Annotated in this window: 89 protein-coding genes; 34 read left to right on the forward strand and 55 right to left on the reverse strand. The window is 71.4% G+C overall.

Annotated features, from left to right (window positions below; genetic code table 11):
• The 7 genes from MYF83_RS18680 to MYF83_RS18710 form a co-directional block, all read right to left on the reverse strand.
• On the reverse strand, window positions 1–721 hold a 721-nt coding region (locus MYF83_RS18680), incomplete at its 3' end, for an HAD family hydrolase (RefSeq protein ID WP_248961747.1).
• A 56-nt stretch (window positions 722–777) separates the two neighbouring features.
• The gene (locus tag MYF83_RS18685) at window positions 778–2,514 is read right to left on the reverse strand and encodes a glycoside hydrolase family 3 protein (protein WP_248961748.1); all 1,737 of its coding nucleotides are present in this window, start codon (window positions 2,512–2,514) and stop codon (window positions 778–780) included.
• A 177-nt stretch (window positions 2,515–2,691) separates the two neighbouring features.
• The gene (gene ptsP, locus MYF83_RS18690; protein ID WP_248961749.1) at window positions 2,692–4,362 is read right to left on the reverse strand and encodes a phosphoenolpyruvate--protein phosphotransferase; all 1,671 of its coding nucleotides are present in this window, start codon (window positions 4,360–4,362) and stop codon (window positions 2,692–2,694) included.
• 22 nt (window positions 4,363–4,384) lie between these two features.
• Window positions 4,385–4,642 carry an HPr family phosphocarrier protein gene (locus MYF83_RS18695; RefSeq protein ID WP_248961750.1) on the reverse strand — a complete coding sequence of 86 codons (258 nt, stop codon included), beginning with the start codon at window positions 4,640–4,642 and terminating at the stop codon, window positions 4,385–4,387.
• Between the two features lie 336 nt (window positions 4,643–4,978).
• Window positions 4,979–5,431, reverse strand: a complete 453-nt coding sequence (locus MYF83_RS18700; RefSeq protein WP_248961751.1) for a PTS sugar transporter subunit IIA — start codon at window positions 5,429–5,431, stop codon at window positions 4,979–4,981.
• A gap of 24 nt (window positions 5,432–5,455) precedes the next feature.
• Window positions 5,456–5,692 carry a PTS sugar transporter subunit IIB gene (locus tag MYF83_RS18705; protein WP_248961752.1) on the reverse strand — a complete coding sequence of 79 codons (237 nt, stop codon included), beginning with the start codon at window positions 5,690–5,692 and terminating at the stop codon, window positions 5,456–5,458.
• A gap of 40 nt (window positions 5,693–5,732) precedes the next feature.
• Window positions 5,733–6,767: an SIS domain-containing protein gene (locus MYF83_RS18710; protein ID WP_248961753.1), complete on the reverse strand. Its 1,035-nt coding sequence runs from the start codon at window positions 6,765–6,767 to the stop codon at window positions 5,733–5,735.
• Window positions 6,768–6,924: 157 nt separating this feature from the next.
• Between MYF83_RS18710 and MYF83_RS18715 the strand changes: the two genes are divergently transcribed.
• The 3 genes from MYF83_RS18715 to MYF83_RS18725 all read left to right on the forward strand — a co-directional run bounded on the left by MYF83_RS18715 (window position 6,925) and on the right by MYF83_RS18725 (window position 9,959).
• Window positions 6,925–7,665 carry a GntR family transcriptional regulator gene (locus tag MYF83_RS18715; RefSeq protein WP_248961754.1) on the forward strand — a complete coding sequence of 247 codons (741 nt, stop codon included), beginning with the start codon at window positions 6,925–6,927 and terminating at the stop codon, window positions 7,663–7,665.
• A 28-nt stretch (window positions 7,666–7,693) separates the two neighbouring features.
• Window positions 7,694–9,037, forward strand: coding sequence for a PTS transporter subunit EIIC (locus MYF83_RS18720; protein ID WP_248961755.1), 1,344 nt, complete (start codon window positions 7,694–7,696; stop codon window positions 9,035–9,037).
• 289 nt (window positions 9,038–9,326) lie between these two features.
• The gene (locus MYF83_RS18725) at window positions 9,327–9,959 is read left to right on the forward strand and encodes an Rv3235 family protein (RefSeq protein ID WP_248961756.1); all 633 of its coding nucleotides are present in this window, start codon (window positions 9,327–9,329) and stop codon (window positions 9,957–9,959) included.
• Between the two features lie 82 nt (window positions 9,960–10,041).
• On the opposite strand, the gene secA is transcribed toward MYF83_RS18725, so the two are convergent.
• Entirely contained in the window at window positions 10,042–12,846 is a 2,805-nt protein-coding gene (gene secA, locus MYF83_RS18730; RefSeq protein ID WP_248961757.1) for a preprotein translocase subunit SecA, read from the reverse strand.
• Window positions 12,847–13,137: 291 nt separating this feature from the next.
• Between secA and MYF83_RS18735 the strand changes: the two genes are divergently transcribed.
• On the forward strand, window positions 13,138–13,428 hold the full coding sequence (locus MYF83_RS18735) for an HGxxPAAW family protein (protein WP_248961758.1): 291 nt from the start codon (window positions 13,138–13,140) through the stop codon (window positions 13,426–13,428).
• A 110-nt stretch (window positions 13,429–13,538) separates the two neighbouring features.
• The gene (locus MYF83_RS18740; RefSeq protein ID WP_248961759.1) at window positions 13,539–14,795 is read left to right on the forward strand and encodes a winged helix-turn-helix domain-containing protein; all 1,257 of its coding nucleotides are present in this window, start codon (window positions 13,539–13,541) and stop codon (window positions 14,793–14,795) included.
• Window positions 14,796–14,822: 27 nt separating this feature from the next.
• On the opposite strand, the gene MYF83_RS18745 is transcribed toward MYF83_RS18740, so the two are convergent.
• From MYF83_RS18745 to mtrA, 6 genes are all read right to left on the reverse strand, one after another.
• On the reverse strand, window positions 14,823–15,527 hold the full coding sequence (locus MYF83_RS18745) for a response regulator (protein WP_248961760.1): 705 nt from the start codon (window positions 15,525–15,527) through the stop codon (window positions 14,823–14,825).
• A gap of 136 nt (window positions 15,528–15,663) precedes the next feature.
• Window positions 15,664–16,332: a ribosome hibernation-promoting factor, HPF/YfiA family gene (gene hpf / locus MYF83_RS18750; protein WP_248961761.1), complete on the reverse strand. Its 669-nt coding sequence runs from the start codon at window positions 16,330–16,332 to the stop codon at window positions 15,664–15,666.
• Between the two features lie 535 nt (window positions 16,333–16,867).
• The gene (locus MYF83_RS18755) at window positions 16,868–17,737 is read right to left on the reverse strand and encodes a ComF family protein (RefSeq protein ID WP_248961762.1); all 870 of its coding nucleotides are present in this window, start codon (window positions 17,735–17,737) and stop codon (window positions 16,868–16,870) included.
• 166 nt (window positions 17,738–17,903) lie between these two features.
• Entirely contained in the window at window positions 17,904–19,658 is a 1,755-nt protein-coding gene (locus tag MYF83_RS18760; protein WP_248961763.1) for an LpqB family beta-propeller domain-containing protein, read from the reverse strand.
• Window positions 19,648–21,408, reverse strand: coding sequence for an MtrAB system histidine kinase MtrB (gene mtrB, locus MYF83_RS18765; protein ID WP_248961764.1), 1,761 nt, complete (start codon window positions 21,406–21,408; stop codon window positions 19,648–19,650). Before mtrB ends, MYF83_RS18760 begins: the two co-directional genes overlap by 11 nt.
• 37 nt (window positions 21,409–21,445) lie before the next feature.
• Window positions 21,446–22,123, reverse strand: a complete 678-nt coding sequence (gene mtrA, locus MYF83_RS18770; protein ID WP_114031473.1) for an MtrAB system response regulator MtrA — start codon at window positions 22,121–22,123, stop codon at window positions 21,446–21,448.
• 305 nt (window positions 22,124–22,428) lie between these two features.
• On the opposite strand from mtrA, the gene MYF83_RS18775 reads away from it, so the two are divergent.
• From MYF83_RS18775 to MYF83_RS18795, 5 genes are all read left to right on the forward strand, one after another.
• Window positions 22,429–23,967: a DUF7847 domain-containing protein gene (locus tag MYF83_RS18775; RefSeq protein ID WP_248961765.1), complete on the forward strand. Its 1,539-nt coding sequence runs from the start codon at window positions 22,429–22,431 to the stop codon at window positions 23,965–23,967.
• Window positions 23,964–24,620, forward strand: coding sequence for a DUF4129 domain-containing protein (locus tag MYF83_RS18780; RefSeq protein WP_248961766.1), 657 nt, complete (start codon window positions 23,964–23,966; stop codon window positions 24,618–24,620). Before MYF83_RS18775 ends, MYF83_RS18780 begins: the two co-directional genes overlap by 4 nt.
• An 88-nt stretch (window positions 24,621–24,708) precedes the next feature.
• Window positions 24,709–25,893, forward strand: coding sequence for a DUF4350 domain-containing protein (locus MYF83_RS18785; protein ID WP_248961767.1), 1,185 nt, complete (start codon window positions 24,709–24,711; stop codon window positions 25,891–25,893).
• Between the two features lie 23 nt (window positions 25,894–25,916).
• Complete coding sequence (locus MYF83_RS18790; protein ID WP_248961768.1) at window positions 25,917–27,014, forward strand: AAA family ATPase; 1,098 nt, start codon at window positions 25,917–25,919, stop codon at window positions 27,012–27,014.
• Window positions 27,014–28,489: a DUF58 domain-containing protein gene (locus MYF83_RS18795; RefSeq protein ID WP_248961769.1), complete on the forward strand. Its 1,476-nt coding sequence runs from the start codon at window positions 27,014–27,016 to the stop codon at window positions 28,487–28,489. The genes MYF83_RS18790 and MYF83_RS18795 overlap by 1 nt, the downstream gene beginning before the upstream one ends.
• A 293-nt stretch (window positions 28,490–28,782) precedes the next feature.
• On the opposite strand, the gene MYF83_RS18800 is transcribed toward MYF83_RS18795, so the two are convergent.
• On the reverse strand, window positions 28,783–32,493 hold the full coding sequence (locus MYF83_RS18800) for a WD40 repeat domain-containing serine/threonine protein kinase (RefSeq protein ID WP_248961770.1): 3,711 nt from the start codon (window positions 32,491–32,493) through the stop codon (window positions 28,783–28,785).
• Window positions 32,494–32,560: 67 nt separating this feature from the next.
• Here MYF83_RS18800 and MYF83_RS18805 point away from each other — a divergent pair, with 67 nt between their 5' ends.
• Both MYF83_RS18805 and MYF83_RS18810 read left to right on the forward strand, forming a co-directional pair.
• Window positions 32,561–35,689: an AfsR/SARP family transcriptional regulator gene (locus tag MYF83_RS18805; protein ID WP_248961771.1), complete on the forward strand. Its 3,129-nt coding sequence runs from the start codon at window positions 32,561–32,563 to the stop codon at window positions 35,687–35,689.
• 292 nt (window positions 35,690–35,981) lie between these two features.
• A complete protein-coding gene (locus tag MYF83_RS18810; protein ID WP_248961772.1) occupies window positions 35,982–36,572 on the forward strand; it encodes a hypothetical protein in 591 nt (196 codons plus the stop codon).
• A 314-nt stretch (window positions 36,573–36,886) separates the two neighbouring features.
• On the opposite strand, the gene MYF83_RS18815 is transcribed toward MYF83_RS18810, so the two are convergent.
• Window positions 36,887–37,435, reverse strand: coding sequence for an XdhC family protein (locus MYF83_RS18815; protein ID WP_248961773.1), 549 nt, complete (start codon window positions 37,433–37,435; stop codon window positions 36,887–36,889).
• A 536-nt stretch (window positions 37,436–37,971) separates the two neighbouring features.
• On the opposite strand from MYF83_RS18815, the gene MYF83_RS18820 reads away from it, so the two are divergent.
• On the forward strand, window positions 37,972–38,430 hold the full coding sequence (locus MYF83_RS18820) for an NUDIX domain-containing protein (protein ID WP_248961774.1): 459 nt from the start codon (window positions 37,972–37,974) through the stop codon (window positions 38,428–38,430).
• A 165-nt stretch (window positions 38,431–38,595) separates the two neighbouring features.
• Window positions 38,596–40,275: a penicillin-binding transpeptidase domain-containing protein gene (locus tag MYF83_RS18825; protein WP_248961775.1), complete on the forward strand. Its 1,680-nt coding sequence runs from the start codon at window positions 38,596–38,598 to the stop codon at window positions 40,273–40,275.
• A 165-nt stretch (window positions 40,276–40,440) separates the two neighbouring features.
• On the opposite strand, the gene MYF83_RS18830 is transcribed toward MYF83_RS18825, so the two are convergent.
• On the reverse strand, window positions 40,441–41,430 hold the full coding sequence (locus MYF83_RS18830) for a stage II sporulation protein M (RefSeq protein WP_248961776.1): 990 nt from the start codon (window positions 41,428–41,430) through the stop codon (window positions 40,441–40,443).
• Window positions 41,431–41,468: 38 nt separating this feature from the next.
• Between MYF83_RS18830 and MYF83_RS18835 the strand changes: the two genes are divergently transcribed.
• The gene (locus MYF83_RS18835) at window positions 41,469–42,371 is read left to right on the forward strand and encodes an RDD family protein (RefSeq protein ID WP_248961777.1); all 903 of its coding nucleotides are present in this window, start codon (window positions 41,469–41,471) and stop codon (window positions 42,369–42,371) included.
• 140 nt (window positions 42,372–42,511) lie between these two features.
• Here MYF83_RS18835 and MYF83_RS18840 read toward each other — a convergent pair whose 3' ends face one another.
• From MYF83_RS18840 to MYF83_RS18860, 5 genes are all read right to left on the reverse strand, one after another.
• Window positions 42,512–43,474, reverse strand: coding sequence for an ABC transporter permease (locus tag MYF83_RS18840; protein WP_248961778.1), 963 nt, complete (start codon window positions 43,472–43,474; stop codon window positions 42,512–42,514).
• 3 nt (window positions 43,475–43,477) lie between these two features.
• A complete protein-coding gene (locus MYF83_RS18845; protein ID WP_248961779.1) occupies window positions 43,478–44,533 on the reverse strand; it encodes an ABC transporter permease in 1,056 nt (351 codons plus the stop codon).
• Window positions 44,530–45,615 carry an ABC transporter ATP-binding protein gene (locus MYF83_RS18850; RefSeq protein WP_248961780.1) on the reverse strand — a complete coding sequence of 362 codons (1,086 nt, stop codon included), beginning with the start codon at window positions 45,613–45,615 and terminating at the stop codon, window positions 44,530–44,532. The genes MYF83_RS18845 and MYF83_RS18850 overlap by 4 nt, the downstream gene beginning before the upstream one ends.
• Window positions 45,612–46,640: an ABC transporter ATP-binding protein gene (locus MYF83_RS18855; RefSeq protein ID WP_248961781.1), complete on the reverse strand. Its 1,029-nt coding sequence runs from the start codon at window positions 46,638–46,640 to the stop codon at window positions 45,612–45,614. The genes MYF83_RS18850 and MYF83_RS18855 overlap by 4 nt, the downstream gene beginning before the upstream one ends.
• A gap of 64 nt (window positions 46,641–46,704) precedes the next feature.
• Entirely contained in the window at window positions 46,705–48,522 is a 1,818-nt protein-coding gene (locus MYF83_RS18860; RefSeq protein WP_248961782.1) for an ABC transporter substrate-binding protein, read from the reverse strand.
• Between the two features lie 519 nt (window positions 48,523–49,041).
• Between MYF83_RS18860 and MYF83_RS18865 the strand changes: the two genes are divergently transcribed.
• Window positions 49,042–50,274 (forward strand): carboxylate-amine ligase, encoded by a 1,233-nt coding sequence (locus tag MYF83_RS18865; protein ID WP_248961783.1) that lies wholly within the window; start codon window positions 49,042–49,044, stop codon window positions 50,272–50,274.
• Window positions 50,275–50,324: 50 nt separating this feature from the next.
• On the opposite strand, the gene ahcY (MYF83_RS18870) is transcribed toward MYF83_RS18865, so the two are convergent.
• Window positions 50,325–51,578 carry an adenosylhomocysteinase gene (ahcY, locus tag MYF83_RS18870; RefSeq protein ID WP_248961875.1) on the reverse strand — a complete coding sequence of 418 codons (1,254 nt, stop codon included), beginning with the start codon at window positions 51,576–51,578 and terminating at the stop codon, window positions 50,325–50,327.
• A 73-nt stretch (window positions 51,579–51,651) separates the two neighbouring features.
• The gene (ahcY, locus tag MYF83_RS18875) at window positions 51,652–53,079 is read right to left on the reverse strand and encodes an adenosylhomocysteinase (RefSeq protein WP_248961784.1); all 1,428 of its coding nucleotides are present in this window, start codon (window positions 53,077–53,079) and stop codon (window positions 51,652–51,654) included.
• Between the two features lie 111 nt (window positions 53,080–53,190).
• Here ahcY (MYF83_RS18875) and MYF83_RS18880 point away from each other — a divergent pair, with 111 nt between their 5' ends.
• Window positions 53,191–53,523, forward strand: a complete 333-nt coding sequence (locus MYF83_RS18880; protein ID WP_248961785.1) for a MerR family transcriptional regulator — start codon at window positions 53,191–53,193, stop codon at window positions 53,521–53,523.
• Between the two features lie 55 nt (window positions 53,524–53,578).
• Here the strand turns inward: MYF83_RS18880 and MYF83_RS18885 are convergent, their stop codons facing one another.
• The 5 genes from MYF83_RS18885 to MYF83_RS18905 all read right to left on the reverse strand — a co-directional run bounded on the left by MYF83_RS18885 (window position 53,579) and on the right by MYF83_RS18905 (window position 57,795).
• Entirely contained in the window at window positions 53,579–54,514 is a 936-nt protein-coding gene (locus tag MYF83_RS18885) for a cation diffusion facilitator family transporter (protein WP_248961786.1), read from the reverse strand.
• Between the two features lie 67 nt (window positions 54,515–54,581).
• Window positions 54,582–55,703, reverse strand: coding sequence for an SIS domain-containing protein (locus MYF83_RS18890; protein ID WP_248961787.1), 1,122 nt, complete (start codon window positions 55,701–55,703; stop codon window positions 54,582–54,584).
• On the reverse strand, window positions 55,700–55,873 hold the full coding sequence (locus MYF83_RS18895; RefSeq protein WP_248961788.1) for a Trm112 family protein: 174 nt from the start codon (window positions 55,871–55,873) through the stop codon (window positions 55,700–55,702). Before MYF83_RS18895 ends, MYF83_RS18890 begins: the two co-directional genes overlap by 4 nt.
• Window positions 55,870–57,237, reverse strand: coding sequence for a phosphomannomutase/phosphoglucomutase (locus MYF83_RS18900; protein ID WP_248961789.1), 1,368 nt, complete (start codon window positions 57,235–57,237; stop codon window positions 55,870–55,872). Before MYF83_RS18900 ends, MYF83_RS18895 begins: the two co-directional genes overlap by 4 nt.
• 189 nt (window positions 57,238–57,426) lie before the next feature.
• The gene (locus MYF83_RS18905; protein ID WP_248961790.1) at window positions 57,427–57,795 is read right to left on the reverse strand and encodes a DUF3499 domain-containing protein; all 369 of its coding nucleotides are present in this window, start codon (window positions 57,793–57,795) and stop codon (window positions 57,427–57,429) included.
• A 228-nt stretch (window positions 57,796–58,023) separates the two neighbouring features.
• Here MYF83_RS18905 and MYF83_RS18910 point away from each other — a divergent pair, with 228 nt between their 5' ends.
• On the forward strand, window positions 58,024–58,488 hold the full coding sequence (locus MYF83_RS18910) for a metallopeptidase family protein (protein WP_248961791.1): 465 nt from the start codon (window positions 58,024–58,026) through the stop codon (window positions 58,486–58,488).
• Window positions 58,489–58,941: 453 nt separating this feature from the next.
• Here MYF83_RS18910 and MYF83_RS18915 read toward each other — a convergent pair whose 3' ends face one another.
• The 4 genes from MYF83_RS18915 to MYF83_RS18930 form a co-directional block, all read right to left on the reverse strand.
• Window positions 58,942–60,372 (reverse strand): DUF5719 family protein, encoded by a 1,431-nt coding sequence (locus MYF83_RS18915; protein WP_248961792.1) that lies wholly within the window; start codon window positions 60,370–60,372, stop codon window positions 58,942–58,944.
• Window positions 60,369–63,437, reverse strand: a complete 3,069-nt coding sequence (locus tag MYF83_RS18920) for a glycosyltransferase family 2 protein (RefSeq protein WP_248961793.1) — start codon at window positions 63,435–63,437, stop codon at window positions 60,369–60,371. Before MYF83_RS18920 ends, MYF83_RS18915 begins: the two co-directional genes overlap by 4 nt.
• Before the next feature lie 286 nt (window positions 63,438–63,723).
• Window positions 63,724–63,966, reverse strand: coding sequence for a WhiB family transcriptional regulator (locus tag MYF83_RS18925; protein ID WP_184889896.1), 243 nt, complete (start codon window positions 63,964–63,966; stop codon window positions 63,724–63,726).
• Window positions 63,967–64,248: 282 nt separating this feature from the next.
• Window positions 64,249–66,588, reverse strand: a complete 2,340-nt coding sequence (locus tag MYF83_RS18930; protein WP_248961794.1) for a hypothetical protein — start codon at window positions 66,586–66,588, stop codon at window positions 64,249–64,251.
• A 213-nt stretch (window positions 66,589–66,801) separates the two neighbouring features.
• Between MYF83_RS18930 and cofD the strand changes: the two genes are divergently transcribed.
• Window positions 66,802–67,728, forward strand: a complete 927-nt coding sequence (cofD, locus tag MYF83_RS18935; protein WP_248961795.1) for a 2-phospho-L-lactate transferase — start codon at window positions 66,802–66,804, stop codon at window positions 67,726–67,728.
• Entirely contained in the window at window positions 67,725–68,990 is a 1,266-nt protein-coding gene (locus tag MYF83_RS18940; protein WP_248961796.1) for a coenzyme F420-0:L-glutamate ligase, read from the forward strand. The genes cofD and MYF83_RS18940 overlap by 4 nt, the downstream gene beginning before the upstream one ends.
• Before the next feature lie 33 nt (window positions 68,991–69,023).
• Here MYF83_RS18940 and MYF83_RS18945 read toward each other — a convergent pair whose 3' ends face one another.
• The 7 genes from MYF83_RS18945 to MYF83_RS18975 all read right to left on the reverse strand — a co-directional run bounded on the left by MYF83_RS18945 (window position 69,024) and on the right by MYF83_RS18975 (window position 79,258).
• The gene (locus MYF83_RS18945) at window positions 69,024–70,796 is read right to left on the reverse strand and encodes a substrate-binding and VWA domain-containing protein (protein ID WP_248961797.1); all 1,773 of its coding nucleotides are present in this window, start codon (window positions 70,794–70,796) and stop codon (window positions 69,024–69,026) included.
• A gap of 221 nt (window positions 70,797–71,017) precedes the next feature.
• Window positions 71,018–73,660: a bifunctional FO biosynthesis protein CofGH gene (locus MYF83_RS18950; RefSeq protein WP_279339742.1), complete on the reverse strand. Its 2,643-nt coding sequence runs from the start codon at window positions 73,658–73,660 to the stop codon at window positions 71,018–71,020.
• Between the two features lie 354 nt (window positions 73,661–74,014).
• On the reverse strand, window positions 74,015–74,938 hold the full coding sequence (locus MYF83_RS18955) for a DNA-3-methyladenine glycosylase family protein (RefSeq protein WP_248961798.1): 924 nt from the start codon (window positions 74,936–74,938) through the stop codon (window positions 74,015–74,017).
• 43 nt (window positions 74,939–74,981) lie between these two features.
• Window positions 74,982–76,085 carry a mannose-1-phosphate guanylyltransferase gene (gene manB, locus MYF83_RS18960; RefSeq protein ID WP_248961799.1) on the reverse strand — a complete coding sequence of 368 codons (1,104 nt, stop codon included), beginning with the start codon at window positions 76,083–76,085 and terminating at the stop codon, window positions 74,982–74,984.
• Window positions 76,086–76,100: 15 nt separating this feature from the next.
• Window positions 76,101–77,228 (reverse strand): glycosyltransferase family 4 protein, encoded by a 1,128-nt coding sequence (locus MYF83_RS18965; RefSeq protein WP_248961800.1) that lies wholly within the window; start codon window positions 77,226–77,228, stop codon window positions 76,101–76,103.
• Between the two features lie 222 nt (window positions 77,229–77,450).
• Entirely contained in the window at window positions 77,451–78,374 is a 924-nt protein-coding gene (locus MYF83_RS18970) for a lysylphosphatidylglycerol synthase domain-containing protein (RefSeq protein ID WP_248961801.1), read from the reverse strand.
• Complete coding sequence (locus MYF83_RS18975) at window positions 78,371–79,258, reverse strand: class I SAM-dependent methyltransferase (protein WP_248961802.1); 888 nt, start codon at window positions 79,256–79,258, stop codon at window positions 78,371–78,373. Before MYF83_RS18975 ends, MYF83_RS18970 begins: the two co-directional genes overlap by 4 nt.
• 226 nt (window positions 79,259–79,484) lie before the next feature.
• Here MYF83_RS18975 and MYF83_RS18980 point away from each other — a divergent pair, with 226 nt between their 5' ends.
• On the forward strand, window positions 79,485–80,429 hold the full coding sequence (locus tag MYF83_RS18980; RefSeq protein ID WP_248961803.1) for a lysylphosphatidylglycerol synthase transmembrane domain-containing protein: 945 nt from the start codon (window positions 79,485–79,487) through the stop codon (window positions 80,427–80,429).
• On the opposite strand, the gene MYF83_RS18985 is transcribed toward MYF83_RS18980, so the two are convergent.
• From MYF83_RS18985 to MYF83_RS18995, 3 genes are all read right to left on the reverse strand, one after another.
• On the reverse strand, window positions 80,384–81,460 hold the full coding sequence (locus MYF83_RS18985) for a glycosyltransferase family 4 protein (RefSeq protein ID WP_248961804.1): 1,077 nt from the start codon (window positions 81,458–81,460) through the stop codon (window positions 80,384–80,386). The genes MYF83_RS18980 and MYF83_RS18985 overlap by 46 nt on opposite strands.
• A gap of 1 nt (window position 81,461) precedes the next feature.
• Window positions 81,462–82,355, reverse strand: a complete 894-nt coding sequence (locus MYF83_RS18990) for a glycosyltransferase family 2 protein (RefSeq protein WP_248961805.1) — start codon at window positions 82,353–82,355, stop codon at window positions 81,462–81,464.
• 254 nt (window positions 82,356–82,609) lie between these two features.
• Complete coding sequence (locus tag MYF83_RS18995; RefSeq protein ID WP_248961806.1) at window positions 82,610–84,646, reverse strand: ArnT family glycosyltransferase; 2,037 nt, start codon at window positions 84,644–84,646, stop codon at window positions 82,610–82,612.
• A gap of 287 nt (window positions 84,647–84,933) precedes the next feature.
• Between MYF83_RS18995 and MYF83_RS19000 the strand changes: the two genes are divergently transcribed.
• The 5 genes from MYF83_RS19000 to MYF83_RS19020 all read left to right on the forward strand — a co-directional run bounded on the left by MYF83_RS19000 (window position 84,934) and on the right by MYF83_RS19020 (window position 92,843).
• On the forward strand, window positions 84,934–86,664 hold the full coding sequence (locus tag MYF83_RS19000; RefSeq protein WP_443729296.1) for a phospholipid carrier-dependent glycosyltransferase: 1,731 nt from the start codon (window positions 84,934–84,936) through the stop codon (window positions 86,662–86,664).
• A 173-nt stretch (window positions 86,665–86,837) separates the two neighbouring features.
• Window positions 86,838–88,664 carry an LCP family protein gene (locus MYF83_RS19005; RefSeq protein WP_248961807.1) on the forward strand — a complete coding sequence of 609 codons (1,827 nt, stop codon included), beginning with the start codon at window positions 86,838–86,840 and terminating at the stop codon, window positions 88,662–88,664.
• 266 nt (window positions 88,665–88,930) lie between these two features.
• The gene (locus tag MYF83_RS43820; protein WP_248961808.1) at window positions 88,931–90,763 is read left to right on the forward strand and encodes an acyltransferase family protein; all 1,833 of its coding nucleotides are present in this window, start codon (window positions 88,931–88,933) and stop codon (window positions 90,761–90,763) included.
• Window positions 90,764–90,843: 80 nt separating this feature from the next.
• Window positions 90,844–91,959 carry a glycosyltransferase gene (locus MYF83_RS19015; protein WP_248961809.1) on the forward strand — a complete coding sequence of 372 codons (1,116 nt, stop codon included), beginning with the start codon at window positions 90,844–90,846 and terminating at the stop codon, window positions 91,957–91,959.
• A 134-nt stretch (window positions 91,960–92,093) separates the two neighbouring features.
• Complete coding sequence (locus tag MYF83_RS19020; protein WP_248961810.1) at window positions 92,094–92,843, forward strand: acetoacetate decarboxylase family protein; 750 nt, start codon at window positions 92,094–92,096, stop codon at window positions 92,841–92,843.
• On the opposite strand, the gene MYF83_RS19025 is transcribed toward MYF83_RS19020, so the two are convergent.
• On the reverse strand, window positions 92,806–93,243 hold the full coding sequence (locus tag MYF83_RS19025; RefSeq protein ID WP_248961811.1) for a TetR-like C-terminal domain-containing protein: 438 nt from the start codon (window positions 93,241–93,243) through the stop codon (window positions 92,806–92,808). The two genes, MYF83_RS19020 and MYF83_RS19025, sit on opposite strands and share 38 nt — an antisense overlap.
• Between MYF83_RS19025 and MYF83_RS19030 the strand changes: the two genes are divergently transcribed.
• Complete coding sequence (locus MYF83_RS19030; RefSeq protein WP_248961812.1) at window positions 93,244–94,257, forward strand: aldo/keto reductase; 1,014 nt, start codon at window positions 93,244–93,246, stop codon at window positions 94,255–94,257. It begins immediately after the preceding gene.
• 285 nt (window positions 94,258–94,542) lie between these two features.
• Here the strand turns inward: MYF83_RS19030 and MYF83_RS19035 are convergent, their stop codons facing one another.
• Both MYF83_RS19035 and MYF83_RS19040 read right to left on the reverse strand, forming a co-directional pair.
• The gene (locus tag MYF83_RS19035; protein ID WP_248961813.1) at window positions 94,543–96,213 is read right to left on the reverse strand and encodes an NAD-dependent malic enzyme; all 1,671 of its coding nucleotides are present in this window, start codon (window positions 96,211–96,213) and stop codon (window positions 94,543–94,545) included.
• A gap of 54 nt (window positions 96,214–96,267) precedes the next feature.
• Window positions 96,268–98,010, reverse strand: a complete 1,743-nt coding sequence (locus MYF83_RS19040) for a pyruvate dehydrogenase (RefSeq protein WP_248961814.1) — start codon at window positions 98,008–98,010, stop codon at window positions 96,268–96,270.
• 314 nt (window positions 98,011–98,324) lie between these two features.
• Between MYF83_RS19040 and MYF83_RS19045 the strand changes: the two genes are divergently transcribed.
• Together MYF83_RS19045 and MYF83_RS19050 are read left to right on the forward strand one after the other, a co-directional pair.
• Entirely contained in the window at window positions 98,325–100,181 is a 1,857-nt protein-coding gene (locus MYF83_RS19045) for an alpha/beta hydrolase (RefSeq protein ID WP_248961815.1), read from the forward strand.
• Between the two features lie 8 nt (window positions 100,182–100,189).
• The gene (locus MYF83_RS19050; protein ID WP_248961816.1) at window positions 100,190–100,693 is read left to right on the forward strand and encodes a hypothetical protein; all 504 of its coding nucleotides are present in this window, start codon (window positions 100,190–100,192) and stop codon (window positions 100,691–100,693) included.
• Between the two features lie 293 nt (window positions 100,694–100,986).
• Here the strand turns inward: MYF83_RS19050 and MYF83_RS19055 are convergent, their stop codons facing one another.
• Complete coding sequence (locus tag MYF83_RS19055; RefSeq protein WP_248961817.1) at window positions 100,987–101,418, reverse strand: nuclear transport factor 2 family protein; 432 nt, start codon at window positions 101,416–101,418, stop codon at window positions 100,987–100,989.
• A gap of 82 nt (window positions 101,419–101,500) precedes the next feature.
• Here MYF83_RS19055 and MYF83_RS19060 point away from each other — a divergent pair, with 82 nt between their 5' ends.
• Window positions 101,501–102,103, forward strand: a complete 603-nt coding sequence (locus MYF83_RS19060; RefSeq protein ID WP_248961818.1) for a TetR/AcrR family transcriptional regulator — start codon at window positions 101,501–101,503, stop codon at window positions 102,101–102,103.
• Between the two features lie 513 nt (window positions 102,104–102,616).
• On the opposite strand, the gene MYF83_RS19065 is transcribed toward MYF83_RS19060, so the two are convergent.
• A complete protein-coding gene (locus MYF83_RS19065; protein WP_248961819.1) occupies window positions 102,617–102,814 on the reverse strand; it encodes a hypothetical protein in 198 nt (65 codons plus the stop codon).
• 69 nt (window positions 102,815–102,883) lie between these two features.
• Here MYF83_RS19065 and MYF83_RS19070 point away from each other — a divergent pair, with 69 nt between their 5' ends.
• Both MYF83_RS19070 and MYF83_RS44325 read left to right on the forward strand, forming a co-directional pair.
• On the forward strand, window positions 102,884–104,356 hold the full coding sequence (locus MYF83_RS19070; protein WP_248961878.1) for an AAA family ATPase: 1,473 nt from the start codon (window positions 102,884–102,886) through the stop codon (window positions 104,354–104,356).
• A gap of 149 nt (window positions 104,357–104,505) precedes the next feature.
• Window positions 104,506–105,006, forward strand: coding sequence for a 2'-5' RNA ligase family protein (locus MYF83_RS44325; protein ID WP_372500192.1), 501 nt, complete (start codon window positions 104,506–104,508; stop codon window positions 105,004–105,006).
• Here MYF83_RS44325 and MYF83_RS19075 read toward each other — a convergent pair.
• The 7 genes from MYF83_RS19075 to MYF83_RS44330 form a co-directional block, all read right to left on the reverse strand.
• Window positions 104,909–105,808 (reverse strand): glycosyltransferase family 2 protein, encoded by a 900-nt coding sequence (locus tag MYF83_RS19075; protein WP_248961820.1) that lies wholly within the window; start codon window positions 105,806–105,808, stop codon window positions 104,909–104,911. The two genes, MYF83_RS44325 and MYF83_RS19075, sit on opposite strands and share 98 nt — an antisense overlap.
• 238 nt (window positions 105,809–106,046) lie before the next feature.
• Window positions 106,047–106,814, reverse strand: coding sequence for a CDP-alcohol phosphatidyltransferase family protein (locus MYF83_RS19080; RefSeq protein ID WP_248961821.1), 768 nt, complete (start codon window positions 106,812–106,814; stop codon window positions 106,047–106,049).
• A complete protein-coding gene (locus MYF83_RS19085; RefSeq protein ID WP_248961879.1) occupies window positions 106,792–107,832 on the reverse strand; it encodes an iron-containing alcohol dehydrogenase family protein in 1,041 nt (346 codons plus the stop codon). Before MYF83_RS19085 ends, MYF83_RS19080 begins: the two co-directional genes overlap by 23 nt.
• A 76-nt stretch (window positions 107,833–107,908) precedes the next feature.
• Window positions 107,909–108,643, reverse strand: coding sequence for a phosphocholine cytidylyltransferase family protein (locus tag MYF83_RS19090; protein WP_248961822.1), 735 nt, complete (start codon window positions 108,641–108,643; stop codon window positions 107,909–107,911).
• Window positions 108,644–108,924: 281 nt separating this feature from the next.
• Window positions 108,925–109,533 (reverse strand): DUF5941 domain-containing protein, encoded by a 609-nt coding sequence (locus MYF83_RS42865; protein ID WP_279339744.1) that lies wholly within the window; start codon window positions 109,531–109,533, stop codon window positions 108,925–108,927.
• A gap of 17 nt (window positions 109,534–109,550) precedes the next feature.
• Complete coding sequence (locus tag MYF83_RS42870; protein ID WP_279339745.1) at window positions 109,551–111,332, reverse strand: CDP-alcohol phosphatidyltransferase family protein; 1,782 nt, start codon at window positions 111,330–111,332, stop codon at window positions 109,551–109,553.
• A 167-nt stretch (window positions 111,333–111,499) separates the two neighbouring features.
• Window positions 111,500–111,661, reverse strand: a complete 162-nt coding sequence (locus MYF83_RS44330; protein WP_372500193.1) for a helix-turn-helix domain-containing protein — start codon at window positions 111,659–111,661, stop codon at window positions 111,500–111,502.
• Window positions 111,662–111,923: 262 nt separating this feature from the next.
• Between MYF83_RS44330 and MYF83_RS19105 the strand changes: the two genes are divergently transcribed.
• Together MYF83_RS19105 and MYF83_RS19110 are read left to right on the forward strand one after the other, a co-directional pair.
• On the forward strand, window positions 111,924–113,336 hold the full coding sequence (locus tag MYF83_RS19105; protein WP_248961823.1) for a bifunctional cytidylyltransferase/SDR family oxidoreductase: 1,413 nt from the start codon (window positions 111,924–111,926) through the stop codon (window positions 113,334–113,336).
• A 57-nt stretch (window positions 113,337–113,393) separates the two neighbouring features.
• The gene (locus MYF83_RS19110; RefSeq protein WP_248961824.1) at window positions 113,394–115,313 is read left to right on the forward strand and encodes a CDP-glycerol glycerophosphotransferase family protein; all 1,920 of its coding nucleotides are present in this window, start codon (window positions 113,394–113,396) and stop codon (window positions 115,311–115,313) included.
• The last annotated feature ends 30 nt before the right edge of the window (window positions 115,314–115,343 follow it).

The raw sequence follows: 115,343 nt of genomic DNA on the forward strand, positions 1-115,343 counted from the left end.
AGCGGAGGGGGAGGCTGCACAGGGCTTCCACGGCGGCGATGGTCGTGTCGGCGTCGCGGTGGTGCAGGCCGATGAGGCCGAGCGCGCGGGCGGCCTCGATGTTGGCCTCGATGTCGTCGATGAAGACGCACTCCTGCGGGAGCAGCCCGACGAGGCCGAGGGCGTGGTGGAAGATGCGCGGCTCGGGCTTGCGCATGCCGACCTCGCCGGAGATGACGACCTGGTCGAAGTAGTGGTCCCAGCCGTCCCGGGTGTAGTGGTTGCCCCAGGAGTTGGAGACCAGGCAGGTCGCAAGGCCCGCAGATCGCGCGGCGCGCAGCATCTCGTACATCGGCTGCACCGGGCGGAATCCGGCGAACATCCGCGTGAGCAGCCCGTCGGCGACCGGTGGCGCGCCGTGGCGGGTGACGAGCCGCGCGGCCAGGTCGCGTTCGAACGTCGCGACGTCGATCTCTCCGCGCTCCAGCGCGTGGATGGGGTTCTCGCCGTTTTCTCCACGCTCCGGCGCGTGGATGGGGCTCACGCCGTTTTCTCCGCGCCCCGGCGCGTGGGTGGGGTTCCCGCTGGGGGCGCCGTCCTCGTAGGCGTGTCGTACGAGCGCCCGCATGAGGTCGCGGTAGTGCACGGCGTCGATGCCGTCGGCCTCGAGCCATTCGGCGATCGCTTCGTGCAGGCTGGTGGTCAGCACGCCACCCCAGTCGATCAGCACACCCTTCAGCACGTCTGCTCCTCAGGTCCAGTTGAGCTGGGCCTTTCAGGGTAAGCCGAGTGGTCCGGCTACCCAGCGGCCAGCCCCACCGGAAGGACCCCCTTCGGGGTGAGCGCGCCGGTCAGGGCCTTGGCCGCCGCCCTGAGAGAGGCGTCGCCGTCGGAGTAGACGGCCAGTGCCGAGTCGTAGCCCCGCAGCCGCGCCAGCTCGTACGGGGCGCCCATCGACACCACGATCACCTTCTTGCCGGTCTCGCCCATCGCGGACACCAGGCGGGCCTGGGCGGGCCCCGCGTCCTTGGTCGTGACCACGACGGTGTCGGCCCGGGAGGCGGCCGACCGGGCGCTCGCGATCTGGGACGCCGTCGGGGTGTCGCCGGTGCCGGAGGCGGACGCCCCGTCCAGCATGCCCGCGAGGCGCTTGCCGGCCGGGCCGGTGACCATCACGTGCCCCTTGACCGGGAGTCCTTTGATGCCCTTGACGGGGGTCACGGAGCGGTCGGCGATGCCCTGGGCGGTCTTGCGGTGCTCGCCGGAGCGCACCACCTTGGCCGCCTCCCCGGAGCCCGCCAGGGGGCCGTCCAGGATGCCCCGGGCGGCCTTCAGCGTCAGCAGCCGCGTGACGGACCGGTCGAGCCGCTCGCGGGAGATGCGCCCGGACTTCACCGCGTCGAGCACAGCGCCGTAGGCCTTGCGGAAGTCGGGCGGCATGAGCAGCAGGTCCACGCCCGCGAGGATCGCCCGCACGGCCACCTCGGCGTCCCCGTACTTCTCGCGAACCCCCTGCATGTCCAGGGCGTCGGTGGTCACCACGCCGTCGTAGCCGAGCTTGTCGCGCAGCAGCCCGGTCAGGATGGGCTTGGACAGGGTCGCGGGGTCCCCTGAGGGGTCGAGCTTCGGCATCACGACGTGGGCGGACATCACGATGTCGACGCCGTGACGGGCGGCCGCCTTGAACGGGGGGGCGTCCAGCCGCTCCCACTGGGCGCGGGTGTGGCCGATGACGGGCAGGCCGCTGTGGCTGTCGACCTTGGTGTCGCCGTGCCCGGGGAAGTGCTTGGCGGCGCTGCCCACCCCCGCGTCGTGGAACCCGTCCACCGCGGCCCCGACCATGGCAGCGACCCGCGCCGGGTCGGATCCGTACGAGCGTGAGCCGATCACCGGGTTCGCCGGGTTGACGTTGACGTCGGCCACCGGCGCGAAGTCCACGTTGATGCCGAGGGCGCGCAGTTCCTCGCCGGTGACCCGGGCCGCGGCGCGGGCGTCGCGGGGGTCGCGCGTGGCGCCGATGGCCATGCTTCCCGGCACGTCGGTGACGATGGGGCCGAGCCTCGAGACGACTCCGTTCTCCTGGTCGACCGCGATGATCAGGGGGGTCTTCGACGCCTTCTGCAGGCCGCGGGTCAGCGCGACCATCTGCTCGGCGCCGCTGACGTTCCCGGCCCAGGGGAACAGGATGACGCCGCCCGGGTGGTACTTCCTGATCGCCCCGGCGGGGGTGGCCGCGCCGAATCTGGCCTGGTTCTCGCTGTGGGACCCGTCGGCGCGCGGGCCGTACAGAACGGGCATGAACAGCTGGCCGACCTTCTCCGGAAGGCTCATCGCGGCGAGGGTCGCGGCGACCGAGGGACGGGGGGACGCGCTCGCCGACGGCGTCGCGGAGGCGGAGGCGGAGGCGGCGGTGCTGGTGGAAGGCCGCGCGCTCGTACGCGAAGGCGCCTGATCGGCCCTGGACGGCTCGCCGGCGCATCCGGCCGTCATCGTCGCGACCATCAGAAGCACCACTGCGGGGAGAGGACCAGCCATGCCCCCACCGTAGCCGCGTCGTTCACCGGCGGTCGCCCCCGTCGCCGACCCCCCACCGGCCGGCCGGGGAGGGGTGAGCCCCGGCGGCGGTACGGCCGAGCGGTCGACGCCGCGGAGGCCCTGGTCAGCGGCGGGTCAGCAGCCCGGGTCGGCGTCCCAGAGCTCTGGGCCGGCGGCTCAGAGGCCCAGTTCGGCCAGCCCGAGGAGGTGGGCCCGGGCGGCGGTGCGGGCGGCTTCGGCGGTGCTCTCTGCCCGGGCGGCGACGGCGGCGGCCCGGCACTGGTCGAGCGTGTGCCGGGCCAGCGCGGCGCGTACCCAGGGCAGCGCCGGAGCGCCCATCGACAGCGAGGTCACGCCGAGGCCGACGAGCACGCAGGCGAGCGCCGGGTCGGAGCAGGCCTCGCCGCAGACGCCGCACGGGACGCCCGCCGAGGCGGCCATGGCCACCAGGTCGAGCAGGACGGGTTGCCAGGGGTCCTGGAAGGCGGTCAGCGCGCCCACCTCGCGGTCGGCCGCGAAGGCGTACTGCGCGAGGTCGTTGGTCCCGATGGAGAAGAAGTCGACTATGGGGGCGAGGTCGCCGGCCCGGAGCGCCGCGGCCGGAACCTCGATCATGATGCCCGCGGAGCGCAGGCCCGCGGCCCGGCACGCTCCCACGAACCAGGCGGCCTCCTCGGGGGTCGCCACCATCGGGGCCATGACCTGGACCTGCGCGGACGCGTCCTGGGCGGCGCGCGCGAGCGCCTGGAGCTGCCCGACCATCACATCAGGAAATATGCGCAGGATGCGCACGCCACGCTCGCCGAGGGCCGGGTTGGGCTCGTTCTCCGTGGGCGGGAGGAAGCCGAGCGGCTTGTCCCCGCCTGCGTCGAGCACGCGCACCACCACCGGGCCGCCAGGGAAGGAGGAGAGGATCTCGCGGTAGGCCTGCTCCTGCTCCTCCTCCGAGGGCGCCTGGTCCCGGTCGAGGAAGAGGAACTCCGTGCGGTAGAGCCCGACGCCCTCGGCGCCGTATTCGAGGGCCGCCGCGAGGTCGCGCGGTCCCCCGATGTTCGCCAGCATGGCCACGGGCCACCCGTCCGCGGTCGCGCCCGGGCCGGTGGCCGTGGCCAGCGCCGTGTCGCGGGCCTCGGCGGCCTGGATCGTCATCGCGACCTCGTCCTCGGAGGGCAGCAGGCCGACCGTGCCGGTGGTGCCGTCGACCAGGACCAGCGTCCCGTTCACGATGGACGTCGCTCCCGCGCACGCCACGACGGCCGGTACTCCCATGGCGCGGGCGAGGATCGCGGTGTGGCTGGTCGGGCCGCCCTGCTCGGTGATGAAGGCGGCGACGATGTCCTTGGAGAGCAACGCGGTGTCGGCGGGCGCGAGGTCGTGGGCGACCAGCACGTACGGCTTCTCCGCCTCCTCGGGCAGCCCGGGCATCGGCCGCCCGGTCAGCTCGGCGATCACCCGGTCCCGGATGTCCTCCAGGTCGGCCACCCGCTGGCCGAGGTATCCCCCGATCTCCGCCAGGATGTCGTTGTATCTCATGAAAGCTTCGTAGACCGCCCGCTCGGCGGCCGTACCGGCGTTGATCAGCTCGCCGACCTCGGCGGACAGCACCGGATCGCGGGCGATCAGCGCCTGCGCGACGAGCACGTCCTGCGCGTCGCCGCCGGCCGCCTCACCGCGCGCCTCCAGCTCGGCGGCCACCCGCTCCACGGCCGCCTCCACCCGTGCCACCTCGGCCACCACATCGCCGCCGTGCCGCGATCCCGCGGCGGGCTCCGGGACGGCGGCGCCCAGAAGGTACGCCGGACCGTATCCCGCGCCGGGACTGACCCCGGCTCCCGTCATCCTCTCCATGAGCGCCCGTCTCGCAACGGTCTCAGGGGGCCGAGACGATCGCGGCCAGCTCGTCCAAGACCTGGTCGGCGCCGTCACCGTCGGCGTGGATCACGATGACCTCACCGTTCCTGACGTCCAGCGCCAAGATCGAGAGAATGCTCTTGGCGCTGACGGGCGCGCCCCCCGGCTTGGCCACGGTGATGTCGATGGGCGCCTTGGCTGCGGTCTGCACGAACGTCGCCGCAGGGCGGGCGTGCAGGCCGACAGCTGACTCCACGATGACCTTGCGCTCGGCCACGGTTCCTCCTCAAGCGGGTTCGGGCGGTCCAGACCACCCGTTTCACAAGCTGTACGGCTAGCACGTTATTCCGAAACACGCTTTATATCGGGAACGGCCAGCCAACGCCGGGCGGATCGGACGTGGCTGGATAGGCACGGACTGTTCGCTCGTGGTGGGCGTCACCCGGGCTCACTGGTCTCACTCCCAACTCGGGTGGCGAGGTCTCATCATCCCTCGAACAGTCATACCCGCCCCTCGCCCCACACGGCGAGGTCCACCGGCGCCGGCTGCCACGGGTTCGGTCCTCCGGGGCCGATCCACGGCTCACGCTGCCCCATGCCGGCACCGCCGGCCCTAGTCCCACCGGAACAGCTCCTCGCCCGCCCGTACGGCGCCGCCGGCCGCGAGGGTCGCGCGGACCGTGCCGGGACGGGCGTCCAGGGCGACCACCGGGCACAGCGGCGACCTGCCCCCCGCCGCGATCGCGCCGGGGTCCCAGGCGACGACGGGCTGCCCGGCGCGCACCCTGTCCCCCTCGCAGGCGAGGAGCCTGAACCCCTCGCCCTTGAGCAGCACCGTGTCGATGCCCAGGTGGACCAGGACGGCCCTGCCGTCCTCGCCGCCGATCACGTAGGCGTGCGGGTGGAGCTTGAGGATCAGTCCCGAGATCGGGGCGAGCACCTCGCCCGGCTCCCTGGCCGGGTCGATGGCCGTCCCCGGCCCCACCAGGCCTTCGGAGAACACCGGATCGGGCACGGCGGCCAGCCCGACGACGTACCCCGCCACCGGTGCGAGAACAGTCGTCATGTCACTCCCACCCGGCGCGGGGTCTCAGTCGATGAGATCGTCGATGTCGGAGGCGATCGTGTCGGCGTCCGGCCCCACCACGACCTGGACGACGTTGCCCGCCGCCATGACGCCGTGGGCGCCGGCGGCCCTCAGCGCGGCATGGTCCACCTTGGAGGCGTCACGCACCTCGGTGCGGAGGCGGGTGATGCACGGCTCTATGTCGATGATGTTGTCGACGCCACCGAGCCCGGCGATGATCGCGTTGGCGTCTGCCGCCATGTCCGTCCTCCTCATTACGCCCGAGGCAAAGCTAGCGGCGCTATTCGGTCTGCGTCACCTTGTTCAGGCCGCGAGGAGAATCGGGGTCGATGCCCCGCCGGCGGGCGAGGGCCTCGGTCAGCAGCTGCCCCGGCACGATGAGGCCCATCGGCGCCACCCACTCGGGCAGCGCGGGACCGTTGAGCGCCGCCGTGGCGGCCCCGGCGAGCTCGGGGCCGCCGCCGACGCTGTACGCCGACGCCCCTGCGCCGGTCACCCGCCGGGCCAGGGCCACGGTGCCGGGCAGCGTGGGGCCCTCGTCGGCCGCGACCAGCAGCGCGGGCGTGCGCTCGTCCACGACCGCGATCGGGCCGTGCAGCAGGTCGGCGTACGACAGGCCCATGGCGTGCAGGTAACACGCCTCCTTGAGCTTGAGCGCGGTCTCCAGGGCGGTGGAGAACGCCATGCCGCGGCCGGAGACCACGACGCCGGACACGTCGGCCAGCCCCTCCACCACGGCGTCGAGGTCGCCCGGATCGGCGATCAGCTGCTCGACGGCGTCCGGGACGCGGTCTAGGTCGGCGGCGTCCACATCCGCGCCGAGGCCGAGAGCCAGCACGGCGAGGGCCGCGAGCTGGGTGGTGTAGGTCTTGGTGGCCGGGACGGCCTTCTCCTCGCCCGCCTGCGTGCACAGCGCCAGGTGGGCGACCTCGGCGAGCGGCGACCGCTCTCCGCCGTTGGTGATCGCGACCGTGCCGGCGCCGCAGTCCCTGGCCCAGGCCAGGGTCTCGACGATCTCCTCGGTCTTGCCCGACTGGGAGAGCGCGACGGCGAGCACGCCGGTGAGGTCGAGCTTGCGCTTGTAGGTCGTCGCGATGGAGGGCGCGGCCAGCGAGGACATCCGGCCCGCGTGCGCCTCGATCAGGTAGCGGCCGTAGACCGCGGCGTTGTCGGAGGTGCCCCTGGCGATGAAGATGAGCTGCCGGGTCTGCCCGGCCAGGGCCTTAACCTCGCCGATCCTCGGCAGCAGGGCATCGAGGGTGGCTCTCAGCGCGGCCGGCTGCTCGGCTATCTCGCTGCGCATCTTGGTCATCATCGGTGCCCGTCCTTCGGCTGCGGAGGGCGAGATCGGGCCGTTATCGATCCGTCGCCGGTCCGTACGTTGACACTCATTTCTGGCGTGTGGTCTAGTCCGGACTAGACCAGCACAAACCTTAACTCATCCCCGCACAGAGATCGAGAGGAGGACAACAGTGGCCCAGATCGACCCCGACAGCCCCGTGCCGAAGTACTTCCAGCTTCGCGAGATCCTCCTCGACCTCATCGAGAGCAACGAGCTTTCCATCGGAGCGGCGATCCCCTCCGAACGGGAGCTCTGCCAGCGTTTCGGCCTGTCACGGATGACTGTACGCCAGGCGGTCGATCATCTGGTGTCCGAGGGGCGGCTGCACCGCGTCGCGGGCAAGGGCACCTTCGTGGCCCGTCCGAAGATCGAGATGGCGCTGCGGCTCACCTCCTTCAGCGACGACATGCGGGCCCGGGGCATGGAGCCCGGCTCCCGCGACCTGGATCGGCGGGTGGTCCGGGCCAGCGCCCACCTGGCACGCGAACTCGGCATCCAGCCGGGCGAGGCCGTGCACTTCATCGAGCGGCTGCGCACGGCGGACGGGGAGCCGCTGTGCATCGAGCGGGCCCACATCCCGGTCTCCTTCGCGCCCGACCTGGGCTCCCACGACCTGTCCGGCCGATCCCTGTACGCGCTGCTCGAGTCACGCCACGGGGTGGTGCTGGACGCGGGAGAGCTGACCATCGACGGCGGCATCGCCGACCCCGGCGACGCCGACCTGCTCAAGCTGCCGCGAGGCGGCGCCGTGCTGCTCCTCCAGCGCCGGTCGTTCTCCGGCGGCGTCTGCGTCGAGTTCGGGGTCTCGACCTACCGTGCCGATCGGTACCAGCTCCGCACGGTGCTGGAGATTCCGACGCGGCGCAGCTAGCCTCCCTTCCCATATCTGGAGGAAGCCGATGAGCCCCCCTTCGGCCGACGCCGATCTGCCCGCGTCGCCCTCGCGCATATCGGCCCTCATGGCGGTCCTGTCCCGCATCGGCCGTTCCCTGATGCTGCCCATCGCCGCCCTCCCCGCGGCCGGCCTGCTGCTCCGGCTCGGCCAGGACGACCTGCTCGGACGGACCGACAACGCCGCCCTCGACAAGATCGCAGAGGTCGTGGGGGGCGCGGGCGGGGTGCTCTTCGACAACCTTCCCCTCCTGTTCGCCATCGGCGTGGCCGTCGGGTTCGCCCGCCGCTCCGACGGCTCCACGGCGCTCGCCGCGCTGATCGGCTACCTGGTCTTCGACCGGGTGTCCCGGCTGATGTTCTTCGACGCCTCCGGGTACGTCGTGCACGCCCGGGTCGCCCAGACGGTCGTCGGCACCGACGGCAAGCCGGTGGAGGTCATCGACCTGGCGTCGGGCAACCCGACCGGCGTGCTCGGCGGCATCGTCATCGGGATCACCGCGGCGCTGCTGTACCAGCGCTACCACCGCATCAAGCTGCCCACCTGGCTGGCGTTCTTCGGCGGCCGCCGGTTCGTCCCCATCGTCACGGCGTTCGCGGCGCTCATCCTCGGCGTCGTCTTCGGCCTGCTCTGGCAGCCCGTGGGCGAGGGGATGACGACGTTCGGCCGGTGGCTCGCGGACCACTCCACGGCCGGGGCGGGGATCTACGGCGTCGCCAACCGGCTGCTCATCCCCTTCGGGCTGCACCACTTCCTGAACTCCATCGTGTGGTTCCAGGTGCCCGACTGCACGGTCGGCGGCAAGCAGTTCACCGGGGATCTCACCTGCTACCTGCAGGGCAACCCGGGATCGGGCGAGTTCATGGCCGGGTTCTTCCCCGTCATCATGTTCGGCCTGCCCGCCGCCGCCATCGCCATCTGGCGGGCCGCGCCGCCGCACCGCCGGCGTGCCGTCGGCGGCATCATGATCTCGGCGGCGCTCGTGGCCTTCGTCACCGGGATCACCGAGCCGATCGAGTTCGCGTTCATCTTCGTGGCCCCGCTGCTCTTTGTGATCCACGCTCTGCTCACCGGGCTGTCGATGGCGCTGGTGGCCGCCTTGGACGGGCATCTGGGCTTCAGCTTCTCGGCCGGCGCCATCGACGCGACGCTCAACGCCACCAAGTCCAACACCGACCGGTTCTGGCAGATCATGCTCCTCGGGGTGATCTACGCGGTGGTGTACTACGTGGTGTTCAGCTTCCTGATCAAGCGGCTGAACATCCTGACCCCGGGGCGCGAGCCCGAGCCGGACATCGACGCGGGCGAGGCCACCGGGTCATCGCCCGGCACGCGGACCCCGGCACCCTGAGCGTCGCGGGCTCGCGGACCCCGGCACCCTGAGCGTCGCCGCCCCGAGCACCAGCAGGCCCTTGCCCCATCGGAACGCCGCCGGCAGGCATTTTCGGACGGCCACCGATGTGGCCGGCGACCGCCCGAATATGGAGCTCTTCGCGAGCGGACACGCCAACTCGAGGTGATCGTTCCGCCCGCAATCCGTACGAACCGCACGCCTGGCCGGCAAGTTGGCCGCGCCGGTATCAGTGGGCGGGGCCGGAAACTCCATAGTTCGTCAATCCCCGACGACACCGGAGTGCCCGATGCCACGCCCCTCCCGCCCGGTCACGCTCCCTCGCCTGCGTTCCGTTCCCCCGGCCGACCCGCCCTACGACGACGAGCGCGCCCCGGGCTTCGCACCCCCGCCCCCCACCCAGGGCGCCCTCGCCCTCTCCTACGACCCCCCGCTCGAGACGCCGGCCCCGTACGGCTCGCCGGCCTCGTACGGCGCACCGCACGAGACGCCGGGCACGTACGGCGCACCACACGAGACGGCGGTCGCGGGCGGCGCACCGCACGAGAGGCGGGTTGCGGGCGGCCCGGTTCGGGAAGCACGGCCCGCGGGTCCTCGTCTCCGCGCGGCGGGCTCGCCGCCCGACGAGCGCAGGCTGCGCGGCCTCGGGCAGGCCCTCGCCGAGATACTGGCGGGCCGGCGGTCACCCAGCACGGTCGCCGACCGGCTGACCGAGAGGGCGTACGCCGAGCTGGTGCGCGCCGGCAAGATGATCCACACCAGACGGCCGCCGCTCGTCGCGCTGCCCCACGTCAAGCAGCCACGTGACGGGGCCGTCGAGGCGTGCCTGCTGATCCACTGCGGGGAGCGCAGCCACGTCCTGGCGCTCCGCCTGGAACGGCACGGCGTCCAGTGGCTGTGCACCGAGTTCGAGACGGCCTGACCACATCCGCAGCGCTCACGCGAACGGCCCCGCGACCCACAAAGGGGTCGCGGGGCCGTTCCGGCGGCTATGGCGTGGCGGGTCAGGCGTTGGTGTTCTTCGGGTCGCCGTGGCAGCGCTTGTACTTCTTGCCGGAGCCGCAGGGGCAGGGGGCGTTGCGCTCGACGTTGCCGTAGGCGGCGCGCTCCTCGGCCGTGGTGCGGACCCGGGTCTGCTCCACGTCGCCGCTCTCGCCCGGGGCGCTGTAGATCATCTCGGTGGGCCGCTGCGGACGGCGCAGCGCCTTGGAGATGATCGCCTGCGCCTCGGAGACACCGGCGTCCTGCGGTGCGACCTCCTCGACGATCGGGTTGTCCTGCACCTCGATCTCGAGGTTGAACAGGAAGCCGACCGACTCCTCCTTGATCCCGTCCAGCATGGCGGCGAACATGTCGAAGCCCTCGCGCTGGTACTCGATCACCGGGTCGCGCTGGGCGTACGCCCGCAGCGCGATGCCGTCACGGAGGTAGTCCATCTCGTAAAGGTGCTCGCGCCACTTGCGGTCGAGCACCGAGAGGATGACCCGCCGCTCCACCTCGCGCACGCTCTCGGCGCCGAGCTCCTCCTCGCGCCGGTCGTACGCCGCGAGGGCGTCGGCCTTGACCCAGTCGCCGAGGATCTGCGGCGTGAGGTTCTCCCGCTCGCCGCCGGCCTCCTGCTCGATGAGCTCGTCGACCGTGACCGAGATCGGGTAGAGCTGCTGGAAGGCCTTCCAGAGCTTGTCGAGGTCCCACTCTTCGGCGAACCCCTCGGCGGTCGCCGCCTGGACGTACCCGTCGACGACCTCGGTGATGAACTCGCGCACCTGCTCGTGCAGGTCGGCGCCCTCCAGGACGCGGTGGCGCTCGGCGTAGATCACCTTGCGCTGGCGGTTCATGACCTCGTCGTACTTCAGAACGTCCTTGCGGATCTCGAAGTTCTGCTGCTCGACCTGGTGCTGAGCGGAGGCGATGGCCTTGGAGACGATGCCCGACTCGATCGGCACGTCCTCGGGGATGTTCAGCCGCGTCATGATCATCTCGACGCGGGCGGAGTTGAACAGCCGCATCAGGTCGTCCTCGAGGGACAGGTAGAAGCGGGACTCGCCCGGGTCGCCCTGCCGGCCGGACCGGCCGCGGAGCTGGTTGTCGATGCGGCGGGACTCGTGGCGCTCGGTGCCGAGGACGTACAGGCCGCCCAGCTCGGTGACCTCGTCGTGCTCGGCCTTGACGGCCTCCTTGGCCTTCTCGAGAGCCTCGGGCCAGGCCTTCTCGTACTCGTCGGGCGTCTCCGACGGGGACAGGCCGCGCTGCTGCAGCTCGATGTCGGCGCGGAACTCGGGGTTGCCGCCGAGCATGATGTCGGTGCCTCGACCGGCCATGTTGGTGGCGACGGTCACGGCGTGCTTGCGGCCCGCCTCGGCGACGATCGTCGCCTCACGGGCGTGGTTCTTCGCGTTCAGGACCTCGTGGGTGACGCCGGCGCGCTTGAGCGCCTTGGAGAGCTTCTCGGACTTCTCCACCGAGGTGGTGCCGACGAGGACCGGCTGGCCCTTCTCGAAGCGCTCCTTGATGTCCTGGACGCAGGCGTTGAACTTGGCGTCCTCGGTCTTGTAGACCACGTCGGCCTGGTCCTTGCGGATCATCGGCCGGTTCGTCGGGATCGGGATGACGCCGAGCTTGTAGGTCTGGTGGAACTCGTTCGCCTCGGTGGTCGCCGTGCCGGTCATGCCGGCGAGCTTGGAGTACAGGCGGAAGTAGTTCTGCAGCGTGACGGTCGCGAGGGTCTGGTTCTCGTCCTTGACCTTCACGGCCTCCTTGGCCTCGATGGCCTGGTGCATGCCCTCGTTGTAGCGGCGGCCGTGCAGGACGCGGCCGGTGAACTCGTCGACGATCAGGACCTCACCGTCGACGACGATGTAGTCCTTGTCCTTCTTGTAGAGCTCTTTGGCCTTGATGGCGTTGTTGAGGAAGCCGACGAGGTGGGTGTGCTCGGGCTTGTACAGGTTGTCGATGCCGAGCCAGTCTTCGACCCGCTCGACACCGGCCTCGAGGACGCCGACCGTGCGCTTCTTCTCGTCGACGATGTAGTCGCCGGTGCTCTCCTCGCCGTCCTTGCCCTCGACACCGCGGCGGAGGCGGGGGACGATCTTGGCGAACTCCTGGTACCACTTGCCGGACTGCTCGCCGGGACCGGAGATGATCAGCGGCGTGCGGGCCTCGTCGATGAGGATGGAGTCGACCTCGTCCACGATCGCGTAGTTGTGACCGCGCTGGACGCACTCCTCCAGCGACCACGCCATGTTGTCGCGCAGGTAGTCGAAGCCGAACTCGTTGTTCGTGCCGTAGGTGATGTCGGCGTTGTACTGCTTGCGGCGCTCGTCCGGCGCCATGTTGGCGAGGATGACGCCGACCTCGAGCCCGAGGAAGCGGTGCACGCGGCCCATGTTCTCGGCGTCACGCTTGGCCAGGTAGTCGTTGACCGTGACGACGTGGACGCCATCGCCGGAGATCGCGTTGAGGTACGCGGGGAGCGTACAGGTCAGGGTCTTGCCCTCACCGGTGCGCATCTCGGAGATGTTGCCGAGGTGGAGCGCGGCGCCGCCCATGATCTGCACGTCGAAGTGGCGCTGTCCGAGGACCCTGCGGGCCGCCTCGCGCACGGTCGCGAACGCTTCGGGAAGCAGATCGTCGAGCGACTCGCCGTCGGTGTGACGCTGCTTGAACTCAGCGGTCAGCGCGCGCAGCTCGGCGTCGCTGAGGCTGGTGAAGTCGGACTCGATGGAATTGACCTGCTCGGAGATCCGCTTCAGCTTGCGCAGGACCTTGCCCTCGCCGGCGCGAAGAATCTTGTCGAGAATGGCTGGCACTTTTTGTAAAGCTCCTCGCAGGTCTGTACCGCGGCCCGACGGCTGCGGAGGAGAGGACGAGACATGGTTCCCCGGACCATGGTAGGCGGTTTCACCACCGGACACAGCCATCGTCAAAGACGCTGTTGGGACCGTGAAGGCTTCACCCACCCTCCACCAGCGACCTTCCCGGGGTACGGCCTGCGGCACCGGCGGTGACGTTGTATATCGTGCGATGGTAAGGGGAGGGAATCTTTGCCTCCGGGCGCCCCTCCGACCGCACGGAAAATCGAACGAGAACAAGGAGTCGGGATGGCCGACAGCGCACCGGCGCAAGCACATAGCGGTCAGTCGCACGCCGGGCGGGCATCGTCGTGGCTTGCCGTGACCGTGATCCTGGTCGGGTTCGTGATCGGCGGCGCCGCTCTCATGATCGGCCCCAACTGGCTGCTCTTCTGGTTCGGCGGCGGCGGCGTCATCGCGGTCGGCGGCATCCTCGCACTGGTCTTCGACGTCTTCTCCGACGTCATCGAGGACGCCCCCCGCACCATCGCGGTCCAGGAGCACCACTCGCCCTTCGAGCACCACGGCGACCGCGCCTGACCGTCGTCCCGGCCCCGGCCGGGACGACACCCGCATGACCCCTTCGCCGGCGGATGCCGCCGCGACACCTGCATAGCGGTTTTGTCGGTGGCACGCCCTACCATCGACTCATGCCTAACGGTTTCCCCGCCCCCGCGATCGACCTGTCCGCCGACGAGGCCCGCCGGATCATCCTCCGCGCGCAAGGGTTCCTCGGAGCCGACTCCCGCCGGGGCGGGGTGACCGCCATGCTGCGCCGCCTGGCCGCCGTGCAGCTCGACACCATCTCCGTTCTGGCCCGCTCCCACGAGCTGGTGGCGTACGCGCGGCTCGGCTCGGTCGCAAGAGCCAAGGTCGAGCGGGCCTACTGGCACGAGCCCGCCGCCGCCTTCGAATACTGGTGCCACGCCGCCTGCATCCTCCCGATCGACGACTGGCCGCTCTACGCCTTCCGCCGCCGGGCCTACCGCGCGCGTGGAGGCCGCTGGCACGAGGTCCCGCCGACGATCGGCAAGGTGCTCGAGCAGGTCAGGAACGAAGGGCCGCTCACCACGACCGAGCTCGGCGGCGCCAAGAACGGCGGGCCGTGGTGGGACTGGTCGGACGTCAAGATCTCCGTGGAGTTCCTCCTCGACATCGGCGAGGTCGTCTGCACGCGCAGGGTCGGCTGGCGCCGCGTCTACGACGTGGCCGACCGGGTGATCCAGCCCGCCCTTCTTGGCGAGGAGCTCACCGACGCCGAGTGCATCGTGCGGCTCGCCCGCATCGCCGGCCGCGCCCTCGGGGTCGCCACCCGTGCCGACCTGACCGACTTCCTGCGGCTGCGCGGCGCGTACGCGGCACTGCTGGACGAAGCGCTGCTCGACGGCTCCGCCGGGCTCGTCCCCGTACGCGTCGGCGGCTGGGGCGACGGGCGCGCGACGGGCGGCGGAAGACGGTCCAACGCGTGGGCCGATCCCGCCGCGCTCGAGACCGCGCCGCGCGGCCGGCACCGCACCACCCCGCTGTCCCCCTTCGACTCCCTGGTCTGGGACCGCGCCCGCACCGAGCGGGTCTTCGGCTTCACCCACCGGCTGGAGGCCTACGTGCCGAAGGACAAGCGGGTCCACGGCTACTTCACCATGCCGGTGCTGGCGGGAGGCCGCCTGATCGGGCGGGTGGACCCCGCCCGCGAGGGGTCGACGTTCGTGGCCAGGCAAGTCGGCTTCGAACCGTCGGCCGGGCGCGGCGGCGCGGCACGCGCCGGCGTGGTCGAGGCGATGAGCGACGCGCTCTGGGAGGCCGCCGCCTGGGTCGGCTGCGATGACGTGCGCGTAGAGCGCGTCAGCCTCCCAGAACTCGCGGCCCCCCTCGAAGCGGCCCTGCGCCACACCCCCGCCACTCCCTGAACGGAGTCTTCGCGGGGGCGAGCGCGATCAGGTGATCTCGAGGAGACGCTCTCTGACCGCGTAGACGACGGCTTCCATGCGGGAGTGGAGCTGGAGCTTCTCCAGGATGTTGCGTACGTGGTTCTTGACGGTGTTCTCGGAGATGAAGAGCTGCTTGGCGATCTCCCGGTTGTTCATGCCCTTGGCGACCAGGCGCAGCACCTCCATCTCGCGCTCGGTCAGCCGCGGCACCGGCAGCTGCGGTGGGCGTTCGGCCTCCTTGCGGCTCATGTTGGCGAACTCGCTGATCAGCTTGGCCGCCATCGCGGGGTTGATCAGGGACTGGCCCTCGTGGACGCCGCGGACGGCGTCGGGCACCTCGTCGATCTGCACGTCCTTGAGCAGGTAGCCGGTGGCTCCCGCCTTGATCGCCTCGAAGAGGTCCTCTTCCTCGTCGCTCACGGTCAGCATGACGATGCGCGCGCTCGGCACCGACGCCTTGATCACCCGTGTCGCCTCGATGCCGCCCTGCCGGGGCATCCGGACGTCCATCAGAACGACGTCCGGGAGGAGGCGGTCGGCGATCTCGACCGCCTCCTGACCGTCACTCGCCTCGCCGACCACTTCGATGTCCGGCTCCGCGGCCAGCGCCAGTTCCAGGCTCCGCCGGATCAGCGCGTGATCGTCCACGATCAGCACGCGGATCGGCTCGTCACGCCCGGAGTGGCCGGCCGTTTCGTCGGTCTGCGTCACGCCTCCTCCTCGTGGGGAGCCGATCGCGCCGGTAGGTCGATCCCTACCGCGCGGCGCTCCCGCGCCGTCGGAACCGCCATCATTACACGGGTTTCCGGCGCGCGGGGGTGGTCGAGAGGATCATCGAACGCGTTGGTTACTGTTCTACGAGCCGCAACACGCCGTATGCGTACCCGACACGCCGGTACACGACGCTCGGGTGCCCGCACTCCTTGTCCCTGAACAGGTAGAAGTCGTGGCCGACGAGCTCCATCTCCAGCAGCGCCTGCTCGATGGTCATCGCGTCGGCCTTGTGGAACTTCTCGCGGACGACGAGGGGCCCGTCGCCGTCCATCTCGATCGGGACGATGGGTTCCGAGTAGCCTGCCTCCTCGCGCGGCGGCTTCCCGGCGGCCTTCTCCTGCATCTCGGGCTCGGACGGAAGCGGCTCGGGCAAGGGCTCGTAGTTGTCGGCCAACGCGGAGGTCAGCTCAGCGACCGATGGGGGGCAGTGGTTGCCGTGGTGGACCTTCCGGCGATCGGCGATGCGCCGCAGCCGTCCCTCGAGCTTGCCGAGGGCGATGTCGAGTGCCGCGAACCGGTCGTCGGCGGACGCCTCAGCGCGCACCGCCGGTCCCTTGGAGTGGATGGTCAGCTCCACTCGCTCGCGCTCGTCGGTCGCCCGCACGTTCGCTTCTTTCGAAACCTCCACATCAACGCGTATGAGCTTGTTGTCCAGTCGTTCGATCCTGGCCAGCTTCGTTGTCACATGATCGCGGAAGCGGTCACTCACACTGGTGTGCCGTCCCTTGACGATGATGTCCACTCAAAGGCCCCCCTTCGTCTCGACTGCGAGGAGGGCACCCGTCCGGCCGACCTGGTCTTCGTCCCCACATCCGCCTGCTGAGGGGTTCGCGGCTCAGTCGCCACTACTGCCCTTCTCTTCTTGCGGAGGACATCTGGACCTCCGGGAAGGCAGGACTTACCTCTAAGCCGCACCGTGATCGGTCGACGAAGAGTCGCCTTACGTGGGCCGTTTCGCCTGCGGCTGGCATCGGCTAGCCAGTCCGGTCCCCTTGCGGGGGTCGGTCCGGCGCAACCACGGACCCGAACGGGTGCCATGGCTCGAACGCTAGTCGCTACCGGGCCGAATGTCAGCCGCGAGACCGGCCAAACGATCACTTTGAGTGATTTGCTTGGGGCTACAAGGCCGTCCCCAGACCAGCCGTTGACGATGCTCAGCCCTGCTCTACAAGGGCTTTCCCGTATCCGCTGATCAGGAGGATTCACGACATGCACTCGGCACAGATCATCACATGGCCGTGCCGAGGATTTGACCCGATCGTTACACTACGTAATCTTTAGAATTTTGATCTAACCCGGGCGTGTCGCACCCGGCGCGATGTGGCGGCCAGGGTGACCGCGAGCGGCACCGCCACGCCCTCGCGGCGCAGCGCCCGCGCCGCCTCCGCCAGCGTGGTGCCCGTGGTGACGACATCGTCCACGAGCACCACCACCGGAACCGCCACCCCCGCGTCCGCAGGAGCCGCCGGCAAGGCCGCCGCAGGTGCCGCCACCGAGGTGGTCGCCGGTGACGCCACGGGGGCCCAGGGCTCCTGGGCGGGCCGCTCGGCGGCGCGGCGCGCAGGACGCACCCGGAAGGCCCCGCCGAGATTCGCGGCCCTCTCCGGAGCGCTCAGCCCCGCCTGGTCGCTCACCCGCCGCGCCTGCGCGAGAAGCGGCGCCGGCGTGACCGGCCATCCTCGTGCTCGCAGGTGACCCGCCGCGAGCGCCGCCAGGCGGCGGACGGGGTCGTGGCCGCGCCGCCGCACGGACCGGCGGGAGCTCGGAACGGGGACCAGCGCGAACGGCTCACCCGGCCGGACTCCTCGGGCGTGCAACGCCGCCAGCAGCGTGGACGCCAGGCAGGCGGCGAGGGGCGGCGCCAGCACGGTGCGGCCCTTCTCCTTGTAGTCGAGGATGGCCCGGCGGATCACACCCTCGTAGCGGGCGGCCGACCAGCAGTCGGGAAGCCCGCGCGGCGGCGGGCTGGGCGGCCTCGGGCCGGGATCGCCGTGCAACTCCGCCGCGCAGGCGGTGCAGAGGGCGGCGCCGGGCCGGGCGCACCCGACGCAGGAGCGGAGCGAAATCAGATCGAGAAGGGCGGTCAGCACCCGGCCAGACTGCGCCCCGCCACCGACAGGACCGGCCGCGATCGCGCACTCGTTCACAGGCCACCCACCCGAAGCGGGATCAACCGGCCACTGTCCACAGGAGACCGGCCCCTGCCCGGATCAATCAGCGACCGTCCGCACGAGGCCCGCCGCCACCGGCACCGACCGGCCGCCGTCCAGTGGCGCCGTACCGGCGTCTGAAAGGCGGGCGGCAGGGCGGGCGTCAGCCGAGGGGGTAGACCGGGGGATCGGCGCCGCTCTTGACGAGGGTGGTCCACTGGCTCTTCTGGGGGTTCCAGGCCAGGATCTCGCCGTCGGCCGTGCCGGCCAGGACGAGACTCGGGTCGGGGCCGGCGGTGACGGTCTCGATGCCGGCCACGGCCTTCAGCGCGTCGACCCGCACGCCCTGCGTGACCGACCAGGCGCTCAGGTCGCGATCTGCCTTGGTCTTCATCAGGACGAGAAGCGTGCTCGCGTCCTGCCACGCGATGTCGGTGATCTCCTGGCCGTCGTTCGCCGGGACCAGCGTGCGCAGGTTCTGGATGCGCCAATCGCTCCTGTTGATCGAGCCGACGAGCACGCGCTGGCCGTGCCCGTCGTCGGAGATGACGGCCACCCGGGCACCGTCCCGCGCCACGCGGAACGCCTTGACGTCGGTGGACTCCAGGCCGGGCGCGCTGACCGGCACCTGCCGGGTGGCGTCGTGCGCCCTGAGGACCTGCGCCTTGCGCGGCCCCTGCTGGGACACCGACCAGACGTCGCCGTAACGGTCCCAGGACGGCGGGGTGAGCTTGGCGCCGTCGATCCAGCGCTGCCACTCGCTGCCGGGGTTGATGCCGCTGACGTAGACCCCTCCGGCCTTCTCCAGCGCGGCGACCTTGAAGGCCTGGTCGCCGGACACGGCCATGTGGCTGAACTGCCGCGCCTGGACGGCTCCGACGCCGGCCACAGGCGGGTTGTCGCGCTCCTTGTCGACCGTGCGCACCTTGCCCTGCTGCAGGTAGTAGGCCTGCGGCTGCGAGAGCACGTCCGGGTCGAACCGGTCGTAGTCCCGCGGATCGATGATGAAGGGCCCGCCGGGGAACTGCTCGCCGTTGACCCGCACCTCGATGCGCCGCGACTCGGTGAGCGGCTTCAGCGTCCACGACAGCTGGGCGGACAGCGCCTCTCTGTTGCCCTGGGTCAGGACGGAGTCGACGACGCCGTAGGTGAAGTCGACCACGACGGTGTCGTTCTCCACCTGGACGTTGTTGACGTCGACGTTCGGCCCGAAGGCGGACTCGACGGCGCCCCTGAGCGGCGTCGTCGGGCCGACGAGCAGCCGGTGGACCAGGGACTTGGCCAGCCCCTCACTGGGGTTGATCGGCACGCGCACCTGGTCGGTCACCAGGCCCGCCCTCTGGTAGGCCACGAAGTACAAGTCGAAGGACCGGTAGGCGCGCTTGAAGTCGTCCTCCGACAGCAGCAGCCCCGAGGGGGCCGACGAGATGCGCCACTCGCCGCTCACCTTCACGAGCGTGAATCCCTTGTTCATATCGCTGCCCGCCTGGGCGTCGCTCGGCACGTAGTGGCCGTCTCCGTCGAGGGTGCCGAGGACGGTGCCCTTCAGGGCCACGTGGGCCTGCTGGATGTCGACTCTGGGGGTGTCGGTGCCGGCGATCCCCTCGTAGACGGTCACCGCGTCGAAGGGGCTCCAGGTGCGCTGCGCCTCACCCGTGAGGTATTGCCGGGCCACCGTGCGCAGGGGGTCGTCGAAGCTCGCCGCCGCGGCGAGGAACCCGGTGACGATCTCCAGGGGCGAGCCCTGCGGCTTCGGCGGGGAGGCGAGGATCCGCACGTAGGGCTGGCTGAGCGCGTCGCCCCCTCTGCCACCGCGTGCGGAGAAGACGTTCCCTCCCGTCGGAACGGTGGAGCACGCGGCCGAGACCAGGGCCGCGAGGACCACGGCGAGCCCGCGGTAGGCGCCCTTAGTCGCCATCGAAGCCTCCTTCGATGGCCGGGGAGAGAACGGGGGTGGCCTGCCCTCGCCACGTGCGCCGCATCTCGATCTCCGGCGGCACCAGCGGCAGCGGTGATCCGCGCAGGTCGGACCCGGCCTGCCGGGGCAGCGACAGGCGGAACTGCGACCCCTCGCCGGGGATGCCCCAGGCCTGGAGCCATCCGCCGTGGAGGATGGCGTCCTCGCGGGAGATCGCGAGGCCGAGGCCCGTGCCGCCGATGGTGCGCGCCCTGGACGGGTCGGCGCGCCAGAACCTGTCGAAGACCATGTTCTCTTCGCCCGGCTTGAGCCCCACGCCGTGGTCGCGTACCGCCACCGCCACCGCGTCGCGATCGGCGCCGAGCGTGACCACGATGTCGCGCCCCTCGCCGTGCTCGATGGCGTTGAACAGCAGGTTGCGCAGGATGCGCTCGACCCTGCGGCTGTCGACCTCGGCCATGCACGGCTCGTTGGGCAGCCGCAGGTCCAGGCGGGTGGCCTTGCGCTCGGCGAGCGGCTGGGAGTCGCCGACCGCCCTCAGCACCACGTCGCGCATGTCGACCGAGTCGACGTCGAGCGTCGCCGCGCCCGCGTCGTAGCGGCTGATCTCCAGCAGGTCGGCCAGCATCGACTCGAAGCGCTCGAGCTGGTTCTGCATGAGCTCGGCCGAGCGCGCCGCCGCGGGGTCGAAGTCCTCGCGGCTCTCGTACAGCAGGTCGGCCGCCATGCGCACGGTGGTCAGCGGGGTGCGCAACTCGTGGGAGACGTCGGAGACGAACTGCCGCTGGACCTGGGAGAGCTCCTCCAGCTGGTGGATCTTCAGCGCCAGGTTCGAGGCCATCTCGTTGAAGGAGGCGGCGAGGCGGGCGAGGTCGTCCTCACCACGCACCCTCAGCCGCTCCTCCAGCCGGCCTGCGGCCAGGCGCTCGGCCGCCTGGCGGGTGAGCCGGACGGGGATGACGACCTGCCGGGTGACCAGGGAGGCGACGGCCGCGAGCAGGAGCACGAGGGCCACGCTCACCAGGATCAGCCACTGCTGGACCTGGGAGAGGGTGTCCACGTCGTCGTTGAGCGGGAAGAAGTGGTAGACCTCGTACTCCCCGTAGACATTCGGCACCATGGCGCCGATGGCCAGGGCGGGCGTCGGGGTGTCCTGGCCCTGGTAGTACATCGAGGTGTACTGCGCCTGGGGCTCGTTCTTCGCCTGCCGCACCGCGACGCGCAGCTTCTGCGGGACGCTGCGCTGGTCGATGTTCCCGGTGCCGCGGCCCTCCCCGACGAGGTAGTCGCTGAGGATGACGACGCTGTAGCGCGCGTCGGCGCGGCGGGCGAGCGCGTCCGCCGCCTGGTCGACCGCTTTCTTCATGGATGTGTCGGACTCGTCGCTCTGCGCCGAGGTGGACTGCTTGGCGGTGGCGACCGCCGGCCGGTCGAGGTAACCCGCGACCGTCGTGACGTTCGCCTGGGCCTCCGCGATCGCCGTCTGCTTGCGGCCGTCCAGCACCGCCGTCTTGATCATCTGCAGCAGGAAGACGCCGAGCACCACGACCACGATCATGGAGATGACCAGCGTGCTGGTGACCACCCTGAGCTGCAGCGAGCGACGCCAGACGCGGCGTACCCGCCCGGCGGCGCGCCGGGCCCGCCGGCGGGCGCCTCGCACGATCTGGCGAGGGGTGCGCCGGACCTTCTTCTTCGGCTTGGGCCTGCCCGCGGTGCGGCCGGTGCCGGAGGAGGTCGGGGAGGCCATCGGATGTCCGGAGGTCACGGCGAGGCGGCGGCGCCGACTACGCCGGGCCGGCCTTGTATCCGACGCCGCGGACGGTCACCACGATCTCGGGGTGCTCGGGATCCTTCTCGATCTTGGCGCGGAGCCGCTGCACGTGCACGTTGACGAGCCGCGTGTCGGCCGCGTGACGGTAACCCCAGACCTGCTCGAGCAGCACCTCGCGGGTGAACACCTGGCGCGGCTTGCGGGCGAGCGCGACCAGCAGGTCGAACTCCAGCGGGGTGAGGTTGACGGTCTCCTCTTCACGCTTGACCGAGTGGCCGGCGACGTCGATGGTGATGTCGCCGATCTGCAGCACCTCGGGCGTCGGCTCGTCCGTGCGGCGCAGCCTCGCCCGGACGCGGGCGACGAGCTCCTTGGGCTTGAACGGCTTGACGATGTAGTCGTCCGCCCCGGACTCGAGGCCGAGCACCACGTCGATCGTGTCGCTCTTGGCGGTCAGCATGACGATCGGCACGCCGGACTCCGCGCGGATGCGCCGGCACACGTCGATGCCGTCGGCCCCGGGAAGCATCAGGTCGAGAAGGACCAGATCCGGGCGGGTGTCACGGAACGCGTCGAGAGCCTTGTCTCCGTCGGATACGAACGACGGCTCGAAGCCCTCGCCCCGAAGGACAATGCCGAGCATCTCGGCGAGAGCGGCGTCGTCGTCGACGACCAGCACGCGTCCTTTCATGGCCCCTCATTCGTTCTGCACAGTTTGGGAGGTTGAGGCGAAAGCCGTACGACCGACCGAAGGCTACCCGTGAGTCCCCCCCGGGTGATAAACGACCGAACAATAGCTCCACCGAGAGCCGAATTTTAGGCGCACGTTACGGAACCCGCCAATGATCTGGCTCGATGGGCTTGTGGCGTGGCGTGGCGCGGATCCCGTACGGCTCCTCCACAAGTTTGCGTCAAGCGGGATAGATCAGGCCATCCGGGTGCTTGATCACTTGCCTGGACACCACGGGAAGGCGCTCGACATGCCAGGATTGGGATATGTCAGACGGTCACGGCTCCGCGTCCAGCACGCCCCCGGGTTGGGCGGAGAACCAGCCTCCGCCATACACCACATCGGGGCAGGCGCCGTGGACCTCTCCCAGCGACGCCGACCCTCCGGCCGATCGGCCCCCTTCCGATCAGGTCCCCCCTGGGCAGGCCCCTTCGAGTCCCTCCCCCGGACAGGCTCCCCCCGGCGGCCCTTCTCCGGGTCAGGGTCCCTCCTACGGATACCCGCCGCCGGGCCAGGCTCCGGGCCACGGTCATCCGCCCGGGCATGCTCCCGGTCAGGGACCCGGTCAGGGACCCGCTCCCTACGGGCACGCCCCTCCCGACGGCCAGGTCCCGCCGCACGGCGGGCCGCCACAGGGCGGGCCGCAGTACCCGCAGCAGCCGTACGGCCCGCCCTCCTACGGGCAGCAGCCGTACGGCCAGAACCCGTATGGCGCGCCCGGGTACGGCCGCCCGTACGGCTTCCAGCCGCCGCCCCAGGCGCTGCGCCCCGGGATCATCCCGCTCCGCCCCCTCGGCCTCGGTGACATCCTCGACGGCACCATCAAGCTGATCCGGTCCAACCCCAAGGCCACGCTCGGACTGTCGGCGATCGCCGCCGCGATCGGCACGCTGCCCCTGGCGATCGGGCAGGCGGTGTACTACCGCTCGATCGGCGGCATCATGGCCGACCCCACGGCCGTCCAGACCGGCGCGGACGTGCCGATGGACGGGCTCATCGCCCAGCTCGGCGGTGCGCTCCTGTCGGTGGTCATGCAGTTCTTCCTGGTCACCGTGCTCACCGGCATGCTGACCCGGGTGCTCGGCCGGGCGGTCTTCGGCGGCAGGATCACCATCGGCGAGGCCTGGCGGCTCACCCGGTCGCGCCTGCCCGCGCTGTTCGGCCTGGCCCTGCTCACCGGCCTGATCGCGCTGGTGCCGCTGGCCGTGGCCGTCGGGCTGATCGTCGCCCTCATCGCGGCGAACGCCGGCGGGGGCGTCATCGTGGCCGCCATCCTGATCCTCGCCCTCGCCTACATCGCGTACGCCCTGTTCATCACCACCCGCTTCGCCCTGGCGGCGGCGGCGGTCGTTCTGGAGCGGCGCGGGGTCGTCGAGGCGCTGCGCAGGTCCTGGCAGCTCGTCACCGGCGACTTCTGGCGCGTGTTCGGCATCCTGATCCTGACCCAGGTGCTGGCCTCCATCCTGGGCGGCATCCTGTCGGTGCCCGTCACCTTCGTGAGCCTCATCGTGTCGTTCGGCGGCCAGGGCAGTGTCGCCGCCACGGTGATCACCGCCATTCTGTTCACGATCGGCGGCATCCTCAGCTCGATGATCACCTATCCCATCCAGGCCGGCGTCAACGGCCTGCTGTACACCGACCGGCGGATGCGGGCCGAGGCGTTCGACCTGGTGCTGCAGACCGCCGCGATCGACCAGCAGCGCCTGGGCTGGGTGCCGACCACCGCCGACGACCTGTGGCATCCCTCCCACGCCGCCGGCGCGGCGGGCACCGGTGCCACCGGCTCCCCCGCGGCGGCGCCGTGACCATCGCCGCCGCGCTCGGCGCCCTGGCCCTGGACGACATCGGGCGGGACGAGGCGCGCCGCAGGGCCGTCGAGGAGCTCATCAAGCCTGAATACCAGCAGGAGTCGCTGTTCGAGCGGGTGCTGAGGATGGTCCAGGAGTTCCTCGACAGCCTGCTGGACAGTGCGCCCGGAGGCGTGCCCGGAGGCGTCGTGGCGCTGTTGATCGTCCTGCTCATCGTCGCCGCCCTGATCGCCCTGATCGCCTGGCAGGCGCGCAAGGCCACGCGCGGCCGGCGGGCCGCCGCCGAAGGCCTCTTCGGGCCGAGAGAACGTACGGCGGCCGAGCACCGGGCCGAGTCCGAACGCCTCGCCGGCGAGTCCCGCTGGGCGGAGGCCATCCAGGAGCGGCTCCGGGCGATCGCGCGAGACCTGGAACACCGGGCCATCGTGGCGCCGCAGCCGGGACGCACGGCCGACGAGCTGGCCGAGGCGGCCGGCCGGGAGCTTCCGGAGTTCGGGCCGAGGCTGGCCGCCGCCGCCCGGCTGTTCGACGACGTCACCTACGGCCAGGCGCAGGGCACCGCGGAGGGCTACCGGGCCCTGTCCGAGCTCGACGACGGCCTGCGGGCCGTCCGCCCGGCGGCCGCCTCCGCCACGGTGGGTGACCGATGACCCGCACCGCACCCGGGCGCGCCGCGTCCGAGCCCGCACCCGAACGGCTTACGTCCGAACGGCCCGTGTCCGGCACGGAGGGGCGCCGATGACCCTCACCGCGCCCCCGCCGGCGGCGACCTCGGCTCCCGCGCCCTCCATGTCCGCCTCCCCGACCGCGCGGAGCATGTGGCGCGGCAGCCGGGGCGTCATCCTGCTCGGCCTGATCGTCGTCCTGGTGGCCGCGCTCACCGCCCTGCTCACCGGCACCTCCACCGAGGGCAGGCGGCTCGACCCCGCCGACGCGACGCTGACCGGCGGCAAGGCGCTCGCGCAGATCCTGCAACGGCGCGGCGTGCGGGTCGAGCGGGTCTCCACCGTGGAGGACGTCGTGCGGCTGGACGGGCCCGGCAGCCTGCTCCTGGTGTCGGACACCTCGTTCCTCGACCCCGTCGACTTCACGCGGCTCTCCCGCACGCAGGCGCACCGGCTGATCGTCGGCGCGGTCCCCGGCCTGGAGGTGCTGGCGCCCGGCGTCGCGCCCGCCGGCGCCGCGGCGCCGCGTTCCCGCGAGCCCCGGTGCGACCTTCCCGCCGCCGTCCGCGCCGGCAGCGCCTACCTGGGCGGCACGGCCTTCACCGGGCCCCGGGGGTCCATCGGCTGCTACCCCGGCTCAGAGGGGCCGAGCCTGGTGGTCTCACCCGGCGCGCGCACGGTCACCGTGGTGGGCGACGGCGCGTTCATGACCAACCAGCGGCTCGCCGAGGACGGCAACGCCGCGCTGGCGATCAACCTCGCGGGCGTCCGGCCCGTACTGATCTGGCTGGTCCCGCCCGACCTGCCGCAGGTGACCCCCGGGTCGGGGCGGGCGAGCGCCGGTGACCTGATCCCGGCCGGCATACCCTGGGCGGTGCTCCAGCTCGGCATCGCGGTGCTGGTGGTGGCGTTCTGGCGAGGCCGCCGTCTCGGCCCCGTGGTCGTGGAGCGGCTGCCGGTGGTCGTACGCGCGGCGGAGACCGTCGAAGGGCGCGGCCGCCTCTACCGCGCCCGCCGGGCCCGCGACCGCGCGTCCGCCACGCTGCGGGCGGCGTGCGTCTCCCGGCTCACCCCGAGGCTCGGGCTGTCCGGTGACGCGACACCCAACGAGATCATCGCCGCGACCGCCCTCCGGACCGGGCAAGATGCGGTTTGGGTGCGTTCAGTGATGTACGGCCCGATACCGGCCGACGACGCGGGGCTGATCGCCCTGGCGGGCCACCTGGACACCTTGGAAAGGCAGGTACGAGAGCCGTGACCATACCTCCGCCCGGAGCCCCCATGAGCGGACCCCCCGGTCACCCCTGGCCCGCGAACCCCCCGGCGGCGCCCTCGGCGCCCCCCGTGCCTTCCGGCCCTCCGACGTCCACGGCCCCCGTGCCGTACCTCGGAGCCCCGGCGGAAGGTCCCGCGGACGAGCGCGCGCGCAGCGGCGCCGACCAGGCCAGGGACGCGCTGAGCGCGCTGCGCGCCGAGGTCGCGAAGGCCGTGGTCGGGCAGGACGCCGTGGTGACCGGGCTGGTCATCGCCCTGCTGTGCCGGGGTCACGTGCTGCTGGAGGGCGTGCCCGGCGTGGCGAAGACGCTTCTGGTGCGCACGCTGTCGGCCACCCTGTCCCTGGACTTCAAGCGGGTGCAGTTCACGCCGGACCTCATGCCGGGCGACGTCACCGGCTCGCTGGTGTACGACGCCAAGACGGCGGAGTTCGCCTTCCGCGAGGGGCCGATCTTCACCAACCTGCTCCTGGCCGACGAGATCAACCGCACGCCGCCGAAGACCCAGGCGGCGCTGCTGGAGGCCATGGAAGAGCGCCAGGTCAGCGTCGACGGCTCGCCGATGCGGCTGCCCGACCCGTTCGTCGTGGTCGCCACGCAGAACCCGATCGAGTACGAGGGCACCTACCAGCTTCCCGAGGCGCAGCTCGACCGGTTCCTGCTCAAGCTCACCGTGCCGCTGCCGCCGCGCGACCAGGAGATCGCGGTGCTGGAACGGCACGCGCTCGGCTTCGACCCGAAGGACCTGTCGCACGTCAAGCAGGTCGCCTCCGCCGCCGACCTCGCCGCGGGACGGGCCGAGGTCGCCAAGCTCCACGTCGCGCCGGAGGTGCTCGGGTACATCGTGGACCTGGCGCGGGCGACCCGGATGTCACCGTCGCTGCAGCTCGGCGTGTCCCCGCGTGGCGCGACCGCGCTGCTGGCGGCGGCCCGCGCGTGGGCCTGGCTGTCCGGCCGCTCCTACGTCACCCCCGACGACGTGAAGGCACTGGCCAAGCCCGCCCTGCGGCACCGCGTCCAGCTCCGTCCCGAGGCCGAACTGGAGGGGGCGACGCCGGACGGACTGCTCGACGGCGTCCTCGCCTCGGTCCCGGTCCCCCGCTGATGGCTCTCACCGGCCGTGCCGGGCTGATCGCCGCGCTGGGCGCCATCGGCGTGCTGTTCGCGCCCCGGCCCGGGTACGCCGTGCTCGGGCTGCTGCTGTTGCTCGGAGCGCTGGTCACGGTCGACGTGCTGTTCGCCGGGGGCGTCCGGCCGCTGCGCTTCCGGCGTGGCGGCGAACGTCTCGTACGGCTGGGCGAGTCGGTCGAGGTCGAGCTGATCGTGGAGAACCCCGGCCGCCGCCGCGTCAAAGGCACCCTGCGGGACGCATGGCCACCGTCGGCGGGCGCCGGTCCTCGCCACCAGCGCCTGGACGTTCCGGCCGGTGAGCGCCGCCGGCTGGTCACGACGCTGCGACCGGCGCGGCGCGGTGACCGGGATGCCGTCGCAGTGACGGTGCGGTCGCTCGGCCCGCTGGGGATCGCCGCCCGTCAGGGGTCGCACCGGGTGCCGTGGACCGTGCGCGTGCTGCCGCCCTTCCTCAGCCGCAAGCACCTGCCCGCCAAGCTGTCGAAGCTGCGTGAGCTCGAGGGGCAGCACCCGGCGCTGGTGCGCGGCCAGGGGACGGAGTTCGACTCCCTGCGCGAGTACGTGGTCGGCGACGACGTGCGCTCGATCGACTGGCGCGCGACGGCGCGCCGTGCGGACGTCGTGGTGCGCACCTGGCGTCCCGAGCGCGACCGGCGGGTGCTGATCGTCCTGGACACCGGCCGCACGGCGGCGGGCCGCGTCGGCGTCTCGCCGATCCCCGCGGCCGTGGAACCAGGCCCGCGAAGCGGCGCGCCCGCTCCGGCCGCCGCCGGGAGCCCCCGCCCGGGCACGTCCGCATCGGTCGCCCCCGAACGGCCCCACGTGGGCACGTCCGCCTCTGCCGCCCCCGGACGGCACCTGGGCACGTCCGCCTCTGCCGCGCCCGGGTGGCCCCGCCTGGACTGGTCGATGGACGCGGCCCTGCTGCTGGCCGCCCTCGCCTCCCGCGCCGGGGACCGCGTCGACTTCCTCGCCCACGACCGCACCGTGCGGGCGTGGATGTCCGGCGCCTCGCGCACCGACTCGCTGGCCGCCCTGGTCAACGTGATGGCCCCCATCGAGGCCGAGCTGGTCGAGGCCGACTCGGCGAGCATGGTGGCGGCCGTGCTGTCCCGCGCCAAGCGGCGCTGCCTGGTCGTCCTGCTCACCGACCTCAACCCGGCCGCCATGGACGAGGGACTGCTCCCGGTCCTCCCCCAGCTCTCCTCGCGCCACCTCGTGCTGGTCGCCGCCGTCGCCGATCCGCGCGTCGCCGAGATGGCGGCTGGTCGCGGTACGGCCGAGCTGGTGTACGACGCGGCGGCCGCGGAGCACCTGCGCGGGCAGCGCGCGCGGCTCACCGCCCGGCTGCGCCGCCACGGCTGCGAGGTCGTCGACGCCGCCCCCGACGACCTGGCCCCCGCCCTCGCCGACGCCTACCTCTCCCTCAAGGCCGCCGGCCGCCTCTGAGCGCCGGTGGCCGCGGGGAGTCCCCGGCGGAGCGTCGCGGCGATCAACGACGGCATCGACCCGCCGAGCTCGAACGACATCCAGAACCGGCGCTGGGGCACCTGGCCCCACGGTGACGGCCTCCCAGCGCGACCAGATCCACGCCACGCTCGCCCGGCAGTGCAAGAAATGGATGGACGTCATGACCGGCCACAACGGCTGGCCGTACGCCAACGTACCGCTGAAGGTCGTCGGCAGATGGGGCACACCTTCGGCCTCGACCGGGACGGTATCGGGGTGCCCTGGGCGCAGGCTCAGCCGCACACGTCGGTGTACCCGACCTCGCTGACATAGCGCCTCCACTCCTGCGGCCCGGGTCTGCCCCTGGCCCGGGCGCAGACCTCCGAGGCGATCCGGTCGCCGTCGAGGGGATGCCTCCTGACCACCCCGTCGGGCGTGGCGCTGATGAGCGTGCGGCCGTCCTCGCCGAAGGCCAGCGACGCCTGCCACCCGAAGCCCTCATCGGTCAGGCCGTCGAAGACCAGTCCCAGCGGCAGGCGGCTGGACACGTCCCACAGCCTCACCCTGTCACCGGACCCGTACGTGGCGATCGTGCGGCCGTCGGGAGACCACACCGCGGTCACGATCGCGCCCGCGCTCGCCTCCGGGAAGGCCTGCCCGGTGGGTGCGCGGAAGTCCGCGTCCCAGACCGACAGCCGGGTCGTCTCCGCGCCGATGGCGACGCGACGACCGTCCGGGCTGAACGCGTACGGCCCGGCGGCGAGGCTTCCAGACCCGCCGGGCCGGGGAAGCCGGGTTCGCTTGTCCGGATCGACGAGCGAGAGTTCGGTCTCGACCCCCGCCACCAGCAGCCTTCCGTCCGGGCGGTAGGCCATGTGCGCCGATCCCGCCACCTCCGGCACGACGACGGCCTGCCTGCGGCCGAGGTCCCACAGCTCGAGGGGCCCGGCGGGTCCCAGGTGGTCCGGCGCGACCGCGAGCGTGGCGCCGTCCGGGCTGAACGCCAGACCGGAAACACCCTGGGCCTCCCGGTCCGCCACCAGAAAGGAGGTGGTCACGGACCCGTCGGAGGTGTCCACGATCACCACGCCGGCCCGCGCCTCGGCAGAGCCCGTACCGACCGGACCACGAGAACCGACGGAACCCGTGGGACCTGTGGGCACGCCGGAGACCTTGGCCGTCTTGGCGGCGCCGGACGCGCCGAGGTGGACGAATCCTCCGATGGCCAGCCTGCCGTCCGGGCCGAAGGCGAGGGCGGGAAGCGAATACGACGGGTTCTCCAGCTCGACAGGCCGGCCGATCGTCCGGCCGGCGCGGACGTCCCACAGCCGTACGGCGTCGCCGTCGTACAAGGCCAGCACCCGGCCTCCCGGCCCGAGTAGGGCCTTGCCCCCGTACGACCCGGGCAGGACCGGCCGGTCGAGCAGGGGTGCCATGTCCAGCGTGGTCACCGCGCCGAAGGACGACAGCACCCGCAGGGCGCGATCGGTCTCGTCGAACCAGAGGTCCGCGATCTCCACGCTCAGCTCCCGCTGGAGGACGATCTGGTTGTCCGCGAGCCGCAGGACGAGCAGGTTGCGAGCACTCCACAACGCCACGAAGCGGTCGTCGTACCCGAAGGCGATGTCGTCGCCCACCGGCCCCGCGCCGTCGGCCTTCAGCGGGGTGCCCGCGCGCGCCTGACGCAGCGAGAGCTTCACGCCACCGCGCAACCCGGGGAGTGACTCTGTGACGGCCAGCGCCCGGCCGTCCTGGCTGAACTCGACGTCACGGACGTTCTTCTTCTCGGGCAACCAGGTCGCCGGAACGCGGTGCCCCGACTTCAGGTCCCACAGCTCAGCCCGGCCCGCCCCGGTCGAATGGACGACCCCCAGAGTGCCGTCGGCGTTCACGGCGTCCACGCCCGCGCCCGAACCGGCGCGGATCCTCTCGTGCCGGGTGAGGTCCCACCACACCGCCGCTCCGGTGCGGCCGTGAGACTCCGGTACGGCCAGCGATCGCCCGGTGGGGTCGAAGCGCAATTCGCCGAGGTCTCCCGGGGCAGTCCCAGCGGCGAAGCGGTCCCCGATCGCCGTGCCGGTGGCGAGGTCCCACAGTCGCACGCCGCCGTCGTCCTGGAGCGCCAGGACCTTCCCGTCGGGGCGAAGCGCCGCCTTCACCACCGTCGTGCTCACGCCGGAGAACCGGCGGGCCGCCCGGTGGGCGCGCACGTCCCAGACCGTGACCTGACCGGCACGGACGGCCACCAGCGTGCGCCCGCCGGGACCGCACGCGTACACCGTCCCGGCGGTGACGTCGGGATCGGTGAAGGAGTCGGTCATGGGTTGAGACAGCGAGTCGTGCAGGGCGCCGAGCGACTGGGGAAGTGCCGGGGCTAGCCGCCAGGCCGCCACGCTCATGAGCATCGCGAGCCGCGGATCGCTCTGCCGCAGGTCGGCGGCGCGCACCGCGAGCGATCGGGCGCTCGCGTCGTCGCGCTCGCGGTTGGCGACGCGTCGCAGGTACTCGGCGAGCCCGCCGCCCGCGAGCGCGAGGACCAGCAGGACGGCGAGCGCCGCCGCGAGCATGCCGCGGCGCCGGGACGTCCGCCTGGCCAGCGTGGCGGCGGCCTCCAAGTACTCGCGTTCCAGCGGGATCAGCGTGACGTGCCGACGTTCGGCCGCGGCCCAGCGCAGCGCCCGGTCGAGGCTGGACCCGTGCAGCAGGTCGCCGGCTTTGCGGCCGAGGCGGTCCCAGGCCCGGGCGGCCTCGGTGAGCCGCCGGTGGACGGGCAGGCCGTCGCGATCCTCGGCCACCCACTCCCGCAGCCTCGGCCAGGCCTGGATCAGCGCCGGATGGGCCAGCGTGAACGCGGTGTCGGTCTCGACGACGAGCCCGGCGGCGCCGTACACACTGAGCAGCGACGCCGCCGGGCCGTCGCCGGGGACGCCGGGCAGCTCCTCGCGCGGGACGTGCCTGATCGTCTCCTCGCTGTCCTCCGAGGCGCCCACCATCCGCAGGAACACCTCCGGCGCGACGGCCCGCTCGCCCTCGGAGAGCTCCTGGTAGAGCTCCTCGGCGAGCGTGCCGAGGTCCGGCTCGGCGGCGCGCGCGGCGTCCGGTGGCCGCACCCCGGCCGCGACGACACCACCGTCCGCGAGCAGCGGGTCCCCGTCCGAGCCGTCCGCATCCCCCGAGCCGAACAGGCCGCCCGTACCGCCCGTACCGCTCATGCCGCCAAGCAGGGTCAGCAGGAGAGCACGCGCCGATGGCCGCGCCTCCGCCTCGCGCGCCAGCGCGCCGGCCACCGCGCTCCTGAGCGGGTCCGCCAGGACACCGACGTCGGGCCGGAAGTCCAGCACCTTCGTGACGACGGCGAACGGATCCCGCTCTGGGACGGCGTCGTGGCCGGTCGCGGCGAACAGGACGGTGAGCCCGAAGGCCCAGATGTCGGCGGCGGCCGAGGCCTCGCGCCCGGCGAAGAGCTCGGGGGCCATGTAGTTCGGCGTGCCCATGATCGGGCCGGTGGTCGTTCCCGGGGCTCCGAGCTGCCGGGCCACCCCGAAGTCGATCACTCGGGGCCCGTCGGGGCCGAGGATGATGTTGTCCGGCTTGAGGTCGCGGTGGACGATCCCCACCTGGTGGATGGCCGTGAGAGCCGTGGCCACGCCGATGGTCAGCCGCAGCAGCAAGTCCCCCTCGTACGGCCCGGTCCGGCCGATCACTTGGCGCAGGTTCGGCCCGGGAACGTACTCGCTGACGATGAAGGGCTCAGGCACGTCGGTCCTCGCCTCGAGCACCCTGGCCGTGCAGAACGATGCCACCCGCTGGGCCGCCGCCGCCTCCTTGGCCAGCCGGGCGCGCGAGGCGGGGTCGTCCAGCCGGGGCACCTTGACCGCGACGCGCTCGCCCTCCTCGCCGTAGGCCTCGTAGACCACCCCCTGGCCGCCCGCGCCGAGCCGTCCCGCCAGCCAGTAGCCGCCCAGCCGCTGCGGATCGGAGGGGGTGAGCGGCGACAGGGCCATCAGATCCTCCCGTGGTATGAAGACTTGCGGTTTTCTGGACGTCTGACGCGCCTCACCGGAGAGTGTCATGGAATTTCGGATCATGGGGCCGTTACAGGTACAGGACGGCGCGCGGGACCGTACCCCGACGGCTCCCAAGCACCGGGACCTCCTCGCGGTCTTCGTCCTGAACGCGCGGCGCCCCATGACGGTCGCCCGGCTGCGGGGCCTGCTGTGGCCGCGCGAGGACGGCGAGCGGTCCGACTCTCTGGTCCGGGGCTACATCGGCCAGCTCCGGCAGCTGATCGGCAAGGACGTGATCACCACCACGTCCGGCACGTACACGCTGGCGATCGAGGAGGACGGGCTCGATGTCCACCGTTTCCGGCGGCTCGTGGAGCGGGGGCTGCGCGCCGCGCGCGAGGGCCAGGACGACCAGGCCCGCTCCCACCTGCGCGAGGCGCTCGACCTGTGGCGGGGTCCCGTCCTTGAGGACGTCGACCCCGACGGGCACCGGTGGGTGGAGATCGCAGCCCTCCGAGAGGAGCTGGAAGAGCTCCGCCTGCTCGCCGTCGAGCGGAGCATCGACCTCGACCTCAAGGCCGGACACCACCGCGAGCTCGTTCCGGACCTGCGGCAGCTCACCAGATGGCATCCGCTGTGGCAGCGGTTCCACGGGCAGTACATGCTCGCGCTCTACCGCGGCGGCCGCCGCGTGGAGGCGCTGGAGGCGTACACCCGCCTGCGCGAGGCGCTCGACGAGGGGCACGCCATCGAGCCCGACCCCGAGCTGCAGCTCCTCTACCACCGGATGCTCCACGACGACGTCTCGCTGCACATCTCCGCCGGGCCACCCGTGCTGCTGCCCTACGACGTCGCCCACTTCACCGGCAGGGAGGACCTGCTGGAACAGCTCGACCGGCTGACCGCCGACCCGGCCGCGCCGGGCACCGTCGTCATCCACGGCCAGGCGGGCGCGGGCAAGTCGGCGCTCGCCGTGCACGCCGCCTGGCGCCGGCGCGACCGCTTCCCCGACGGCGTCTTCTACGCCGACCTTCGCGGCGACCACGGCCGCGCGGTCGATCCCGGCGCGGTCCTTTCGGACTTCCTGCGCTGGCTCGGCTGCCCGGCGCAGGCGATGCCCGCCACGCTCGAGCACCGCGTGCGGCTCTTCCGCGCCTACACCGCCGACCGGCGGCTCCTCCTGCTGCTCGACAACGCCGCCGACGAAGGCCAGGTACGGCCGCTGCTGACCTCCTGCCCGACGTTCGTCACCAGCCGGTCCGCACTCGGCGGCCTCACCGACGCCGTACGGCTCCCCGTGGACGTCCTCGGCGACGACGACGCGCTGGAGGTCCTGGTCAGGCTGATCGGCCCCGAACGCGCGACCGCCGAACGCACCGCCATGGTCAGGCTCGGACGCATCTGCGGCGGCCTGCCGATCGCCCTGCGCATCGCCGGAGCCCGGCTCGCCGCGCGCCCGGCATGGACGGTGGACCACCTCGTCGGACTCCTCGACGACGAGCATCTACGGCTTGACCTGCTGCACTCGGGCGACCAGACCGTGCGGAGCGTGTACTCGATCGGCTACGAAGGGCTGCCTGACAAGGCCCGGCGCATGCTGCGGATGCTCGGAGCGATCTCCGCGCCCGACTTCGCCGACTGGGTCGCCGCGCTCTTCGGCGACGAGGCCGAGACCCTGGTCGACGCAGGCCTGCTGGAGACTCACAGGATCGACGTGGCCGGCCAGGTCCGCTACCGGATGCACGACCTGACCCGGCTGTACGCGCGCGAGCAGTTGATCGCCCAGAGCGGCGAGAACGCCGTCCGCGAGACGCTCACGGCGCTGCTGAGCGTCGTCATGACCCGAGTCCAGGCATCCCGATTCCCCCTGCTCTCCGGCAATCCGACCAACCACTCCCTCCCAGCCACCTCCCTTCAAGCCTTGCCGGACACCCCCCTCCAGCCCCTCCCAGCCACTCCACTTCAACCCCCACCAGACATCTCCCTCCACACCTCTCCAGCCACTCCCCTTCAACCCCCGCAAGACACTCCCTTTCAGACCCCACCAGGCAGCCCTCTCCCCGGCCGGCCGGACCACTCCCTCCCGGCCCGCCCAGGCCGGCGCTCGCAGACCTTCGCCACCACCGACATCCGGGAGTCGGTGACCTGGCTGCTCGCCGAGCGCGACTTCCTGACCGGTCTCGTCGAGGACCTGCACAAGGCCGGGCTGTGGGACGGCGCCCGGCGGCTCGCCCACCTACTCGTACCGTTCCTCGAACGCCACCGGTACCTTGACGCCTGGCGGCACACCGGTGAGCTCGCCCTGGACGCGGCACGCCGGGCCGGGGACTCCCGCGCCGAGGCACTCGCGCTGCGCGACCTCGGCGACCTGCACCGGGCCGAGCGCCACTGGGACCTCGCCCACGAGCGGCTCCGGCTCGCGCTCAGCATGTTCCTGCGCGCGGGCGTCGCCAAGGACATCGCGCACACCAGGCGCCGGCTCGGCCAGGTCCTGCTGGAGCAGGGCAGACCCGCCGACGCCGAGCGCAACCTCACCGCCTGCCTAGCCACCTTCGACAACCACCCCACCGGCAGCGACACGAAGCCGGCGAACGCCGGAGGATCGGCCGCGGCCCACCCCGCAGGAACAGCGGCGGACCCCAGAGGACCGGCGGCCACCCACCACACAGGAACAGCGGCGGACAGCAGCGAGGCGACAGAGGCCCACCGCACAGGAAGGGCGGCGGACGCCGAAGGGCCGGCCGTGGCCCACCGCACAGGGATGGCGACCGACAGCAGAGGGGCGGCGGAGGCGCACCGCGCGCTGGGCATCGTGTTGCACCGCACCGGCCGGCTGGAGGACGCGGCAGCCCACCTCTCCAGGGCGGTGTCCCTGCTGTCCGACCTGCGCGACCGGCACGGGCAGGCGGACGCACTGCTCGACCTGGCCTCGGTACGGCTGTCGCAGCGACTGGTCCCCGAGGCGAGGCCCCTGGGCCAAGAGGCAAGGAGCATCGCCGTCCGGCTCGGCGACCGGCTCCTCGGCGCCACTGCGCTGGTCACCCTCGCCGAGGTCAACCTGGCCGAGGGCGCCCTCAACCGCGCCCAGGAACTGGCCGGCGAGGCGCTGGAGATCTTCGAAAGCGTCGCGGACGATCACGGTCGATCCAGAGCCCTGGACATTCTGCACCGAGCGAGCAACCCCCACCCGTGACCCACCCGCGCCCACGCCCAACGCGGCACCCACCGAACATTCGCCGGGTCACCCGCCATACGACGGCGCCGACATCGCCGCACCACTCCCCACCGACGCGGCGCCCAACACAACCACCACACCAAACGAGGAAGCCCACCCGGCACCGTCCCCACGCCCACCAGCCGCTGTGCGGCGGGCAAGTCGGTAGGTCTAGTGGCCGTGCTGGTGGGTGGGTGAGCGGAAGCTCAACATTTCCTCAACACGGGCCGACCTACCTTCCTCTCACACCGGCACGAGAGAGGAACCCGACATGATCACCATCCCCACCCGTCTGCGCACCGGTATCGCCGCCCTGGCCGTCCTGGGCGCCGGCTCGGCCGTGACACTGGCCATCACCCCGGCCGCCGACGCGGCCACGAGCCCCGAGACCACCACGATCACGCTCGCCGCCGCGCCGGCGCTCACCGGTACGGCCGCGGCGTCGAAGGCCGGCACGGCCGCTCCGGCGACGAGCCGGGCCACCGCCGCCACGCCGGCCAGTCTCCTGAAGAGCGTCCGGCGCAACTGCGGATGGGTCACCTGCTCCTGGTACATGTCCAAGAGGGTCACCAGGAACCTCAAGGACATGCTGGGACCGGGCACCACGTTCACGACCGGAGCCGCCTACATGATCTGCAGCAAGATCTCCCACCCCATGGGGATCGCGGTCTGCGCGGCAGCCATCCTCACCAAGGGCGCCTCGGCCGCCTACCACATCACGGCCGCCTCCAACCGGGGCGGATGCTTCGTCACCCGCGTCAACGCGGCGTACGTGGTCTCCGGCATCCCGGCGCTCACGTTCGCCAAGGGGGTCACCTTCGACGACGTCCCGCTGAGCAACAAGTACTGCGACGCCAGCTGACGACGAGCCTCCGGCGGGGGCCGGCAACGGGGTAGCCAGACGGTAGGGCAGGTGGCCATGGCCACCTGCCCTATCGCCGTTTCCACACCGGTCGTTTCACACCCGACCGTTCACACCCGGTCGTTTCACACCTGGCCGTTTCGCACTCGGCCGTTCTCGCATCCGGTGGTTTCCGCAACCGGCCGCACTCGCAGCCGGATGTATCCGCAGCCGGCCGTTCTCTCGCTCGATGGCCTCGGGGAACGATCACCACGGCCGGGGCGCCGTCCTCGCCCCCTAGCGTGCTCGTGCGGCTCGGGCACAACGGCGCATGGTCAGAAGGCGAAGCCGCCTGGGCGGTCGTTGCGGTCGGCGATGAGGCCGGCCAGCGTGGAGATCGCGATCTCCGGCGGCGTGCGGGAGCCGATGTTGAGCCCGATCGGCCGGTGCACCCGGGCGACCTCCTCGGCCGGGACGCCCAGCTCGGCCAATGCCGCCACGTGCGGCGCGGTGTGGCGGGGACTGCCCATCACGCCGATCCACCGGCACGGGAAGCCGAGCAGCTCGCGCAGCACCTCCCCCAGCTCGGGGCGGTCGTGGTCGGTGATCACCACGTCGGCGCTGCCGTCGAGGCCGCTGGACGCCTTGGTCACCACCTCGATGCCGGACGATCCGGCCGCCGTCCGCTCGGCGCGTTCGGGGTCGGGCTCCAGAAGGATCACCCGGAACCCGAGGTCGGCCCCGTACCGCAGCAGGTACTCAGCGACCGGGGAGGCGAACACGGCGACGAGGGTGCGACCACCGGCCTCAGGTGCCGCCTCACCGTGGGCGACGGCACAGGCCGGGTCCGTTTCATGGTCATGGACGTCATGCGAGTGAGCCATGGCGGGAGTCTTCCACCGCATCGCCTTCCGCAAGCACAAGCATGGTCCGGGGAATAACAGCAGATTCCGTTCGGAGACGTTCACCACGTTGACCGCCGTACAGCGGCGCCGGTATCGCCGTACCCCCTCTCACCGTCGCGGCGCCGAATGCACACGCACCACACCGGAGGAAAAGGGCAAGCCCCCCGGTGTACTCGTGGAGCGGCGGCTACTCGCCCGCCGACTCACACCTCCCTTAAGCGGCGGCTACTCGCCCACCGGCCGACCCCTGGAGCGGCGGCCACTCGGCTACCGACCGGCCCTGGGACGGCGGCTACTCGCCTCGGCTGACGCAACCCCTGGGGCGGCGGCTCCTCACCCATCGATTGACACTGCCCTTGGAATAGCGGCCACTTGCCCTACTGACCGACATCCCCTGGGGTGGCGGCTCCTCGCCTACCGACCGGCCGTGGGGATGGTGGCTTCTCGCCTATGGTTTGACGCTGTGGCGGGGTGGTACCCGTCGCCTTGGGGACGGGGCCGGCGGAGGGACCAGCGTGAAGAGGGTGATCGTGCGGGTCTGGCGGGCTCTTCGGCCCGTGCAGTGGCGGCTCCTGTGGTTCACCCGCGCGAAGTTCATGGTCGGGGTCACCGGAGTGGTACGCGACGCCGAGGGCAGGGTGCTGCTGGTCAAGCACCGGTTCTGGTCCGAGGGACGGCAGTGGGGATTGCCCGGCGGCTACGCGAAGAAGGCGGAGACCTTTGAGAACACGCTCGTTCGCGAAGTACGGGAGGAAACGGGGCTGGAAATCCGGGTTCGCAGCCTTCTGTTTCTCAAGAGCGGCTATCGGCTGCGCGCGGAGGTCGGCTTCGAGGCGGAGCTCACCGGCGGGACGATGAGCACGGACTCCTTCGAGATCCTGGAGGCGGGCTGGTTCCCCCCAGATGATCTTCCGGAAGGACTCCAGGAGCCCCACCGGCTCTTGATCAACGGCCCGCACGAAGCCTGCACCTGAACCGCCGACCCACGTGCCGACGCCGGCGTCCTCGCTTCTCGGCCGGCTCACGTGCCACGTGCCGGGGGGATCGTGTTGCTGACGAAAGGCTCGCGTGCTGTCGGATAATGCGTTTACGATCTTTTCCTCTGATATGCACCCTTGGAAACCCGGCGGTGTAAACGCATGCGTACTCGATGGCCCCTGGCGATGGTCGCCGCGGTGCTGCTGATGGTCGCCTTCGGGGCGTACGCGATGTTGACCGCCCCTGATCCCGTCGACGCCTCGCGGCCCAGCTCGCGGCGGACCTCGTTGCCCCTGCACGGGGCCGAGGCCAGTCCGCCCGCGCCACCGGCGACCACAACGGCGCCGGCGCCCGGTCAGGCGCTCACGACGGCCGCGCCGGCGCCCGAGCAGGCGCTCACGTTCGAACCGACGCCGGCCGCCTCCATCGTGCCCACACAGTCGCAACGCCCTGAACCGGTGGCGGCGAGCTATTTCACCGCCTGGCGGTCCGGTGACTTCACCACGATGGCGAGCCTGGTGGAAGCCCCTCCCGCCGACTTCGCCGACCGGCACCGGCGGTTCAGCGCCGAACTACGGGTCGCGTCGCTGTCCCTCACCCCGGGGTCGCTCCGCCTCCAGGGCCAGGAGGCCGCCGAGGTGCCCTTCCAGGGGGTGCGGCAGGTGACCGGGCTCGGAAGGTGGGAGTTCTCCTCGGTCCTGCGCCTGGGCCTGCGCAGCGGGGCGTGGAAGGTGCTCTGGGCACCGGAGACACTGCACCCCTCGCTGAAGGACGGGGGCGGCCTGCGGCTGAAAGAGACCCAGGTCGCCCGGCCCGCCGCGCTCACCCGCGAGGGCCGGCCGTTCCCCGCCGACAGCAGAGCGGGCGACTACTTCCCCGGGCTGGGCGCCACGGGCGTCCGCCTGACGATCGAGGAGGTCCCCTCAGGCCGGGTGCTGCTGGCCTCCCCGGCCACGCCGCAGGCGGCCACGCGGACGACCATCTCCGAGGCCGTGCAGACCGCCGCCGCGCGTGCCCTGGACGGCGTGGAACGGCCCGCTGCGGTCGTGGCGGTGGACGTGCAGAGCGGCCAGGTGCGGGCGGTGGCCGACACGCTGGGCGGCAAGCGGGCATTCAACGGCCTGTACCCGCCGGGCTCGGCGTTCAAGGTGGTGACCGCCGCGGCGCTGCTCCGTTCCGGGCTGACTCCCGAGTCGCAGGTCGCGTGCCCGGGGTCGTACACGATCCCGAACGGCAGGAGCTTCCACAACGACGGGAACGCCGACCACGGGACCGTGACCCTGACCACGGCCTTCGCGCTCTCCTGCAACACCACCTTCGTGCGGCAGGCGTACGAGCGGCTGCGGGACGACCGGCTGCGCGCCGAGGCGGCCGACCGGTTCGGCTTCCGGGAGAAGCCGGGACTGAGCTCCTGCCGCATCCGGCCGTACAAGGAAGCGGACGAGCTGGGCTCGGACGCCATCGGCCAGAACTCGGTGCAGGGCAGCCCGCTGTGCATGGCCGAAGTCGCCGCCGCGGTGGCCGGCGGGGTGTGGCGGCCCGCCATCATGGCCGAGAGCCCGCCCGCCGACTCCCCGGCCGCCGTGCCGCTGGACGCCGGTGTGGTGGCCGGTCTGCGGACGATGATGAGCGCCGTCGTCACCCAGGGAACGGCCGCGAAGGCCGGCCTCCCTTCGGGTACGGCGGGCAAGACCGGCACCGCCGAGGTGCAGGGCGCGAGCGCGCATGCCTGGTTCATCGGCTACCGGGATTCCCTGGCCTTCGCGGTGTTCGTGCAGAACGGCGGCAGCGGCGGCGCGGCGGCGGCGCCCATCGCAGCGAGATTCCTCAAAGCGCTCTAGGAACAGCCGGTAAGAGCCGGATCGCGCTCCTTCGCGGACGGACCGCCGCCCTCGTGCCGGCCCCGTCCCCGCTCAGGCGTCCCCGCCGGCCCGGGAGCCGGCTGTGACGCATCGCCGTCTGAGGTCCTCCGTCCCCGGCTCGCCCCCGTAAGCCTGGAAGTCCGGTCAGGCGGAGGGGGCGACGTCCGGGGTGCGTTCCAGGTCGCCGGTCTCGTTGGCGCGCAGGGCTCGGCGGCCGAAGAAGGCGACGTACGCGAGGAAGGCGGCCTCGGCCACCACTCCGATGCCGATGCGCGCCCACGTCGGCAACGGGGACGGGGTCACCATCGCCTCGATCAGCCCGGACACCAGGAGCACCACGACCAGGCCGAGCGCGACGCTCACCACGGCCCGCCCCTGCTCGGCCAGCGCCTCGGCGCGTTTCCTCGGCCCGGGGTCGATCGCCGTCCATCCGAGGCGCATCCCGACGGCCGCGGCGAGGAAGACGGCCGTCAGCTCGAGCAGGCCGTGCGGGGTGATCAGGCCGAAGAACACGTCCAGCCGGTCGCGCGAGGCCATAAGGCCGCCCGCGATGCCAACGTTCGCGGCGTTCTGCCACAGGATGTAGGGGATCGGGATGCCGAGCAGCACGGACGTGGCGATCACCTGCATCGAGACCCACGCGTTGTTGATCCACACCTGGCCGGCGAACGCCCCCGCCGGATGCTCGGAGTAGTAGTCGGCGAAGTCGTGCTCGACGAGCTGCTTGATCTGCTCCGGCCCGGCGATGGCGGCCTGGACGTCGGGGTTGCGCGCGACCCACGCCCCGACCAGCGCGGACACCACCAGGAACACCGCCGCCGTACCCGCCCACCACCAGCGGGCCCGGTAGGCCACCACCGGGAACGAGACGGTGAAGAACCGGATGAACTCCCGCCAGGCCGGCGTGTGCGCGCCCGTCACCGCCGAGCGCGCCCGCGCCACCAGCGCCGACAGCCGGCCCACGAGGAGCTGGTCGGAACCGGACCTGACGATTGACAGGTGGGTCGCGACGCGCTGGTAGAGGTCGACCAGCTCGTCGACTTCGGGGCCGCTCAGCGAGCCGCGGTGCCGCACCAGGGTCTCGAGCCGGTCCCACGTCGGCTTGTGCACGGAGACGAACGCGTCGATGTCCACGCACGAAAGCCTATTGGCCCGATGGATAGGGTGGTGGCGTGGCAGATGTGGTGACCGGTGAGGCCGTCGTCGTCGAGGTGCGGGTGGCACAGCTGCCGAGCCGCGCGCTGGCCCTGTTGATCGACATGGTGCTGCAGTTCCTGGCCATCTTCGGCCTCACGCTGCTGTTCGGCATGCTGTCGGCCGTCACGGAGGAGGCGTTCGCCGTCGCGCTGACGATCCTGCTCAGCGCGCTCGTCCTGGTGGGCTACCCGGTGATCTTCGAGACGCTCACCCGTGGCCGCAGCCTTGGCAAGCTGGCGCTCGGGTTGCGCGTGGTCAGCGACGACGGCAGCCCCGAACGGTTCCGGCAGGCGCTCTTCCGCGGGCTTTCCGGGCTGCTGGAGTTCTGGTTCCTGTCCGGGGCCCCCGCGCTGATCAGCTCTCTGATCAGCGAACGGGGCAAGCGGCTCGGCGACGTCTTCGCGGGCACCATCGTGATCTCGGAGCGGGCCCCGCGCCAGGCGCCGCCGCCGGAGATGCCGGCTCCGCTGGCCGCGTGGGCGACGACGCTGGAGCTCTCACGGCTGCCGGAGGATCTGGCGGCCACGGCGAGGCAGTACCTGTCGCGCTGGCACCAGCTCTCCCCCGCCGTCCGGCACGACATGGGCGTGCGCATCGCCGGGCAGTTCGCGACCTACGTGTCGCCGCCGCCCCCGCCCGCCGCGCCGCCCTACGCCTATCTCGCCGCCGTGCTCGCCGAGCGCCGCCGTCGCACGCAGATGCGGCTCGCGCACCAGGCCCGGTCGGTGGCGGCCACCGCGTACTTCCCCGCCGCGCCGCCTGCCCCGTCCTTCCCTGGCGCTCCGGTCACCCCGGCTTTCGCGCTTCGCGCGCCCGGTCCGCCGCCCTCACCAGCGGACACGCAGCCGACGGCCGGTGGTTTTATCCCTCCCGCCTAGATTTCGGGCAGCACGCCGCATAGATCCGGAAAGAGCGGGAACGAGGACGTCCAGCGGGTCACTGGGGCATTGGCCCGCGACATGGGAACGGGTGCGGCCGGCGCGTGAGGGAGAGGATGCGCCGACCGCACCCGTCCCGCTCAGGCCAGCCTGACCCTGGCGTCCAGGAAGGCATAGGCCACGTCGACCAGCAGGTTGGCGACGACGACCGCGGCGGCGGTGATCAGCACCACCCCCATGATGACCGGAAGGTCGCTGCTCACGAACGCCTGGACGACCGCCTGGCCGACCCCGCCGAGGCCGAAGACCGACTCGGTGACGACCACTCCGCCGATGAGCGTGCCGACGTCCACGCCGAGCTGGGACACCACCGGCGTCAGCGCGGACCGCAGGCCGTGCCGCACGATCACCCGCCGCTCGGGCACCCCCTTGGCACGCGCCGTCCTGATGTAGTCCTCGCCCAGCACGTCCAGCATCGAGCCGCGCGTGAGGCGCAGGTAGGTCGCCGCCTGGACGGTGGCCAGCGTGATCCAGGGCAGGATCAGGTGCCGCGCCCACTCGGCCGGGTTCTCCGACAGGTCCACGTAGGAGTCCGGCGGGAAGATCGGCAGGCCGGCCTTGGTCAGCTGGAAGAACAGCAGGTAGAGCAGCAGCAGCCCGATGACGAAGGTCGGCATCGAGACGCCCGCGAGTGCCAGGAACGTCATGGCCCTGTCGAGCAGCGAGCGCGCCCGGGTGGCGCTGAGCACGCCCGCGCTGACGCCGACCAGGAACCACAGCACCGCGCCGCCGAGGACCAGGGACATGGTCGGCGGGAGGTCTGCGGCGACGAGCTTGCCGACCGACTCTCCGTTGAAGTAGGACTTGCCGAGGTCGCCGTGCAGGAGCCGGCCCATGTAGTCGCCGTACTGGACGAGGATCGGCCGGTCGAGGCCGAGGTCGCGCCGGATGAGGTCGACCTGCTCGGGGGTGGCCTGCCGTCCCGCGAGCGTGCGGGCCGGGTCGCCGGGGGCGACGAAGAACATGAAGAACGTCCCCAGCGTGACCAGCCACAGTACGACCACGCCGAGCAGCACCCGCCGGATGAGGAAGCGCCGGAACATCGCTCAGCCCTCCATGGTGTTCATACGCCCGCTCGGCTCCTCGCCGCCGCGCCGTGCCTCGCCTCCCTGGCCGCCCTGGCGATCGTCCGAACCGCTCTTGCCGCCGCGCCTGCGCCGGATGCCCCTGCGCCTGCTGAAGAGCCGTTCGGTCCGCGGGTCGATCGCGTCGCGGATGCCGTCGCCGAGCAGGTTGAACGCCAGCGTGGCGAGCAGCAGGGTCCCGGCCGGGAAGGTGAGGTACCACCAGGCGACCCGGTAGAAGCCCTGCGCCTCGCTGAGCAGGTTGCCCCACGAGGGCGTCGGCGGGACGATGCCGAGGCCGAGGTAGGACAGCGTCGACTCGAATACGATGGCCGCCGGGACCAGCAGCGTCACCAGCACGATCACCGGGGCGAGCAGGTTCGGCAGGATGTCGACGAACATGATCCGCGCGTCGCCGGCGCCGAGCGATCTGGCCGCCTCGACGTACTCCCGCTCCTTGATCGACAACGTCTGCCCGCGCACGATCCTCGCGATCGCCGCCCAGGAGTAGAACGAGATCACGCCGACCGTGGCGGTCAGCGACGGCCCGGCGATGGAGACCACCGCGATCGCGAAGATCAGGTACGGGAACGAGAGCACGACGTCCATCAGGCGCGACAGCAGCGTGTCGACCACGCCGCCGTAGAAGCCGGCCAGAAGGCCCACGGCGACGCCGAGCATCGCCGCGAGCCCGGTGGACAGCACGCCGACGGTCAGCGACACGCGCGCGCCGTACAGGACGCGGATGAACAGGTCGCGGCCGAGGCGGTCGGTGCCGAACCAGAACGTGCCGTTCGGCGGCACCGGGAGCCCCTGGTCGGTGATGCCGATGTCGCGGAACTGGTCGTCGGGGCCGTGGCCGCTCCACTGGGCGATCAGCGGCGCCGCGGCGGCGAGCAGCAGCAGGAGCACCACCACGACCGCCGACAGCAGGGCGACCTTGTCGGTGCGGATCCGCGCCCAGGCCAGGGCCCAGGGGCTCCGCCCGGCGATGACCTTGTCCGGTACGGCCTCCGGACGGATCTCGGTGAGCGTCACTCCGTCCCCCTCCCATTCGCCGAGTCGCCGGCGCGCCGGGCGGGGCCACCGGAGGTGTCGGAAGCCGCCGGCTCCTCGCGATCAGCCGGTTCCGGAGGGCCGGGCAGGTCGGTGGGACCGATCGGGAAGTGGCAGGCGGTCAGGTGGGCGGTGCCTTCCAGCGCCGGCTCCTGGACCGAGCAGATCTCCCCGGCCCTCGGGCAGCGCGGGTGGAACCGGCAGCCGGACGGCGGGTCGATCGGCGAGGGCACGTCACCGGTGAGGATGACGCGGCTGCGCCGGTCGGCGGCGTCGGGGTCGGCGACGGCGGTGGCGGAGAGCAGGGCGTCCGCGTACGGGTGGCGGGGGTGCTCGTACAGCTCGTCGGCCTCGGCCAGCTCCGCCACCCGGCCGAGGTACATGACGGCGATGCGGTCGCTGACGTGCCGGACCACCGACAGGTCGTGCGCGATGAACAGGTAGGTGAGCCCGAAGTCGTCCTGCAGGTCCTTGAGCAGGTTGAGGATCTGCGCCTGGATCGACACGTCCAGCGCCGAGACGGGCTCGTCACAGATGATCAGCCGGGGCTTGAGCGCGAGGGCCCGGGCGACGCCGATGCGCTGCCGCTGGCCTCCGGAGAACTCCGCGGGGAACCGGTTGTAGTGCTCGGGGTTCAGCCCGACGCGTTCCATCAGCCCGGAGACCGCGCGCCGCCGCTCTCTCGCGGTGCCGACGCCGTGGATGACCAGGGGGTCGGCGATGATCGAGCCGACGCGCCTGCGCGGGTTGAGCGAGCCGTAGGGGTCCTGGAACATCACCTGGATGTCCCTGCGGAACGGCCGCATGGCACTACGCGACAGGTTGGTGATGTCCTGACCGTCGAAGGTGACCGTACCGGACGTCACGGGATGCAGCCCGGCGATGCAGCGGGCGAGCGTCGACTTGCCGCAGCCGGTCTCGCCCACCAGGCCCAGGGTCTCGCCGGGGGCCAGGGTCAGGCTCACCCCGTCGACGGCGTGCACCTGCCCGACGGTGCGCCGCAGCACCGCGCCCTCGTTGATGGGGAAGTGCTTGACCACGTCCCGGACCTCGAGCAGGTTCATGCCGGCCCCCCAGAGGCGCGCAGCCGTACGGCCTCCGCCTCCTCGCCCAGCCCGACGGCCTCGTGCGGCAGCCAGCACGCGGAGGCGTGGTCGCCGTCCCCGGTGACCCGGGCCAGCGGCGGGAGTTCGGCCGCGCAGACGGGCATGGCGTACCGGCAGCGCGGATGGAACGCGCACCCGGGCGGCACGGCGATCATGCTGGGCGGCTGGCCGGGGATCGGCCGGAGCCTGCCCTTGCGCACTCCCGTGCTGCCGGGGATCGACTCCAGCAAGCCCTTGGTGTAGGGGTGATGTGGCCGGTAGTAGATCGTCCGCCGGTCGGCCCGCTCCACCGGCAGCCCGGCGTACATGACCATGACCTCGTCGGCGACGCCGGCGACCACGCCGAGGTCGTGGGTGATGAGCAGGAGCGCGATGTCGAACTCCCGCTGCAGGCGGGTGATCAGGTCCAGGATCTGCGCCTGGACGGTCGCGTCGAGCGCGGTGGTGGGCTCGTCGGCGACCACGAGCTTCGGGTTGAGCGCCAGCGCCATCGCGATCATCGCCCGCTGCCGCATGCCGCCCGAGAACTGGTGCGGGTAGTCGTCCACCCTGCGGTCGGGCCGCGGGATGCCGACCAGGCCCAGCAGCTCCACCGCGCGCCGCCGCGCCTGGGCACGGCTGACGCCGGCGTCGTGGACGTGGATCAGCTCCGTGATCTGCCAGCCCACCTTGTAGAGCGGATGCAGGCTGGTCAGCGGATCCTGAAATATCACGCTTATCTCGGATCCGCGGATCTGGCGGAGCCGCTCCTCGTCCAGCCTCAGCAGGTCGGCGCCCTCGAACAGCGCGCTGCCCGAGATGTCGGCCTCGGGGAGCAGGCCGAGGATGGCCTGCGTGCTCACCGTCTTGCCGCTCCCCGACTCCCCGACGATCGCCAGCGTCCGCCCCGGCTCGACGCTGAACGACAGGCCGCGGACGGCCTGGACCAGGCCGTCCGCGGTCGGGAAGCCGACCGTGAGGTCCTTCACTTCCAGAAGGCTCATCCACCGGTCCTTCGTCCGCGTTTCCCGGTCACGAGGCCCGTGACCGGCTTCTCCGTCACGTCCATCACGGGCTCGGCGGGTCCAGCCAGAGGTTGGTGACGTCGTAGAGCTGGAACGAGGGCAGGTAGAGCGCGTTCTTCACCCGCTTGGAGTGGTAGATCGGCGTGTTCTGGTTCTGGAACGGCACGATCACCGCGTCGGCCATCACCTTCTGGTCCACCTGATGCCACAGGGCGGCGGACTTCGCCTGGTCGGGCTCGGCCAGCGCCTGCTTGATCAGGTCGTCGACCTCCGGGTTGCTGTAGCAGCCGTAGTTGGAGGTGCCCGGCGTGCAGTTGGTCTGGAACAGCGGCTGCGACACCGACCGCCCGTTGTTGCCGTACCAGTCGGGCACCCACCCCGGCGCCGAGATGTCCCACTTGCTGTCCTTGGCGATGGACGGGGCCTGCAGGAACGCGCCGTAGTAGTCGCCCTGCCGGACCGGCAGGCCCTTGACCGTGATGCCACACTTCTTCAGGTCGGCGGAGTAGGACTGGAAGACCGACGGGTGGTTGCCCGCGTTGCGGAACGCGCCGATGAGGGTCAGGCCATTCGGGTACCCCGCCTCGCTCAGCATCTGCTTGCACTCGGCCGGGTCGCCCTCGTCGTTCGGCGTCGGGTAGGGGTTGTACTCCTGATAGCCGATGTTGCCCGGCGGGATGGCCGTGTGCAGCGGCGTGTTGAGGTCCTTGCCGCCGTAGATCTTGCCGATCGCCACCTTGCTGATCGCGTACTCGATGGCCTGGCGGACCTCGAGCTTGCCCATGGCCCCGTTCTCGTTCTTGCTCTGCAGGTTGAACACGAGGTAGGGGTTGGTGATCGCGCCGGGGAACACCTTGTAGTTCGGGTCGCCGGAGGCGGTCAGGCGGGGAAGCTGCGCCGTGGGCACCGGCAGGTCCCAGGCCAGGTCGGCGGTGCCGGCCTCGAGCTGCTGCTGCACGCTGTCCGGCTCGGTGACGCCCTGCTTGACCTCGATCGCGTCCACGTACTGGTGGCGGATCGGGTCCGCCTCCTGCTTCCAGGCCGGGTTGCGCTCCAGCCGGATCTCCTTCGTCGCCACGTACTTGGTGATCTTGTAGGGGCCGTTGGAGATGACGTGCTGGCGGAACGCGGCGTCGTCGGGGGCGTACTGGTCGTACTCCACCGGCGCCGCCGAGGCGAAGTTCAGCGACAGGATGTTGAGGAAGTCGCTGGCCGGCTGGATCAGCGTGAACACCAGCGTCTTGTCGTCCTTGGCCTGGACCCCCGAGACGTCGTGCGAGTTCTGGAAGTCGGCGAGGGCCTTGGGCGTGGGCTTGTCCTTCTCGAACGCCTTGGCGTAGGCGGCGCAGTACTCGGCCATGCCCTTGATCGTGCTGGTGTAGTAGCCGGGCGCCCCCGCGCCCGCCACCGGGTTGCAGAGGCGCTTGAAGCCGCGCAGGTAGTCCTGCGCCGTGACCGGCCGGGGCGGCGTGGTGTCCCATTGGACGCCGTCGCGGAGCTTGACGGTGTAGGTGAGCAGATCCTGGCTCAGGCCGCCGTTGGCCGTGGTCGGGACCTCGGTGGCGACGTCGGGGACGACCTCCAGCGCCTTCTTCAGGTCGGCCTGCGCCGCCAGCGAGAACAGCTGGCGGGCATAGGCCCGCAGGATGCCGTTGGTCACGGTGTAGTAGCTGCTGGTCGGGTCGAGGTGGTCGACGTCGCCGCCTCCGACGAGCCGCAGCGTGCCGCCCTGGACCGGCTTGCCGGCCTGCTCAGGGGTGGCGGAGTTCCTGGTGCCGCCGCCGCTGTCCGTCTGACAGGCCGTGGCGAGCAGTGTCGCCGCCGCCGCGACCGCGATGGTGAGATGGCGCCTTTTGGCCATCTGCCCTCCTGGTGCCGAGATGGGGGATCCTGGTGGCCGGTCGCAGGGCGGGCGTCTGTATCGTGGCGTGCACCCTGCGGCACGTGGGGGCTTGCTCCGAAACGGTGGGCTTGCTGTCGATCGAGAATCGCTCTGCTTGAAGGAACCCACTCCGCGGGGCGGCTGTCGAGTGCGGTTATCCAACCGATGGAGAGGCGCGATCCATAAGTGATGCCGGTTCGATGATGAAACATCAGCGAATCGCGACATAGGCGCACAGTTTCCGCACATAACCGCTACGACCTGCGCTTACTTGTGATCTCGCGGGCGATGGCCTGACGCGTCCATGATTTCGATCACGGCCTGACCAGCCAGGGTCGACCTGGAGTTGACCATGGACAGGACACCGGCGGGCCGCCAAAAGGCTCGCTCTCGCGACGGCACACGCCAGGTAAACCCGGTTTCCGGACAATTAGCGCGGGAACCCAGATATTTGGACATCAGCTTTCTCCTGGGTGGACCCGCGATGAGGTGATGCCGATGATGGAATTCGCGACCTCGCAGCGGAGCCTCCCAGGTCCCAGGCTCACCATGGGGATGGAAGAGGAGTTCCTGCTGATCGATCCCGGCAGCGGGCGCCTGTGCCCCCTGGCCGACCAGGTGCTGCGCCGCATCGACGGTCCGATGGCATGCCAGTTCGTGCCGGAGCTGACCAAGTGCCAGATCGAGAGCAACAGCGCCGTCCACACCGACCTGCGGCGGCTCGCGGCCGACCTGCTGCGCCTGCGGAACATCGCGGCCGACGCGGCCGAGGCCGCGGGCACGGCCCTGACCGCCGGCGGCACGTGCCTCGACGGCTGCGGCGGCATGCCCGCGCTGAGCTCCTCACCTCGTTACTGGCGCATGTACGGGCAGTACCGGGCGCTGCTGTACGGCCAGGGGGTGTGCGGCTGCCACGTCCACGTGGGGATCGCCGACCGGGAGGAGGCGGTCCAGGTCAGCAACCACGTGCGTCCCTGGCTCCCGCTCCTGCAGGCGCTGACCGCCAACTCCCCCATCACCGACGGAATGGACACCGGGTACGCGAGCTGGCGCGCGATGCAGTGGGCGCGCTGGCCGAGCGCCGGGCCGCCGCCGTTCTTCCTCTCGGCCGAGCACTACGAGAACCTGCTGGCCGGCCTGCGCGCCAGCGGGGCGATCCTCGACCGGGGCATGGTGTACTGGCTGGTCAGGCTCTCCCACCACCTGCCGACCCTGGAGTTCCGCACCGCCGACACCTGCGCCACGGTCGAGGAGGCCATCGTGCTGGCGGGGCTGGTCCGCGCGCTGGCCGCGACCGCACTCGCCGACGTGCGCAGGGGCGTCCCGGCGCCCCTCATCGACCACGTGCTGCTGTGCGCCGCGTACTGGCGGGCCGCCCGCGACGGCATGGAGGGCGACGCCTTCGACCTGCTGACCGGCCGCGTCGTGCCCAGCTGGCTGATGGCCGAGCGGCTGCTGGAGCGCGTCGGGCAGAGCCTCGCCGACAGCGGCGACCTGTCACTGGTGACGGCCGCCCTGCACCGCCTGCGGCGCCGCGGCTCAGCGGCGGCACGCCAGCGCGTGGCCTACCGCCGCCGCAGCCGCGTCACGGACGTGGCCGAGCTGCTCATCCGGCAGACCCGCGCCGTCCCGGAGTTCCTCCTGCGTCCCGGCCCGCCCGCCCGCCCCGCCGTCGCGGGCATCCTCACCGACGCGGGCTCCGACGTCGAGGAAGAGCCCGCCGGCCTGTGAGGAGCCCCGGCGCCACGGACACGGGGGCCAGGCGAGCGCGAAGGGCCGGCTCACGAGCCGACCCGCCAGGAGTGCAGGTAGTCGGCCTGGACGGCGGTGAGCGCGTCGATGTCGATGCCCGCCGCCGCCAGCTTGAGCCGCGCCACCTCCGCGTCGATCTCCGCCGGCACGTCGTACACGCCCGGCGCGAGCCCCGCCCGCTCTTCGGCGAGCCAGGCGACGGCGAGGGCCTGCGCGGAGAACGACATGTCCATGACCGCCGCCGGATGCCCCTCCGCGGCCGTCAGGTTGACCAGGCGGCCCTCGGCGAGCAGCAGGAGGCGCCGTCCATCGGCCAGGACGTATTCGTCCGTGTGCGGCCGCACGCCGAAGTTGATGTCCTCGGCCATCGTCTCCAGCGCCCGCACGTCGATCTCGACGTCGAAGTGGCCGGCGTTGGCCAGGATGGCGCCGTCCCTCATCACGGCGAGGTGCTCGCCGCGGATCACGTCACGGTTGCCGGTGACCGTGATGAACAGGTCGCCGGCGCGGGCCGCCTCGGCCATCGGCAGCACCTCGTAGCCCTGCAGGCTGGCGTCCAGCGCCTTGACCGGGTCGATCTCGGTCACGATCACCCGGGCGCCCTGACCCTTGGCCCGCTCGGCGACGCCGCGCCCGCAGAAGCCGAACCCGGCCACGACGATCGTGCGGCCCGCGAGCAGCGTGTTGGTGGCCCGCATGATGCCGTCCAGCGTGGACTGCCCGGTGCCGTACCTGTTGTCGAACATCCGCTTGGTGCGGGTGTCGTTCACGGCGACCACCGGGAAACGCAGCGCCTGCTCGGCCGCCATCTGGCGCAGCCGGATGATGCCGGTCGTGGTCTCCTCGCAGCCGCCCGAAACGCCGTCCAGCAGCTCGACGCGCTCGGTGTGCAGGATGTTCACCAGGTCGCAGCCGTCGTCGAGCACGATGTCGGGGCCGATGTCCAGCGCCTGGTGGATGTGCCGGTAGTAGGTCTCGCGGTCCACGCCGGCCCGCGCGTGCACCGCGACGCCGTACGAGCGCAGCGCGGCCGCGACGTCGTTCTGGGTGGAGAGCGGGTTGGACGCGGCCAGGGCGATCTCGGCCCCTCCGGCCTTCAGCGCGCCGACGAGCACCGCCGTCTCGGCGGTCACGTGCAGGCAGGCAGCGATCTTCAGGCCCTCGAGCGGGCGCGCGTCGCCGAACCGCGCCCCGATGGCGCGCAGCACGGGCATGGAGCGCAACGCCCAGTCGATCCGCCGTTCCCCGGCCTCGGCGAGCGACGTGTCCGCGACATCCACGATTCCCCCTGTGCTGCCCCGATGGCGAAAGGTCCCCGCGCGGGACCGCGCGGGGACCTGGCCACGGCCGTGTCGATCAGTAGCGGTAGTGGTCCGGCTTGTACGGGCCCTCGACGTCGACGCCGATGTACTCGGCCTGCGCCTTGGTGAGCTTGGTGAGCTTCACGCCGAGCGCGTCGAGGTGGAGCCGCGCGACCTTCTCGTCCAGGTGCTTGGGCAGCACGTAGACGCCGATGGGGTACTCCTCGGTCTTCGTGAACAGCTCGATCTGCGCGATCACCTGGTTGGTGAAGGAGTTCGACATCACGAAGCTCGGGTGGCCGGTGGCGCAGCCGAGGTTCATCAGGCGGCCCTCGGCGAGCACGATGATCTGGTGCCCGTCGGGGAAGGTCCAGGTGTGGACCTGCGGCTTGACCTCGGTCTTCACGATGCCGTCGATCTTCGCCAGGCCGGCCATGTCGATCTCGTTGTCGAAGTGGCCGATGTTGGAGACGATCGCGTTGTGCTTCATCCGGCCCATGTGGTCGGCCGTGATGATGTCGAAGTTGCCGGTCGTGGTCACGAAGATGTCCGCGATGCCGACGACGTCGTCGAGGGTCGTCACCTGGAAGCCGTCCATGGCCGCCTGGAGCGCGCAGATCGGGTCGATCTCGGTGACGATCACCCGGGCGCCCTGGCCGCGCAGCGCGTCGGCACAGCCCTTGCCCACGTCGCCGTAGCCGCAGACCACCGCGACCTTGCCGCCGATGAGCACGTCGGTGGCGCGGTTGAGACCGTCGATCACGCTGTGGCGGCAGCCGTACTTGTTGTCGAACTTCGACTTGGTGACCGAGTCGTTGACGTTGATCGCCGGGAAGAGCAGCGAGCCGGCCTTGAACATCTCGTACAGGCGGTGGACGCCGGTCGTGGTCTCCTCGGTGACGCCCTTGATGTCCTGGGCGACGGAGGTCCACCGGCCCTCGGAGGAGACCGTGCGGCGGAGGAGATCGAGGATGATCTTCCACTCCTCCGGGTCGTCCTCGGAGGCGGAGGGGACGGCGCCGGCCTTCTCGTACTCGGCGCCCTTGTGGACGAGCAGCGTGGCGTCACCGCCGTCGTCGAGGATCATGTTCGGGCCGCCGCCGCCGGGCCAGGACAGCGCCTGCTCGGTGCACCACCAGTACTCCTCCAGCGTCTCGCCCTTCCAGGCGAACACCGGAACGCCCTTGGGGTCGTCGACGGTGCCGTCGGGGCCGACCACCACCGCGGCGGCGGCGTGGTCCTGGGTGGAGAAGATGTTGCAGCTCACCCAGCGGACGTCGGCGCCGAGAGCGACCAGCGTCTCGATCAGCACCGCGGTCTGGATGGTCATGTGGAGCGAGCCCATGATCTTGGCTCCGCTCAGCGGGCGCGCCTCGGCGTACTCGCGGCGGATCGACATCAGGCCCGGCATCTCATGCTCGGCGAGCAGGATCTCTCTGCGTCCGAAATCGGCCAGCGCAAGGTCGGCGACCTTGAAGTCCATTGCGTCTTCCCCTCAACCCGATCGTTGCGTCTCTGCGAGTTTAAGAGGCGCCCGCACCCCAACGCATCCCCAGTTCTATGAACCTGACACAATAATGTAAGAATTGGCTCCATGCGCATCACTGAGGCGGCGAAGCGCCTGGGAATGTCCCCCCGCATGCTCCGCTACCGGGAGGCGCTCGGCCTGCTGCCGCCGACGCGGGACAAGGGCTCCCACCGGCGGTTCGGACCCGAGGAGCTGGCCGCCGTCACCCAGGCGATGGAGCTGGAACGGCGCTTCGACGTCTCCCCGGCCGAACTCGCCTTCGGCATGCGCGTCCTCAGCGAGCCGGCCGTCGCCCAGGCCGTACGCGACCTGGGGCTGCGCATCGGGCGCATCCACGCCCCGCGCCGCGCCCTGGACTTCGAGAAGGAGAAGGCCCTGCGCCTGCTCAGGGGCAGATGACGGTCAGGCCGCTCCTGGCGGTCAGGCCGTGGCCGGTCAGGCCGTCCCCGCCCGGTCAGGCCGTCGGAGCGCGGTCGGCCTCCGCGCGGTACAGATCGGGCTCCAGGTAGATCACCTTGGCGATCGGCACGGCCTCGCGGATGCGCCGCTCGGCCTCGTCGATGCCCTTGGCCACATCGGCCGCCGTGTCGTCGTGCTCCACGGCGATCTTCGCGGCGACCAGCAGCTCCTCGGGGCCGAGGTGGAGGGTGCGCAGGTGGATGACCCGGCTCACCTCCGGGGCGCCTTCCAGTGCCTCACAGATCTTGTCCTCGACCTCGGGCGTCGCGCTCTCGCCGATCAGCAGCGACTTGGTCTCGATGGCCAGGATCACCGCGATGATCGCGAGCAGCACGCCGATCATCAGCGTGCCGATGCCGTCCCAGACGCCGTCGCCGGTCACCACGGCCATCGCCACGCCGAACAGCGCGAAGACCAGGCCGAGCAGGGCTCCCAGGTCCTCCAGGAGCACGACGGGCAGTTCGGGGGCCTTGGCCCGCCGGATAAACGTGAACCACGAGTGGTCGCCCTTGAGGGTCCTGGACTCCAGGATCGCGGTACGGAACGAGAAGCCCTCGGCGATGATCGCGAAGATCAGCACGCCGAACGCCCAGATCGGCGACTCCACGTGGTGGGGGTGCATGATCTTCTCGACGCCCTCGTAGAGCGAGAACGCCGCGCCGATGGTGAACAGCACGACGGCGACCACGAAGGCGTAGAAGTAGCGCTCGCGGCCGTACCCGAACGGGTGCCTGCGGTTCTCCCGCTTCTGGGAACGCTTGCCGCCGAGCAGCAGCAGCGCCTGGTTGCCGGAGTCCGCCACCGAGTGCACCGACTCGGCGAGCATCGACGACGACCCCGTGAACAGGAACGCCACGAACTTCGCCACCGCGATGGCCAGGTTGGCGCTCAACGCCGCGATGATCGCCTTGGTACCGCCGCCCGCGCTCACCCGCAGTCTCCACCCATTCCGTTCAGACCGTGCTCGAACCCCGCCGGAAAAGCGGTCACAGCAGATCTTATGGGGAAATTCTCGCCTTAAGTTCCGCCACAGTCGCCACAGGAGCCGGATCGAGGCCAAATCCCAGGGCGAGATAGACGCTTCCGTAATCCACCAGCCCGACCAGCGAGGCCAGCCGCTCCAGCGGGTGGGCGCCCTCGGCGATGATCTCGGTGACCGGCACCCCGTGCCCCTCCGCCAGGCGCACCGACATCGCCCGCCTCTTGCTCACCTGAGGATGCTCCTCCAGGTCGCGCAGGATGATCAGCCGCAGGGACAGGGAAGGCCCATCGCCGAAGATGTCCCGCTGGGCCAGCGGGCCCTCGAAGACCGCCACCTGGTTGTGGCCGGCTTCCGGGATCTCTCCCCAGATCGCGGGATATTTGGCGTTCTTGCCGAGCTGGGTCGCCAGCCTGTGGGCGGCCGCGCTCGTGACCGGCGAGGTGCCCCAGATCATCGGGATCGTGTCGGCGAGCTCCAGGGCCAGCGTCTTGCCCGGGTTGATGAACGACTCGCTGGAGGGACGGCAGCGGTGCGCGATGTCCTCCAGGCGCTTGGCCGCGGCCTCCACGGCCTCCGGGCCCACCTCGACCAGCCCGAGCTCCGACGCCACGGCCACCAGCGGGATGGTCAGCGCCCACAGGTTCGCCCGGGGCGCGGCGGCCGCCCCCTGAACCGGCACCACGGGCACGTGCAGCCCGGAGGCCTGCTCGGCGATCGCCGCCAGCGGCGAGCGCGGGCGGCTCACGGCGAGCAGACGGCACCCCCTGCGGACGGCCTCCAGCGCGAGCGTCTGGGTCTCCTCGGTGGTGCCCGAGGACGACACCGCGATGACCAGGTCGGCGGCCCCGACCCAGCCCGGCAGCCGGTAGGAGCGCGCCGTCACGATCGGGATCGGGACCCCGCCCCCGCACACCGCGGCGAGCATGTCGCCCGCGAGGGCGGACGCGCCCATGCCCGCGACCACGATCGCCCGCGGCCGGTCCTCCCGGGACAGCCGGGAGACCCCCGCCTCCAGCGCGCTGCGGTGCGAGGTGCGCACCTGCGCGCCATAGGAGGCGACCGCGGGCAGCATGCCGGACGGATCGCCCTCTGTCAGGAACGCCGCGTCGTCCAGCCGCTCGGGCTCGAAGGAGCTCACGCCTTGCGAGCCTCGTCGACCAGCAGCACCGGGATGTCGTCGCGGACCGGATAGACCAGGCCGCACGTCTCGGAGCTGCACGCCAGCTCGTCGCTCTCGGTGAGGGCGGTGAGCGGCGACTTGCACGCCGGGCACGCCAGGATGTCGAGCAGCCAATCGTCGATCTTCACGGTGCACTCCTCACGACGGCGAGGACCTCGTCCCGGACCGCCGTCATCAGCTTCTCTTCGGCCGCCTCGGCGTTCAACCGGAGGAGCGGCTCTGTGTTGGACGGACGAAGATTGAACCACCAGTCGGGGCCCGACACGGTCAGACCGTCGAGTTCGTCCACGGATGTCCCCGCGCGGCCGGCGAACCCGGCGCGGACGCGGGCCAGCGCCGCCGCCTGGTCGGGAACCGTGCTGTTGATCTCGCCGGACGCCGCGTAGCGCGAGTAGCGCTCGAGCAGGCCGGAGAGCGGGCCGTCCTGCCCGCCGAGAGCGGCGAGCACGTGCAGCGCCGCCAGCATGCCCGAGTCGGCGAACCAGAAGTCGCGGAAGTAGTAGTGCGCCGAGTGCTCGCCGCCGAAGACCGCTTCCGTGCGGGCCATCTCGGCCTTGATGAAGGAGTGCCCGACCCGGGTGCGCATCGGGACGCCGCCGTGCTCGGTGACGATCTCGGGCACGGCCCGGGAGGTGATCAGGTTGTGGATCACCGTGGCACCCGGATGCCGGGCCAGCTCGCGCGCCGCGACGAGCGCCGTGATCGCCGAGGGCGACACCGACTCGCCGCGCTCGTCCACGACCCAGCACCGGTCGGCGTCGCCGTCGAAGGCCAGGCCGATGTCGGCCCCCTTGTCGAGCACGGCCTTCTGCAGGTCGCGGAGGTTGTCGGGCTCCAGCGGGTTGGCCTCGTGGTTGGGGAAGGCGCCGTCGAGCTCGAAGTACAGGGGCGTCACCTCCAGCGGGAGGCCGTCGAGCACCGACGGGACCGTGTGCCCCGCCATGCCGTTGCCGGCGTCCACGACCACGTTGAGCGGCCGGATGCCCGACAGGTCGACCAGCCCGCGCAGGTGGGCGGCGTATCCGGCGAGCAGGTCGCGCTGGACGACCTTCCCCTCCACGACGACGCCGTCGCCCTCCGGCGCATGCGCGAGGATCTCGGCGGCACGGTCGCGGATCTCGGTGAGGCCCGTGTCGGCGCCCACCGGGACGGCGCCCGCGCGGCAGAGCTTCATGCCGTTGTACCGGGCGGGGTTGTGGCTGGCCGTGAACATCGCGCCGGGGAGCCCGAGGCTGCCGCTCGCGTAGTACAGAAGATCGGTGGACCCGAGCCCCGCGTCGACCACCTCGGCGCCCCGCCCGGTCGCGCCCCGGGCGAAGGCCGCCGACAGCGGGCCCGAGGAGGCGCGCATGTCGCGGGCGACCACCACGGCCTCGGCTCCGAGCACCTCGACGAACGCGGCGCCCACGGCCTCGGCGGCGGCTTCGTCGAGCTCATCGGGCACGACGCCACGGATGTCGTACGCCTTGAAGATCTTGGCGAGGTCGCCCACTGCCGCTCCGCACCTAGTCACGTCTTATCGGGTCGAGCCTACTGTGTTCTCTCGCGCCCCATCACGGAGCCGAGGACCGCGCGCGGTCGGGCACCCGGTGCGGCGGGCGTGGATCGGCAGGCGTGGATCGGCGGGCGCCGCCGTCGCCATGGATGGACGGCCACCGGCCTTGGGCGCCGTGGTGCGGGCTCAGCGCTCCAGGTTCTGCTGCTGGGCGGACCGCAGGACGCGCAGGTGGCCGCGGCGGCCGACCTCGATGCCCTGCCCCACGGGCTCCCCGGAGGCCGGCGTGGGCCTCGCGGCCTCGCGCACGGCGTTGGCCAGCGCCTCCAGGTCGTCGGTGCTCGGCTGCCCCGCCTCCGACGGCAGCCGGACGACCTCCCATCCGCGGGGGGCCGTCAGCCGCTCCGCGTGGTCCGCGCACAGGTCATAGCAGTGTGGTTCGACGTACGTCGCCAACGGTCCGAGCACGGCGGTCGAGTCGGCGTAGACGTACGTGAGTGTGAAGACGGCAGGCTGCCTGCAGGCGGTACGGGAACAGCTGCGGACGGGGCTCACGGAGGGACCGTATCCGGTCCGCGTTCACATTGCCACCACCCGGCAGCTCTTAACGAGCGTGTCGCCACAATTCGGACACTTGCCCTCCGTTGACGAGCCCTATGTCATCACCCGGAATCCCCTTGACGGACCCGCCGCACCGCCGCTGCCAAGGGCGGGGCGAATGCGGGCACCCGGACGTCCGGGAGTGGGCACAGGATCGGAGAGGCACGATCTAGGCTTGGCTATGTGAGTTCGGCCCCAGGCGGCACGCCCCGCCCCAACGGCCCGCGGCGGCGGGACCGGCACGGCCGCGGCATGCGAGGTCCCCTCGCCCCGTCGCACGTGCCCATCGCGCGATCCCGCAGCGAGCGCTTCGACGATTTCGTGCTGGACGCCGTGGACCGGCTCAAGCCGAAGTGGGGCGGTCAGCTCTCGGCGGTCGAGTTCGCGGTGGAGGACGTCCCCCCGGCCGACGAGCTGATCGACGGGCCCGGCAGGCTCTCCTCCGACCCGATCCCCTTCGGCCGGGCCCAGCAGGCCGCCGGCGGCTCCCCAGCGGTCGTCGTGGTCTACCGCCGCCCCCTGGAGGCCAGGGCACGCGACCGCGACACGCTGGGCGCGCTCGTCCATGACGTGGTCGTCGAACAGGTCGCCAGCCTGCTCGGCCTCTCCCCCGAAACGGTCGACCCCGGCTACGACGACCGCCACTGAACACCCGCCCCGCAGACCGCGCCACATCCCTTCCCCCGGCCCTGACCTGAGCCCCCACGCCCCTCAGCCCACCGGCACAGCCCTTCCCACCCGGCCCTGAGCCTCCGCGACCCTCAGCGCGCCAAGCCACCGCGACCCTCAGCCCGCCCGCACATCCCTTCCCATCCGGCCCTGAGACGCCGCGACCCTCAGCCCGCCCGTATATCCCTTCCCACCCGGCCCGCTGATTCGCTTCTCCGGCGCCGGGGCGGCGAGAACCGCCACATTCCTTCCCACCCGGCCCTGAGACGCCGCGACCCTCAGCCCGCCCGCACATCCCTTCCCACCCGGCCCGCTGATTCGCTTCTCCGGCGCCGGGGCGGCGAGGACCGGTACGGCGATGCCGGCGCCGTCGTACGGCGGGCTACCGGGTTACCCGGCTACCGGCGATCTCCGGCGCCGCAGGGCGACCTGTCAGGGGAGGACCACGGTGGAGGACTCGGCCACCGGGGGGACGATCGCCCAGGTGCGGGCGAGGGCCAGCGGCTGGGTGGTGAGCAGCAGGCCCTCGGGGGTGCGCTCGTCCATCACCCGCCCGCCGTACACCGGGCCGGAACCGGGCAGGGGAAGCACGACCACGCTGTAGTCGCCGCCGCCGGCCGGCGCGGCGAGCTTGATCTCCTTGGTGCGCGACCCCGGGATCTGCACCTCCACGGGCGCCGGCGCGGCTCCCCGCCGCGGCAGCGTCTGGACGCGCACCTTCCCCGCGGCGGCGGGCGCGGAAAGGATCAGCCGTGAGGAGACCTTCTTCCCGCTCCGGTTGTCGGCCACCACGCTGCCGACCTCGATAGCGGGAGCTCCCGCGCTGAACGCCACGTCCTGGCGGGTGCCGGTGCCGGTGGCCATCAACCCGGCCACGATGGGCATCTCGGAGGTGAGCACGATCGCCGCCGGCTGGCCGCCGATGCCGGTCGACAGGTCGAGTGACGCCGTGGACCCCGCGGGCACGTCCAGCGACTCGCGGTTCTTCATGGCGTAGAACCCGTCGGCGGTCAGCGCCTTGATGTGGACGACGGTGTCGGCGTCTCCCGGCGCGGTGACGTACAGCTCGCGCAGGCCGCCGCCGCCGGGGATGCCGGGGACGACGACGCTGGTCGCGGGCTCGGTGGACGCGGGGAGCCAGTCGGCGCCCTTGCCCTTGCCGAGGACCGCCCGCGCCGAGGCGGCCACCCGCCCGCTGATGGTGCGCACCTCCACGGCCATGATCAGCGGCGAGGGGGCGAGGTCGCGCACCCGTATCGTGCGGTGCTCGCCGGGCTTGAGCACCAGGCCGTTGCCGGACTCGCTGACGACCGGCCCCTCGCCGGCGTAGACCATGACCTCGATGACGGCCTGGGCGGCGTCGGCGTTGGTGAGGTAGAGCTGCACGTCGGCGGTGGCCGGCCCCGGGCCGACGAACCACGTGCTGGAGCCGGGCTCCGCGCAGCGCACGCCGGCCAGGCCGCGTGCCGCGCCGGTGAGCTGCCGGGTCGTCTGCGTCGCCTCCAGGCCGGCGGCCATCGCGCCGGTGCCGGCGACCTTCACCGGCCCCGACTTGGCGGGCAGGTCGCGCTGCCAGGGCACGCCGGGCTGTTCGAGCTTCGCCGCGCCGGACGGCTTGCCGCCGATCTCGGCGATCGTGGCCGCCCCGGCGCCCTTGCCGCCCGGTGGGGTGACCGCGCTGATCCGCCCGCCGCCCGGGGCCGGGCAGACGGTCGAGACCGACTCCACGGCCACCCTTCCAGGGGCGGGGACGGGGGCCGGGGTGACCCCTTGGCGGGTCACGAACGCCACGCCGAACAGGGCCCCAAGAGCGATCAGGACCAGGGCGAGGAACCCGAAGCGGTTCTCGATCAGTCCCCTCACCGGGCCAGCACCTCCTGGGGCTCCCTCTCCACCGGCATCTCGGCGTACTCCTCGACGGCCTCCGCGCTCCGGGCCCCGGGAGAGGCCAGGATCAGGACGAGCGCCACGAGTGCGAGCTGGGCCCAGAGCCAGGCGTCGTGCCAGAAGGCGGCGTACTCGACCGTGACCCGGCCGCCGGCGGAGGGCACCTCGAAGCCCTGCGCCCAGCCGTCGACCGTGCTCGCCGCGAGCGAGGTGCCGCCGGCCTTGGCCGTCCACCCGCCGGCGGGCTCCGCCAGCACGAGGGTGCGCTTCACCTGGCCGGGCGGGACCGTGACGGTGAGGCCGGCACCGGACGCCGTGTACTGGACGGGCGTCCGCCGCCCGCCCTCGTCGACGAGGTAGGCCCGGCCGAGCGGCTGGACCATCCGCCACAGCCCGGCGCTGGGCGAGAGGCTCACCCGGACGAGCGCCGGGTCGGAGTCCAGGGAGCGCCGCACCTTGGCGTCGACCGGGCCGGGAACGGCGATGAAGCGGACGCCGTAGGTGGCCAGGGTGCCGGCGTCGTCGCCGCCGCGTCCCGAGACGATGCCCGCCACGACATCCGACAGCCGGTCGCGCGTCGCCTCCGGCACCGGCAGGTCGGTCTCGCCGATCAGAGGGGTGCGGCCGCGCAGGACGGTGAAGCCGAGCAGGCCGCTCGCGCTCGAGCGCAGCACGACCGTGCCCTCCCCCTGGGGCGAGCCGGCGGCGACGAAGTCGCTGACCACGCTGGGGACGCCCCGCTGTAGCGGCCCGCGCACGCCGTCCTTGATCCACAGCCCGGCCACGAGCAGGGGCGTCGTGCAGGCCACCAGGACCATGAACGCGGCGCCGGCGCGGCGCAGGCCGCCGGCCCGGTGCAGCTCGATGACGCGGTGCCCGGTCAGGGCGGCGGCCACGATCAGGCCGGTGGCGGCGAACGCCAGCGGCACCCCCGGCCAGGCAGGCGCCCCCTGGACCGGAACGCGGGCCGCCACGATCGCGACCAGGACCCCGAAGACGGTGACGCCCCAGCCGACGATGACCACCATCTGGTGCCGCCGGAACAGCAGGGCGGCCAGCGCCGCGGCGATCAGGCCGCCGGTCGCCCACACGGGGGGCACGCCGGGGCCGCCGGGACTCAGCAGCAGGAGCGCTTCCGGGGGGAGCCGCAGATCGACCAGGCCGGGCCGGTGCAGGCCGGCCTCCAGGAGGATGCGCCCCGGGTCGCCGGCGATCTGGACGACCCATGGGAACAGCAGCACGATCGGCACGGCCAGCGCGATGCCGAGCGAGACGCCGACGCCGCGCCGCACCCCGCCGAACGACACCGCGGCGAGGCCGCCGACGACCGCCACCAGCACGTAGACCAGGGGCGCGAAGGCCGTCCCGACGGCCAGGAGCAGGCCGAGGCCCCACGCGGCCCGGCGGGCGGCGCGACGCTCTCCCGTGATCACCTTGGAAGCGAGCGCGGCGTAGGCGGGGAGCAGGACGAAGACCACCGCCGTGCCGAGGCGCCCGGCGGCGACCGCGCCCGTCGCCACCGGAAGCAGCGCGTAGGACGCCGCGAGCCAGACCCGCGCCAGCGGATGGGAGATCATCGAGCGGGTCGCCACGTAGGCGGACAGGCCGGCGAGCGGCACGCATCCGAGCAGCAGGACCGAGACCGCCAGCCACGTCTTGCCGAGGAACACCGTCGACAGCGCGGCGAGCACCGCGACGTACGGCGGGGCCCAGCCGCCGGAGCCGAGGCCGCTGGCATGGTAGCCGGAGGTGTAGAGATGCCAGAGGTCGGAGGCGCCGCCGACGACGGGCACGAGCGCGCCGCCGCCGAGCAGGTCTCCGTACAGCAGCGACCGCTCGGCGGCCAGCGTGACGCCCACCAGCGCCAGGCAGAGCAGCACGCCGGGGTTGCTCAGGACGCGCTGCATCAGCCCGGCGTCGGTGAGCAGCTCCTCGCCGTCCTCCTTGGCCGGTTCGGAGATCACCGCGTGGTGCCGTCCGGCGGAGTCGATCGGCCCCGACCCCGACAGGTAGCCCTGGACCATGTCGGCCAGGCGCCGGTAGGCCATGCCCGACGGCGTGAACAGCGGTTTGACCTGCGGGTAGCCCTGCTTCCTGTTCTTTCGCCTGGCTTTCCTGGCCTTCATGAGGCGGCGCGGCGAGCCGAGGACGGAGACGAGCGCGGCCACCTCGTCCAGGGCGTTCGCCGGCTGTTTGGCCAGCAGCAGCAGGAAGGTGCGGAACAGCGATACGACGAGGTTGCGCGCCACCGACCACAGCAGCGACCGGAACGGCAGGTTCGCCATGACCACGAACAAGGCGTTGCGCCGGTCGAGCCTGCGGGGATGGACATCGCTGGCGGCCATGCGGCGTCTGCGGCGCGTCGCCGCCTCGGCGTGCCAGGCGACGGCGTCGGTGACGTTCAGCACGTGGTAGCCGGCCGCCGTGGCGCGCCAGCACAGGTCGAGGTCGTCGCGGAAGAGGGGTAGGCCGGCGTCGAGGCCGCCGAGCTGCTCCCACACGTCGCGGCGGATCAGCATGCCGGCCGTGGACACCGACAGCGTCTGATGGACGCCGTCGTGCTGGCCCTGGTCGTACTCCCTGGGCTCGAGGCCGGTGTCGCGGCGGCCCGACCGGTCGACCGTGACGCCGATCTCCAGCAGGGTGCGCCGGTCGAGCCAGTCGCGCAGCTTCGGGCCGAGAACGGCCGCCTTCTGGTCTCCGGCGGCGGCCCACAGGAGCGCCTCCAGAGCGCGCGGATCGGGCGCCGAGTCGTCGTGCAGCAGCCAGATCCACTCTTCGCCGCCGGTGCGCGGCAGGCGCTCGAGGACCGCCGCCACCGCCTCGCCGAAGCCGGTCGAGCGGGGCAGGGTCAGCACGGCGTTCGGCCCGAAGGCCTCGGTCAGCATCTTCGCGCCGCCGTCGCGGCTGCCGTTGTCCACGCCGACGACCCGGTCGAGCGGACGCGTCTGCCGGAGAACGCCCTCCAGCGTCTCCTTCAACCAGCGCGTGCCGTCATGGGCGACGACGATCGCTGTGACCGATGGACGCGGCGGTTGCACGGAGGTGGTGTCCTTGGGGGCTCGTGTGGCTTTGCGCCGATCACGATACGGCACCCCGGCCACGCGAGGTCCGCCACTCCGCCAATCCGGTGATGCGATGCCGATCCGGTACGGCCATCCCGATCGCGATCGTCCTTCCCCCGGACACCGCCCGGTGCATCACGTCCCCTCGCCCGGCCTCCGGCTGTGGCCCCCCTGGCCCCAGCCGCCGGCCCTGACCGTGATCGCTCGGCGTTGCTCGTGGTATATCGGATCGCGACCCTGATGGCTCAGCGGTCGCGGTGTCTCAGCCGGCCTCTCGCTTGATCCGGCGCCGTTCCCGCTCCGACAAACCCCCCCAGATCCCGAATCTCTCGTCGTGCTGCAGCGCGTACTCCAGGCACTCCGCCCGCACTTCGCAGGACCGGCACACCTTCTTGGCCTCCCGCGTGGAACCACCTTTCTCTGGAAAAAACGCCTCCGGATCCGTCTGCGCGCAAAGTGCGCGCTCCTGCCATCCCAGCTCTTCCGCGCCGAGCATCTGTGCCATGACCAGATCGGTCACTGCACACCTCCTGCCGATCGCTCGCCCGCCCCGCAACGGAGCCCCCCTTTTGAACACCTTCCTCAATACCCAGCATGTGAAAGGCGTAACAACACAGCTGTAATTACACGCGTGTGCCGCGTGTGGCGTCAAGCAACATGACAGTATCCGGGGAAAGACCAGCTCACCCCGGTATGTAAGGCTTTGGCGTAATGCGCGGCCTTCTACGGCGCATGCCTCCCTACGGAGGGTCCGTCGGCCCTCTGCGACTCCCGCTCTTCAATGCCCTCAGCGGTCGGAACCGTACCAGCGCGCTCCCTGATCCACTCCTGGCCCTGCCGGATCTCTACCATCGCTTTCCTCCGGCCTTGCCTGGGCGGACCGGTCGGGAGCGTATATGGCGGTCGGATCGAGCGGCTCGTCCCGGCGTCCCTGGGACGCGGGCGGCGGCATGGGCGCGTTCAACGGGTCGTTCTGGTAGGCCTTCGGATCGAAGCGAACCGTCTTCTCCGAGGCCGGCTCGTCCCAGGCGGGCTGCGCCTGCCTGTTCGGCTGCTCCTGCTGGTAGGGCTGGTCCTGGACGGGCGGGTACGGATGGTCCTGCGCCGAGTGGTACGGCTGGGAGTCGCCCGCCGGGCGCGGATACGCCGCGGAGTCCGCCGGCGACTGCGGATGCCCGAACGGGCTCGCGCCATAGCTCGCGGTGTAGTCGGGCGTCCGCACGGGCTGCGTGCCGGTGTGCTCCGACGCGCCGCTCTGGCCGCCGCCGAGGTCGAAGCGGCCGTCGGCCGGCGTCCCGGCGGCGCCGGCGCCCTGCGACTGCTGCTGGTAGCTCTGGGCCTGCTGGTAGGCATGCGCGATCTGCTGCTGGCGCGGATCGGCCACGGCCTCCGGGTACAGCTGGGACGGCTCGCCCGGGCGCCCGAAGTCCCCCGAGGCGTAGCCGCCAAGGGACTCGCCACCGGGCTGCGCTCCGGCCTGGCCGTAGGAACTCGGCTGCGTGGCGCTCTGCCCGTAGGACGACGGCTGGTCGAGCGGGCTGGACTGCGGACCCGTCTGGCCATACGACGACGGCTGATCCAACGGACTCGGCTGCGAACCGGTCTGACCGTACGACGACGGCTGATCCAGCGGACTGGACTGCGGACCCGTCTGGCCATACGACGACGGCTGATCCAACGGACTCGGCTGCGAACCGGTCTGACCGTACGACGACGGCTGATCCAGCGGACTGGACTGCGGACCCGTCTGGCCATACGACGACGGCTGATCCAACGGGCTCGACTGCGGACCCGTCTGGCCGTACGTGGCACCGGACTGCGGCTGGCCGTACGTCGAGGAGAGGTCGAAGGCGGTCGGCGCGGTGAGCGGCTCGGGGGCGGGCACCGCCTGGAGGGCGCCCGTCGTGAAGGCGTCCGGACCGGCGAAGGCTCCGGTGCCCCCGCCCGAGGACGGGTACGGCGAGGCCGCCTGGGGCGCGTAGGGATCGGAGACCTGCTGCGGCTGCCCGGCCGGCTGCGGCGCGTACGGGGACGCGGGCTGCTGCCCGTACGCCCCGGAGCCCTGCTGCCCGTACGCCCCGGAGCCCTGCGGCTCGTACGCCCCGGAAGGCTGGGGCTCGTACGAAGGCTGCTGCGGCTCGTACGCGCCCGGCGCCTGGGGCCGGGGCTCGTTCTGGGGGCCCTGCGCGTAGGGGTCCGAGGCCTGCGCCGGCGCGTACTGGTCCAGCGGCTGGGAGTGCTGGGGCGCGTAGGAGCCGGGCGGCGGGGGCAGCGCGGGAAGCCCGGAGGGGGGCGCGCCGGCGGCGCCGTCCGGGGAAGGCATATACGAGGGCTGCTCGGGGTGGCCGCCCGGCGCGCCGTACGCGCCGTTCTCGCCCTGGGAGGGCGGCGGCTGGTAGGCGCCCTGGCCGTTGAAGGCGCCGTTGCCCTGCTGCTGGGGGTAGCCCTGCTGGGGACCGGACGCCTGCTCGGCATAGCCGTGCTGCGGGCCGGGCCGCTGCTCGGGGTAGCCCTGGTGGGAGCCCGGCTGCTGCTCGGGGTAGCCCTGGTGGGAGCCCGGCTGCTGCTGGTGGAAGCCCTGCTGGGGACCGGGCTGCCCCGGGTGACCCTGCTGGGGCCCGAACCCGGGGACGACGCCCTGCGCGGACCCCTCGCCCGGGCGCATGCCGAACGACTCCTGCCGGGGCCGGGACGCCGAGGGCGCGGCGGGCGGCAGGATCGCCATCGCGTACACCAGCCCGACCGCGGTGAGCCCGAGGGCGGGCAGGCCGGTCAGCAGGTACTCGATGAGGCTCAGCCCGCCCGTGCCACCGCCGATCAGGACGCCGATGAGGCTGATGGCGCCGAAGAGGGCGGCGACGGCGAGCGCGACGACCGCGATGAGGTTGACCAGGCGCGCACGGGGGGTGGGCGGCCCGAACCGGGTGACCAGGACGATCGCGCCGACCGCGAGCGCCACGTAGACCGGCGAGGTGAGCGTGCTCAGCGTGATGGACGATCGCGTGCCGAACGGCAGCCCGGAACCGATGAGCAGCCTCTCGACGCCGACCAGAACCTGGGCGCACACCACCGTGAGCATGATCCAGGCGGCCGGCTCGCGGAGCCGTCCGGGCTCGACTTTGACCACAACTACCCCCCAATGGGTCCATACGGCACCCGCAGTTTCGCACATCTCCCCACTTTGGGGGCGCCAGACCCATGAACCACATAGATCACATAAAGCTGTCAACTACGGCAATCCCCCCTTTTCGCACAGCTCTGACCAGGCGTTTCACAGATCACCTCGTCCGCCGCCCGGCCGAGGACAAGGCAACAAGAAGGCAATGGAAGACTTGACATCATGCGCATCCTGTCCCTAGCCGGCGGAATCGGCGGAGCCCGCTTTCTTCGCGGGCTCCTGGCCGCCGCCCCCGACGCGGAGATCACCGTCATCGGCAACACCGGTGACGACATCACCCTTTTCGGGCTCCGGGTCTGTCCAGATCTCGACACCGTCATGTACACCCTCGGCGGCGGCATCAACGAGGAGCAAGGCTGGGGCCGGGCCGGCGAGCACCACCTCATCAAGGCCGAGCTCGCGGCGTACGGCATGGAGCCGCAGTGGTTCGGCCTCGGCGACAAGGACATCGCGACGCACATCGTGCGCACCCAGATGCTGAGCGCCGGCTACCCGCTGTCGGCGATCACCGAGGCCCTGTGCGCGCGCTGGCAGCCCGGCGTCCGGCTGATCCCCATGACCGACGACCGCGCCGAGACCCACGTGGTCATCAGCGACGAGGAGGGCCGGCGGGCGATCCACTTCCAGGAGTGGTGGGTGCGGCTGCGCGCCTCGGCGCCGGCGGAGCAGATCATCCTGGTGGGCGCGGACGACGCCAAACCCGCGCCCGGCGTGCTGGAGGCGATCCACGAGGCCGACGTCGTGATCCTGCCGCCCTCCAACCCGGTGGTGAGCATCGGGACCATCCTGCAGATCCCCGGCATCCGGGAGGCCTTGGAGGTCAAGACCGTGGTCGGGGTCTCGCCCATCATCGGCGGCGCTCCCGTGCGCGGCATGGCCGACGCCTGCCTCACCGCCATCGGCGTGGAGACCAGCGCCCAGGCGGTGCTGGAGCTGTACGGCTCGCGCCTGGTCGACGGCTGGCTGGTGGCCGAGGAGGATCGCGGCGTCGCGCTCGACGGGGTGCGCGTGCAGGCGAGGCCGCTGCTGATGACCGACGTCGAGGCCACCGCCGAGATCGCCCACGCCGCCCTGGAGCTGGCCAGGTGATCAGCGTCCACGGAGTGCCCGGCCTGCCGGAGGTGCGGCCCGGCGACGACCTCGCCACGCTGATCGCGGCCGCCGTGCCCGATCTGGCCGACGGCGACATCCTCGTCGTCACCTCCAAGATCGTGAGCAAGGCCGAGGGCCGCGTGCGGCGGGGCGAGAGCCGCGCCGAGGCGATCGCGGAGGAGACCGAGCGCGTCGTCGCCCGCCGGGGCGAGACCGTGATCGCCCAGACCCGCCATGGCTTCGTCATGGCCGCCGCCGGGGTCGACGCCTCAAACACCGAGCCCGGCACCGTGCTGCTCCTCCCCGACGACCCCGACGCCTCCGCGCGCCGCATCCGGTCCGGCCTCCCCGCGCACGTCGGGGTGATCCTCTCCGACACCTTCGGCCGCCCGTGGCGCAACGGCCTGACCGACGTGGCGATCGGCGCGGCGGGCGTCCGGCCGCTGGACGACTTCCGCGGCCGCTCGGACGGCTACGGCAACCCGCTGTCGGCGACGGTCACCGCGCTGGTCGACGAGATCGCGGCGGCGGCCGAACTGGTCAAGGGCAAGCTCGACGGGGTGCCGGTGGCGGTCGTGCGCGGGCTGTCCCACCTGGTGACCGCCGAGGACGGTCCCGGGGTCAGGCCGCTGGTGCGGCCCGCCGACGAGGACATGTTCCGGTACGGCTCGGCCGACGTGCTGTTCGCCCGGCGGACGATCAGGGAGTTCTCCCCCGAGCCGGTCGACCCGGCCGCGATCAGGCGGGCCGTCGACGCCGCGATCAGCGCGCCCGCCCCGCACCACACGACGCCCTGGCGCTTCGTGCTGCTGGAGTCGGCGGCTTCGCGCGAGAAGCTGCTGGACGCCATGCTCGCGGCGTGGATCCGCGACCTTCGGGCCACGGGCTTCACCGAGGAGTCGATCACCCGCCGGGTCAGGCGGGGAGAGGTCCTGCGCCGGGCTCCCTACCTTGTGGTGCCCTGCCTGGTGATGGACGGCTCGCACACCTATCCCGACGAGCGCCGCAACGCGGCCGAGCGCGAGATGTTCGTCGTCGCCATGGGCGCCGGCGTACAGAACCTCCTGGTCCAGCTCGCGGTCGAGGGCCTGGGCTCGGCGTGGGTCTCCTCCACGATGTTCTGCCGCGAGGTCGTGCGCGAGGTGCTCGACCTGCCGGAGTCGTGGGACCCCATGGGCGCCGTCGCGGTCGGCCACCCCGCCGCGCCGCCCCGCGGCCGGCCTCCACGCGACGCCGCCGACTTCGTCCTCACCCGCTGAGCCACCGCGCCGGTCGGCGGCCGCGCGTGGGCGTCAGCCGGACTTGGCGCAGGTGGGGTGGCACAGGCGGCGGGCCAGGGCGCTGAGGAAGACGTCGATGATCTCGCCCGGCCCGGAGGCCACGTGCAGCGAGCCGTTCGTGACCGAGACGATCTCGCCCAGCGCCGCGCGGTCCACGTCCTTGCCGAAGGCGAGCACGATGATCTGCACCGGGTGGTCGGGGTCCCACGCCTCGCGGAGCTTGCCCACGAGGGCCTGCCGGGACATCCCCTTGCCGTCGTCCCTGCCCGCCGTGATGACGAGCAGGGAGTTGTTCATCGTGGGCTCGTATTTCGCGGTGACGTCGCGGAACCCGGCGAGGATCGTGTCATAGAGCGAGCTGTCGCGGCTCTTGTACGGCTTGAGCGTCTGGGTGAACTGGTCCAGCCGCGTGCGGCGGGTGAACTGGTCGTCGTCGCGGTCGGGCTGGGTGATCGGCCCGAGGCCGACCAGGGGGCGGTAGCCCTTGCCGCCGCCGAGGCCGTCCGCGAACTCCCACAGGCCCATGCTCGTCGACCCGGGGAAGAGCTGGAGCCCGAGGTGGGCGGCCTTGAGCGCCACGGACTGGCGGGTGGCGCCCTTCTCCCCCGTGATCGGCTCGGCCATGTGCCGCGCGGCGTCGGCCAGCACCAGGATGTTGCTCGGCGGGGCCAGGCGGCTCCAGGCGTCGAGGGCTTCGTCGATCACGGCGGGGGTGATGGACGGGCGCGGGCGCGGCCGGTCCACGGGGATCTCCGGTCCCGCGCCGAGAGGCGGATCCTGACCGTCCGGGAGCCGGAACCCGCCGCGCCGCACGGCGATGGCGACCTGCGGTGAGATCAGGTAGGTGCCGAAGAGCCGCGCGCCCGCGGCGTCCGCCGGATCGGTCGCCGTGACGGCGTAGGGGTAGTCCAGGATGATCGTGCCCTCTTTGGGGTGCAGCGCCACGACCGGGTCCTCCGAGGGGGTCCGGTTGTGCAGCCACACCGACTGCTCGGGCACGACGACGACGGGCCGCTGCCAGAAGGAGCGGTCGTCGACGGCGGTGAGCATCGAGCGGTAGTCGGGGGCCGAGCCGGCCTGGGCCATCCGCACGAAGGCGGTCAGTTCCCTGGCGCCCTTGCCGCCGCTCCCGGCGATGTCGGTGGCCGCCGCCACGGTCGCGATGCCGGCGCCCGCGACCGACGGGTCGGGGATCCGGACGACGTCCGGCTCCTCGGCGGTCGGCTCGAGCCGGCCGCGCGCCGTGGCCGGGAAGATCATCTCCCAGCTCATCTCGGTCTTCCCCGTGGCGAACCGCTCGGCGAGGGAGCGCCGGGTCGCGAACACCAGCGGCGAGGTGGCGATCACCGTCTCGGTGGGCGAGATGTTCGGCGCCCCCTGCTTGCGCGCCAGCCGTACCCAGGCGGAGGAGTCGGCGATCCAGGCGTCGGGACGCCCCGCCAGCACTCCCGCCTGGTCGCCGATCAGCGTGCGCAGGACGGGCGCGGGAGGCTGCTCGGTGACCTGCACGAGCACGCACCGCCCGTCCACCGCCGCCTTGGTGGCGTTGAACCGCTCGGCCGCCTCCATGGCGACCGGGGCGATGTCCAGCGCCGCGTCCACGCCGACCAGCACCGGGTTCCGGCTGGAGCAGGGGCCGCCGGCCCTGGTGACGACGACCACCAGCACGCCCGCGAGCAGCACCAGCGCGATCAGCGTCGCAGGCAGGGCGCGACGCCGGTTCTGCCGGCGCGGGGGCTCGGCGATCGGGTCCGCACGGTGCCGACCAGGCCGACCAGACGCCACGGTTCGCCTTTCGATGTCGCGTTACAGGAGAAGAGTCGGACGATTCTCCCAATGGACACCGTAGGCAGCGCAAGTATCCCCAAGAGGGAAACGTAGAACTTGTTATAACTCTGTCTGATAACGCGCCGCCCCGCCGGCCCGCCTCCCGAGCCCGCGGTCAATCCTTGGACCGACGACGCCGTGGAGGCGCTGCTCTACTGCTCTACCGCTTGTCGTGACCATCAGGGCGCGAGGAGGGGGATCGTGCGGCGGACGCTGCGGCAGACGCCGTCGCTGGCCTGGGCCGCCGCGATCCGCTCCGCGGAAGGCGTGCCGTAACCGGTGATGCGCTGGCGCACCGGGCGGCCGGTCGGCTCCACCATCGCGGCGATCTCGCTGATGGTCTTGTACGAGCCGTTCTCCGACCCGGCCATCCGGCTGATCGTCTCCTCCATCAGCGTGCCGCCGAGGTCGTTCACCCCGCCCGCCAGCACGGCCCGGCACAGGTCGTCCTGGAGCTTCACCCACGAGCACTGGATGTTGTCGATCGCGCCGTGCAGCAGGATCCGCGCCAGCGCGTGAACGGCACGGTTCTCCCGCGCCGTCGGGCCCGGCCGCGCGATGCCCGCCAGGTAGATCGGGGCGCTGTGGTGGACGAACGGCAGCAGCACGAACTCCGAGAACCCGCCGGTCTCCTCCTGGATGCGGCGGATCAGCCGGATGTGCGCCACCCAGTGCGCCGGCGTGTCCACGTGGCCGTACATCATCGTCGAGGTCGTCGGGATGCCGACACGGTGCGCGGTCGTGATGACGTCGACCCACTCCCGGGTCGGCAGCTTGCCCTTGGTCAGCACCCAGCGGACGTCGTCGTCGAGGATCTCCGCCGCCGTGCCGGGCAGCGAGTCGACCCCGGCCTCCTTGGCGGCCACGAGCCAGTCGTGGATCGACAGGTTCGTGCGGCTGGCCCCGTTGATGACCTCCATCGGGGAGAAGGCGTGCACGTGCATGTCCGGACACCTCTCCTTCACCGCCCTGGCGATGTCGAAGTAGGCCGTGCCGGGCAGGTCGGGGTGGATGCCGCCCTGCATGCACACCTCGGTGGCCCCCACCTCCCAGGCCTCGGCGGCCCGGTCGGCGACCTGGTCCAGGGACAGGGTGTAGGCGTCGGCGTCGGTGCGCCGCTGCGCGAACGCGCAGAAGCGGCAGCCGGTGTAGCAGACGTTGGTGAAGTTGATGTTGCGGTTCACGACGTAGGTCACGTCGTCGCCCACGGCCTGCCTGCGCAGGTCGTCGGCCACCCGGCAGAGCTCCTCCAGGTCGGCGCCGTCCGCGCCGAGGAGGGTGAGGGCCTGGCCGTCGGTGAGGCGCGCCGGGTCGGACGCCGCCCGTCGCAGCGCCTCCCGCATGTCGCCGTCGATGGCGCTCCCGTTCGCACCACCGGACGGCGCCCCGCCGCCGACCGTCCCCTCGGAGGCGGCGGACTGCCCTGCGGCGCCGTCCGCTCTGCCCGCTCCGGCCGGGACGCGCTCGCGGAGGGCGTCCCAGTCGCCGTAGACGTGCTCGAAGTCGTCGCGCCGGTCCTGTGCCCGCCCGGTGGAGTCCACCTCGACGTGCAGGTCCGTGCGGCCCGATGAGGAGAACCCACCGTCGGGCTCCTGCCACGGCCTGCCGGTGGGCAGGGTGTCCAGGGCGAGGCCGGTCTCGGGGTCGGCCAGGGCGGCGACGTGACCGCGCAGGCGCGGGTCGAGCCACGGCTCCCCGGCGAGCACGTACTCGGGATAGATCGTCAGACGTTCCTTCAGCGTGAACCCGGCGGCGGCGGTGCGGGCGGCGAGCTCCTCGATGTGCGGCCAGGGGCGCTCGGGGTTCACGTGGTCGGGCGTCAGCGGGGAGACACCTCCCCAGTCGTCGATCCCGGCCCTGATCATCAGGGCGTACTCCTCCCCGATGAGGTTGGGCGGCGCCTGGACGCGCATCCTGGTGCCGAGCACGAGCCGGGTGACCGCGATCGTGGCGGCCAGCTCGTGCAGGTCGGCGTCCGGCATGCCGCGCATGGCCGTGTCCGGCTTGGCGCGGAAGTTCTGGACGATGACCTCCTGCACGCCCCCGTACTCACGGGCGACCCGCCGGATCGCGAAGATCGACTCGGCGCGGTCGGCGACGGTCTCGCCGATGCCGATCAGGATGCCGGTGGTGAAGGGGACGTTGGACCGGCCGGCGTCCTCCAGGACGCGCAGGCGGACGGCCGGGTCCTTGTCGGGCGAGCCGTAGTGGGCCTGCCCCTTCTCCTCGAACAGCCTGCGCGACGTCGTCTCCAGCATCATGCCCATGGACGGGGCGACCGGCTTGAGCCGCTGCAGATCGCGCCAGCTCATGACCCCTGGGTTGAGGTGCGGCAGCAGCCCGGTCTCCTCGAGGACGCGGATCGCCATGGCGCGCACGTAGGAGAGCGTGTCGTCGTACCCGTGGGCGTCCAGCCACTCCCTGGCCTGGTGCCACCGGTCCTCGGGCCGGTCGCCGAGCGTGAACAGCGCCTCCTTGCACCCCATGGCCGCGCCCTGGCGGGCGATCTCCAGCACCTCGTCCGGGCTGAGGAAGGCGGCGGGGAGCTTGCCGGGGGCCGTCGCGAACGTGCAGTAGCCACAGCGGTCCCGGCACAGCCGGGTGAGCGGGATGAAGACCTTGCGGCTGTAGGTGACGACCCCCTCGCGCCCGGCCGAGGCCAGCCCCGCGTCCCGGACGCGGGCGGCGTGGTCGAGGAGCCGGTCCAGGTCGGCGCCGCGGGCGTGCAGGAGAACCGTCGCCTCCGTCACGTCGAGCGCCTTGCCATCCCTTGCCCGGGCCAGCGCTCGCCGCATCGCGGCGTCTGTGGGGTTCGCGTTCATGAGAGGCACAGTACGAAACGGCTGTGCCGGGAGGTTGTGCCGGGGTGTCCATGAACGCCCACGGCGGTCCGGCGTCGTCGCCGGCGAACCGTCCGAGCTTTAGCCATCCTTAAGAGTAAGAGTCAAGGATTCTCGATAGACGTAAACATATGCACAGGCACACAATTAGAGGGTCACCGGCTCACCTGAGCCCCCGTACCCCCAAGGAGAACCCGATGTCCTGGCTGATCCTCGCCTTCATCGCCACCGCCGCCGTGCTCGCCCCGCTGTTCGGCACCGACACGCGCGACGGCCGTGACTGGAGACCCGGCACCCCGCCCGTGCTCGGCGAACGGCGCGCCTGGCTGCGGCACCTCAGAAGGAGCGATAGTCGCGAGCGGGCATCCGCGGCCCGCGTGCCGGCGGTCGCCGCCCGCCAAGTTCGAGCAGGCGGATGATCCGGTGGCGGTGCCCCCGGTAAGGCGCGAGCAGTTCCAGCATCCCGGCGTCGTCGGTCCTGCGGCCGGTCAGCGACCACCCCACCAGCGACGGCAGGTGGTAGTCGCCGACCGAGACCGCGTCCGGGTCTCCGTGGGCCCGCTGGCGGATCTCCGCCGACGTCCACACCCCGACGCCCGGCAGCGCCCGTAGCAGCCTGTCGGCCTCCGCCGCGCCGGCCGCCTCGAGCTTCTCCGCGTGCAGGGCGGCGTTGACGATCGTCCTGGCCCGAACGGCCTCCGCCCCCGCGCGGTGCCAGTCCCACGACGGGATCTTCCGCCACACCTCGGGGCCGGGGAAGACGCGCATCATCGCGGGCGCCGGGCCGGGCGCGGGCTCGCCGTACCGGGAGAGCAGCCATCGCCACGCCCGCCACGCCTCGCGGCCGACGACCTTCTGCTCGAGCACTGCGGGCACGAGCGCCTCGAACACCCGCAGCGTACGGCCCACCCGCAGCCCCTGGTGGCGCGAGGCCAGCTCCCGGACCAGCTCATGGCCCGCGTACCCGAGCCCCTCGACCAGCCGCCGGAAGTCGCCGACGCCGTCGTGGGCGCCGAGGAGCTGGGGAAGGGTCTCCAGCATCCACGCGGCCCCCGGACCCCACGCCTGCGCCACCACCAGCGCCTCACGCGGCTCGACCGTCACCCGCAGCGTGCCCGGGCCTTCGGGCGTGCGGGAGGTACGCCAGATCGCCCGGTCGGCGGTGAGCTGCCAGGCGGGGTCGCCGCTCCCCCGCCGATGCGGCGCCAGGATCGGCTCCACATCGAGGGGACCGTCCGGCCGCCACCTGCGTTCTCGCACAGCGTCCACAGTATTGGCGCCGCGCCTCTGGCAGGGGCGGGGGTCAGACGTCGCTGGAGAACCGGACCGCGCTCGGCGGCAGCTGGACGCCCGGCCATACGCGGGCGCCGGCCAGCAGCTCGTTGCCCGAGCCGACCACCGCGCCGTCGCCGATCACGGCGTTCCGCAGGACCGCTCCCGACGAGACCCGGGCGCCCGCTCCCACCACGGAGTCGACGACGGTGGCCCCTGACTCGATCACGCAGTCGGCGTCCAGCACGCTGCCCCTGACGCAGGCCTCGGACTCGACGACCGCCCTCGGCCCCACCACCGTGCCGCCCGCGATCTTGGCGTTGGGCGAGACCTTCGCCGCCGGCATCGCCAGGAACTCCCCGCAGGCGCCGGGAAGCGCCGGAGAGGCCAGGCGGCCGAGCACCAGATCACACGAACCCTGGACGAAGGCCGCGGGCGTGCCCACGTCGAGCCAGTACGAGCGGTCGGCGTACCCGAGCACCAGCTCGCCGGCCTCGATCATGCCGGGGAACGTCTCACGCTCGACGGAGACGACCCGCCCCGCCGGAATGCGGTCGATGAACGAGCGCTGGAAGACGTAGCACCCGGCGTTGATGCGGTTCGTCACGGGATTGGGCGTCTTCTCCAGGAACGCGGTGACCCGGCCCTCCGGGTCCGTCGGCACGCAACCGAACCTCGACGGGTCGTCCACCTCGGTCAGATGGAGCGTCACGGCCGCACCGCGCGAGACGTGCAGCTCGACCTGCTCGGTGATGTCGTGCCCGGACAGGATGTCGCCGTTCAGCACGAGGACCGGCGCGTCCGGACCGCAGGTCAGCGCCTCGGCGGCGTTGCGGATCGCTCCACCGGTGCCGAGCGGGGTCTGCTCGGTCATGTACTCCAGCGACAGCCCGAACGCCGAGCCGTCCCCGAACGCCTCGGCGAACATCGAGGCGCGGTAGGAGGTGGCGAAGACGATGCGCTGGACGCCGAACGACCTCGCCCGGGCGAGCTGGTGGGCGAGGAACGGCACACCGGCCGTCGGAAGCAGTGGCTTGGGGGTGCTCAAGGTCAGGGGACGAAGACGGGTGCCCTGCCCGCCCACAAGGAGAATGGCCTCAAGGTGCGCCGACTCCGGCGAGTAGCTGCTCGTCACACCGGTGAGGCTAGCTCACTGATCGACCGCTCGTTGATAGGAAATCATATGAGCCTCGGCGGAGGCGTCCCACGTGAACTCCCGGGACCGCGCGAGGCCCGCCTCGGCGAGTGACCGCCTGCGCTCCGGAGCCTCCAGCAAGGCCCTCAGGGCGTCCCTGATGCTCTCGGCGTCGGGCTCGGTGTAGGCCACCGCCTCGCCGCCGACCTCCGGCAGCGACGTGCGGTGGGTGGTGAGCACAGGGGCTCCGCAGGCCATGGCCTCCAGCACGGGCAGCCCGAAGCCCTCGCCCCTCGACGGGAACGCGACCACGACCGCGCCGCCTAGGAAACCCGGCAGGTCGGCGAAGGAGAGATAGCCCGGGCGCACGACCCGCACGGTGACCGGAAGCTCGCTGATCGCGTCGTCCACGTCGTCGTTCCAGCCCGCTCCGCTGGCCAGCACGAGCGCCGGCGGCGACGGCAGGTCGCGGACCGCCTGGCCGAAGCCCTTCACCAGATTGGGGACGTTCTTGCGCGGCTCGAAGGCGCCGAGGAAGGCGACGTACGAGCGTCCGCGCAGGCTGAGCCGGCCGGCCACCCTCGTGGTCTCCTCGTCCGACGGCCGGTGGAACAGCGCCCGGTCGGCGCCGTGGTAGGCGACGTCGATGCGCGTCGGGTCGGCCGCGAGCACCCGCACGAGCTCGTCGCGGGTGGCCTTGGAGGGCACGATGACCCGTGTCGCGTTGCGCACCGCCGTGCGGGTGGCGGCGCGGAAGAAGGAAGCCCTGACCGCGTTGTGCTGGTCGGGCTCGGTGAACCAGGTCACGTCGTGGACGGTCGCGACCGTGGGCAGCCCGGAATGCAGAGGGATCGAGTAGTAGGGGGCGTGGATGACCTGGGCGCCGACCTGGCGGGCGAGCACAGGGATGCCGGTCTGCTCCCAGACCAGGCGGGCGGCGCGGTTCGCGATCGTCGGAGGGCCGGCGAGGATGCGCGCCGAAGGGGCGATCTTGCCGTAGCGCTCGGCGTCCGCTCTCTGGCAGACGACCGAGAGATCGGCGCCGGCCCGATCGAGAGCGGCGACCAGCCCGTCCACGTAGCGGATCAGAGCCCCGCGGTCGGCGGGCACCGCCGCGGCGTCGACGAGCACTCGGGGCGTCAAGAGCGATCGCTCCTCTCGGATCTCCGTGCCGTTCCTCTACGGAGATCGCGCGCGGGCGAAGGGCACCTGTTCGCTGCGAACCGGCAGGGGCACTGTCGTGTCCCGCCGACCGCCTGCCCCTCGCCCCCGATCCCCATCGTCTTCACTCTATTGCGAGGCTCCCCAAAACCGTGAGAGTTATGGCACGCATTTCATCCGTCGCGTGGGCAACGAATGCGAAAATCAGTCGCGATCGGCGGTGACGGGAACGGTATCGGCTCGGCGAGCCGCCAGGCCCGCGAGGCCGGCGCACACCAGGTCCCCCGCCGAGACCACCAGCCGGGAGCACAGCGCCGCCGCGATGGCCCGCCCGCCGTCCAGCACCGGCGCGAGCGCCGCCACCATGGCCACCTCGCGCACCCCCGCTCCGGCGGGGGCGACGACCACGATGAACCCCAGGCACCAGGCCAGCGCGAACGCTCCTAGGGACAGGACAATGGCCTGCGTCCCGGTGGCGCCCAGCCCGGTCACGAGCAGTCCCAGATGGAACCCGTACGCGGCCCAGCCGGCGAAGGCCCAGCCGGCCGAGGTGAGCACACCCCGGCGGGTGAGCGGGCGCTCCAGCGGGGGGCGCTTGAGCACCTTGAGGCCGAACCCGAGCACCCCGTTGACGACACGGGGATGCAGCCCGGCGACGAGCACGGGCAGCAGCAGCAGGAGCCAGGCGTAGCGCGCCACCGAGTCGCCGGCGAAGGCCGGCAGGGTGAGGACGGCCACGGAGAGACCACTGGCCAGATAGATCGGATATGTCAGGAAGAACGCGGCGGCGCTGCGGGGACGCGGCACGCCGAGATCCTTGCCCATCTCCATCTGAGCGAGCACCGGCCACAACGACCCGGGGATGTACTTCCCGAGCTGCCCCACGAAGAACACCTTGGCCGCGTCCGTGAACGCCAGCGGCGAGCCGAGATCGGCCAGCAGCGCCCGCCACATCAGCATCCCCGCCACGAGCGCCGCCAGCACCGCGACCAGCGACCCCGCCAGCAGCGGCCACGACAGCCGGGCGAAACCGTCCGCCACCTGCGACCACCGGCCCGCGATCGCCCAGGCGCCGAACCCGAGCGCGACCAGCAGGAACGCGAACCTGATCAGCTTCTTCCGCGTCATGGAGTGCGCACGGGCTCGGGGGGCTGCGGGAGGGCCCGGCCGAGAGGCCTGCGGGGCGTCTTCGTCGCCACCCACAGGTAGGTCGGCACCACCGGCAGCAGCGCCCGCAGCGCCGGGCGGGGCGTCCTCGCCAGCGTCCCCTGCGCGACGCGCCCGGCCGCGCCGGGGAACAGCTCGCCCCCGGCGAACCTCTCCGGCGAGGCCAGCACCGGGAAGGAGTAGTCCCACACGTGGAAGTCGCCGAGCATCCGGCGCAGGCCCCGCCTGGTGCGGAACCGCTCGTAGTAATGGTCGGCGCGGCCCGAGGCGCGCACGTACCGGTCGGCGAGCGACGGCGGCAGGTAGGACAGGAACGGCAGCTTGTAGTGCGGCTCCATCACGCCGAGCCGGTTGCCGAGGCCGAGGTACAGCACACCGTCGTCGGCGAGCACGCGGTGCAGCTCCCGCACCACGGCGTCGGGGTCGACCACGTGCTCGTAGATGTGGTTGAGGACCAGGACGTCCATCGAGCCGTCGGGGAACGGCAGCGCCGTGCCGTCCGCGCAGACGAACTCCACCCGCTCGCCGAAGCGCTCGTCCGCCCTGCGCAGCCCCGGCACGTCGATGTCCACCCCGAAGGCGCGGCGGGCGCCCGCCGACGCCAGCTCATCGGCGATGAACCCCGCCGAACAGCCGATGTCGGCCACGGTCAGCCCATCGAGCACCGCGGCGGAAGCGCCGTCGCCCGCGGCCGCGTCTCGGCCCAGGAAGTGCGCGAGCACAGCGATGATCTTGGCGGCCTTGCGGCGCCGCTTGGCCTCGTCCAGCATCGCGGCCTGGATCTCTGAATACTCGAGCTGCGCCACGCGTTCTGTGCCCACGGCGCCCAAGTGTATTGTGCCCATGGCGCTCGCTCCGCTCGCGCTGTGCGAGGGCGCCCTTGAGCCGGCGGTCTTCCTCGTCACTCGGAAGCGCTCGTTCCTCGCACTTCCTCCTTCCTCGGTCAGGACACCGGCGCGCCCTCGCACGCTGGGGGGTGAACCCTGAGAAAGCGTTCAGCGGGATTCAATGAACGTGTAACTGTGATGGGAGGACCTACCGGCGGGTAACCGGGCGTCGTACGCTGGGCGGATGTTGAGCCGGCTGCGATCAAGTCCTCTGCTCCGGGTGGGGCTCGCGCTCGTCGCCCTGGGTTTCCTGGCCTATGGCCTGTCCCGGAACTGGAACGACACCGTCGCCGCGCTCGGCAGCCTGTCGTGGTGGACGGTCGCCGGCTCGGTCGCCGCGGTCCTCGTCGGTCTGGGGTTCATGCTCCTTGCCTGGCGGGCCGTGCTCGCCGGGTTCGGCTCTCCGCTGCCGCTGCGGGTGGCCGCCAAGATCCTGTTCCTCGGCCAGCTCGGCAAGTACGTCCCCGGATCGGTGTGGGCGTTCGCCGCGATGATGGAGCTGGCCCGCGACCACGGCTCCCCGCCCCGCCGGACGTTCGGCGCGACGGTGGTCGGCCTTGTGACCTCGCTCGGCTGCGCGCTCGCCCTCGCCGCGGTGACCCTCCCCCTGACCTCGCAGGACGTGGCCAGGCAGACCTGGTACCTGATGGCGCTGATCCCGTTCATCGCCATCGGCCTGCATCCCCGGGTGCTCACCTTCGGCCTCAACCTCGTGCTGAGGATCGCCCGCAGGGAGCCGCTCGACCGCGTGTCGGGGTCGGCGATGCTCGCGGCGGCGGGCTGGACGATGGCCGGCTGGCTGTTCTACGGCGTGCACATCTGGCTGCTGCTCAGCGACATGCGTCCCGGCGGAGGCCCGTCGCTGTTCGCCGTAGCCGCCGGCGCGTACGCCCTCGCCTGGGTGACCGGGCTGCTCACCGTCATCGTCCCGGCCGGCATCGGCGTCCGCGAGGGCGCCATGGTGCTCGTGCTCGCGCCCTTCCTGGACGCCCCGCACGCGCTGGTCATCGCGGTGGTTTCGCGGCTGGCCTTCACGCTGGCCGACGTCGCCTGGGCCGGGCTCGGCTTCGTACTGGCGCGCGGTCAGGCTCCCGAGGAGAGCAGAGCGGCGGCGTACGCGGCCCAGTAAGGCTCGGGGTCCACGGCCTTCACACCCTGGCGCAGCCGCTCGGGCTCGCCCTCCTCGTAGAACCGGGTGATCGCCCCGGCGAGCGCGTCCACCGACCCGGGCTCGACGAGCAGGCCGTCCACCCCGTCGGTGACGTGGTCGGCGAGCGCCCCCACCCGCGTCGCGATGACCGGGAGGCCGTGCTCGTGCCCGAGCCAGGCGTTCTGGCTGGCCGTGGCCGACCGGTAGGGCAGCACGAGAGCGTCGGCCTCCGCGAACAGCGCCGGCACGTCGTCGGCGGCGACGTAGCCCGGCCGCAGCTCGACCCGATCGCCCAGGCCCAGCTCGCCGATCAGGCCGCGCGTCTCGTCGAGACCGCCCCAGAATTCCCCCGCCACCGTGAGCGACACCCCCGGGACCCGGGCGAGGGCGCGCAGCAGCAGGTCAAGACCCTTGTACGGGCGCACCATGCCGAAGAACAGCAGCCGGCGGCGCACCCCGCCCCCGGCCCTGACCTCGCCCTTGGCCGGGAGGTGCGGCGGCAGCGCCGCCACCCGCACCGGGGCGGGCGCCAGCTCGCGGGCGATCGCGGCCTGCTCGGGCGAGTGCGCGAGCGCCCGGTCCACCCGGCGCAGCAGTGCCTTCACGAGCGGCGCGTCGTACCGCTTGGTCTCGTGCGGCAGCACGTTGTGGCACAGCGCGACCACCTCGGTCGCGCGGCGCACGCCGTAAAGGATGCCCAGGTAGGGAGGCACCTGCACGGGGCTGAGCAGCGTGAGGACGGCCAGGTCCGCCTCGCGCAGCCGCCGGCCGCAGCGTGCCCATCCGTCCGGCCGGCGCCAGTCGAGGTCGCGCCGCACGTGCGGGAACGGCTCCCCCTCGGGCGTCGAGATCGTCTGCTGCCCCGGGTACAGGAACGAGGGGTACTGGGCGCGCCAGGACTCGATCACGACGTCATGGCCGAGGGCCGCGAGCCGGTGCGCCAGCTCGGTGGTGTGCTGCGCCCCGCCGCCCTTGTACGGATAGGTCGGCCCGACGATCGCGACGCGCACGTCATTCGCCCCGGGAACGGACGATCAGGTCGGCGAGCAGCGCCAGCGAGCCGATGATCAACCCCGAGAGGAAGGTCATCACCGTGCTCGCCGGGAAGTAGAAGGGGTGCCTGATCATGTCGACGACGCCCTTGCCCAGCGCGATCACGACCAGCCAGATCGCCGGCGGCATGAGCACCTTGAGCGGGTTGAAGTACATCACCATCCGCAGCACCTGCAGGATGTAGCGGTAGGCGTCGGAGATGAAGCTGAACTTCGACTTGCCCGCCCGCTTGCTGTAGCCGATCGGCATGTAGTGCACGTCGTGCTGGTTCGACAGGAACGCCAGCGTGATCGTCGTGACGCAGGAGAAGCCGGGAGGCAGCAGCCGGAGGTAGGGCAGCGAGACCGACTTCCTGAAGGCCCGCAGGCCGGAGTTCAGGTCGGGGATCTCCTGGCCGGCCAGGCGCTCGGCCACCTTGCGGATGAACCACTTGGCCGGCACCCGCAGGATCTTGTGGGAACCCTGCTCGCTGGTGCGCGCCCCGACGACCTGGTCGATCGTCGGATCCTTCTCCAGGAGCTGCACCAGCTCAGGAATGCGCTCGTTAGGGTAGGTCATGTCGGCGTCGGTCCACACCACGATCTCGCCGCGCGCGTCCTGGGTGCCGATGCGCCGCACCGTGCCCGAGCCGCCGTTGCGGTGGAACGCCACGATGCGCATGTGCGGGAACCGGGGCGCCGCGTCGCGGAGCCGGAGCAGGGTCTCGTCGGTGGAGTGATCGTCCACCGCGGCCAGCTCATAGGTGTAACCGCTGGCGTCCATGGCCGCGCAGATGCGCTCGACCTCGTCGATGACGTGGTCCTGCTCGTTGTAACAGGGCAGAACGATCGTCACGTAGGGGTTCGCGTCCACGGCGGATCCAGTCTCAGGCGTCTCGGTCACACTCACGTCGGGCGAGGATACAGTGCCCGGCCGGCAAGCGAGTCCCCGTCAACCCTAACTGGGGCTCTTCCCGCGATCCCGGCCGCTATTCCACGTCGTACCTCCAGCTCGACTGCACCCCCGGCATGCGGCCGACCGGCCTTGCCCACCCAGAAGCCCGTCGGGCTGCGTGTCACGGCGCGGACTCCGGGCACCGACCTCACCGTGGCATGGATGCGCGGCGGTCAGGCAGTGCCCGGGATCGACATCCAGACGTCGATGGCCAGGGACCAGGTGCCGTTCGGGGGGTCGACGAGGGAGCGCTCGTCCTGGCGGGTGCGGAGCCGCATGACCTGCGTGGCCGAGCCGTACGGGGCGAGCTGGGACTGCTTCGCGGCCAGCAGCACCGGGCGGCGGCCGGCGGAGCGGATGTGCCCGGCCAGGCGGTTCACGTCCGAGGGCGCGGCGACGTCCCGGTCGGCGCCGGCGTCGGCGGCCCCGGTCTCTGCCGGCGGGCGGATCTGGGCGGCGGGCAGACCGCACATGCCGCGGATCAGCTCGGTGAACCGGTCACCCGTGACCCGCTCCACGACCAGCACCGAGGCGTCGCGGGGCAGCGCCGCGCACAGCCTCTCGACCGCCGCCGCCTCGCCGCGTTCCATGGGGGTGAAGCCGGTGCCGATCGAGGTCACCGCGGCGGGGACCACCAGCAGCGCGCCGCCCACCGCGGCCAGCGAACGCTGGGCGACCGTCCCGTACCCGACGTCGCGGGCCCTGGCCCACACCCAGCGCAGCCCCCACGCCGCCAGCAGGATCAGGCCGGGCAGGACCACCGGCACGAGCCGCCGGGACGCGAAGGGGTGGTCGGGGGTGATGGCCGGGCGCCAGAGCGTGGTGACGGTCGTCCAGCCGATGATCGCCAGCGGCAGCAGCCAGAGGAAGCCCCTGCCCCGCACCATGCGCCTGACCAGCACGGCCGCCGCGAGCGTGGCCAGCATGACGACGGGCACGCCGACGTACCAGATCACCCAATAGAGCGAATTCTCGTAGTACAGCCGGGTCGGATCGGGCCACAGCCCGTTCGCCACCTGCGTCCCCCGGATGAAGATCGAGTTCATCGCGTCGTCGGGGGTGGCGGGCACGCGCCGCACGGTCTGCACCCACGGGCGCACGGCCAGCACGACCATCACCAGGAACACCAGCGCCGCCAGCGCGTCCGGCAGGCGGCGCGCGGGCGGCCACGTGCGCAGCACCTTCCAGGAGGCCGGGACGAGCCTCGGCCCGGCGACCGCACCGGCGACCGTCAGCGCGAGCACCACCCCGCAGATCGCGAGCAACGGCACCACGGAGTCGGACAGGTAGTTGAGATACGGCCTGGCCAGGACGAACGCCGCGACCAGCCCCAGACCGGCTCCCGCCACCAGCCCGGCCAGCAGCGGCACACCCATCCGGGCGTAGGCCTCGCCCCGGCCGCGCCTCCCGCGCAGCGCGATCAGCAGCCCCGCGTACGCCAGCACGGGCAGCACGTCCCGCAACCCGTCGACGCGCACCAGCACCGCCAGGCCGAACGCCAGCCCGGCGACCACCGCGGCACGCGGCCGTCGGCGAGCGTCGTCGGTGAGCGCGATGCCACCGAAGATCAGAATGAGCGAGGGGATCTCGCTGAAGGTGGTGCGCGAGGTGTACAGGATCGGCAGCGCCACCGCGAACGCCAGCGCCGCCGGCGGGGCCCATCGCGCGCCGACCAGCCGGGCGGTGACCCCGGCGACCGTCAGCACCGCCAGAGCGCCGAGCACCGGGGCGACCAGCAGGAGACCGGACACCCCGCCCAGCCAGTGACCGATCGCGTCGACGAGCGGCGCGCCCGGCATGAACTGCGGCACCACCGCGCCGTCATGATCGTAGAAGCCCACGCTGTCGAAGCGCAGCGCCGGATCGGAGCCGCCGAACGCCGCCGCCCCGTACGGGATGGGCAGGGACCCGTGCCCCGCCAGCCAGGCGGTGTACTGCGCGTAGGTCGCGGGATCCCTGCGGACGATCAGCTGCTCGCTGTGGAAGACGGCGTTGAACACCCCGGAGGCGACGGCGATGCCGGTGACGGCGACGACATGCCGAGCCGTGGCGTCGGGCGCCTCCCGGCCGCCCGTGAAACGGACCCAGTACCCGCACAGGGCGACGGCGAGCACCCCGCCCAGCAGCAGTGCCGGCAGCGGCCGGAACCAGCCGAGCAGCAACAGCGGCAGCCCGGCGAGCAGCCAGCCGGTCAGCACGAGCGCGGGCATGACGGTCACCGCCGCGAGCACCCGCCCCGCCGACGGCCATCGAGAGCGATCGAACCGGGCCCCATCCATAGTCCCCGCGAGCCTAACCGCCGGCCGACCCCCCAGCGCCCCGCCCACCCACCTACAGGCCCAACTCCCCCCACCACCCACCATCCCACCGCGCACCTGCGCACGTACCGGCTGGGGACGGGTAACGTACGGGCCGGATCTCGCGTCGACGGATCGGGTGCGTCGCGCGGGACTTCGGTGGCCCCGGGCTCTGCCGGGGAGTGACGAGCGGGGGTGAAGTGGTCGCTGCCGAGCGGGCCCCCACGGCGCTGGGCGGCGCCCGTAAGCGGGGCGGCACCCGCATGCGCACCGCCTGGCCGCACCTGCGGTCTCCGAGCACCCGGAACGCGATCCTGCGGGCTGCCGCTCGTGAACACCGGTGGTTCCTGGTGGTGCTGTCGCTGGGTGCGGCGCTGCGGCTGGTGACGATGCTCGGCTACCGGCCGGCGCTGTGGTTCCCCGACTCCTACACCTACGTGGTGACCGCGCTGCGGCCCCGGCCCGATCTGGTGCGTCCCGCCGGATACTCGATGTTCCTGCGCCTGCTGGAGCCGTTCCACGCTTTCGGGGTCGTGGTCGCCGTCCAGCACCTGCTCGGCCTGGCCATGGGCGTGCTCGTGTACGCCACCGTCCTGCGTCGCGGGGGACGCGCCTGGGCGGCGACGCTCGCCACGGCGCCGGTGCTGCTGGACGCCTACCAGATCGAACTGGAGCACCTCCTCGTCTCCGACACCCTGTTCGCCTTCCTCATCGTGGCCACGATCTGCACCCTCCTCGGCACCCCGACCTGGCGCGGGACCTGTGCGGCCGGTGCGTTGCTGGGGGCCGCGACTCTGACCAGGACGGTGGGACTGCCGCTGGTAGTGGTGGTGGCGGCGTGGCTGCTGTTGCGCCGCTCCGGCCCACGCCGCCCTGGCGCGGGGACCGCTGACCGGCGCGAGGTGACCTCCGTGTCCCCCGTCCGCAGGCTGCTCTCGCATTCCGGCTGGGCGGGTGCGCGTCTTGCGGTGGTGCTGGTGGTCGTGGCGTTGGTGCCGATCGCGGGGTATGCGGCGTGGTTCTCGGCCACCTATCACCGGTTCGGCATCGTGGGCTCCAACGGGGTGTTCCTGTACGCCCGGACGATGTCGTTCGCGGACTGCGGGGTCATGCGGCCGCCGCCGGACCTCGCGGTGCTGTGCGACGGCAGGCCGCCGTCCCGCAGGCCGCCGTCGCAGGAGTTCGTGTGGGCTCCCGACGCTCCGCTGGTGGCGCTGCCCGGCATCACCTTCACCAAGGAGACCGACCGGCTCGCCGGGCGATTCGCGTTCCTCGCGCTGCGCAGCCAGCCGGTGGACTACGCCGTCTCGGTGCTCTCGGAGCTGGCCCGGTCGTTCACCTGGGGCCGCCCCGTCTACCCCGACCAGGAGATCTACGACTACTACGAGTTCCCGGCGAGGACGCCCGCGCCGCCCGGCCGCTACCCCGCCATGGTGGGCGCGGATCTCGCCGTGCGCTACGAGCAGGGGCCGATCGGGACGCGCATCGTCGAGCCGTTCGCAGGATGGATGCGCGCCTACCAGGACGTGGCCAGGCTGCCCGGCACGGCGCTGCTGGCCATCCTCCTGCTGCCTCCGGCCGTCGCGGTCGCGAGCACATGGAGGAGCCGCCGCGCCGCCCACCCTTCCGAGGGGAACCGCGACGCCGTCCAGCCGCTCGAGGGGAACCGCTCCGCCGTCCAGCCGCTCGAGGGGAACCGCTCCGCCGTCCAGCAGTCCGGTCCGCGGACGGTCCCGAGCCTGCGGAGCGGGGCGCGGAGGTGGGGGGCCCCGTCATGGGCGCTGCCGTGGGTCGCTTCGGTGTCCTTGCTGGTCATCCCGGCGGCGACGGCGGAGTTCGACTACCGCTACGTCCTGCCGGCGGTGCCGCTGGCGTGCCTCGCCGCCGCGCTCCTGACGGCGAGACAGGCGGATCGGTCAGAGACGTCATGACCTGCGAATTCTGTGAACTTCAGGTAAAGCCACGGATTACGATATTCCAGGAAATACCCTCGTGTCGGTAAGCTTGGCGGCCGGATCGATCCCTCTGGAGTATTCATGATCATGCGCTTGTTCACCCGATCATGCTGCCCAGAACCGGGCCGGTGACCTAATCTCATGACGAAATGAGCGACCACCGATACGGCGCCACGGTCAGGGACCAACCGGGCGAGCCGGCCACGCCGGGCCGCAGGTCGAGCCACGGCCGCGCGCCCGAGCCTCCGATCGACGCCTCCCCACGGGAAGGGACGCGCCGTCGCAGGGGCGTCCCTCATGAACCGCCGCCGTCGGAGCGTCCGGACCCCTACGAGCACCTCTACGGGCCGCACCCATCAGGGCCGCAGGAGCTTCCCCTGGTCGACGAGCCGCGTGGCGGCCGCCGCCAGCGGGGCGGGTCCGCACAGCCGCCGCCTCCCCCGCCGGAGGACCCCGGCCACGGGCGCCGTCGCGGCGGCGGGAACGGCCCGCGCGGCAGCGCCGGCGGCTCGCGGGTTCTGGCCTGGGTCAGCATCGCGCTCACCAGCGTCCTGGTGCTCCTGGCGCTCACGGGCTACACGCTGTACCGCAACGTGCTCGGCGAGGTCGGCGTTGAAGACGTCACCCCCGACCTCAACGCCAACCGTCCGGTGAACGCCACGGGCGCGCTCAACGTCCTGCTGGTCGGCTCCGACTCCCGTGCGGGCGACAACAAGAAGTACGGCCAGCACATGTCCGGCGAGGGTGAGCGCACCGACACGATCATCCTCCTGCACGTCTCACCGAACCGCGACAAGGCGACGCTGATCAGCTTTCCGCGCGACTCGATGGTGCAGATCCCGGCGTGCAAGAACGCCCGGACCAAGGTCGCCCTTCCGCCCCGCCTCGACATGATCAACTCCGCCTTCAACGAGGGCGGCATGGCCTGCACGATCAACACGATCGAGGCGAACACCAACATCCGCGTCGACCACTACATCAAGGTCGACTTCACCGGCTTCAAGGCCATCGTCGACGCGCTCGAAGGCATCGAGATCTGCGTCCCCACGGCGGTCGACGACCGTCAGGCCAAGCTCCACCTGACGGCCGGCAAGCAGACCGTGAAGGGCGAGACCGCGCTCGCGTACGTGCGCGCGCGGCACTCCCTGGGCGACGGCAGCGACATCAGCCGCATCAAGCGGCAGCAGATCTTCCTCTCCCAGGTGATCAAGAAGGCTACCAGCGGTGACACCCTCACCAATCCGGCCAAGCTGCTGAACCTCGTCAAGGCCGGCGCCCACTCGGTCGTGATGGACCCGCAGCTCGACGTGGACACGCTGATCCAGATCGCGCAGAGCGCCCGCAGCCTCACGGCCAAGGGCGTCAAGTTCGTCACGGTTCCCTGGGAGCCGTACCCGGCGGACAAGAACCGCGTCCAGTGGAAGCAGCCGGACGCGGGCCGGATGTTCGAGTCGCTCCGCACCGACATCGAGGTCACCCCGTCCGCCAAGCCGAGCGCGTCGTCCTCCAGCGGCCCGGCCAAGCCCGCGATCAAGCCCAGCCAGGTGCGCATCCAGGTCGTCAACGGCACCAACACCACCGGCAAGGCCAAGGAGGTCGCCGAGGCGCTGGCGGCGCAGGGCTTCAAGGTCACCCAGGTCGGCGACGCGCGGAACGCCGACGGAACGGACCGGCCGCAGACCATGCTGCTGTACTCCAAGAACGCCAAGGACGGCGCCGACTACGCCGCTCCGGTGGTCGGCAAGCTGCTGAACAAGGTCACCCCGGCGGGGGGCAAGGTGAAGACCGCGTTGCTCCAGCCGTTCACCCCGTCCGCGACGCCCACGGCCACCGCCGCATCGACGGCCACGCCGCCGGCCGGGTCCCCGATCCTCCAACTGGTCGTCGGGGCCGACTTCAAGGGCGTCAAGGTGCCGGTCACCATCCCCGACAGCGCCCGCGTGGTCGACTCCAAGACCGACGTCTGCAGCACCTGAGCACCCTGCCTCCAAGGCGCCTCAGGCCGCCCTCCGAGGCGCCCTGAGCAGATCATGAGAACGGCCCGATCCCCCTGCGGGACCGGGCCGTTCTCATGATCTGTGCTGGGAACTTCCGACTCCGTCGCGACATTTGATGATGGGAGCGTTAGGGTGGATGATCTGGCAAGCGCCCCCGAGTACCGTTTCCGCCAATTCGGTGCGGGGCGCCTCCACAAGTCAGAAGCCACCCCTGGTCTCCCGACAGATAGCTGAGCGTTTCCCCCGTGAGTGACACCAGATCCTCCTTCCAGGTTCCGGCTCCACGCACCGACGGCGTCTCCACCGACGCCGACGAGGCAAGCCCGCCCGGTGGACGAGGAGAGGCGCCGATGGATCCCGGCTCGGACACCGGCCTGAGCTCCGACATCGGCGAGGAGGAGGCGCCCACCGCCCGCTGGCCCGTTCCCGACTACGCGGCGCCGCCGACGGGGGCCTGGGACCGGCAGCGCGTCTCGACCAGTGAGCACGCCCGGGAGCCCCTGTGGCCGCTGCCCGAGGGCGCCGACACCGGCCCCGGTGCCGGTCACGCCCGGCACGGCGCGCACGCCGCTCCTCCGGCCGCCGAGGAAGACCCGGAGACCTTCACTTTCGACCGCCCCTCCTGGGACGCCCCTCCGGCCGCCCAGGCGTCCGGCGTGCTGCCGCCGGCCGAGGCGGGAGGCCGCGTGCCCTCCGCAGACGCCGCGCGCGACACCTCGTCCTCCGTCGGTTCCACGCCCGGCGAGGCCCAGCCCGGCCCCCGCGGACGCGCCCTGTCGCGGCGTCCGGTGCCCGCCTGGGAGACACCGCCCGCGCCGCCCACGCCGGGGGAGCAGCAGCCGCCGCCGGAGGCTCCGGCCTCGGACGGCTTCTCGTACTGGCAGCGGCGACCGGCCCCGCAGGACTCCCCGTCCGGTCCCTTCGGGCCCTCAGGTCCGTCCGCTTCGGCTCGGCCCGCTGCGGCCTGGGCCGGGCAGCCGGCCGGCCAGGGTCCTGGACACCCGATGGCCTCCTGGGGCTCCGCCGAGCCCGAGCCCGAGGAGACCCCGGCGCCCGCGCCCGTCAAGCGGGCCCGCGAGCCGTACCTCGACAACGTGAAGTTCCTGCTCATCGCGCTGGTGCCCGCCGGGCACGCGCTGGTGCCGACGCTGGCGGCGCACTCGTCCCGCTCGGCCTACCTGTTCATCTACGTGTTCCACATGCCGCTGTTCGTCGTCATCAGCGGCTACCTGAGCAGGAACTTCTGGAACTCCAACGCCAAGACGAACAAGCTCGTCGACACCTTCCTCGTGCCGTACGTGATCGTCGAGGTCGGGTACGCCGTGCTCCGCTTCGCGCTCGGCCACAAGTGGAGCCTGACGATCATCGACCCGGCCTGGCTCAACTGGTACCTGCTGGCCCTGCTGCTGTGGCGGCTTTCCACGCCCGTGTGGAAGCGCATGCGCTACCCGCTGCCGATCGCGGTCGCCGTCTACCTGCTCGCCGGCCTGTCCGACCTGCCCGGTGACTTCAGCATGGACCGCTTCTTCGGGCTCATGCCGTTCTTCGTGCTCGGCCTGTGGCTGCAGCCGCGCCACTTCGAGATGCTCAACCGCGCCTGGGTCAAGATCTTGTCGGTCGGGGTGCTCGCCGGGGCCGCCGGGGTGGCGATCCTCATCGCGCCGCACGTGCCGCTCGAACCGATCTACTTCAAGGACAGCTACGCCGAGCTCCACCTGTCGTGGTGGATGGGCATGGCCATGCGCGTGGGCCTGCTGATCGCCGCTCTTGCGGTCTCGACGGCGATCATGGCGCTGGTCCCGCGCAAGAAGACCTGGTTCACCGACCTCGGCACCCGCACGCTGTACTGCTACCTGCTCCACGGCATCCCCGTGATGATCGCCAAGGAGATGGGCTGGCTGAGCTTCCCGTGGCTGCACGGGCCGCTCGGCGTCATGGCCATCATGAGCAGCGCCTTCGCCCTGGCCATCGTCCTGTGCCTGCCGGAGACACGCGCGGTGTTCAAGTGGCTGGTGGAGCCGCGCCTGGTCTGGCTCTACCGCAGGCCGTCCGGCCAGGCCAAGGAAGCCACCACCTAGAGGCGGATGTTCAGCCGCATTTTCACCGCGATTCACGGTCCGCATCCGGGCGGGAAGGGAACACCGCCCAGCATTGACGCATGAAGGTATGTGTCGGCACGATCGTCCACCACCCGGAGGACGCGCGGATCATGCACCGGCAGATCCGCGCGCTGCTCGACGCCGGGCACGAAGTGACCTATGTCGCGCCGTTCACCCACTGCAACGTCACCCCGCCGCAGGAGATCCGCGCGATCGACGTGCCGCGCGCCGTCGGACTGCGCCGGGGACATGCGCTCAACGCGGCGCGCGGGGCGCTCAAGAAGGGCGCGAAGGACGCCGACCTGCTGCTGATCCACGACATCGAGCTGCTGTTCGCCCTGCCGCGACGGCGCCCGACGACGGTCTGGGACGTGCACGAGGACATCGTGGGCGCCCTGGAGACCAAGGACTACCTTCCCGCGGCCGCGCGCGGCATGCTGCCGGGCCTGCTCCACCGGATCGAGACCCGGGCGGAACGCCGCCTGCACCTGATCCTGGCCGAGGCCGCCTACCGCGACCGCTTCACCGGGGACCATCCGGTGGTGCCGAACACCACATACGTGCCCGAGACGCCTCCGCCCCCGCCAGGCGCGAACCGCATCGTCTACGTCGGGCAGCTCTCCGAGGCCAGGGGCGTGGTGGAGATGATCCAACTGGCCCGCAGGCTGAAGCCGCACGGGATCCGGCTGGACCTCATCGGAGCCGCCGACGCCGCGGTCCGCCCGCTCCTGCGCGACGCGCAACGCGAAGGGCTGCTCGACTGGTTCGGTTACGTGCCCAACAACCACGCGCTTCGCATGGCCCAGGGCGCGCTCGCGGGGCTCTCGCTGCTGCACGACGTGCCCAACTACCGGCAGTCCCTGCCCACCAAGGTCATCGAGTACATGGCCAGGGGCGTGCCGGTGATCACCACCCCGCTGCCGCTGGCGGCCTCGATCGTCGGGCGGGCCGACTGCGGCATGATCGTCCCCTACGGCGACGTGGAGGCGACCCTGCAGGCCGTGCTGCGGCTGCGGGACGACCCCGAGCGGCGGACCGTGATGAGCGCCCGAGGGTACGCCGAGGCCCGGGGCCACTACCACTGGCCCGACCAGGCCCGCGACTTCGTGTCCCACCTCGAGGAGTGGGCCGCCCCCGCCCTGTCCCCCCGCTTCCACCAGGCCGCCCTGGCCTGACCCCCGAAGGCCACCCGGATCCGGCCACGAGGCCGTCCCGGCCCTCCTGCCCCGCCGCTCCGGCCGACAAGCCGTCCGATCTACGGCTTCTGTACGGCTGGCGCCCCGAACCTCGGGTTGGTGTACTGGAAGTCATGGCCAGCCATCTCGTCCAAGGGCGTCCGGTCACTCTCCCCGTGGAGGTCAGGGACGCCGCGGTCTGCACCGCGATGTACCTCGTACGGGCGGACGCCGCCCGCGCCGTGCTCGCCTACGCGGACCTCGACGTCACCGAGGTGCTCCCCGGCAAGGCGCTGTGCATCCTGGGATTCGTCCAGTACGCCGACAGCGACCTCGGCTCCTACAACGAGTTCGGCGTGGGGTTCATGGTCCGTCCTCCCGGCGCCGCCCGCCCGCCCGCGCGGAGCGCGCTGTCCGGGCTCAAAGATCTCCACCTGCACGGCGCCGGGGCCTTCGTCCACTGGCTACCGGTCGACCAGGGCTTCACCCTGGAGGCCGGCCGCGCGCTCTGGGGCTTCCCGAAGGAACTGGCCGAGGTCGACATCCGGCTCTCCTCCCCCTACAAGCGCTGCATCCTGCGCAAGGACGGCCGCCTCGTGATCGATCTGCTGATCCGCCCCGGCATGCCCGTCCCGGGCACCGGCCCCGTCTCCCTGGACGCCTACACCCGCCTCGACGGGGTGACCCGGCGCATCCCGTGGACCATGCGTCCCCACGGCATCCGCACCCGTCCCGGCGGAGCCTTGATCAGGCTCGGCAACCACCCCATCGCCAAGGAACTCAGCGAACTGGGCCTCCCCAAACACGCCCTCTTCACCGCCACGGTCTCCCACCTCACCATGAGCTTCAAGGATGCGGAGCCGCCGGCTTCGGCAGGCCTGTGATGAGCATGTGTGTCAGCAGATCGTAGGTGTCGTCCAGGTTGACGGGGCGGCCGAAGCCGCCTGCGGACTCCAGAACCGTGAAGCCGTGGACGGCCGCGCGCAGGCAGCGTGTCGCGTGGATGGCGTCCGCCCCCTCCAGCCCGTACTCGCGGAGGGTGGCGAGCACGATGTCGACCAGCCGCTCACCCGCCTCGGCCAGTTCGGCCGACTCGGGCATCCCGGTCTGGATCATGGCGGCGTAGCGGCCGGGGTTGGCCACGACGTAACCGCGGTAGGCGTCCATGAAGGCGCGCAGCGCCTGGTCGCCTGAACGGCCGAGCACGGCCTCGCGCAGCCGGTCCGCCAGTTCGTCCATGACCCGGATGGACACCAGCACGTTGAGCTCCGCGAGGTTGCGCACGTGCTTGCAGAGGGACGGCGTGGCGACCCCCGCGCGGCCGGCCACCGCCGACAGGGTGAGCGCGGCCGCGCCTTCCTCGTCGACGATCCGCAGCGCGAGGTCGACGATCACGTCCGGCGACAGGCCGACGCCGGTGGCAACGTCGTCGACACCGCGATCAACTACCGGGGCGGCGCCAGCGAGGAGTACCTCGGAGAACTCCTCACCGGCCGCCGGGAGCGGTTCGTCCTGGCCTCCAAGTACACGGTCACGCGGGACGGCGCCGACCCCAACGCCGCCGGCAACCACCGCAAGAACCTGACCGGTTCGCTGGAGACCAGCCTGCGCCGGCTGCGTACCGACCACCTGGACGTGTACTGGGTGCACCTGTGGGACCGGCACACCCCGATCGAAGAGACCATGCGCGCCCTGGACGATGCCGTCACCGCCGGCAAGGTGCTCTATATCGGTATTTCTGACGCCCCGGCCTGGGTGGTGTCGCGGGCCAACACCCTGGCCGAGTGGCGCGGCTGGACACCGTTCGCCGGTCTCCAGGTGCCCTACAGCCTGCTCAACCGCGACATCGAACGTGAACTACTGCCGATGGCCGAGGCCTTCGGCCTGACCGTGGCGGCCTGGAGCCCGCTCGGCGGGGGCGTGCTGTCGGGCAAGTACACCCGTCCCGGCGGCCCCGGCTCCGGCACCCGGCACGCTCCCGACTCGATCAGTGAGCACGACCTGTCGGTGGCGCGCGCGGTGCAACAGGTCGCCGGCGACCTTGGCGTCACCGCCTCGCAGGTGGCCCTGGCCTGGACCCGCGTCCGGTCGCGCGCCGTGCACCCCATCATCGGCGCGCGCAACCTCGACCAGCTCACCGACGACCTCGGCGCGCTGGAGGTCACCCTCTCGCCGGAGGCGGTGGCCCGGCTCGAGGACGCGACCGCCTTCCCGGCCGGCTTCCCCGCCGACTTCATCGCCCAGACCTCCCCCTGGGTCTTCGGCGAGGTATCCCAGCGAGTCGACGGACGTTACTAATCTCTGGGTGATGGACCTGGTCCGAAACGGGGAGAGTCGAAGGTGTCGGCTATCAGGCTGCTCGTGCTCGGCGCCGTTCGCGAGCGCGGCCGGGCGCACGGCTACTGGCTCGCGTACGCGACACCCCGCTGGACCACTCCGAACGGGAGCAACTGGCCGACGCCTTGGCCAACGCCCACGACCTGGCGTCCACCCTGCCGGCCGAGGGGAAGGCGTAGCCCTGCGGGTCCTTGTCTGCGGCGCCGGCCCGTCGAGGCCTCGTCCCACTCGCCGACTGCTCGTTCATCAGTTTTCGTATCTCGGGACCCACTGGGTGGCGGCGACCCGTGCGCGCAGCTCATCCGCGCCCGCGTGGGGCGCAACGCCCTCGCGCACGGCCGTGACCGCGACGGCGGTGGCGATATGAACGGCAGCGCCGCGCAGCCCGCCGATCGGCGGAAGCAATGACGCGCGCTCGGCGGTGAGCGCCGGCGACAGCTCGCCGAGGGCGCCGGCGGCCGCCTGCAACATCCCGTCGGTCACACGCGTGGCCCGCGAGGTCACGATGCCCAGGCCGACGGCCGGGAAGATGAACACGTTGTTGCACTGCGCGACCGGAACCTCGGTGCCGTCGATCTTCAGCGGCGGATAGGGCGAACCTGTGGCCACCAGGACCCGTCCCTCCGTCCACCGGGCCAGATCGGCGGGGTCGGCCTCCGAACGCGAGGTCGGATTGGACAACGGGAAGATGATCGGCCGTCGGACCTTCCGCGCCATCTCGCGAATGATCGGCTCGCTGAAGGCGCCGGTCGCCGTCGACAGCCCGATCAAGATGGTGGCGTCCACATTAGCGATCACGTCGGCCAGATCGGGCGCGCGGGTGCCGGTCCGCGTCCAGCCGGCGATCGTCTCGGCGGGCTGGGCGTAGACCCGCTGTTCGGGAGTGAGATCGGTCCTGTGCTCGGTCAGCAGGCCGTTGACGTCGACTACGTAGAAGCGGCGGCGCGCCTCCGCGTCGAAGACGCCGTCGGTCGCCATCTGCACACGCAGCATGTCGGCGACGCCGATTCCCGCCGAGCCCGCGCCCAGCATCACGATCCGCTGGTCGCGCATCCGCGAGCCGGCGGCGCGTACGGCGCCGGTGATCGCTCCGGTCGCGACCGCGGCCGTGCCCTGGATGTCGTCGTTGAAGGTGAGGAGCCGATCACGGTAGCGATCCAGAATCGGGCGTGCGTGCGGGGTGGCGAAGTCCTCCCACTGCAACAGCGTGCCTGGCAGCTCCTGCTCGACCGCCCGCACGAATCGCTCGACGTAGTCGTCATAGTCATCGTCGCCGATCCGTTCGTGCCGCCATCCGATGTACTCGGGATCGCCGAGCCGCTCCTCGTTGTTCGTGCCGACGTCCAGCACGATCGGCAGGGTCCGGGCGGGGTGGATGCCGCCTATCGCCGTATACAGGGACAGCTTGCCGATCGGGATCCCCAGCCCACCAGCTCCCTGGTCACCCAGACCAAGGATCCGCTGCCCGTCGGTGACGACGATCACGTCCACCGCACGGTTGGGCCGGTTGCGCAGCAGCTCCGCCAGCCGCTCCCGATGCGGATAGGACAGGAACAGGCCGCGGCTGCGCCGATAGATCTTGCTGAAGCGCTGGCAGGCGAGCCCGACCGTCGGCGTGTAGACGATCGGTAGCAGCTCCTCGACGTGCTCGATGAGCAGGTTGTAGAACAGCACCTCGTTCGTGTCCTGCAGGGCACGCAGGTAGACGTGCTTCGCCAGGTTGGCGTCGTAGCCGCGGTACGCCTCGTACGCGCGCGCCGCCTGCTGGTCAAGACTCTCGATCACAGGGGGGAGCAGGCCGTCGAGCCCGAGCTCGCGACGCTCGGTCGCGCTGAACGCGGTGCCCTTGTTCGTCAGCGGGTTTTCCAGCAGTGCGGCGCCGTACCTGCGCGCCGCCGTCTCCGGTGTCGTCGCCATCACGGACTCCCTAGGTGGTCGTCGGAGCGGCCCACGGGGGTACGACCCTCGCGGTCAGGGGCGCGGAATGTTGCGCAGGTTGGAGCGGGCGAGCTGGATCATGCGGCCCACGCCACCGTTGAGCACGAGCTTGCTGGTGGTCACCGCGAAGCCGGCCAGCTGCTGGCCGGTGATATGCGGTGGGATGGAGAGCGCGTCGGGGTCGGTGACGAGGTCCACGAGAGCCGGCCCGTCGTGGTCCAGCGTCTCGCGCATCGCGTCTCGTACATCCTTCGGATCTTCGACCCGCACGCCGTGGGCCCCGGCCGCGCGGGCGATGGCCGCGTAGTCGGTGCGGGGATAGGTCGTGCCGTAGGGCGGAAAGCCCGCGACCATCATTTCAAGATCGACCATGCCGAGCGCGGAGTTGTCGAAGAGCACCACCTTGACCGGCAGGTCGTACTGCGTCAGCGTGAGGAAGTCGCCCATCAGCATCGAGAAGCCGCCGTCGCCCGACAGGGCGACCACCTGCCGGGTGCGGTCGGACATCTGCGCGCCGATGGCCTGAGGCATGGCGTTGGCCATGGAACCGTGGTTGAACGACCCGATGATCCGGCGCCGGCCGTTCGGGGACAGGTAGCGCGCCGCCCAGACGTTGCACATGCCGGTGTCGACGGTGAAGATCGCGTCGTCGGCGGCCTCCTCGTCCAGGATCGAGGCGGCGTACTCCGGATGGATCGGCCGGTGCCGTTCCACGTCCCGCGTGTAGGCGGCGACGACGCCCTCCAAGGCGGCGGCATGCTTGTTCAGCATCCGGTCGAGGAACCGGCGATCGGTCTTCTCCCGCACCTGCGGCGTCAACGCGTGCAGGGTTTCGCGGACATCGCCCCAGACCGCCAGAGCCAGCGCGCAGCGGCGGCCCAGATGCTCGGGCCGGATGTCGACCTGGACGATCCGCACGTCGTCGGGCAGGAACGCGGTGTAAGGGAAGTCGGTGCCCAGCAGGATGAGCAGGTCGGCCTCGTGCATCGCATCGTAGGCGGCGCCGTAGCCCAGCATCCCGGACATTCCGACATCGAAGGGGTTGTCGTACTGGATCCATTCCTTGCCGCGGAGCGCGTGCCCGACCGGTGCCTTGACGCGCTCGGCGAAGGCCATGACCTCATCGTGGGCACCCGCGGTCCCGCTGCCGCAGAACAGCGTGATCGCCTCCGCCTCGTCGACCAGCCGGGCCAGCGCGGCGATCTCGGCCTCTCCGGGACGTACGGCCGGTCGCCGGGTGACCAGAGCCAACTCGTCGGCCCGCTGAGGCGCGTCCTGCCCGGCGATGTCCCCCGACATGCTCACGACGGCGACCCCCGAAAGGCCGACCGCGTGCTGGATCGCGGTTTGCAGGATCCGCGGCATCTGCGCCGGATGGGAGATCAGCTCCGAGTAATGGCTGCACTCGGCGAACAACCGGTCGGGATGGGTCTCCTGAAAGTAGACGGTGCCGATCTCGGCGCTCGGGATGTGTGCGGCCAACGCCAGCACCGGCGCCATGCTTCGGTGCGCGTCGAACAAGCCGTTGATCAGATGCAGATGCCCCGGACCGCAACTGCCCGCACATGCGCAGAGACGTCCGGTGAGTTGCGCCTCCGCCCCCGCCGCGAACGCCGCGACCTCCTCATGCCGCACCTGTACCCACTCGATGGTGGCATTCCGGCGTACGGCGTCGGTGACGGGATTGAGGCTGTCCCCGACGACACCGTACAGTCGCCTGACCCCGGCCTTCGAGAGAATATCGACGAACTGTTCCGCGACGCTTTGCTTCGCCATGGTGAACCCCCCGCCGAGCGGAGACCCGCCCCCGAGGCGGCCGTTTCCGGTCAAGTCCCATCGCTCGCGTAATCCATTCTGCACCTCGCCCAGATGATCGTCGCCATGGCCGTGATCGTGATCCTGGACGCCGGGCACAAGAAGGCGACGGCGCCCAAGACCACACCCGGATCCGAGTAGCCCGCGACCGCGCCCGAGTCCTGGACGGCCCACGAAAGAGTCCTCACATAATCACTAATCCGGCATTCGACTTCTCTGCCGATTTAGTACGAGATCTTGCCGCAGGTCGGGCAGTCATGTGATGCTGACTCGCTGTGGCGACGGGGGTTACCGAACTGCAAGGCGTTCTGTCGCGGGTCGCACGGCTGGCCGCAGAGAACACCGGGGCGCTCGATTCGAGTGCCCGATGCATGTCGGCCAGCGCCTGGGTCGGCGGGGGCGCGCCGAAGTTCGCCCAGGCACTGACCGGACAGCGCGTTTCACTCCAGCGCGCCTTCGAGGCGGCGGCCCATGGGATCGTGGACCGGATCCGGCAGGAGGGCGGCCAGGCGTCCTACCCCTCGTTCACCACCTCGATCAGCACCCTGAGCGCGGCAGGACACGGCGACTTCGCCGGCATGAACGTCGAAGCCATGACCCGCATGGTCACCGACCTCCAGCAGGCCGGCCAGCAACTCCCCCTGGCCGGTCAGCGGCTCAGCGCGGAGTTATCGGCCCTCCACCTTCCCGCCCAGCCTGCCCACCTGGTGACCGGCGCCGGCACATGGGCGGAGGAGCAGGCCCGAGACCTGCGGTCACGCCTGGTTCTCCTCCAGAAGGAACAGGACTCCGGAGTGGCCACCCGCGCGATGGCCGCGTTCGGCCTGTTCGGTGGCCACGCACCCGACCCGAGCGGAGCCGACAAGCTGCTGGCTGCCGCGGCCACCGGCGAGACCACCGCCCTGACCGGCCTCCTGGACCTCCAGCACGCCGCCAAAGATCCCACTCTCGCCGCCCGGGTCAACGTATGGTGGCGCCAACTCAGCAGACCGACCCAGGACCAGCTCATCGCCGCCTCCCCCAACCTCCTCGGCAGCCTGAACGGCCTACCGACCACCATCCGCGACCAGGCCAACCGCAAATACCTCGGCGCCCAGGAAACCGCGATCAGGGGGGAACTGGCCCGGCTGACCGCCCTGGGGAAGGCAGGAGACGAGATCGAGCAGTTGCGGCTCAAACTCGACCAGATCAAGGCCGTGAGCCAGAGCCTCCAACTCGGCGGCCAGAACGGCCGCGCCCCGGCATTCCTGGTCACCCTCGAACTGGGCGGCCTAGGCAAGACCGCCATCTCCTTCGGCAACCCGGACGATGCTGACAACATCGTCACCTACGTCCCGGGAACGGGTTCAAAACTGACCGGCATCTACGGCGACGCCAAACGCGCGGCAGGACTATGGGATCAGGCCAATCTATCGGTTCAGGACAAGAATGTGGCCTCCATGATCTGGCTCGGTTATGAAGCCCCACAGTGGGAGTCGACTCTGGAGCCCAAACACTCGGTTGCTTTACCGGTGGCAGCACTGGCAGGAGCACCAGAGCTGGCAGGCTTCACCGACGGTCTTCACGCGTCTCACCGACCGGGCTCCGATGTCAGGCTGACCGTGCTCGGGCACAGCTACGGATCGCTCGTAACAGGTGTGGCGGCCCGCTTCCGCCCCGGCCGCTTCGCCGACCAGGTCATCTTCGTGGGCAGTCCAGGAGTCGGTGCGCTGCGAGCCAAGGAGCTGAACGTCGATCAAGTTTGGGTCGGTGAGGCGCCTAACGATCCTGTGGGAGACATAGGACATGTGAATCCGAGCCTCGTAGGCATCATGGCCGGGTTAGGCCCCTTTGGCAGCGACCCCAGCACTGGCCATTTCGGCGCCAAGCACTTTTACGTCGAAGAAACCAGCGATCCAACGTACACGTTCAAGGGGCACTCCAGCTATTGGGACTACCAGTCGACCTCCTTGAAGAACCTCGGATATCTCGTCAACGGTCAGTACAACAAGCTGCTCCCATTTCCGACCTTCACCCCATCAGCAACACCCACGCCGACGACGACGCCCAGCGCACCGCCAACCCCGAGCCCTGCGCCCACGATGAGCCCTTCGCCACGCCCACTTCCCTCGCCATCACCAGCGGGAGATTAGGAGATCAGATGCGACGGCTAATCATAGTGATCATCGCCATTGTGGCGCTCGCCGCAGGTTGCGTACGAGGAGGAAAGGCCGTGGACAAACCGACGCTGACCCAGGATGAGGCGGTGGCCCGGATAGAACAACTCATCCATGACACGGCCAACGCGCTAACGCCCATGCCCCGACTGGATCTCTACCGGCCCAGTCTTAACGTTGGTAGTTGCCTTGATCCCACCGACGGTGGTTCCGAGGACCGCGTAGTGATCAGCCGCACGTATTTCCTACGCGATATCCCCAAGGACAAGATCACCAATGTCGCAAAGCAGGTCAAGGCGTACTGGGAGCAGCAGGGCCATCTCATTCAGGGAGTCTCCGAGACCGGCACCGTCATCTCAGGGCGTTCTCGGCCCGACGACTTCCTGCTCTCAGTCGATCATTCCGACAACGATGTGTTGGCCCTGGGTGCTACCTCTCCCTGCATCTGGCTGAACGGCACCCCGGAGCCCAGCCCGCACGCCTCCTGACGTAATCGAAACACCACCCGCCAGGTCACTGAGACGCTGACAGGACGGACCGGTCAACTCGGCTTACCGACCTTGATCGCCGAGACGAATGGGGGTGCATGCCATGAGTGAGCCATACCAAACCGCGGTGGGCAGCCGCATGTGAGAGCTACCCCGCCGGTCACCTCGACCAAGCCTGGCCGGGCTGCGGTCGTACCGCCAGTTAACAAGTAGCCGATGAGCGGACGTTGCCGAGGCGGGCACCGGGCCCGGCGTGGCGCCCGCCGTGAGGCAGCAGGTATGCGGCCGCGTGCCTACGAACCGGCTTGGGTCGTGCCTGTGATGCTCGCGAGCGCCTCCATCAAGGGCAGCGGGTTGATGTAGTCGCGGTAGGACAGGATCTGACCGTTCTGGACCCGGAATACGGCGATGACTGTTTGGTGGAACGGCGCGCCAGTCGGGACAACGGTTCCGTGCGCTTCATACTCCACGATGATCACCTCCGGATCTGTGGTCTCATGCATCACTACGTTGCGGTATTCGTCGAACCTTATGAGCGCTTTGGCCGCCTCGGTTAGATGCCTGTGGATCTCCGTGCGGCCCCGCAACCGCGCGGGCGCGCCCGAAGGCCGGTACGGCCACTCGATGTATCCATCGGGTGCCATCAACCCCACAAACGTCTCGATATCCAGTTCGCGGCCCGCTCGTAGCATTTGCCCGACGATCTCGCGCGACGTGACGGTCATCGCCCATCCTTCGTTCAACGAACGTTGATTGAACGACCGTAGAACGAAGGCTCGCTTCTGTCAACGACCGTAGAATGAGCAGGTGACCGATCCGAGCGCCCGGCCGACCCGGGCGCAGCAACGCCGCCAGACCGAGGCGCGCATTCTCGCCGCGGCTCGCCAAATGTTCGCCGAACTCGGCTACGAACGCACCACGATCCGTGCTGTGGCCTCAGCCGCTGGCATCGACGCTGGCCTTGTCATGCACTACTTCGGCACGAAGGACGAACTCTTCTCGCGCGCTGCCAAGCTGCCCGCCGACGAGTTGCCCAGCGGCACTGCCGAACAGGTAGCCGAGGCGTTGCTCACCTCGCTGGCGAGGCGCCTGGACAGCGAGCCGGTGGCCTCGCTAGCCGTCCTGCGCTCCATGCTCACCAATGCCGACGCCGCCGACCGGTACCGGGCCGCAGGCGCGCCTCAGCTCAGCCAGCTCACCGCCGCGATCCCCACCCACGACGCCGAACTGCGCGCCAGCCTGCTCAGCGCAATCGTCCACGGCGTGATCATTGAGCGCTACCTGCTTCGACTCAGCCGGCTCGCCGACGCCTCGCCCGACCAGATCATCGACCTGCTTCGCCCGTGTTTCCGGACACTCGCCACGGCGCAAACACCCCCGTCGACCGACCAGCTATCCACCGACGGTTGAACGCCGGCCAGACACTCAACGATGAGCGCGATATCCGCTCATGCCGCTGACCGCGTGGCAGACCCATACCGCACTCCAGGTACGCCCGCGTGAACGGTCACAGGCAAAGGGGACACGGCTGCAGGTATCCGCCGACCTCGGTGCGGGCCCACAACTCCAGTTCGCCTCGGTCACCGCAGAATTTCACATAGTCAACTGTCCAGCGCACGCCTCTTGCCGGGTTTCCCGTGATCGTGGCGCAGTCGCCGCGGTGCAGACGAAGGTAGCTGGGGCTGGGGTTACGCGAAGTGTTGACGACGAATCCATCGGGGTGACGCCTAACCCACTCCAGGTAGCCAGTGTCATCATCGACGAAACGCTGCATGAATCCATGATGCCGCTCCTGCTGCTACCGCGCGCGGCATCGCGATGCTGGATCAGTCGGGCAAACGCTGGGGATGACACCCAACAAAAGCTGGGCAGATGTCCGATCGGCCGACGTCCTCGTCCCGAGGAGTGCGCAAGCGGTACAGGTCACCACGAACGCAACTCGTCCAGTTCGTGCCGGATCGCACGGATCTCGGCCTGATCCTCGGGGTCGGCTGCGATGGCTTCGGCCTGGGCGCGGATGCGTTCGTCACGCTGCAGCCGCCACGCGGTGAGCACCGCGTGGCGGATGGCTGTCTCCGGGCTGTCTCCAGCGACTGTGAGGTCAGCCAGGGCGGCTTCCATCTGCGGGTCGAGCAGGTACTGAAGTACAGTTCAGTGGACTGTACTTCAGTATCGGGGTGATCACTCTTGGTGGAGAAGCCGGGGCACATCTTCGATCGCGACTGGGAATGGGAGGCACTGAGCTCGTTCGCGACCGGTTCGCAGGCCGAGGTCGCGTTCGGGGTCGTCAGCGGCCGTCGGCGGCAGGGGAAGACCTTTCTGCTCAGGTCCCTGGCCGAAGCACTCGGCGGGTTCTACTTCGAGGCGACCGAGGGCACGGACGTCGAACTGCTCCGCCTGTTCGGCATGGCGCTCGCCCGGCACACCGGCTCTCCGGTGGGCTACCCGTTCGCGGACTGGCGAGACGCGTTCACGTTCTTCTTCTCGCTACCCAAGGACCGTCCGATGCCGCTGGTCATCGACGAGTTCCCGTACCTGATGAAAGCCAACCCCGCCATCCCGTCCATCCTCAAGCAGGAGATCGACCTACGCGGCCGTACGCACGGGGGCACGAGCAACGCCCGGTTACTGATCTGTGGCTCCGCTCTGTCGGTGATGGGCAAGGTGCTCGCGGGACAGGCGCCGCTGCGTGGGCGAGCACGTCTCGAGCTCGTGGTCCAGTCACTGCCGTACCGGGAGGCGGCCGACTTCTGGGAGGTGTCCGACCCTCGGCTGGCCGCGATGCTCCATGCGATCGTCGGCGGCACGCCCGCATACCGGGACGAGTTCGTGGCCGGTGATCGGCCGGCGTCGGTCGACGACTTCGACTCGTGGGTGGTGCGCACGGTGCTCAACCGACGGACGTCCCTCTTCCGGGAAGGAAGATACCTCCTCGCCGAGGAGTCCGACATTCGCGATCCCGCCCTGTACCACTCGGTCCTCGCCGCGGTCGCGGAGGGCAACAACACCTGGGGCGGCATAGCGAGTCACATCGGCCACAAGTCATCGGACATCGCCCATCCGCTCAACGTCCTGGAAGACTGCGGCCTGCTCGTCAAGGAGAAGGACGCCTTCCGGTCCGGGCGGACGCGCTACCGCATCGCGGAGCCGCTGATCACCTTCTACCAGGCGATCATGCGACCGGAGTGGACGGATCTCAGCCTCGGTTTCGCCGAAGAGGTCTGGGGACGGTCACGCCAGCGCTTCCTGTCCAAGGTGATGGGACCGCATTTCGAGAGCTTGTGCAGGGAGTACGCCCTGCGCTACGGGCGGCGGCACTTCGGCGCGGGCGGCGTCGGCGAGGTCGTGGCCGGAACGGTGGGCGACCCGGCCAACAGGTCCCAGATCGACGTGGACATCGCCGTCCTCGGCGTGGCGCACCCGGGTGAGCCGCGTGCGGTCAGATCTCTCGGCGAGGCCAAGTGGGACAAGGTCATGGACCTTCGGCACCTCGGCCGCCTGCGCCGGGCTCGCGATCTGCTGTCGGCCAAGGGGTACGACACCTCGGCCACCACGCTCGCCTGCTACAGCGGCGCCGGCTTCGACGAGGCCCTGCGCGCCGAGGCCCGCCAGGACCCGGACGTACTGCTCGTGGACATCCCCATGCTCTACGGCCGAGCCTGATAACCGCCTTCGGCGGAGGGTGGGTCACCGGGCCGGATCAGTGCGGCCCGTGAAAACGGGTCGCCGTTCCGAATGTGGCCGCGCAGAATTGGGTGCCGGAGCACAAGGGGAGGGACGATCATGGTGGTTCGATGCAGGGAGGCCTGGCCATGACGGATCCTGCCGAGGTTCCGTTCCGGGGAGGGCAGACCGCGCTCGTCGTCAAAGTGCCCGAGGCCGAGCCGGCCGTCGGCCGTTGGCGCGAGCGCTTCGATCGCGCCGCCGCCATGGGGGTCCAGGCACACGTGACCGTGCTGTACCCGTTTCTCGACAGCGGCAAGGTCGACGGCCTGGTCATGGATCGATTACGTGGGCTCTTCATCGCCCATGCCGCGTTCACCGCACGTTTCGACCGCTGCGGGCGCTTTCCTGAGGTGCTGTACCTGGCTCCCGAACCCGGCGACCCGTTCAAGAGGCTGACCGAGGCCGTGGTGACCCTCTGGCCGGAGGCCCCACCGTACGGAGGGCGGTTCGCGGAGATCGTGCCCCATCTGACCGTCGCCGACCTCAGGATCAGACGATGGGGGGGCGGCCGAGGCGGAGCATGCGCCAGGCGGTGCGCCAGGCCATCGGACGGCGCTCCCCCGCCGGCTCGCGCAACCCTTCCTTGAAGCCGCGGAACCACGACTTGATCGCCAGCGAGGACCGCTCGCGCAGCAGGGTCAGCAGGATCCAGTCGAGAAGGTAGAGGACCGCCAGCGGCCAGGGAAGGTTGCGGCGGGCCAGCCAGACCCGGTTGCGCGCGTTGAGCCGGTAGAAGTCGGCGTGGCGCGTCGGCGGGACCTGCGGGTGGTACATGACGGCGTCCGCGTCGTACTCGATGCGGTAACCCTCGCCGAGCAGGCGCCAGGCCAGGTCGGTCTCCTCGTGGGCATAGAAGAAACGGCCCGGAAGGCCGCCCACCTGCAGGAACGCCGAACGTCTGATGGCGCAGGCGCCGCCGAGGAACGTGGTCACCGGTGAGGAGCGCTGCGGGTCGCCGGCACGCAGCCGGGGCACGTGGCGCCGCTGGCCGACACCGCCGTCAGGGTCCATGACCCGGAAGGAGATCACCGCGAGGTCCGGCTCGGCCGCGAAGCGCTCGCGGACGTGCGCGGCCACCTTGTCGTCGGCGTACCAGCCGTCATCGTCGAGGAACAGGACGACGTCGCCGGTGCACTCGCGGACGCCGTGGTTGCGCCCCTCGGGGATGCCGACGTTGTGCGGGACGCGCACGGTGCGCACCGAGGCGGAGCCGTGCTGGGGCACCTCCGCGAGCTCCGGCACGTCGGCGCCGTTGCCCACGACGATGACCTCGACGTCGCCGTCGGTCTGCATGAGCGCCGACTCGACGGCCCGGTCAAGCTCGGCGACCCGATTGCCCATGGTGAGGATGACACACGAGATCTTCAACGCGTCATCGCCTCGACGCATGGAGAACGCATGGAGTCATGATCACCGAGTCTGTCTGAGCGGGCAATCCGGGGTGTCGCTGGGTACTGCGGAATAAGGGTATCGGAACTGTCGGCGAACCCCGGCCAAACAGCGATGGTGAGTCTGGTGGCGGCTCTTGACAGAGATACGACGCCGGAGGGCCGCCGACGGTTCCGATGCGTTCTCATCTCACGCAAGCCGATTCGACCTCATCTCACGCAAGCCGCCCGCCCTCATCTCATGCCAGTCGCCTCGACGCGAGGATGCTCACCAGGTGGAGAACGGTCTGCAGCCCCGCGAACACGACGCACGCCACGGTCAGCACCTGGGTGGCCGTCAGGTCGCCCGCGACCGCGTCCCAGATCGCGGCGAGCACGGCGATGATCGAGAGCTCGACGGCCTGGATGACGCGGTGGAAGCGCAGCGCCGCCGCGGCCTTCCGCGCCAGGCCGAGCCGCCGCGACTGGAAGTGCTCGGCCGCCGCCTCCGTGGTCGCCACCAGCCCCGAACGGGCGCGGGCGACGTCCACCAGGTCGGTCTCCGACTTGATCAGGATGGCGCCGAGCGCGGCGGCGAACCCGAGCACGGTGTACCAGTCGGGCAGCGTGTTCGAGGCACGGAACCCCAGGCCGATCAGCAGCGCCGCCTCGGCGAAGTAGTGGCCGACCCGGTCGAGGTAGACGCCGGTGATGGAGGTGCGGTGGGTCCACCGCGCCAGCTCACCATCGGAGCAGTCGAGCAGCAGGTAGATCTGGATCAGCACGGCCGCCGCGACCGCCGCCCACAGGCCCGGCAGGGCCAGCACCACGCCGGCGAGCAGCCCGGCCAGGATCATCAGCCCGGTGACCTGGTTCGGGGAGATGGGCGTGCGGGCCAGCGCCCACGTCACATAGATGGACAGCTTGCGCATGTAGAGCGCGCCGGCCCAGTGCTCGCCGGAGTTGCGATCCATGGTGGTCTGGGGCTGCGCGATCGCGCGCAGCTCAATGACCGACGGCCCGGACATATTCCTCCACCCGGTCGCGCACTTCGGCCTCGGAGAGGCGCAGGTGCTCAAGGATCGTGTATCGCCCGGGACGGGTCGACGGCGCCAGCATCACCGCGGTGGTGAACTGCTCGGCCGTCAGCCCGACGTCGCCGGGCGTGGCCGGCAGGTCGTGACGGCGCAGGCAGTCGGCCACCAGCGAAAGCCGGCGCTCGTCCTTCCGCAGGAAGAAGCAGAAGGCCGTCCCGATGCCGGCGAGCTCGCCGTGGTTGGAGATGCCTGGAAAGAGCTGGTTCACGGCATGCAGGATCTCATGATCCCCACCGCTGCTGGGACGGGACGAACCGGCCACGACCATGGACATGCCCGAGAGGATCAGCGACTCGGCCAGGACCGTGAGGAACGCGTCGGACTCGATCGAGTCGCCGCGCCCGAGCACGGCCTCGGCGCTGGTGCGGGCCATGGAGACGGCCAGGCCGTCGATGGGCTCGCCGCGCTCGACGTTGCCGAGCTGCCAGTCCTCGATGGCGGACAGGTTGCTGATCACGTCGCCCACGCCCGCCCGTACGAGCGAGGGGGGCGCGCCGTGCACGAAGTCCAGGTCGACGAGGATCGCTAGCGGCATCGGCACGCCGAACGACCCCTTGCCCCCCTCGTGCTCCAGCGAGGAGACCGGGGAGCAGATGCCGTCGTGCGAGAGGTTCGTGGCCACGGCCACCATCGGGATCCCGGCGAGCGACGCGGCGTACTTCGTCACGTCGATCGTCTTGCCCCCGCCGATGCCGACCACGGCCTCGTACGCGCCCTTGCGCAGGTCGGCGCCCAGCGAGACGGCGGAGTCCACCGAGCCGTCGGGCACCCGGAAGACCTCCGCCTCGCCCAGCGTCGGCGCGATCAGCCCGGAGATGTGGTCACCCTGCCCGGCGCCGACCGCGACCGCGACCCGGCCCGAGGTGGCCACCCGGCTGTCGGAGAGCAGCGCGCCGAGCTGGGCCACCGCGCCCCTGCGGACGTCGACGGTCAGCGGCGCCATGAGCATTCGCGCTAGCAGCGGCATGCCCGCCCCCAGCCCATAGTCCCGCCAGGGGCCGGCCGGGAACCCGCCGGCGGCTCGCCTAGTAGGTGCACGCGATCTCCCTGGCTCTGGCGAGGTCGTCGTGGTTGTCCACTTCCACCCAGTCGACCTTGCCGATGGGGGCGACGGCGATCTTCTCGCCGCGGGCCACCATCTCGCCGTACCCGTCCTCGTAGTAGAGCTGCGGGTCGCGCTCGAACGTGGCCTTCAGCGCGTCCGCGAGACGGTCGGCGGCTCCCGGGCGGATGAGCGTGGCGCCGATGTACTCGCCGAACGCGTCGGCGGGGTCCATCAGCTTGGTGATCCGCCGCAGGTGGCCCGACTCGTCGAGGGTGACCTTCATCTCCTCGTCGGCGAGCGACTTGACGTTGTCGACGGCGAGGAGGATGTCGCTGGTCACCGGCGCCGACAGCAGCGTGCGCTCGACCGAGACCGGGTGGACGGTGTCACCGTTCACCAGGAGGGCGCCCTCGGAGAAGTGGTCGCGCGCGCACCACAGGGAGTAGGCGTTGTTCCACTCCTCCGCCTTGTCGTTGTGCACGAGGGTGAGCTTCACGTCATGCCGCCGCTCGAGCTCGGCCTTGCGGTCGTGGACCGCCTGCGCCGCGTAGCCGATGATCACCACGACGTCCCGGAGGTCCACCGCCGCGAGGTTCCGCAGGGCGATGTCCAGGATCGTGGTCTCTCCGTCGACCGGCACGAGCGCTTTGGGCAGCGTGTCGGTGTACGGCCGCAGGCGTCGTCCGGCCCCGGCGGCCAGCACCATTCCCAGCAACGTGCACTCCTCAATCAAGCCAGAATCTGTAGGCCAAAGGTTAGTTGCCTACAGGTGGTGATCGTGTAATCCCGAGTTCACCTATTCCGTTACACGACCAAACGTTGGCAATGCGCGTCCGGGACTCGGACCGCCACCGTACCGCCGCCGCCCACCCCGCTGCCCCGCGAAGGAGCGGCCAGTCCCCGCCGGTGGCAAAGCCGCCGACGGGCCTGGTGGCGAAGCCGCCGATCGTGCCCGGTGGCGAGGAGCGTCAGTCCTGGCCGGTGGCGACGGAGCCGTCAGTCCTCGCCGCCGAGGTCGGCGGCCTCGACGCCCGATCGCGGCGCGGCCAGCCAGCAGGTGAGGCTCTCCCAGCAGAACAGCGCCGCCAGGTAGAACGCCGCCAGCGCGAACACCGGGGTGACGACGCCGAGCAGGGCCCCCATGGCGACCAGGAGCATGCGCCCCTCCCAGCCCAGACCGGCCGAGGCCAGCCAGGGCGGCGGATACACGTGCTGCCGGCAGCGGTACACGACGTCGTAGTGGTGGAACAGGATCGCGCCCAGCAGGACGTACAACAGCACCCGGGGCACGTCCCAGGCGAAGCCCACGCAGGCGATGAAGCCGTACTCGGTGAGGCGCAGGACCGGCGGCACCAGCCAGTCGAGCCGCCCGTCATGCGGGTGTGAGCTGCCCATCCCGGCCAGCAGCAGCGCCACGGCCGGCGCGAAGACGGCCGGCCCGTCGTTGCCCGCGACCCCGAGGAACAGCATCACGCCCGTCACGAACGCGCCGGCGAGCGCGGGCGGCAGCGGCGGGAGCTGGCCCGCGACGAGCACGCCCATGCCGCGCGCGAGGACCCCGTCGTCACGGTAGGTGACCACGGAGCTGCGCGGCACCCGCGTCATGTGCATCCTGGTCGTGGTCAAAGAGACCTCGCCGTCCTGCCGGTCAGCGTGTACAGCGCCGCGACCCCGCCCCAGGCCAGCAGCGCGAGGAAGGTCACGCGCGCGTTGAACAGCCCGGCGGTCACGGCGATCAGCACCATCCGCTCGCCGATGGGCAGGACGATCACCTTCTTCAGCCAGCGCAAGGCCGTGTTGCGGTCGAGCCGCGCGGAGAGCCGCACCACCGGCCCGCCGCCGTCGCCGGACGCGTCCGCTCGCGCCCCGGCGTACGAGAAGTCGATCATGTGCCGGATGGCCTGCACCAGCATGGCGGCCACCGCCAGGGCCCAGATGCCGTCCGGCCCCATGGCGCCCCGCTCGACACCGCCGGCGTACCCGAGGGCGAGCCCCACGTAGACCAAGTACTCCTTGACGCGGTCGAACGTGGCGTCCAGCCAGGCGCCGAGGGGCGAGAACATCCGGGTGTAGCGCGCCAGCTGCCCGTCCACGCAGTCGAGGACGAACGACAGGTAGAGCAGCACGGCGCCGGCGAGCTGCGCGCGGCGCTCCCCGGCGGAGAAGGCGACGGCCGCCAAGGCCGCAAGGCCGACCGACAGGCCCGTCACGGCATTCGGCGTGAGCCCCAGCCGCGCTGCCATCCGCACGACATGGCCCGACCAGGAGCTCACCAGATAGGTCGCGACGAAACCGTCCTCGGACTTGATCGCCGCCGCCAGGCGGGCATGATCCTCGTCCACCTCGGCCAGCCTGGCCATGGCCGCGTCGGCGCCTTGCTGCCCGGCCATCCTGGCGCAGTGGAGCCGCCCCAGAGGCACCGCCCGTACGGCGACGCCGACCCGGACGAGCCCCGCCAGCAGCAACTCGGCCACCTCGGCCTCGTCCGCGCCGCCCAGACGGCGATCGCGGGCCAGGTCGGCCAGCTCGTCGGCCACCTCGGCGAACCTCGGCAGATCGGCCTCGCCCACGTGCAGGACGCCGCGGAAGGCGCCGTTGGGCCCCGCCACGGTGTGGAAGGAGTTGCCCGCGGCGATCACCTTCCCCCGCTCCGCCCGGACCGGCGCGCCCGCCGAAACCGGCCCGCCGCCGGTCGCCGGAGCCGGGCCGCCGCCATTGAACGGAATCGGCCCGCCGCCGGTCGCCTGAGCCGGGCCGCCGCCATTGGACGGGAGGTCGTGCCCGGGAGAGATCAGCGCGCCGGTGCCCCGCCCGGGATCGGCCAACAGCAGGGCGAGGGCCTCGGTGTGGGCGACCAGGTCACCCGGCAGCACGGCCACCGGGCCGGTACCGGCCCGCGCGATGGCGGCCACCGCCCGCAGATCGCCGGTGAACCCCGAACTGCGGATGACACTGGACCGGGCCCCATCCGCCCTCGCCGTCGACCCAATCGGAGGCAGGCTCACAGCCTCGATCGGTGGCAGGTCCACCACCGTCTCCTCCCCCGAGCTCAGATCCACCGGCCTCACCTCAACCGCGGATGGGTCCGCCGCCGTCTCTACCGCGGATGTGTCCGCCGCGGTCGTCTCGAGTGGTGCCAAGGCGGGGCGGGAAGGGACGGCGCGGCGCTCCACGGGCCGGGTGACGATGTGAATCCGCTGCGCCCCGAGCGCCGAGAGCTGGCGGCTCAGCCGATCGACCAGCGTGCCTTCCAGGCAGAGCAGCCGGGTCGCCGGGGTCGTGGCGAGCACCACGGCGACGACCATGGGCGCACTCTTGCCGGACGGCTCCCCCGGACGGGCCGCGGAGGCGACAGAGGGCTTGCGCGGAGGCCGCACGGGGGGTGGATACGCGGATTCAGGCAAACCGAGGTCTCCTTCCGCGACCGGGGATCGTCCACCCCGCAACTTGACATCTTCCCCGGCGTGCACGCCGGGAGTCCCCCACGTCGCCGTGGAGGGCTTACCGCTTCCGCTACGCCGCTTGCGCATCGTAGATTCCGGGCGGGGCCAGGGTCGGAGTATGGCGAGCATCACGATCGAGATATCGCAAACCCAGCATCCTTGATCACCGTCACCGAGGAAGGGACCGCGGGCAGCGCACGGGACCAGCGGACCTCCACGTCGCCGATCTTCGCCAGATACAGCCGCTGCGCAGCGTCAGGGTAGAGCCGGAAGTTGTACCGCGACCTCATGCCAAACCACCCCCACCTTGGTGACGCTCTGCTGCCAGTCGATTACTCGAACACATTAGCGTCCAGGCCGCGACCGCGCACGCCGAACACCGACACTTCAGGTGAGTCGCAGCCGCCTACGGCTGACGCACCCAGCTCCGACGATCGTTCCCAGGGGGATGACGCAGAGTCCATGGATGAATGCCGCTTGTGATGGGGGCGGTGGTGCCGGGTAGGGGTCAGTAAGGTCAGCCGTGAACGAGTAACAGAAGGAAGTCCTACTTTGGCCGCACAGGAACCACGCCTGCGGACCGTCGGGGTGGTCCTCGCCGGCGGGATCGGGCAACGCGTCGGGCTGAACACCCCCAAGCAGCTTCTCAAGATCGCTGGGCGCCCGATCATCGAGCACACCCTCACCGTCTTCAACGGCGCGCCGGAGATCGACGAGATCGTCGTCCTGATGGCCCCCGGCTTCACGGCCGAGGTCGAGCAGATCGTGAAGCGGGGCGGCTTCCACAAGGTGAGCAAGATCGTGGAGGGCGGCGCGACCCGTACCGAGTCGACCTGGCGGGCCCTGCTGGCGCTCGGCCCCGAGGAGTGCGACGTGCTCCTGCACGACGCGGTGCGCCCGCTGCTCGAGCCGCGCATCATCTCCCAGTGTGTCGAAGCCCTCAGGACGTACTCGGCCGTGGACGTCGCGATCCCCTCCTCCGACACGGTCGTGGTGGCCGTGCCCGGACCACGAGGGGAGATCATCCGCGACATCCCCGACCGTTCCCGGCTGCGGCGCGGCCAGACCCCGCAGTGCTTCCGGCTCTCGGTGATCAGGGAGGCGTACGAGCGCGCCTTCGCCGACCCGGAGTTCGAGAAGCAGCCGGCGACCGACGACTGCGGCGTGGTGCTGCGTTACCTCCCGGACGTCCCCATCTACATCGTGCCGGGCAGCGAGCACAACATGAAGGTGACGCACCCGGTCGACGTCTACATCGCCGACAAGCTCTTCCAGCTCGCCTCCAACACCGCGCCGGTGCCCTCGGGTCCCGCCGCGTACCGCAGGGCGCTCGCGGGCAAGACGGCGGTGGTGTTCGGCGGCAGCTACGGCATCGGCGCCGACATCGTGGACCTCGCGACCGAGTACGGCGCCAGCGTCTACTCGTTCTCGCGCAGCCAGAACGGCGTGCGGGTGGAGGACCCGGTCGCGGTGTCCGATGCCCTGGACCAGGCCGCCAAGGACAGCGGGCGCATCGACTACGTCGTGAACACCGCCGGTGTGCTGCACATGGGCAAGCTCAGCGAGGTGGACGACCTGACCGTCGAGGAGACCGTCGGCGTCAACTACCTCGGGCCGGTCAACATCGCCCGGGCGGCGATCCGGCATCTGCGCGAGACCAAGGGCCACCTGCTGCTCTACACCTCCTCGTCCTACACCCGGGGCCGCGCCGACTACAGCCTGTACTCCTCGACGAAGGCGGCCGTGGTGAACCTGACGCAGGCGCTCGCGGACGAGTGGGCCGAGTACGGCGTGCGCGTCAACTGCGTGAACCCCGAGCGCACCGGCACACCCATGCGGGCCCGCGCCTTCGGTGATGAGCCGCCCGCCACGCTGCTGTCGCCTCGCGCGGTCGCGCAGACCTCTATCGACCTGCTCATCTCGGGCCTGACGGGCCAGGTGATCGACGTCCGCCGCACCCCCTGACCGGCCGCGCGCCCTCGCCTCCCCTTTTGGCACGGTGTGGCGGGTAGGTCACACGCCGTGACTGGGTACGGGACCATCATCGCGGGGGACACGACCGGGGGGCCGTCGATGGGGTGGGTGCGTCGCAACGTGCGTGGAGCGTTCCTCGGGGGGCTGCTCCTGCTGTCCTTTCCGGCGCTGTTCCTCACCGCCCTGTATCCGTTCCCGGCGGGCTTCGCCGTCGCGGCGGCGGTGTCGTACGGGGCGGAGGTGGCGGCGGGGCGCCTGGCACTGCCGGTGGTCGACCGGCTGGGCCGGCTCCACCTCGGGCTCAGCGTGCGCTTCCTGGCCCGTGAGATCGCCGCGGTGCTGCTCGTGGCCCGCGTGGAAGGCGCCGGCTCCGGGTGGTTCGTCCTGCTCTGCTGTGGCCTCCTGCTCGTGCACGCGCTTCGCGCCGCGCAGGCCGGCGCGGCGGTGTACCTGGACCACTGCCTGAACCGCATGCCGGTGATGACGAGGAATCTCGATGTGTCCGATCTCCGGATCCCGGAGGAGCCTCTGGGCGGGCTCGCGGGCCGGCACGGCGTGCGGCTGTTCTCCACGGGCGTCCTGCCCGTCGGTGCGATCGCCGTGGGTGCGATCACCGGCCGGTACGTCCCCGGCCTCGGAGCGGACGGCGCCGGCGCGGCGGCGGGGGGTTCCTGGCTGAGCGGGGCGGGGCCGAGCCTGACCGGGCTGGGCGTAGGAGGCGTCGGGGCGGCCATCGTGCTCCAGGTCGCGGCGCTGCTGCTGTCGCTGCCGCTCGCGCGGCTCGCCGCGCCGCTGGCGAGGCGCGAGCGGGTCATCGGCGTGGTGGACCGGCAGGTCCAGGCCTACCGCCCGGAGGTGATCTTCTACTTCTCCGGCGCGCCGACCTCCGTCTATCAGGCCACCATGTGGCTGGACACGCTGGCGCGGCTCTCCCGCCGCACGATCGTCGTACTGCGCGAACGCGAGCTGCTTCCGCTGCTCGGCCCGACGCCCCTCCCGGTGCTGTGCGTGCCCTCGGCGGTCGACCTGATGAACCTGCGGGGGCTGGACGGCGCCCGCCTGGCCCTCTATGCCTCCAACGTCGGCAAGAACATCCACCTGCTGCGCGTGCCGGGCCTGCGCAGCGTGTTCATCGGCCACGGCGACAGCGACAAGGAGGCGTCGTTCAACCCCTTCTCCAAGGTGTACGACGAGGTGTGGGTGGCCGGGCCGGCGGGCCGCGACCGCTACCTGCGCGCCCAGGTGGGCGTGCGCGACGAGAACATCGTCGAGGTGGGCCGCCCGCAGCTGTCGGGGATCCGGCGGAGCGGGCCGGGCCTTGAGGCGCTCAGCGTGCTGTACGCACCCACCTGGGAGGGCTGGACCGAGGACCTGTTCCACACCTCGCTCATCACGATGGGGCCGCGCATCGTCCGGACCCTGCTCGGGCACCTCCCCGCCGTGCGGCTGATCTACAAGCCGCACCCGCTCACCGGCGAGCGCGACCCCCGCGCCGGGACCGCGCACCGGAAGATCGTGGCGATGATCGAGGCCGCGGCGCCGGAGGCAGGGCACCGGATCGTCACCGGTCCAGAACCGCACCTGTACGCCTGCTTCAACGACTGCGACCTGCTGATCACCGACATCTCCAGCGTGGTCGCCGACTTCGTGGCCGGCGGCAAGCCGTACGCCGTGACGAACGTGGCCGGGATGGCCGGCCACGTCTTTCGCGAGCGGTACCCGAGCGCGGAGGCGGCCTACCTGCTCGGCCCGGACCTGCGGGAGCTGCCGTCCGTCCTCGCCCAGCCGCGCGGCACGGGCGAGGACGACCTGGCCAGGGCGCGGCGCAGGATGAAGAGCTACCTGCTCGGCCCCGACCATCCTGACGCGATGACGCGCTTCGACGACGCGGTCAACCGCGCGCTCGACAGGACGCCCGACAGGGCGGCGCTCCAGCGTGCGGCCTCGGCCCTGGAGCCGCGGGCCTGACCCCGGGTCCCTGGCCGGTCCGCGGCGACC

This window comes from Sphaerisporangium perillae, from assembly GCF_023276435.1.
GTDB lineage: Bacteria > Actinomycetota > Actinomycetes > Streptosporangiales > Streptosporangiaceae > Sphaerisporangium > Sphaerisporangium perillae.

What these genes read in the sequence shown, in the direction of transcription:
- MYF83_RS42865 (WP_279339744.1), bottom strand. Translation starts at nt 109,533, where the DNA reads ATGACGCGGGTGCCGCGCAGCTCCGTGGTCACCTACCGTGACGACGGG.
- MYF83_RS18795 (WP_248961769.1), top strand. Translation starts at nt 27,014, where the DNA reads ATGGCTCTCACCGGCCGTGCCGGGCTGATCGCCGCGCTGGGCGCCATC.
- MYF83_RS18840 (WP_248961778.1), bottom strand. Translation starts at nt 43,474, where the DNA reads ATGTTCCGGCGCTTCCTCATCCGGCGGGTGCTGCTCGGCGTGGTCGTA.
- MYF83_RS18790 (WP_248961768.1), top strand. Translation starts at nt 25,917, where the DNA reads ATGAGCGGACCCCCCGGTCACCCCTGGCCCGCGAACCCCCCGGCGGCG.
- MYF83_RS18785 (WP_248961767.1), top strand. Translation starts at nt 24,709, where the DNA reads ATGACCCTCACCGCGCCCCCGCCGGCGGCGACCTCGGCTCCCGCGCCC.
- MYF83_RS18805 (WP_248961771.1), top strand. Translation starts at nt 32,561, where the DNA reads ATGGAATTTCGGATCATGGGGCCGTTACAGGTACAGGACGGCGCGCGG.
- MYF83_RS18950 (WP_279339742.1), bottom strand. Translation starts at nt 73,660, where the DNA reads ATGAACGCGAACCCCACAGACGCCGCGATGCGGCGAGCGCTGGCCCGG.
- MYF83_RS18705 (WP_248961752.1), bottom strand. Translation starts at nt 5,692, where the DNA reads ATGGCGGCAGACGCCAACGCGATCATCGCCGGGCTCGGTGGCGTCGAC.
- MYF83_RS19035 (WP_248961813.1), bottom strand. Translation starts at nt 96,213, where the DNA reads ATGGCGACGACACCGGAGACGGCGGCGCGCAGGTACGGCGCCGCACTG.
- MYF83_RS18710 (WP_248961753.1), bottom strand. Translation starts at nt 6,767, where the DNA reads ATGATGACCAAGATGCGCAGCGAGATAGCCGAGCAGCCGGCCGCGCTG.
- MYF83_RS18970 (WP_248961801.1), bottom strand. Translation starts at nt 78,374, where the DNA reads ATGACGCGGAAGAAGCTGATCAGGTTCGCGTTCCTGCTGGTCGCGCTC.
- MYF83_RS19020 (WP_248961810.1), top strand. Translation starts at nt 92,094, where the DNA reads ATGGCCAGCCATCTCGTCCAAGGGCGTCCGGTCACTCTCCCCGTGGAG.
- cofD (WP_248961795.1), top strand. Translation starts at nt 66,802, where the DNA reads ATGCGCATCCTGTCCCTAGCCGGCGGAATCGGCGGAGCCCGCTTTCTT.
- MYF83_RS18860 (WP_248961782.1), bottom strand. Translation starts at nt 48,522, where the DNA reads ATGGCCAAAAGGCGCCATCTCACCATCGCGGTCGCGGCGGCGGCGACA.
- ahcY (WP_248961784.1), bottom strand. Translation starts at nt 53,079, where the DNA reads ATGGACTTCAAGGTCGCCGACCTTGCGCTGGCCGATTTCGGACGCAGA.
- MYF83_RS44325 (WP_372500192.1), top strand. Translation starts at nt 104,506, where the DNA reads ATGACGGATCCTGCCGAGGTTCCGTTCCGGGGAGGGCAGACCGCGCTC.
- MYF83_RS18740 (WP_248961759.1), top strand. Translation starts at nt 13,539, where the DNA reads ATGCCTAACGGTTTCCCCGCCCCCGCGATCGACCTGTCCGCCGACGAG.
- mtrB (WP_248961764.1), bottom strand. Translation starts at nt 21,408, where the DNA reads ATGGCCTCCCCGACCTCCTCCGGCACCGGCCGCACCGCGGGCAGGCCC.
- MYF83_RS18825 (WP_248961775.1), top strand. Translation starts at nt 38,596, where the DNA reads ATGCGTACTCGATGGCCCCTGGCGATGGTCGCCGCGGTGCTGCTGATG.
- mtrA (WP_114031473.1), bottom strand. Translation starts at nt 22,123, where the DNA reads ATGAAAGGACGCGTGCTGGTCGTCGACGACGACGCCGCTCTCGCCGAG.
- MYF83_RS19085 (WP_248961879.1), bottom strand. Translation starts at nt 107,832, where the DNA reads ATGCTCATGGCGCCGCTGACCGTCGACGTCCGCAGGGGCGCGGTGGCC.
- MYF83_RS44330 (WP_372500193.1), bottom strand. Translation starts at nt 111,661, where the DNA reads ATGAGGTCGCGGTACAACTTCCGGCTCTACCCTGACGCTGCGCAGCGG.
- MYF83_RS18685 (WP_248961748.1), bottom strand. Translation starts at nt 2,514, where the DNA reads ATGGCTGGTCCTCTCCCCGCAGTGGTGCTTCTGATGGTCGCGACGATG.
- MYF83_RS18760 (WP_248961763.1), bottom strand. Translation starts at nt 19,658, where the DNA reads ATGGCGACTAAGGGCGCCTACCGCGGGCTCGCCGTGGTCCTCGCGGCC.
- MYF83_RS19050 (WP_248961816.1), top strand. Translation starts at nt 100,190, where the DNA reads ATGCGACGGCTAATCATAGTGATCATCGCCATTGTGGCGCTCGCCGCA.
- MYF83_RS18800 (WP_248961770.1), bottom strand. Translation starts at nt 32,493, where the DNA reads ATGGCCCTGTCGCCGCTCACCCCCTCCGATCCGCAGCGGCTGGGCGGC.
- MYF83_RS18810 (WP_248961772.1), top strand. Translation starts at nt 35,982, where the DNA reads ATGATCACCATCCCCACCCGTCTGCGCACCGGTATCGCCGCCCTGGCC.
- MYF83_RS19005 (WP_248961807.1), top strand. Translation starts at nt 86,838, where the DNA reads ATGAGCGACCACCGATACGGCGCCACGGTCAGGGACCAACCGGGCGAG.
- MYF83_RS19065 (WP_248961819.1), bottom strand. Translation starts at nt 102,814, where the DNA reads ATGGAAGCCGCCCTGGCTGACCTCACAGTCGCTGGAGACAGCCCGGAG.
- MYF83_RS18700 (WP_248961751.1), bottom strand. Translation starts at nt 5,431, where the DNA reads ATGACGACTGTTCTCGCACCGGTGGCGGGGTACGTCGTCGGGCTGGCC.
- MYF83_RS19040 (WP_248961814.1), bottom strand. Translation starts at nt 98,010, where the DNA reads ATGGCGAAGCAAAGCGTCGCGGAACAGTTCGTCGATATTCTCTCGAAG.
- MYF83_RS18815 (WP_248961773.1), bottom strand. Translation starts at nt 37,435, where the DNA reads ATGGCTCACTCGCATGACGTCCATGACCATGAAACGGACCCGGCCTGT.
- MYF83_RS18980 (WP_248961803.1), top strand. Translation starts at nt 79,485, where the DNA reads ATGTTGAGCCGGCTGCGATCAAGTCCTCTGCTCCGGGTGGGGCTCGCG.
- MYF83_RS18880 (WP_248961785.1), top strand. Translation starts at nt 53,191, where the DNA reads ATGCGCATCACTGAGGCGGCGAAGCGCCTGGGAATGTCCCCCCGCATG.
- MYF83_RS18720 (WP_248961755.1), top strand. Translation starts at nt 7,694, where the DNA reads ATGAGCCCCCCTTCGGCCGACGCCGATCTGCCCGCGTCGCCCTCGCGC.
- MYF83_RS18850 (WP_248961780.1), bottom strand. Translation starts at nt 45,615, where the DNA reads ATGAACCTGCTCGAGGTCCGGGACGTGGTCAAGCACTTCCCCATCAAC.
- MYF83_RS18855 (WP_248961781.1), bottom strand. Translation starts at nt 46,640, where the DNA reads ATGAGCCTTCTGGAAGTGAAGGACCTCACGGTCGGCTTCCCGACCGCG.
- MYF83_RS18975 (WP_248961802.1), bottom strand. Translation starts at nt 79,258, where the DNA reads ATGGGCACAATACACTTGGGCGCCGTGGGCACAGAACGCGTGGCGCAG.
- MYF83_RS18725 (WP_248961756.1), top strand. Translation starts at nt 9,327, where the DNA reads ATGCCACGCCCCTCCCGCCCGGTCACGCTCCCTCGCCTGCGTTCCGTT.
- MYF83_RS19075 (WP_248961820.1), bottom strand. Translation starts at nt 105,808, where the DNA reads ATGCGTCGAGGCGATGACGCGTTGAAGATCTCGTGTGTCATCCTCACC.
- MYF83_RS18995 (WP_248961806.1), bottom strand. Translation starts at nt 84,646, where the DNA reads ATGCCCGCGCTCGTGCTGACCGGCTGGCTGCTCGCCGGGCTGCCGCTG.
- MYF83_RS18775 (WP_248961765.1), top strand. Translation starts at nt 22,429, where the DNA reads ATGTCAGACGGTCACGGCTCCGCGTCCAGCACGCCCCCGGGTTGGGCG.
- MYF83_RS18925 (WP_184889896.1), bottom strand. Translation starts at nt 63,966, where the DNA reads ATGGCACAGATGCTCGGCGCGGAAGAGCTGGGATGGCAGGAGCGCGCA.
- MYF83_RS19055 (WP_248961817.1), bottom strand. Translation starts at nt 101,418, where the DNA reads ATGACCGTCACGTCGCGCGAGATCGTCGGGCAAATGCTACGAGCGGGC.
- MYF83_RS18865 (WP_248961783.1), top strand. Translation starts at nt 49,042, where the DNA reads ATGATGGAATTCGCGACCTCGCAGCGGAGCCTCCCAGGTCCCAGGCTC.
- MYF83_RS19080 (WP_248961821.1), bottom strand. Translation starts at nt 106,814, where the DNA reads ATGTCCGGGCCGTCGGTCATTGAGCTGCGCGCGATCGCGCAGCCCCAG.
- MYF83_RS18735 (WP_248961758.1), top strand. Translation starts at nt 13,138, where the DNA reads ATGGCCGACAGCGCACCGGCGCAAGCACATAGCGGTCAGTCGCACGCC.
- ptsP (WP_248961749.1), bottom strand. Translation starts at nt 4,362, where the DNA reads ATGGAGAGGATGACGGGAGCCGGGGTCAGTCCCGGCGCGGGATACGGT.
- MYF83_RS19015 (WP_248961809.1), top strand. Translation starts at nt 90,844, where the DNA reads ATGAAGGTATGTGTCGGCACGATCGTCCACCACCCGGAGGACGCGCGG.